The 113,447-nt window shown below is 41.3% G+C and carries 111 protein-coding genes, 1 tRNA gene and 7 pseudogenes (1 of these 119 running past the window's edge); 55 read left to right on the forward strand and 64 right to left on the reverse strand.

What is annotated here, in order from left to right; translation table 11 throughout:
• The 3 genes from ACQY1Y_RS19550 to ACQY1Y_RS19560 all read left to right on the forward strand — a co-directional run.
• Positions 1-4, forward strand: the end of a protein-coding gene (locus ACQY1Y_RS19550; RefSeq protein ID WP_002738222.1) for a DUF1825 family protein. It extends 311 nt beyond the left edge of the window; the window shows 4 of its 315 coding nt (coding positions 312-315); the start codon falls outside the window, past its left edge; the stop codon is at positions 2-4.
• A 352-nt stretch (positions 5-356) separates the two neighbouring features.
• Positions 357-1,454, forward strand: a complete 1,098-nt coding sequence (locus tag ACQY1Y_RS19555; protein ID WP_430013391.1) for an RRXRR domain-containing protein — start codon at positions 357-359, stop codon at positions 1,452-1,454.
• 59 nt (positions 1,455-1,513) lie between these two features.
• Positions 1,514-2,626: a hypothetical protein gene (locus ACQY1Y_RS19560; RefSeq protein ID WP_002776369.1), complete on the forward strand. Its 1,113-nt coding sequence runs from the start codon at positions 1,514-1,516 to the stop codon at positions 2,624-2,626.
• Between the two features lie 121 nt (positions 2,627-2,747).
• On the opposite strand, the gene ACQY1Y_RS19565 is transcribed toward ACQY1Y_RS19560, so the two are convergent.
• From ACQY1Y_RS19565 to speB, 6 genes are all read right to left on the reverse strand, one after another.
• A complete protein-coding gene (locus ACQY1Y_RS19565) occupies positions 2,748-3,797 on the reverse strand; it encodes a Rieske 2Fe-2S domain-containing protein (protein WP_002735996.1) in 1,050 nt (349 codons plus the stop codon).
• A gap of 600 nt (positions 3,798-4,397) precedes the next feature.
• Positions 4,398-5,468 (reverse strand): Druantia anti-phage system protein DruA, encoded by a 1,071-nt coding sequence (locus ACQY1Y_RS19570; RefSeq protein WP_002736881.1) that lies wholly within the window; start codon positions 5,466-5,468, stop codon positions 4,398-4,400.
• 2 nt (positions 5,469-5,470) lie between these two features.
• Positions 5,471-7,306, reverse strand: coding sequence for a helicase HerA domain-containing protein (locus tag ACQY1Y_RS19575; protein WP_002735930.1), 1,836 nt, complete (start codon positions 7,304-7,306; stop codon positions 5,471-5,473).
• 31 nt (positions 7,307-7,337) lie between these two features.
• Positions 7,338-8,492 carry a DNA double-strand break repair nuclease NurA gene (locus ACQY1Y_RS19580; protein ID WP_002735857.1) on the reverse strand — a complete coding sequence of 385 codons (1,155 nt, stop codon included), beginning with the start codon at positions 8,490-8,492 and terminating at the stop codon, positions 7,338-7,340.
• A gap of 166 nt (positions 8,493-8,658) precedes the next feature.
• A tRNA-Val gene (locus ACQY1Y_RS19585) sits at positions 8,659-8,732 on the reverse strand.
• A gap of 46 nt (positions 8,733-8,778) precedes the next feature.
• Complete coding sequence (speB, locus tag ACQY1Y_RS19590) at positions 8,779-9,678, reverse strand: agmatinase (protein WP_430013392.1); 900 nt, start codon at positions 9,676-9,678, stop codon at positions 8,779-8,781.
• A gap of 397 nt (positions 9,679-10,075) precedes the next feature.
• On the opposite strand from speB, the gene ACQY1Y_RS19595 reads away from it, so the two are divergent.
• The 3 genes from ACQY1Y_RS19595 (at position 10,076) to ACQY1Y_RS19605 (ending at position 14,157) form a co-directional block, all read left to right on the forward strand.
• The gene (locus tag ACQY1Y_RS19595; RefSeq protein WP_288125519.1) at positions 10,076-11,848 is read left to right on the forward strand and encodes a lipoxygenase family protein; all 1,773 of its coding nucleotides are present in this window, start codon (positions 10,076-10,078) and stop codon (positions 11,846-11,848) included.
• A 505-nt stretch (positions 11,849-12,353) separates the two neighbouring features.
• Entirely contained in the window at positions 12,354-12,947 is a 594-nt protein-coding gene (locus ACQY1Y_RS19600) for an IS607 family transposase (RefSeq protein ID WP_430013393.1), read from the forward strand.
• Entirely contained in the window at positions 12,919-14,157 is a 1,239-nt protein-coding gene (locus tag ACQY1Y_RS19605; RefSeq protein WP_430013394.1) for an RNA-guided endonuclease InsQ/TnpB family protein, read from the forward strand. The genes ACQY1Y_RS19600 and ACQY1Y_RS19605 overlap by 29 nt, the downstream gene beginning before the upstream one ends.
• 86 nt (positions 14,158-14,243) lie before the next feature.
• Here the strand turns inward: ACQY1Y_RS19605 and ACQY1Y_RS19610 are convergent.
• Positions 14,244-14,529 (reverse strand): annotated as a pseudogene (locus ACQY1Y_RS19610) (arginase family protein); the annotation flags it as partial.
• Between the two features lie 399 nt (positions 14,530-14,928).
• Between ACQY1Y_RS19610 and ACQY1Y_RS19615 the strand changes: the two are divergent.
• The 6 genes from ACQY1Y_RS19615 to ACQY1Y_RS19640 all read left to right on the forward strand — a co-directional run bounded on the left by ACQY1Y_RS19615 (position 14,929) and on the right by ACQY1Y_RS19640 (position 18,247).
• A complete protein-coding gene (locus ACQY1Y_RS19615; protein WP_123230578.1) occupies positions 14,929-15,261 on the forward strand; it encodes a hypothetical protein in 333 nt (110 codons plus the stop codon).
• A gap of 71 nt (positions 15,262-15,332) precedes the next feature.
• Complete coding sequence (locus ACQY1Y_RS19620) at positions 15,333-15,773, forward strand: PIN domain-containing protein (protein ID WP_259679044.1); 441 nt, start codon at positions 15,333-15,335, stop codon at positions 15,771-15,773.
• Positions 15,770-15,967 (forward strand): hypothetical protein, encoded by a 198-nt coding sequence (locus tag ACQY1Y_RS19625; RefSeq protein WP_002750230.1) that lies wholly within the window; start codon positions 15,770-15,772, stop codon positions 15,965-15,967. Before ACQY1Y_RS19620 ends, ACQY1Y_RS19625 begins: the two co-directional genes overlap by 4 nt.
• A 442-nt stretch (positions 15,968-16,409) precedes the next feature.
• Positions 16,410-16,637 (forward strand): hypothetical protein, encoded by a 228-nt coding sequence (locus ACQY1Y_RS19630; RefSeq protein ID WP_002735396.1) that lies wholly within the window; start codon positions 16,410-16,412, stop codon positions 16,635-16,637.
• Positions 16,634-16,840 carry a hypothetical protein gene (locus tag ACQY1Y_RS19635; RefSeq protein ID WP_002774168.1) on the forward strand — a complete coding sequence of 69 codons (207 nt, stop codon included), beginning with the start codon at positions 16,634-16,636 and terminating at the stop codon, positions 16,838-16,840. Before ACQY1Y_RS19630 ends, ACQY1Y_RS19635 begins: the two co-directional genes overlap by 4 nt.
• A 438-nt stretch (positions 16,841-17,278) precedes the next feature.
• A complete protein-coding gene (locus ACQY1Y_RS19640) occupies positions 17,279-18,247 on the forward strand; it encodes a hypothetical protein (RefSeq protein ID WP_002737733.1) in 969 nt (322 codons plus the stop codon).
• 62 nt (positions 18,248-18,309) lie between these two features.
• On the opposite strand, the gene ACQY1Y_RS19645 is transcribed toward ACQY1Y_RS19640, so the two are convergent.
• The 9 genes from ACQY1Y_RS19645 to ACQY1Y_RS19685 all read right to left on the reverse strand — a co-directional run bounded on the left by ACQY1Y_RS19645 (position 18,310) and on the right by ACQY1Y_RS19685 (position 27,427).
• Positions 18,310-18,483: a hypothetical protein gene (locus ACQY1Y_RS19645; protein WP_193745189.1), complete on the reverse strand. Its 174-nt coding sequence runs from the start codon at positions 18,481-18,483 to the stop codon at positions 18,310-18,312.
• Positions 18,484-18,722: 239 nt separating this feature from the next.
• Positions 18,723-19,145, reverse strand: a complete 423-nt coding sequence (locus tag ACQY1Y_RS19650; protein ID WP_194015362.1) for a hypothetical protein — start codon at positions 19,143-19,145, stop codon at positions 18,723-18,725.
• Between the two features lie 392 nt (positions 19,146-19,537).
• Positions 19,538-20,047, reverse strand: a complete 510-nt coding sequence (locus ACQY1Y_RS19655; RefSeq protein ID WP_052275314.1) for a HEAT repeat domain-containing protein — start codon at positions 20,045-20,047, stop codon at positions 19,538-19,540.
• Between the two features lie 259 nt (positions 20,048-20,306).
• Positions 20,307-20,615, reverse strand: coding sequence for a type II toxin-antitoxin system RelE family toxin (locus tag ACQY1Y_RS19660; protein ID WP_002750216.1), 309 nt, complete (start codon positions 20,613-20,615; stop codon positions 20,307-20,309).
• Positions 20,615-20,878 carry a type II toxin-antitoxin system Phd/YefM family antitoxin gene (locus tag ACQY1Y_RS19665; RefSeq protein ID WP_002750215.1) on the reverse strand — a complete coding sequence of 88 codons (264 nt, stop codon included), beginning with the start codon at positions 20,876-20,878 and terminating at the stop codon, positions 20,615-20,617. Before ACQY1Y_RS19665 ends, ACQY1Y_RS19660 begins: the two co-directional genes overlap by 1 nt.
• A 132-nt stretch (positions 20,879-21,010) precedes the next feature.
• On the reverse strand, positions 21,011-24,391 hold the full coding sequence (locus tag ACQY1Y_RS19670) for a HEAT repeat domain-containing protein (RefSeq protein ID WP_430013395.1): 3,381 nt from the start codon (positions 24,389-24,391) through the stop codon (positions 21,011-21,013).
• A 307-nt stretch (positions 24,392-24,698) separates the two neighbouring features.
• Complete coding sequence (locus ACQY1Y_RS19675; protein ID WP_002754005.1) at positions 24,699-25,043, reverse strand: hypothetical protein; 345 nt, start codon at positions 25,041-25,043, stop codon at positions 24,699-24,701.
• A gap of 226 nt (positions 25,044-25,269) precedes the next feature.
• Positions 25,270-26,004 (reverse strand): M15 family metallopeptidase, encoded by a 735-nt coding sequence (locus ACQY1Y_RS19680; protein ID WP_430013396.1) that lies wholly within the window; start codon positions 26,002-26,004, stop codon positions 25,270-25,272.
• Between the two features lie 31 nt (positions 26,005-26,035).
• Positions 26,036-27,427: an NAD-dependent malic enzyme gene (locus ACQY1Y_RS19685; RefSeq protein WP_002735988.1), complete on the reverse strand. Its 1,392-nt coding sequence runs from the start codon at positions 27,425-27,427 to the stop codon at positions 26,036-26,038.
• 184 nt (positions 27,428-27,611) lie between these two features.
• Here ACQY1Y_RS19685 and pip point away from each other — a divergent pair, with 184 nt between their 5' ends.
• Positions 27,612-28,562 carry a prolyl aminopeptidase gene (pip, locus tag ACQY1Y_RS19690; protein ID WP_430013397.1) on the forward strand — a complete coding sequence of 317 codons (951 nt, stop codon included), beginning with the start codon at positions 27,612-27,614 and terminating at the stop codon, positions 28,560-28,562.
• Between the two features lie 5 nt (positions 28,563-28,567).
• Here pip and ACQY1Y_RS19695 read toward each other — a convergent pair.
• From ACQY1Y_RS19695 to ACQY1Y_RS19710, 4 genes and pseudogenes are all read right to left on the reverse strand, one after another.
• Positions 28,568-30,733: pseudogene (locus ACQY1Y_RS19695) on the reverse strand (O-linked N-acetylglucosamine transferase, SPINDLY family protein).
• 12 nt (positions 30,734-30,745) lie between these two features.
• On the reverse strand, positions 30,746-32,905 hold the full coding sequence (locus tag ACQY1Y_RS19700; RefSeq protein ID WP_430013398.1) for an O-linked N-acetylglucosamine transferase, SPINDLY family protein: 2,160 nt from the start codon (positions 32,903-32,905) through the stop codon (positions 30,746-30,748).
• A 17-nt stretch (positions 32,906-32,922) separates the two neighbouring features.
• Positions 32,923-35,073: an O-linked N-acetylglucosamine transferase, SPINDLY family protein gene (locus ACQY1Y_RS19705; protein WP_430013399.1), complete on the reverse strand. Its 2,151-nt coding sequence runs from the start codon at positions 35,071-35,073 to the stop codon at positions 32,923-32,925.
• Positions 35,074-35,386: 313 nt separating this feature from the next.
• Entirely contained in the window at positions 35,387-35,878 is a 492-nt protein-coding gene (locus ACQY1Y_RS19710; RefSeq protein ID WP_002754012.1) for a c-type cytochrome, read from the reverse strand.
• Positions 35,879-35,906: 28 nt separating this feature from the next.
• On the opposite strand from ACQY1Y_RS19710, the gene ACQY1Y_RS19715 reads away from it, so the two are divergent.
• On the forward strand, positions 35,907-36,968 hold the full coding sequence (locus ACQY1Y_RS19715) for a mechanosensitive ion channel family protein (protein WP_002735319.1): 1,062 nt from the start codon (positions 35,907-35,909) through the stop codon (positions 36,966-36,968).
• A gap of 43 nt (positions 36,969-37,011) precedes the next feature.
• Here the strand turns inward: ACQY1Y_RS19715 and ACQY1Y_RS19720 are convergent, their stop codons facing one another.
• The 3 genes from ACQY1Y_RS19720 to ACQY1Y_RS19730 form a co-directional block, all read right to left on the reverse strand.
• The gene (locus tag ACQY1Y_RS19720; RefSeq protein WP_002774190.1) at positions 37,012-37,692 is read right to left on the reverse strand and encodes a GerMN domain-containing protein; all 681 of its coding nucleotides are present in this window, start codon (positions 37,690-37,692) and stop codon (positions 37,012-37,014) included.
• A gap of 95 nt (positions 37,693-37,787) precedes the next feature.
• Positions 37,788-38,603 carry an LmeA family phospholipid-binding protein gene (locus ACQY1Y_RS19725; RefSeq protein ID WP_002744047.1) on the reverse strand — a complete coding sequence of 272 codons (816 nt, stop codon included), beginning with the start codon at positions 38,601-38,603 and terminating at the stop codon, positions 37,788-37,790.
• A gap of 7 nt (positions 38,604-38,610) precedes the next feature.
• The gene (locus ACQY1Y_RS19730) at positions 38,611-38,853 is read right to left on the reverse strand and encodes a hypothetical protein (protein WP_002737489.1); all 243 of its coding nucleotides are present in this window, start codon (positions 38,851-38,853) and stop codon (positions 38,611-38,613) included.
• 121 nt (positions 38,854-38,974) lie between these two features.
• Here ACQY1Y_RS19730 and ACQY1Y_RS19735 point away from each other — a divergent pair, with 121 nt between their 5' ends.
• From ACQY1Y_RS19735 to ACQY1Y_RS19750, 4 genes and pseudogenes are all read left to right on the forward strand, one after another.
• A complete protein-coding gene (locus ACQY1Y_RS19735; RefSeq protein WP_430013400.1) occupies positions 38,975-40,939 on the forward strand; it encodes a flavin-dependent dehydrogenase in 1,965 nt (654 codons plus the stop codon).
• A gap of 260 nt (positions 40,940-41,199) precedes the next feature.
• Positions 41,200-41,388, forward strand: coding sequence for a sulfate transporter (locus tag ACQY1Y_RS19740; protein WP_228051307.1), 189 nt, complete (start codon positions 41,200-41,202; stop codon positions 41,386-41,388).
• Positions 41,389-41,931: 543 nt separating this feature from the next.
• Entirely contained in the window at positions 41,932-43,326 is a 1,395-nt protein-coding gene (locus ACQY1Y_RS19745) for a DUF2252 domain-containing protein (RefSeq protein ID WP_430013401.1), read from the forward strand.
• A gap of 438 nt (positions 43,327-43,764) precedes the next feature.
• Positions 43,765-44,986, forward strand: a pseudogene (locus tag ACQY1Y_RS19750) (ISL3 family transposase).
• A 287-nt stretch (positions 44,987-45,273) separates the two neighbouring features.
• On the opposite strand, the gene ACQY1Y_RS19755 reads toward ACQY1Y_RS19750, so the two are convergent.
• The 9 genes from ACQY1Y_RS19755 to gpmI all read right to left on the reverse strand — a co-directional run bounded on the left by ACQY1Y_RS19755 (position 45,274) and on the right by gpmI (position 54,661).
• Positions 45,274-47,325: an NAD(P)H-quinone oxidoreductase subunit 5 gene (locus tag ACQY1Y_RS19755; protein ID WP_016514691.1), complete on the reverse strand. Its 2,052-nt coding sequence runs from the start codon at positions 47,323-47,325 to the stop codon at positions 45,274-45,276.
• A gap of 164 nt (positions 47,326-47,489) precedes the next feature.
• Complete coding sequence (locus tag ACQY1Y_RS19760) at positions 47,490-48,629, reverse strand: hypothetical protein (RefSeq protein WP_430013402.1); 1,140 nt, start codon at positions 48,627-48,629, stop codon at positions 47,490-47,492.
• Positions 48,626-49,363, reverse strand: a complete 738-nt coding sequence (locus tag ACQY1Y_RS19765) for a FlgD immunoglobulin-like domain containing protein (RefSeq protein WP_430013403.1) — start codon at positions 49,361-49,363, stop codon at positions 48,626-48,628. The genes ACQY1Y_RS19760 and ACQY1Y_RS19765 overlap by 4 nt, the downstream gene beginning before the upstream one ends.
• A complete protein-coding gene (locus tag ACQY1Y_RS19770; RefSeq protein WP_430013404.1) occupies positions 49,360-50,925 on the reverse strand; it encodes a tetratricopeptide repeat protein in 1,566 nt (521 codons plus the stop codon). Before ACQY1Y_RS19770 ends, ACQY1Y_RS19765 begins: the two co-directional genes overlap by 4 nt.
• Positions 50,926-51,281: 356 nt before the next feature.
• Positions 51,282-51,998, reverse strand: coding sequence for a peptidase (locus ACQY1Y_RS19775; protein ID WP_130756886.1), 717 nt, complete (start codon positions 51,996-51,998; stop codon positions 51,282-51,284).
• Positions 51,999-52,232: a preprotein translocase subunit SecG gene (gene secG, locus ACQY1Y_RS19780; protein WP_002736485.1), complete on the reverse strand. Its 234-nt coding sequence runs from the start codon at positions 52,230-52,232 to the stop codon at positions 51,999-52,001.
• Positions 52,233-52,504: 272 nt separating this feature from the next.
• The gene (locus ACQY1Y_RS19785) at positions 52,505-52,792 is read right to left on the reverse strand and encodes a type II toxin-antitoxin system RelE/ParE family toxin (protein WP_002737927.1); all 288 of its coding nucleotides are present in this window, start codon (positions 52,790-52,792) and stop codon (positions 52,505-52,507) included.
• Entirely contained in the window at positions 52,776-53,033 is a 258-nt protein-coding gene (locus ACQY1Y_RS19790; RefSeq protein WP_002736285.1) for a hypothetical protein, read from the reverse strand. The genes ACQY1Y_RS19785 and ACQY1Y_RS19790 overlap by 17 nt, the downstream gene beginning before the upstream one ends.
• Before the next feature lie 29 nt (positions 53,034-53,062).
• On the reverse strand, positions 53,063-54,661 hold the full coding sequence (gene gpmI / locus ACQY1Y_RS19795; RefSeq protein WP_430013405.1) for a 2,3-bisphosphoglycerate-independent phosphoglycerate mutase: 1,599 nt from the start codon (positions 54,659-54,661) through the stop codon (positions 53,063-53,065).
• 106 nt (positions 54,662-54,767) lie between these two features.
• Between gpmI and ACQY1Y_RS19800 the strand changes: the two genes are divergently transcribed.
• Positions 54,768-55,745, forward strand: coding sequence for a phosphate ABC transporter substrate-binding protein (locus ACQY1Y_RS19800; RefSeq protein ID WP_430013406.1), 978 nt, complete (start codon positions 54,768-54,770; stop codon positions 55,743-55,745).
• A gap of 67 nt (positions 55,746-55,812) precedes the next feature.
• On the opposite strand, the gene ACQY1Y_RS19805 is transcribed toward ACQY1Y_RS19800, so the two are convergent.
• Positions 55,813-55,959 carry a hypothetical protein gene (locus ACQY1Y_RS19805; RefSeq protein WP_155119083.1) on the reverse strand — a complete coding sequence of 49 codons (147 nt, stop codon included), beginning with the start codon at positions 55,957-55,959 and terminating at the stop codon, positions 55,813-55,815.
• 73 nt (positions 55,960-56,032) lie between these two features.
• On the opposite strand from ACQY1Y_RS19805, the gene ACQY1Y_RS19810 reads away from it, so the two are divergent.
• Both ACQY1Y_RS19810 and ACQY1Y_RS19815 read left to right on the forward strand, forming a co-directional pair.
• On the forward strand, positions 56,033-56,509 hold the full coding sequence (locus ACQY1Y_RS19810; protein ID WP_061432093.1) for a hypothetical protein: 477 nt from the start codon (positions 56,033-56,035) through the stop codon (positions 56,507-56,509).
• Between the two features lie 18 nt (positions 56,510-56,527).
• Entirely contained in the window at positions 56,528-58,006 is a 1,479-nt protein-coding gene (locus ACQY1Y_RS19815; protein ID WP_430013407.1) for a GUN4 domain-containing protein, read from the forward strand.
• 34 nt (positions 58,007-58,040) lie between these two features.
• Here the strand turns inward: ACQY1Y_RS19815 and ACQY1Y_RS19820 are convergent, their stop codons facing one another.
• Positions 58,041-58,544 (reverse strand): pentapeptide repeat-containing protein, encoded by a 504-nt coding sequence (locus tag ACQY1Y_RS19820; protein WP_430014699.1) that lies wholly within the window; start codon positions 58,542-58,544, stop codon positions 58,041-58,043.
• A 344-nt stretch (positions 58,545-58,888) separates the two neighbouring features.
• Between ACQY1Y_RS19820 and ACQY1Y_RS19825 the strand changes: the two genes are divergently transcribed.
• The 3 genes from ACQY1Y_RS19825 to ACQY1Y_RS19835 all read left to right on the forward strand — a co-directional run bounded on the left by ACQY1Y_RS19825 (position 58,889) and on the right by ACQY1Y_RS19835 (position 59,717).
• The gene (locus ACQY1Y_RS19825) at positions 58,889-59,011 is read left to right on the forward strand and encodes a hypothetical protein (RefSeq protein ID WP_002753062.1); all 123 of its coding nucleotides are present in this window, start codon (positions 58,889-58,891) and stop codon (positions 59,009-59,011) included.
• A 72-nt stretch (positions 59,012-59,083) separates the two neighbouring features.
• Positions 59,084-59,332 (forward strand): hypothetical protein, encoded by a 249-nt coding sequence (locus tag ACQY1Y_RS19830; RefSeq protein WP_002745417.1) that lies wholly within the window; start codon positions 59,084-59,086, stop codon positions 59,330-59,332.
• 172 nt (positions 59,333-59,504) lie between these two features.
• Positions 59,505-59,717, forward strand: a complete 213-nt coding sequence (locus tag ACQY1Y_RS19835) for a type II toxin-antitoxin system HicB family antitoxin (RefSeq protein ID WP_002765615.1) — start codon at positions 59,505-59,507, stop codon at positions 59,715-59,717.
• Between the two features lie 19 nt (positions 59,718-59,736).
• Here the strand turns inward: ACQY1Y_RS19835 and ACQY1Y_RS19840 are convergent.
• The 4 genes and pseudogenes from ACQY1Y_RS19840 to ACQY1Y_RS19855 all read right to left on the reverse strand — a co-directional run.
• Positions 59,737-60,132 (reverse strand): annotated as a pseudogene (locus tag ACQY1Y_RS19840) (PP2C family serine/threonine-protein phosphatase); the annotation flags it as partial.
• A gap of 2 nt (positions 60,133-60,134) precedes the next feature.
• A pseudogene (locus ACQY1Y_RS19845) lies at positions 60,135-60,260 on the reverse strand (vWA domain-containing protein); the annotation flags it as partial.
• Positions 60,261-60,382: 122 nt separating this feature from the next.
• A complete protein-coding gene (locus ACQY1Y_RS19850; protein WP_016514592.1) occupies positions 60,383-60,724 on the reverse strand; it encodes a thioredoxin family protein in 342 nt (113 codons plus the stop codon).
• 88 nt (positions 60,725-60,812) lie between these two features.
• Positions 60,813-61,514 (reverse strand): NnrU family protein, encoded by a 702-nt coding sequence (locus tag ACQY1Y_RS19855; protein ID WP_430013408.1) that lies wholly within the window; start codon positions 61,512-61,514, stop codon positions 60,813-60,815.
• Between the two features lie 187 nt (positions 61,515-61,701).
• Here ACQY1Y_RS19855 and ACQY1Y_RS19860 point away from each other — a divergent pair, with 187 nt between their 5' ends.
• Entirely contained in the window at positions 61,702-62,001 is a 300-nt protein-coding gene (locus ACQY1Y_RS19860) for a (2Fe-2S) ferredoxin domain-containing protein (RefSeq protein WP_002786792.1), read from the forward strand.
• Between the two features lie 190 nt (positions 62,002-62,191).
• Here the strand turns inward: ACQY1Y_RS19860 and infC are convergent, their stop codons facing one another.
• Positions 62,192-62,722, reverse strand: a complete 531-nt coding sequence (infC, locus tag ACQY1Y_RS19865; RefSeq protein WP_002736104.1) for a translation initiation factor IF-3 — start codon at positions 62,720-62,722, stop codon at positions 62,192-62,194.
• A gap of 402 nt (positions 62,723-63,124) precedes the next feature.
• On the opposite strand from infC, the gene ACQY1Y_RS19870 reads away from it, so the two are divergent.
• A complete protein-coding gene (locus ACQY1Y_RS19870) occupies positions 63,125-64,549 on the forward strand; it encodes an AAA family ATPase (RefSeq protein ID WP_430013409.1) in 1,425 nt (474 codons plus the stop codon).
• A gap of 10 nt (positions 64,550-64,559) precedes the next feature.
• Positions 64,560-65,261 carry a DUF4276 family protein gene (locus ACQY1Y_RS19875; RefSeq protein ID WP_430013410.1) on the forward strand — a complete coding sequence of 234 codons (702 nt, stop codon included), beginning with the start codon at positions 64,560-64,562 and terminating at the stop codon, positions 65,259-65,261.
• A gap of 197 nt (positions 65,262-65,458) precedes the next feature.
• On the opposite strand, the gene ACQY1Y_RS19880 is transcribed toward ACQY1Y_RS19875, so the two are convergent.
• From ACQY1Y_RS19880 to ACQY1Y_RS19910, 7 genes are all read right to left on the reverse strand, one after another.
• Positions 65,459-66,370 (reverse strand): hypothetical protein, encoded by a 912-nt coding sequence (locus ACQY1Y_RS19880; protein WP_430013411.1) that lies wholly within the window; start codon positions 66,368-66,370, stop codon positions 65,459-65,461.
• Positions 66,312-67,772 carry an AAA family ATPase gene (locus ACQY1Y_RS19885; protein WP_008206637.1) on the reverse strand — a complete coding sequence of 487 codons (1,461 nt, stop codon included), beginning with the start codon at positions 67,770-67,772 and terminating at the stop codon, positions 66,312-66,314. Before ACQY1Y_RS19885 ends, ACQY1Y_RS19880 begins: the two co-directional genes overlap by 59 nt.
• Before the next feature lie 27 nt (positions 67,773-67,799).
• Entirely contained in the window at positions 67,800-67,934 is a 135-nt protein-coding gene (locus tag ACQY1Y_RS19890; RefSeq protein ID WP_002747389.1) for a hypothetical protein, read from the reverse strand.
• A 49-nt stretch (positions 67,935-67,983) separates the two neighbouring features.
• Positions 67,984-69,279: an adenylosuccinate lyase gene (purB, locus tag ACQY1Y_RS19895; RefSeq protein ID WP_430014700.1), complete on the reverse strand. Its 1,296-nt coding sequence runs from the start codon at positions 69,277-69,279 to the stop codon at positions 67,984-67,986.
• Positions 69,280-69,494: 215 nt separating this feature from the next.
• Entirely contained in the window at positions 69,495-70,829 is a 1,335-nt protein-coding gene (locus ACQY1Y_RS19900; protein WP_430013412.1) for an FAD-binding oxidoreductase, read from the reverse strand.
• A 258-nt stretch (positions 70,830-71,087) separates the two neighbouring features.
• The gene (locus ACQY1Y_RS19905; protein WP_002737284.1) at positions 71,088-71,207 is read right to left on the reverse strand and encodes a photosystem II protein Y; all 120 of its coding nucleotides are present in this window, start codon (positions 71,205-71,207) and stop codon (positions 71,088-71,090) included.
• Between the two features lie 65 nt (positions 71,208-71,272).
• Positions 71,273-71,824: a gamma carbonic anhydrase family protein gene (locus ACQY1Y_RS19910; protein WP_002753087.1), complete on the reverse strand. Its 552-nt coding sequence runs from the start codon at positions 71,822-71,824 to the stop codon at positions 71,273-71,275.
• Positions 71,825-71,932: 108 nt separating this feature from the next.
• Between ACQY1Y_RS19910 and ACQY1Y_RS19915 the strand changes: the two genes are divergently transcribed.
• Together ACQY1Y_RS19915 and ACQY1Y_RS19920 are read left to right on the forward strand one after the other, a co-directional pair.
• Positions 71,933-72,448 carry a TIGR02652 family protein gene (locus ACQY1Y_RS19915; RefSeq protein WP_046661831.1) on the forward strand — a complete coding sequence of 172 codons (516 nt, stop codon included), beginning with the start codon at positions 71,933-71,935 and terminating at the stop codon, positions 72,446-72,448.
• 16 nt (positions 72,449-72,464) lie between these two features.
• Complete coding sequence (locus tag ACQY1Y_RS19920; protein ID WP_002736212.1) at positions 72,465-72,899, forward strand: VOC family protein; 435 nt, start codon at positions 72,465-72,467, stop codon at positions 72,897-72,899.
• Here the strand turns inward: ACQY1Y_RS19920 and ACQY1Y_RS19925 are convergent.
• Positions 72,896-73,564, reverse strand: coding sequence for a hypothetical protein (locus ACQY1Y_RS19925; RefSeq protein WP_430014701.1), 669 nt, complete (start codon positions 73,562-73,564; stop codon positions 72,896-72,898). The genes ACQY1Y_RS19920 and ACQY1Y_RS19925 overlap by 4 nt on opposite strands.
• A gap of 611 nt (positions 73,565-74,175) precedes the next feature.
• Between ACQY1Y_RS19925 and ACQY1Y_RS19930 the strand changes: the two genes are divergently transcribed.
• Positions 74,176-76,029, forward strand: coding sequence for a DCC1-like thiol-disulfide oxidoreductase family protein (locus ACQY1Y_RS19930; protein ID WP_430013413.1), 1,854 nt, complete (start codon positions 74,176-74,178; stop codon positions 76,027-76,029).
• Positions 76,030-76,120: 91 nt separating this feature from the next.
• On the opposite strand, the gene ACQY1Y_RS19935 is transcribed toward ACQY1Y_RS19930, so the two are convergent.
• From ACQY1Y_RS19935 to ACQY1Y_RS19950, 4 genes are all read right to left on the reverse strand, one after another.
• Positions 76,121-76,462 (reverse strand): DUF760 domain-containing protein, encoded by a 342-nt coding sequence (locus tag ACQY1Y_RS19935; RefSeq protein ID WP_002792971.1) that lies wholly within the window; start codon positions 76,460-76,462, stop codon positions 76,121-76,123.
• A gap of 190 nt (positions 76,463-76,652) precedes the next feature.
• Complete coding sequence (locus tag ACQY1Y_RS19940) at positions 76,653-77,816, reverse strand: GuaB3 family IMP dehydrogenase-related protein (RefSeq protein ID WP_002747415.1); 1,164 nt, start codon at positions 77,814-77,816, stop codon at positions 76,653-76,655.
• A gap of 82 nt (positions 77,817-77,898) precedes the next feature.
• Positions 77,899-78,135 carry a hypothetical protein gene (locus ACQY1Y_RS19945; RefSeq protein WP_016514875.1) on the reverse strand — a complete coding sequence of 79 codons (237 nt, stop codon included), beginning with the start codon at positions 78,133-78,135 and terminating at the stop codon, positions 77,899-77,901.
• A 90-nt stretch (positions 78,136-78,225) separates the two neighbouring features.
• On the reverse strand, positions 78,226-78,915 hold the full coding sequence (locus ACQY1Y_RS19950; protein WP_002736879.1) for a lecithin retinol acyltransferase family protein: 690 nt from the start codon (positions 78,913-78,915) through the stop codon (positions 78,226-78,228).
• A gap of 80 nt (positions 78,916-78,995) precedes the next feature.
• Between ACQY1Y_RS19950 and ACQY1Y_RS19955 the strand changes: the two genes are divergently transcribed.
• The 4 genes and pseudogenes from ACQY1Y_RS19955 to ACQY1Y_RS19970 all read left to right on the forward strand — a co-directional run.
• Positions 78,996-79,229 carry a hypothetical protein gene (locus ACQY1Y_RS19955; protein WP_002735880.1) on the forward strand — a complete coding sequence of 78 codons (234 nt, stop codon included), beginning with the start codon at positions 78,996-78,998 and terminating at the stop codon, positions 79,227-79,229.
• Between the two features lie 22 nt (positions 79,230-79,251).
• On the forward strand, positions 79,252-79,746 hold the full coding sequence (locus ACQY1Y_RS19960) for a phosphoribosyltransferase (RefSeq protein WP_123230611.1): 495 nt from the start codon (positions 79,252-79,254) through the stop codon (positions 79,744-79,746).
• Between the two features lie 190 nt (positions 79,747-79,936).
• Positions 79,937-81,844 carry a tRNA uridine-5-carboxymethylaminomethyl(34) synthesis enzyme MnmG gene (gene mnmG, locus ACQY1Y_RS19965; RefSeq protein ID WP_430013414.1) on the forward strand — a complete coding sequence of 636 codons (1,908 nt, stop codon included), beginning with the start codon at positions 79,937-79,939 and terminating at the stop codon, positions 81,842-81,844.
• A 77-nt stretch (positions 81,845-81,921) separates the two neighbouring features.
• Positions 81,922-82,038: pseudogene (locus tag ACQY1Y_RS19970) on the forward strand (IS30 family transposase); the annotation flags it as partial.
• Between the two features lie 482 nt (positions 82,039-82,520).
• On the opposite strand, the gene ACQY1Y_RS19975 reads toward ACQY1Y_RS19970, so the two are convergent.
• A complete protein-coding gene (locus tag ACQY1Y_RS19975; RefSeq protein ID WP_287637600.1) occupies positions 82,521-82,916 on the reverse strand; it encodes a hypothetical protein in 396 nt (131 codons plus the stop codon).
• A 282-nt stretch (positions 82,917-83,198) separates the two neighbouring features.
• On the reverse strand, positions 83,199-83,513 hold the full coding sequence (locus ACQY1Y_RS19980) for a hypothetical protein (protein ID WP_002735918.1): 315 nt from the start codon (positions 83,511-83,513) through the stop codon (positions 83,199-83,201).
• 279 nt (positions 83,514-83,792) lie between these two features.
• Here ACQY1Y_RS19980 and ACQY1Y_RS19985 point away from each other — a divergent pair, with 279 nt between their 5' ends.
• The 3 genes from ACQY1Y_RS19985 to ACQY1Y_RS19995 all read left to right on the forward strand — a co-directional run bounded on the left by ACQY1Y_RS19985 (position 83,793) and on the right by ACQY1Y_RS19995 (position 86,725).
• A complete protein-coding gene (locus ACQY1Y_RS19985; protein WP_002735260.1) occupies positions 83,793-84,296 on the forward strand; it encodes a hypothetical protein in 504 nt (167 codons plus the stop codon).
• Between the two features lie 567 nt (positions 84,297-84,863).
• On the forward strand, positions 84,864-86,078 hold the full coding sequence (locus tag ACQY1Y_RS19990) for a hypothetical protein (protein ID WP_430013415.1): 1,215 nt from the start codon (positions 84,864-84,866) through the stop codon (positions 86,076-86,078).
• 47 nt (positions 86,079-86,125) lie between these two features.
• On the forward strand, positions 86,126-86,725 hold the full coding sequence (locus ACQY1Y_RS19995; RefSeq protein ID WP_430013416.1) for a hypothetical protein: 600 nt from the start codon (positions 86,126-86,128) through the stop codon (positions 86,723-86,725).
• 20 nt (positions 86,726-86,745) lie between these two features.
• On the opposite strand, the gene ACQY1Y_RS20000 is transcribed toward ACQY1Y_RS19995, so the two are convergent.
• The 6 genes from ACQY1Y_RS20000 to ACQY1Y_RS20025 form a co-directional block, all read right to left on the reverse strand.
• Positions 86,746-87,951 carry a tetratricopeptide repeat-containing S1 family peptidase gene (locus ACQY1Y_RS20000; RefSeq protein ID WP_193979858.1) on the reverse strand — a complete coding sequence of 402 codons (1,206 nt, stop codon included), beginning with the start codon at positions 87,949-87,951 and terminating at the stop codon, positions 86,746-86,748.
• Between the two features lie 28 nt (positions 87,952-87,979).
• Positions 87,980-88,909, reverse strand: coding sequence for a S1 family peptidase (locus tag ACQY1Y_RS20005; RefSeq protein WP_430013417.1), 930 nt, complete (start codon positions 88,907-88,909; stop codon positions 87,980-87,982).
• A 37-nt stretch (positions 88,910-88,946) separates the two neighbouring features.
• Positions 88,947-89,570, reverse strand: a complete 624-nt coding sequence (locus tag ACQY1Y_RS20010) for a COP23 domain-containing protein (protein ID WP_430013418.1) — start codon at positions 89,568-89,570, stop codon at positions 88,947-88,949.
• Positions 89,571-89,730: 160 nt separating this feature from the next.
• Positions 89,731-90,819 carry an isocitrate/isopropylmalate family dehydrogenase gene (locus ACQY1Y_RS20015; RefSeq protein ID WP_430013419.1) on the reverse strand — a complete coding sequence of 363 codons (1,089 nt, stop codon included), beginning with the start codon at positions 90,817-90,819 and terminating at the stop codon, positions 89,731-89,733.
• A gap of 472 nt (positions 90,820-91,291) precedes the next feature.
• A complete protein-coding gene (locus tag ACQY1Y_RS20020) occupies positions 91,292-91,528 on the reverse strand; it encodes a NifU family protein (RefSeq protein WP_430013420.1) in 237 nt (78 codons plus the stop codon).
• Between the two features lie 308 nt (positions 91,529-91,836).
• Positions 91,837-92,484 carry a DUF3386 domain-containing protein gene (locus tag ACQY1Y_RS20025; protein ID WP_287234367.1) on the reverse strand — a complete coding sequence of 216 codons (648 nt, stop codon included), beginning with the start codon at positions 92,482-92,484 and terminating at the stop codon, positions 91,837-91,839.
• A 187-nt stretch (positions 92,485-92,671) separates the two neighbouring features.
• Between ACQY1Y_RS20025 and ACQY1Y_RS20030 the strand changes: the two genes are divergently transcribed.
• The 8 genes and pseudogenes from ACQY1Y_RS20030 (at position 92,672) to ACQY1Y_RS20065 (ending at position 98,286) form a co-directional block, all read left to right on the forward strand.
• Positions 92,672-92,908 carry a type II toxin-antitoxin system HicB family antitoxin gene (locus ACQY1Y_RS20030; protein ID WP_430013421.1) on the forward strand — a complete coding sequence of 79 codons (237 nt, stop codon included), beginning with the start codon at positions 92,672-92,674 and terminating at the stop codon, positions 92,906-92,908.
• A complete protein-coding gene (locus ACQY1Y_RS20035; protein ID WP_430013422.1) occupies positions 92,901-93,143 on the forward strand; it encodes a type II toxin-antitoxin system HicA family toxin in 243 nt (80 codons plus the stop codon). Before ACQY1Y_RS20030 ends, ACQY1Y_RS20035 begins: the two co-directional genes overlap by 8 nt.
• A 97-nt stretch (positions 93,144-93,240) precedes the next feature.
• Positions 93,241-95,001: an SUMF1/EgtB/PvdO family nonheme iron enzyme gene (locus ACQY1Y_RS20040; protein WP_430013423.1), complete on the forward strand. Its 1,761-nt coding sequence runs from the start codon at positions 93,241-93,243 to the stop codon at positions 94,999-95,001.
• A gap of 197 nt (positions 95,002-95,198) precedes the next feature.
• Positions 95,199-95,450: a GUN4 domain-containing protein gene (locus tag ACQY1Y_RS20045; RefSeq protein ID WP_430013424.1), complete on the forward strand. Its 252-nt coding sequence runs from the start codon at positions 95,199-95,201 to the stop codon at positions 95,448-95,450.
• Positions 95,444-95,797 carry a type II toxin-antitoxin system RelE/ParE family toxin gene (locus tag ACQY1Y_RS20050; protein WP_002783506.1) on the forward strand — a complete coding sequence of 118 codons (354 nt, stop codon included), beginning with the start codon at positions 95,444-95,446 and terminating at the stop codon, positions 95,795-95,797. Before ACQY1Y_RS20045 ends, ACQY1Y_RS20050 begins: the two co-directional genes overlap by 7 nt.
• Before the next feature lie 27 nt (positions 95,798-95,824).
• Positions 95,825-96,154, forward strand: a complete 330-nt coding sequence (locus ACQY1Y_RS20055) for a helix-turn-helix domain-containing protein (protein ID WP_002737427.1) — start codon at positions 95,825-95,827, stop codon at positions 96,152-96,154.
• A gap of 134 nt (positions 96,155-96,288) precedes the next feature.
• A complete protein-coding gene (locus ACQY1Y_RS20060; protein WP_430013425.1) occupies positions 96,289-96,654 on the forward strand; it encodes a clan AA aspartic protease in 366 nt (121 codons plus the stop codon).
• 540 nt (positions 96,655-97,194) lie between these two features.
• A pseudogene (locus ACQY1Y_RS20065) lies at positions 97,195-98,286 on the forward strand (ISAs1 family transposase).
• A 320-nt stretch (positions 98,287-98,606) separates the two neighbouring features.
• On the opposite strand, the gene pheT reads toward ACQY1Y_RS20065, so the two are convergent.
• Positions 98,607-101,042 carry a phenylalanine--tRNA ligase subunit beta gene (gene pheT, locus ACQY1Y_RS20070; protein WP_430013426.1) on the reverse strand — a complete coding sequence of 812 codons (2,436 nt, stop codon included), beginning with the start codon at positions 101,040-101,042 and terminating at the stop codon, positions 98,607-98,609.
• Positions 101,043-101,267: 225 nt separating this feature from the next.
• Here pheT and ACQY1Y_RS20075 point away from each other — a divergent pair, with 225 nt between their 5' ends.
• The gene (locus ACQY1Y_RS20075; RefSeq protein WP_430013427.1) at positions 101,268-101,834 is read left to right on the forward strand and encodes a restriction endonuclease; all 567 of its coding nucleotides are present in this window, start codon (positions 101,268-101,270) and stop codon (positions 101,832-101,834) included.
• Positions 101,831-102,769, forward strand: a complete 939-nt coding sequence (locus tag ACQY1Y_RS20080; protein WP_430013428.1) for a DNA-methyltransferase — start codon at positions 101,831-101,833, stop codon at positions 102,767-102,769. The genes ACQY1Y_RS20075 and ACQY1Y_RS20080 overlap by 4 nt, the downstream gene beginning before the upstream one ends.
• Before the next feature lie 69 nt (positions 102,770-102,838).
• Here ACQY1Y_RS20080 and ytpR read toward each other — a convergent pair whose 3' ends face one another.
• The gene (gene ytpR, locus ACQY1Y_RS20085) at positions 102,839-103,633 is read right to left on the reverse strand and encodes a YtpR family tRNA-binding protein (RefSeq protein ID WP_430013429.1); all 795 of its coding nucleotides are present in this window, start codon (positions 103,631-103,633) and stop codon (positions 102,839-102,841) included.
• Positions 103,634-103,837: 204 nt separating this feature from the next.
• Here ytpR and ACQY1Y_RS20090 point away from each other — a divergent pair, with 204 nt between their 5' ends.
• The 5 genes from ACQY1Y_RS20090 (at position 103,838) to ACQY1Y_RS20110 (ending at position 108,484) form a co-directional block, all read left to right on the forward strand.
• Positions 103,838-104,956, forward strand: a complete 1,119-nt coding sequence (locus tag ACQY1Y_RS20090) for an AAA family ATPase (RefSeq protein WP_016514931.1) — start codon at positions 103,838-103,840, stop codon at positions 104,954-104,956.
• A gap of 2 nt (positions 104,957-104,958) precedes the next feature.
• Positions 104,959-105,735, forward strand: coding sequence for a DUF3226 domain-containing protein (locus tag ACQY1Y_RS20095; protein WP_288138595.1), 777 nt, complete (start codon positions 104,959-104,961; stop codon positions 105,733-105,735).
• A 97-nt stretch (positions 105,736-105,832) separates the two neighbouring features.
• Positions 105,833-106,465, forward strand: coding sequence for a 2OG-Fe(II) oxygenase (locus ACQY1Y_RS20100; RefSeq protein WP_430013430.1), 633 nt, complete (start codon positions 105,833-105,835; stop codon positions 106,463-106,465).
• Positions 106,466-106,492: 27 nt separating this feature from the next.
• Positions 106,493-107,272: an ABC transporter ATP-binding protein gene (locus tag ACQY1Y_RS20105; RefSeq protein WP_185238015.1), complete on the forward strand. Its 780-nt coding sequence runs from the start codon at positions 106,493-106,495 to the stop codon at positions 107,270-107,272.
• 120 nt (positions 107,273-107,392) lie between these two features.
• Positions 107,393-108,484 carry an ISAs1-like element ISMae8 family transposase gene (locus ACQY1Y_RS20110; RefSeq protein WP_430013431.1) on the forward strand — a complete coding sequence of 364 codons (1,092 nt, stop codon included), beginning with the start codon at positions 107,393-107,395 and terminating at the stop codon, positions 108,482-108,484.
• A gap of 419 nt (positions 108,485-108,903) precedes the next feature.
• On the opposite strand, the gene ACQY1Y_RS20115 is transcribed toward ACQY1Y_RS20110, so the two are convergent.
• Positions 108,904-110,253: an NB-ARC domain-containing protein gene (locus tag ACQY1Y_RS20115; RefSeq protein ID WP_430013432.1), complete on the reverse strand. Its 1,350-nt coding sequence runs from the start codon at positions 110,251-110,253 to the stop codon at positions 108,904-108,906.
• Between the two features lie 246 nt (positions 110,254-110,499).
• On the opposite strand from ACQY1Y_RS20115, the gene ACQY1Y_RS20120 reads away from it, so the two are divergent.
• The 3 genes from ACQY1Y_RS20120 to ACQY1Y_RS20130 all read left to right on the forward strand — a co-directional run bounded on the left by ACQY1Y_RS20120 (position 110,500) and on the right by ACQY1Y_RS20130 (position 111,915).
• The gene (locus ACQY1Y_RS20120) at positions 110,500-110,685 is read left to right on the forward strand and encodes a hypothetical protein (RefSeq protein WP_002754073.1); all 186 of its coding nucleotides are present in this window, start codon (positions 110,500-110,502) and stop codon (positions 110,683-110,685) included.
• Positions 110,686-110,763: 78 nt separating this feature from the next.
• Positions 110,764-111,363: a hypothetical protein gene (locus ACQY1Y_RS20125; protein WP_430013433.1), complete on the forward strand. Its 600-nt coding sequence runs from the start codon at positions 110,764-110,766 to the stop codon at positions 111,361-111,363.
• A gap of 81 nt (positions 111,364-111,444) precedes the next feature.
• Complete coding sequence (locus ACQY1Y_RS20130) at positions 111,445-111,915, forward strand: hypothetical protein (protein ID WP_430013434.1); 471 nt, start codon at positions 111,445-111,447, stop codon at positions 111,913-111,915.
• A gap of 705 nt (positions 111,916-112,620) precedes the next feature.
• Here the strand turns inward: ACQY1Y_RS20130 and ACQY1Y_RS20135 are convergent.
• Positions 112,621-112,956 (reverse strand): DUF5615 family PIN-like protein, encoded by a 336-nt coding sequence (locus ACQY1Y_RS20135; RefSeq protein ID WP_110544309.1) that lies wholly within the window; start codon positions 112,954-112,956, stop codon positions 112,621-112,623.
• Positions 112,940-113,263 carry a DUF433 domain-containing protein gene (locus ACQY1Y_RS20140; RefSeq protein ID WP_002802877.1) on the reverse strand — a complete coding sequence of 108 codons (324 nt, stop codon included), beginning with the start codon at positions 113,261-113,263 and terminating at the stop codon, positions 112,940-112,942. Before ACQY1Y_RS20140 ends, ACQY1Y_RS20135 begins: the two co-directional genes overlap by 17 nt.
• Positions 113,264-113,447 lie beyond the last annotated feature (184 nt).

The raw sequence follows: 113,447 nt of genomic DNA on the forward strand, positions 1-113,447 counted from the left end.
CTGAAATTGCCGATATTTATCGGGTATTGGCTGTCTTTTGCCCGATAATGGCCTCTACAGGTTACTGCTGAGAAATTTGGGGTTTCTGCGGTTTGCGGTTTTTTGAGAACGATGATCTAATAATTTTAAGTAGGTTAGCTGGTCACTAACCCCGCACTAAAAGCGACGGGGCTTGCCTAGACCAATTTAGGCGACGCAAGTAGAGACTACCGCATCGAGACACAATCTGGCCCAGACCTCCGAATACTTCCCTAGTTCGGATTCTCTTTAAGCTTTATTGGTAAAGCGTTGTTAGACAAGACATCTTGATTGTGTTGCGGGAAGGGACTTTAACTTTACTCTTAAGGATTATCTCCATGGCAAGAGTTCCTGTTATCTCAAAAGACGGAAAGCCGTTAATGCCCACCAAACCCAGTCGGGACAGACGGTGGATTAAGGAAGGAAAAGCTATCGGCAAATTCAACGACTTAGATATTTTCTATGTCCAGCTAACCACTGAATCCTCTAACAATAAAACCCAACCGATTGCTATTGGTATTGACCCGGGTAAATTATTTTCGGGAATTGGTGTTCAATCCTCTCTTTTTACTCTTTGGAAGGCTCACTTAGAACTTCCTTTTAAACGAGTCAAAGAGCGCATAGACAATAGACGGTTAATGCGAAGAGGACGTAGAGTAAGACGGATTAACCGCCAACTTTCTTTTAATCTAAGAGCGCATCGACAAAAACGATTCTCAAATAGAAAACAAGGAAAATTAGCTCCCTCAATCAGAGCTAATCGTCAACTTGAACTTCGAGTCGTTTCTGAACTAACCAAAATCTATCCAATTACTGACATTTACTTTGAGTACATCAAAGCCTATATTGATCTAACTTCTGGTAGAAAAGGAGCTAAGTCTGGAAAAGGTTTCTCGTCGGTTATGGTCGGACAGAAATGGGCTATTGAGCAACTGTCTCGATTGGCAACAGTCCATACTCGCTTTGGTTGGCAAACCTCTAATCTTAGAAAATATTTGCGACTAGAAAAGTCTAAAAATAAAGCAGAACAATCACCCGAAAGTCATGCTAACGATGGCATTGCTCTTGCCTGTTTTCAATTTTTAGATTATTTGCCATTTCACAATTCTAATGGACATGGATATGATTGGAAGGGTTATGTTAAAGTAACAAACGCTCCCTTTGCTGTCATCAAACGTCCTCCTGTTAGTCGTCGTCAACTTCACCTGATGGTTTTTTCTAAGGGTGGTAAACGACGTAAATATGGTGGCTCTACCACAAGACATGGGTTCCGTAAAGGAGATTTAGTTTCTTCTCCCAAAGGAATTGGTTATGTTAGTGGAGATACCGAAAAACAGTTATCTGTAAGCGATGCCAATGGTCAACGATTGGGACAGATGGCTGTTAGCAAGATTCAGTTAATTAGTCGTTCTAACGGTTTAATTGTTTCTCACTAACTTGTATAAAGCCGCCCTCCGTTATCGCTAAAGGGCGGGGTTTCAGACCCAATTTTTCGATGAACTCCAGGCCAGATTCACAGGAAAATATTGAGCCACCTCAGTATAGTGAAAAAACTAACCGTATTCAGGCAATCAGTCAACTGATTAAGGCGATCACCCCGTTAATTTGGGCTATAGTTGTTCTAGTGGTTATCGTGCCTCTTTTAGGGAAAATTTGGCTAGGAACTGCCAGCAATGAACCGTTAAAAACTAAGGTTGCTACCGAAACTAACCTAGAGATTCCCATCACTATACCCCAAAAATCTAACAGTAAAATCGATCGAGAAATTAGCCAAGCTTTACAGACAGCGAGAGCCAATTCTCAAAACTTCGCCCTAGGAGAAATTGAGGGATGGGTGGAGGAGTTGATGACACGAGTAGATCAGGGTTTTTTGCCTTGGTATTTTAACTATTTCAATCAAAAACAATTTGAGGGTAAGGCCTTTTTAAGCGGATTATACTCCTCGATCGCTCACTGGGTCAATACAGATAATCCACCCTCGGAACAGGTGGTGGCAGAAAATTTGACCAAAACTATTCAAACCGAGTTTACTAAACGGGTAATTCGTCCCCAAGAAGCACAATTACGTCTAGAGAGAATTACTAGGGATGCTGTTAATTTATATGTCAATAATTTAAGCAATGAATTAGAGAATATTCAGGCCAGTTATCAAATTCCCCAAGGTAAATGGGATCGTTATCTTAGCGATATAGCCATAACAATTCAAGATACCGAGGGCAATATTTCTAACACATCAATTAAACTTTTAGTCGGTGGTGCCACTGCTTTGGGAGTTAAATCTCTCATCCCAGTGGTGAAAGTGGGCAGCACAGTTTATTTGTCCCTAGCGGGAAAAACCGGGGCGAAAATTGCCACTAAAACGGGTGGAGCAGTAGCGAGTAGTTTTGGCGCAGAATTAATCGATCCAATCGTGGGAATTGGTTTGATAGTTTGGGATTTATGGGACTATCAGCACACGGTAAACATTGAAAAACCGATTCTGCGGGATGCCATTTTTAATTATTTACAAGAAGTCAAATATGATCTAGTCAATAATCATCAAGGTAGCGTCCTTTCATCCATTTATCAAATTGAAACCAGTGTCAATAAATCCCTAGGCAGAACCTAAATAAAATCATCTAAGTAGGTAGGCGTTAAAAATTATCATATATCCCCCTTATCAAGGGGGGATTAAGGGGGGATCGAACCTAAAATCCATTTTTAATTTAATTATAACCAGCTACTTAATTCTAACTGCGCCACCGTAAAATTTGTGCTTTAATGGGGTTGACAAAATCCCGTTTTTCTGCTTGAGATTTTTCGTATTCCTGCTTGAGGCGATAATACCATTTGGCCTGGGTATCGGCATCATCAATTAACATCAAAGCTGGATGATAACTAAGTCCTTCCTGTTGTTTAATCACCACATCGCGATCCTGTTTGAGGAATTGTAGAGTTAAATAACGCAAAAGAGGGGTTAAAAATGCCAACCAAGGAATCGTATAGTATAAACTTTGATGGACTTCGCAGTGATTTTCATCGATGGGAGTAATTGCCGTAAAAGCACAGGCCAAATAGCGATCGCCTCGTAGTATTTCTGTACGCACCGAGGGCAATTCAAAAACGATTTCAATCGATACCTTATTACCCAAAATTTTATAGGGTTTCGCACTTACAGGCATATCATAGGGAGCAAGACGAAAACCGAGGGGAACAGGTTCGTATTGTTTTTCCTTGACCCGAAATTTGCGCGGACCGCTGCGCCACCACCAAGAAGTATGAACGTAGGGACCGTGGGCCGGATCCATCAATCCCACCACTGCATGGTCAATATTGCAGTCAAAAGTGATAGTTTCGGCTATTTTGGGGGTAAGTTTGCCAAAATCGGCAATAGTCGGCACAGGAGGCAGATTTTCTCGATTAATTTCTCTTTTTGAGTCTGCCGGAATAAACACCCAGATATGACCTTGTATTTCACGACAGGGATAACTGGTGACACAAATTCTGCTAATATCAAGGCGATCGTGTTCCGTTAATGAGGGGATCTCAGAACAAACGCCATCGCTAGTGTTAAATTTCCAGCCATGATAGCAACAGTACACCCCATCCCCTTCAATCCAGCCATGGTGCAGCGGAATGCCACGATGGGGGCAAATATCCCGCAATGCGAACACTTCTCCATCCTCTCTCCTACCGACAACAATCGGTTCACCTAGCATTTTTTTGGCCATTAGCTGACCGGGTTTAAGTTTATTTGCCGGTGTGGCCACATACCAAAAGTCGCGCAGTAAGCTAGTCATAGGGTTTCTCTGGAGAGCTTCGATCGTTCATCCTATCATTAGAAATGAAGATTATGAGACTGGAAGCATAACTTTGCAGTAATTAGGAGGATGAGATTGCAGTAGGCAAGGCTGAAACCTGACAGGGGGACAAGAAAGCTGAAATCCATATATCGTAAACTTTTCATGATTTTAGCTCGAAAAAGTTCGCCGCACCATCTCTCACTTATTAATAATGATTCCTAGTAAGCTCGCTCCTATCCCTAATTCTTTCGTTAGCTTTTTGCCTAGAATCGCTCGATCTATTTCTAGCGAGAGAAGCCAGAAGCCTTTGTTGGCAAATTTTCTAGCTCGCTTGTCCCCCTGTCAGGGCTGAAACCCCTATTCTCTCGTTGACGAAACTCTACTCCTCATCAATGGAAACATAACGCTTCAGTGAGTCCAGAAAATTTGATGACCTTTCCTGCTGGAATTTTACAAAAGTTTACTTAAAATGATTCAGTTCTGTCTAATTATAGCGTTGCCTGTTCGCAAGAGGTACATTATCGATATTGAAAAGCTTAATCAGCAAAGGTTTAACTGTGCCACACAGGTATGATAAACGCTATATAATCTGTTTGATTAATCTAAACTTTTCGTTTTCCTTAGATTTTCCTCTAATTTATCTAAACGTGGGATAATCCATTGATTTTTCCAGTATTTAATCAGTTGATTACGATCTAAAATCTTCCATTGTAGTTGATTGGATTCTCCTAATAAATACTCTTGCCAATTCTCAGCTAGTGGACAACTATAATATCCTCTTTGCCAACCAATACTTAGCATATCTTCTGAAAATCCTAGTTCTCTTAGTCCTTTCTTTAAAACTCTTAGTTTCCAATTGGGACCTTGACCAAATTTATAAGTATCAAAAATGGTTTCTGGAACGACTTGTTTAATTAATTCCCAACTTCCGTTAGCCGTTATATGTAAATGGCTTTGACCTTTTGTATAACCTATAAATTTCCAGTTCATTAAACGGTTATATATTGCTGATTTTCCAAATGCTCCTAAAGTATCTATATAAACTAAATCAGCTTGTTTATTTTGTCCAGAAATAATGGATACTCTATTGTTATACTTTTCATAGAAGTGCTTTCTAACTTCAGGGAACATCAAACATAAAGCAATTAATTTACTGCTGAGAACTAGATTATAAGGAGGTACAGCACCTAAAATATAAGCAGTCATACAATTATATAATCTCTCTAGCTTTTGATCTTTTGTCCAAGTGATATACTGATCTCTAACTCCTAAACCAATAATTGGATCACTGAGGCCAAAAATACCAATTAATTTATTATTTTGTTCATCAAAAACTAAAAAACGTATTCTTCTACCATAACCAGTTGTAACAGGGATTGACCAAAAAGAAGTAGCATAAGTCCAAAGTTCTCTTTGTTTCTGGGTGTTCACAACTTCTAAGTAAGGATTGATTTTAAGAATATTTATTTCTTCAGGTTTAGCTAAACAATTTTTAAATTCCTCCTCATATTTTAAACCTTTTGAGTTCGTATGTTGAGCTAATCGATTTTGCATAAATCGTAAATCATCAACTATTAACTTTTGAGAGTCAAAATCCCATTCAACTCCATATTCAGATAACTTTGATAACAATTGATCTCGAACGTGATCTTTTTGGTGTTTTTTCATGTTTAAAAATGGAACTCATCCGAGGATTGAAGATTATTAGCATTTTGAAATTGACTGAATTCTGTAAACATCTGAACAAATAAAGGAGAACCCGTAAAAGACAAAGGGGAAACCGGACCGAGAAACATAAACGGATATTGTTTATTACTTTGAGGGTCAACAAATGATTTGTATAAGCTTAAAGCCTGTTTATCACTTACTAATTCTTCAATTTGTCTGTATTCACTACCAGAAGTTAAACCATATCCAAAAGCGTAAAGTCTTAATTGACCGACAATTTCTTTATGTAAAGATGCAATTGTTTGAGTAATAAACATATAACCCAAGCCGTATTTTCTTGTGGTTCTTACACCATCTACAAATGTTCTTGTTAGGTTGGACATTTCACTATTATCATCATTACCAAAAGAGGATTTAACAAAGCGATGAGCTTCATCAAGACAAATTAAACAGTTTAATTTTTTATCCTCTTTAAAGGCATTTTCTCCCGCTACTTTTAAAATTGTGCTAATCTCTTTAAGAATCAGTGCTTTGATTTCCTCATTATCTGCGAAAGTTGTACCCTCACCCTTAATATCTAAAAATACAATAGGCTTTTGCTCATCAGTAGCAGATTTTTGAACAATATGCCACAATGAGCTTCTATGATTACCTTGACTATCATTTTTAAGAAATAAATCTAATACAGGTTGCCAAATATCGTCTTTGATTCTTTGAAATTCTAGAGACTTCTGTGATTTTTGATAATCTGTATCATTCTCTTTTTCAAGAAAGCTATCAAGAGTTTGTTCTAATCTTTCCTTTGTTTGTTTGGTAGCATATATTCTTTGTAGAGCATTATTATCATCTCTAAGACAAGTTAATACATTAAGTAACAAATTGTCAGGAGAGTTATTCAATTCAAATTCTATGTTTTTTCCTTGCTGTTTTGACAATTGAGATAAAATAATTCTGATGATTCGAGCGATTTCTTCCGAAGCATAGTCTTGATTTTCTTTACTTCTAACTCCAATATTTCTATAAAACTCTGTTTTTAATAAAAGAGAGCAAAATAAATTTACAGCATTATTTTTAGTTCCTAATCTAATTTGATTAGTTAAACGATAAACTTCAACTTTTCTACCTAACTTTCGGAGCGAGTCATGCAGTTTAAAGGGCAAATCTGTCTGACTTGCAAATTGATTTTGAGGATCTATGAAAATGATGCCCATATTTTTATGTTGAGCATAACCTAGAAGCATATAAGCGGCTAAACCAGACTTACCAGAGCCACTTTTTCCAAAAACTCCGATATGATAAGCTTCTCCCGCACCCCCTTCTCCTCTATCAAAATGTTTTAACCAAAGAGGCATTTTAACATCAGTAGCATAAGCATTACCTAAGTAAATAATTTGATTTTTGTATTGCTCTAAAAGCTTATCTAAAATTTCATCTCGAACTGAAATAATAGGCGTACCCGTTGCCGGGGAAGTTCCTAACGTTCCTGCGGTGATTTTTCCATCTGGCGCAATACTAAAACAAGCCTGAACGTTTAATTTAGCTGTTCTCACATCTGCTTTTTCACTAAGATGAGGAAGTGAACCTCTACGCTTAATAATACCTCTAAAGGTTAAATCTTCATGCCAGCGATTTTGAGTTTCTATCTCACTAATTTGTCCGATAACCACTAAATTTTCTTGATCTTGCGGTTGAACCAGACAGACTAACTGCCCTAAATTTCTCTTTTTCTCACTTTTTTGATTAATATCTATAATAATTTCTGTCGTGTTACTCGGTGAACCAACGCTACCGATGTTAAATTGATCTGAGTGATTGTTGAGTTTGTCAAGTAAATCCATTGTCTTTTTCCTGTAATTTGATGAAGATTGATTAAGTTCTGTAAGATTGGGTTAACAATTGGAGAAAGTCAGGGTTATCACTAAATTGATATTGTACCACGGCTCTTAACGCTTCTAAACCATCACTAATACTTTTAGCCATCAGATCCGCTAAATATTGAGGATAAGGTTCTTTGATCTCTGTTGAAACAACTTGTTCTTTGATAGCTTTTAATACTTTGGCTAATTCAATTTCTGTATTAGCACAGCTTTCTTTCATTTCTATCCTATAAGCTGGCGACCATTGATAAGGTTTATAATAAGTAAAATATACTTTTCGGCTTTTAGGCAAAATAATAGCTTGGTTTAAGTCCTCTTTTATCTTGTCTCGCTTACCTGGAACATCAAATTTATCTGAAACTGAAATATATAAATCGTTCCAAACTTGCTTTGTTTTTGTGGTTTGACCCACAGGTAACGGTTTAGTAAATTCACCGGCATTTAAAATTAATGTCATGCTGGTTTTATCGTCAAGCTTGAGGTCAAAGTTTTTTAAAACACTTAAGCCAATTTCTTGAGAAGAATCATATTTAACCATATATACTATATTGGGATTGGTCATCGCTTTTTTAAGAGAATCTATCAAGCTAAACCTATTAATGATATCCCATGTAGCTTGTTGAAAATGCGGTTCATCCAACGTTGACATACTGGTTAAGCTGTTAATTCCGATAACTGGTGTTTGATGAGAACCATCGGCAATAATCACATCATGTGGTGTTTGACTAATAACTAATAATTCTAAAGCTGTCATCGCTCCTCTAGTCACTTTAGGATTACTCTCAGAACTGTGCGGGAGAACATCTTGCCAATTTTTGTATTGAACTGAACCCCATTTTCGCTGATCTTCTCTAACTAATCCTTCAACACCAACACCAACTGCAATTAAAGTATCAGCACCAATAGATTTTTCAATAGCTTGTCCACCGTCAACCGCTGCAACAGAAGGAATAGGTGGGTTTTCTAAATCGTCAACTCTACAAATTAAATCATTATCATCCAAGATTTGATGCAGGGTTTTTCTTTGTTGTTGTAATTCATTGAAAAGTGGCTTGATTTTTTCTGCTATTTTAGGAGCATCTTCCAGAATGTCTTCTAGTAATTCATCTGGCAAGTTAGCATAGTTATCATTTTTATTGTTAGTCATGTTTAGAAAATCATAAAAAAACAATCTAAAGGCCAGAAAATCACGGGCTTGATATTTTTAGCTCACGACAGAGCGTTTTGTCTGACATACCGTAAATTTACCGAACATCAAGCCAGCTTGTCAGGTTTAGCTTTTGCCCGTTGCTGAAAGCTATCAAAATTAACTATGGACGTAACTGGATTCGAACCAGTGACCCCATCGATGTCAACGATGTACTCTAACCAACTGAGCTATACGTCCGTACGAATTGTTATTATAACACGATTGCTCCTAATTAGGCAAGCCCCTAGGCAGTAAATTGATAGCCAATTAACTTATAAATTAACTTGGCAGTGGTAAATTCCGAAACCACCGAATCACTAATCGGGGCCAATTCCATCACATCGCAGCCAATCACCTGATGAGTTTGGAAAAGACGACGGAGAAAGCCTAGGGTTTGATGCCAACTTAACCCCCCCGGTTCAGGTGTTCCCACCCCCGGAATTAAAGCCGGATCTATGCCATCCACGTCTATGGTTAAAAATACCTTCTCGGTGGTGATTTTGGCGATCGCTTTTTCGATCCAATTCGGATCACCGGCGATATCTCGATCCCAAACCACGGGAATCTGTTGTTTAGCAATTAATTCGGCTTCTTCCCGACAAATAGCCCGAATTCCCACGGGTAAGGTGGGTAAACCCATTTCTAACACCCGACGCATCACACAGGCGTGGTTATGGTGCGATCCTTCGTACTCAAAACGCATATCGCCATGGGCATCAATTTGAACCACCGTAAAAGGGTCCGATAAAGCCTGTCGGTAAGCTTGTACTACTCCCGTAGTGATAGCGTGTTCACCCCCGACGGCGACGACAAATTTATCATCGGCAATTAAACGAGAAACTGTAGCTGTGGTGACGGCTAACATCTCCTCGACGGACAATTGCGGTTGTTGACGGGTATCTGCGATCGCATCATGGGTATAGATGCCCACTTCTAAACAGGTTTCCCTCTTAAGTTCCTCGTCATAAGCTTCCAATTGTTGGGAAGCAGTAATCACCGCCGCCGGCCCGGTTTCACAACCCTTGCGATAGGTGGTGGTGGCCTCGTAGGGAATCGGCAGGATTACGGCCTTAGCTTTGGCGTAAGTGGCGATCGCTTCACTCCCTAAAAATTGTTCGCTACCGGTGGCGCAAGACAATAACATGGGCAAGTCACAGAAAATTTTAGTCCAATCTTCTATTATAAATATTTTGACTATTTTTGTCTATCTCAACTGACTCCAAACGTATCTACTACAATAGCCACAACCCCTTATCTATCAATAGATACATCCCTTAACTTTTTTTGCTGTACCCATGTTTATTCAAGAATGTTTGTCAGAGTATCCTAATTGTGAACAATTTGTCTGGGATTTGGAAACCCGAGGAGTTTCTGATATTGATATTCCCGTTCTGATATTTGTTGCCAGATGAAAAAGAAAGCCAGATGTTGAGAATCAAAATGGGTGATAGCGAGAATCAATTATTAAAAAATGTTCAGAAATCAATGTAAGGAAGAAAAAACAAGGTACAATTACTTAAATTTTTTCAAACTTGATCAGAATGGTTAATACCCCTCCTCCCACTCCTTGTCTGCCCCAAAATGAACCAGATGCGAATCGGCGGGCTGATTCCCTCAATCTTCAACGCCAAGCCTATAGATACGACTATCAGTATCTCCCACCCTTAGTCCTCATGGAATCCGTGCCTGCAGCGGAAAACTTTTCCCTTCAGTACATTACTGAACGGTTGGCGGCAACTGCGGAACTACCGGCCAATATGCTGGCTGTCAAAGTCAAATCTTTTTTAGATCCCCTCGATGAGCTACAAGATTATGAGGACTTCTTTGCCATTATCCCCTTACCCAAAATCGCCAAAGTCTATCAAACCAATGATGCCTTTGCCGAACAACGTCTATCGGGAGCTAATCCCCTAGTATTACGTTTACTGAAGCCGGGGGATGCTCGCGCCCAAGTTCTCAATCAAATCCCTAGTTCTAAGACAGATTTCGAGCCATTGTTTCAGGTCAATCAAGAATTAGCAGCGGGAAACATTTATATTGCCGATTATACGGGTACGGACATTAATTATCTCGGTCCCTCTTTGATTCAAGGGGGAACCCATGCCAAAGGGCGAAAATATTTACCGAAACCCAGGGCCTTCTTTTGGTGGCGGAAAAGTGGCATCAGAGATCGGGGCAAATTAGTTCCGATCGCTATCCAATTTGGGGAAAATGCGGAAAAGCTTTATACTCCTTTTGAGAAAAACCCCCTTGCTTGGCTATTTGCTAAAATTTGTGTTCAGGTGGCCGATAGCAATCACCACGAGATGAATTCCCATCTCTGTCGAACTCATTTTGTCATGGAACCGATCGCGATCGGCACGGCCCGGCAACTGGCAGAAAATCATCCCCTCAGTCTTCTGCTTAAGCCACACCTAAGATTTATGTTAACGAACAACCATCTGGGACAAGAGAGACTGATCAACCCTGGTGGACCGGTGGATGAATTATTGGCCGGCACCTTGGGCGAGTCGATGGCACTGGTTAAGGATGCCTACGCAAACTGGAATCTTCGAGACTTTGCCTTTCCTAAAGAAATAAGTAACCGGGGTATGGACGATACGGAACGACTACCCCACTACCCTTACCGGGATGATGGGATGCTGGTTTGGCAGTCTATTAATCAGTTTGTTTCTGATTATCTCCATTATTTTTACCCAAACCCCCAAGACATCACTAACGATCAAGAATTGCAAGCATGGGCCGGGGAATTATCTAATTCTGCGGCAGATCAAGGGGGCAATGTGAAGGGAATGCCGGCCAATTTTACGGATGTAGAGGACTTAATTGAAGTCGTTACCACAATTATTTTTATCTGCGGGCCACTGCATTCAGCTGTTAACTATGGTCAGTATGATTACATGACTTTTGCCGCTAATATGCCCTTGGCCGCTTACTGTGATCTTCCAGAAGCGATTAAGGATACTACAGGATCAATAATTGGAGATGCCAGAGGATCAATTACCGAAAAAGACATTCTTCAGCTATTGCCTCCTTATAAAAAGGCTGCCGATCAGTTACAAAGTCTGTTCACTTTATCCGACTATCGATACGATCAATTGGGCTATTACGATAAAGCTTTTCGAGAACTCTATGGCCGGAAGTTTGAGGAGGTTTTTGCCGAGGGTGATCAGGCAACAATTACGGGCTTCCTTCGACAATTTCAGCAAAATCTCAATATGAACGAACAAGAGATTGATGCCAATAATCAAAAACGGATCGTACCCTATACCTATCTAAAACCTTCTCTAATACTCAATAGCATCAGCATTTAAGTCTAAGATAATATCTCTAAGCTTGGCTTTCAACTTTTGCTATTTTACCCTGAAAAAAATCCCCCGGTCTTAGGGGGGATTTTTATTAGCGATCGCCGATCTTGTAGGGTGCGTTCCCTAATGCAACTTCTACCGCTCCACAGATCGATTTTTGGGGAACGCACCATGCACATTGATTGAAGTTGTAAGTCTAGGCGTTGCAGAATCAAGGTATGATACTAAATCCGTTGAGTACAGGCTAGTTATGAGGAGAGGCAAAAGGCAAGAGGTAAAAGGCAAAGGGGAATAAATAATCAGTTTTTAATAACCAGATTTAGTATGAATGCCAACTGTGCATCGTATCCAAAAGTTAGTTTGGGTCTAGCGGCAAGATGTAGGCAGAGTAGTCAAGTGAAGTGTCCCATGCCTGAGCCTCACCTTGTATTGTAAAGTTTTGTAAAAAATATATGCAAATGACTGCAAACAACTGCTAATATGGTTAGTACAAGTTTACGTTGCAGTTCACATGAAACTATCAGATTATGCTAAGAAAAAAGGGATCAGTTATGACACTGCTTGGAGAATGTGGAATCGAGGGCAGTTACAAGGAGAACGTCTTCCTACAGGAACAATTATTATTTTTGAAGATGACCGTTCTTGCGGTGAAAATAAAGTAGCTATTTATGGGCGAGTTTCTAGTTCAGAAAATCAATCTGACTTAGAGACTCAGGCAAAAAGATTGGAAGCTTATTGTATTGCGAAAGGCTATCAAATTGTTCGAGTAGTTAAAGAAGTAGGAAGTGGAGTCAATGATCATCGAAAGCTATTATTAAAACTTCTAGAACAAACTGATTATAATTTGATTGTCGTAGAACATAAAGATCGTTTAAGCAGAGTAGGGTTTAATTATCTGAAAGTTCTTTTAACTCAAACAAATAGAGATCTAGAGGTCGTTAATCTAGCAGAAGAAAGAAAAGACGATTTAAGGCAAGACTTCCTGAGCATAATTACCTCATTTTCCGCTCGATTATACTCATTAAGACGACGAAATAGAAAGACAGAATGTTTAATTAAATGCCTTGAGGAGAATGATGAAATTAGTTCAAAAACATCTAATTAAATTTAATCACAAAAATTATTCAGTAATTGATAAATTAGGATTTTTATCGAAGAATCTGTATAATTGTGCTGTTTATTTAAACCGTCAAGTTTTCTTTTCACATCAACCATTTTTAACAATGACTGAGTTACATCATGCCTTAAAAATGAGTCCAGATTATCAAGCCTTACCCGCCAAAGTAAGTCAGTTAGTATTAAAGCAAGTAGAAAAAACCTTTAAATCCTACCAAAAAGCGAAAGAACAATACAAAAAATCGCCAGATAAATTTACAGGAGAGCCTAAGTTGCCAAGATACAAAGACAAGGAAAAAGGTAGAAACGTTTTAACTTATAACTATCAAGCCATTTCTAAAAAAGCGTTGAAGCAAGGTTTAATCAAGCTATCAGGGACTAATTTAGAATTTAAAACTAATTTAAAGAAAGTCTTAGAGGTCAGGATTATTCCTAAATTGGGTGCTTATTGTTTAGAGATTGTCTATGAACAACCATCCTCATCAAGTCAAGAGGGAGAAAGATATGCTTTTATCGATTTAGGCTTAAATAACCTAGCTGCTGTTACCTCTAATATTCCCGAATTTCAGCCAACTTTAGTATGTGGAAAAGCCTTAAAATCCTGCAATCAAAAGTACAACAAGACACTAGCTAAACTCAAATCGGAATTACCCAGTCTCCAGAAGACCAGTAAAAGAATACAAGGTTTAACTTTAAAGCGTAATTGCCAGGTGGATTATTACCTCCACACCGCTAGTAAATATATTATTGATAAATTACTAGCTCATCAAATTAACCTTTTAGTTATTGGTCATAATCAAGGCTGGAAACAAAACATTAATATTGAAGATAGAAATAACCAGTCATTCGTAAATATTCCTCATTCAAGGTTTATCGAACAACTTACCTATAAAGCAAATTTAGTAGGAATAGAGGTCAAAACAACTAATGAAAGCTATACCTCTAAATGTAGTTTCTTGGACTTAGAGTCTATTCAAAAGCAAAAAAGCTATTTAGGCAAGAGAATTAAAAGAGGACTATTCAGAAGCTCGTCGGGTTATTTCTATGGAGCAGATATTAATGGTTCCTTAAATATTGGAAGAAAGGTAGTCGGAGAGGCCGCCTTTAGCGGGAATCCGATAGAGAGGTTCGTAGTTAACCCAGTACGGGTCAAAGCGTACAAAGCTAATTCTAGATGCAATATTTGCCTACAGAATTAGTAACTATTAGATAAAGTCTCTCCAGGAGAAGTGATTGAAGTTGCAGGCTCCTGAAAGTTGTGTTGGCGAAAGCAGCATAACTCCGCATCCCTGAGGATATCTCGATCCCAAATCACGGGAATCTGCTGTTTCTTCTCGACAAATAGCCCGAATTCCCACGGGTAAAGTCGGTAAACCCATTTCTAACACCCGACGCATCACACAGGCGTGGTTATGGTGGGAGCCTTCGTACTCAAAACGCATATCGCCATGGGCATCAATTTGAACCACGGTAAAAGGTTCCGATTAAGCTTGCTGGTAATCTTGTACTACTCTCGTGGTGATAGCCTGTTCACCCCCGACGGCGACGACAAATTTATCATCGGCAATTATTGGTTTCCTGCGGGCGATAATCTGGAAATATAGCCATCAGTTGGGCTGCTTCATATTGCTGTAACAAAAAACAATTATCCCCCGATAGCGATCGCTAAAGGTCGAATAATTATCAATTTTTGTCAAGAGGTGCGGTCAGATCTAAGAATCATCGCTAGAAAGAATGAGCCTAATTGTCAGGAATTTAGTTAAACAAGGTTTTTGGCAATATACTAATCTGGCTAACAAGCTTTTGGGCGTGATATAGGGAAAAGTTCTGGCGATAGTTGACCCATATCGTTACTCTGGAGATTGTTATACAGAAAGTTGACCTATAATATGTGGTTAGGCGTTTGAACACCCTCCACTCTCTCTTTGGTCCGAAATCATGAATTGAACAAATTTACTGGGGACTTAAGCATGACTACATCTGAAAGCGCCCGCTATCTTATGGCAAGAACGAACTTAGCATTTGAGCATCCTGAACTTGCAGTCTCTCTAGGGGATGCTGCCAAATGTTGGTCTTGTAAAATTGGGCTAAACGTAGGCTTGGGCGCAGTCATTGCTGCTGCAATTGCGGCGGCAGTTGCTACTGGCGGACTTGCCCTTATTCCAGAAGTTGCTGTGATTGCTGCGGCTACTGGTCTTTCAGAGGCAGTAGTGGTGGAAATTTTATCAAGTGTTGTTGGTGGAACAGCAGCTGTAGAGCTTATGATTGAAGAACTCTGTAAAGCTATGGGGGCATATAATTAGAGAGATCCCCTATATAATGGTAATTCTATGGGGTAAAACTTTTGGCTTGAGGGGTGTGGCAATTTTGTATTATGAGGATTTATTTTGATATGTGCAGCTTGCAACGCCCACTTGATACCAAGACGCAAATTCGAGTTGCTGTTGAAGCTGAGGCTATTCTCAATGTCATCTCATTGTGGGAAGCTGGGCAATTTGAGTTAGTTTCTTCACAAGCCTTAATGTTTGAAGCTGAACAAATTACGCCTTCTCCAAGAAAAGCATATATTTTAGAAGCGTTATCGAAGGCAGACTTATTTCTCCAACCAAATAAGCAAATCGAAGAACAAGCGCAAGTGTTTGTCAACTCAGGTATCAAACCACTTGATGCATTGCATTTAGCTTTTTCGGTTGAGGCAGAAGCAAATTATTTCTGTACATGCGACGATAGATTTTTGAGACGGGCTAAAGAAGTTGATACTTTGCAGACCAAAGTTGTTTCTCCTCTTGAACTGATTACGGAGCTATCGCAATGAGCAGTCAAACAAAATCCCTGAGCGAAATTACGCAGCAAGCAATTCAAGTCCTATCTAAAGAAATTGGCATTGCCAGTACAGTACGTTTTCTAAATCAGTTTTCAACTGGGTATGGCAACTATACAGAAGAACGCGAAAGTCTATTCAAAGACTTAACACTAGATGAGATTTTGAAGCGTATGCAAGACACCTAACAATTCAAATTCAGCGGAAGGTCAGGAGATATTGGTGCTGAGTTAGACGTCCTCTGCCGCCGCTTATCTTAGCCGTTATACTGAATCGGTTTTTAATAGCATGATTAACTCCCAATCCCACTTGAAAAACCCGCTCCCTTCTCCACACTGCTGTAACAAAAAACAACTATCCCCCGATAGCGATCGCTAAAGGTCGAATAATTATCAATTTTTGTCAAGGGGTGCGGTCAGATATAGGAATCATCGCTAGAATAAGCCTAATTGTCAGGAATTTAGTTAAACAGGGTTTTTGGCAAGATGCTAATCTGGCTAACAAGCTTTTGGGCTTGATATAGGGAAAAGTTCTGGCGATAGTTGACCCATATCGTTACTCTGGAGATTGTTATGCAGAAAGTTGACCTATAATATCTAGTTATATTTTCAAGAGAAGAGAAGAGAAAAAATGTTATCAACACTTCTAAGTAAAGCCGTACAAAAAGCTCAAGAACTGCCAGAAGCAATTCAAGACGAACTGGCAGAGCAGTTTATTGAAGACATCGAAAATGAAATCCAATGGCAAGAAACATTATCTAAACCCCAAGACAGCTTAATTCTCAAAGAACTTGCTCAGAAAGCTATTGCGGATTCAGAAAACGGACAGACTGAAGAAATGGGATTTGATCAGCTATGAAGTCGGAACTAAATCCAGATTTCGTCGGCTTATTTCAACAGCTACCAGAAAGAGTGAAAAGAACAGCCAGAAAAAATTACAAGTTATGGAAAGATAACCCAAGTCATCCAAGCTTAGAATTTAAGGAGGTCAATCAAGAAGACCAGATCTGGTCAATCAGAGTCGGTATAGGTTGGAGAGCGCAAGGGAAGAATCAAGAGTAAGAATGTAATTGTTTGGTTTTGGATAGGCTCTCACCCAGAGTATGACCAATTGTTAAAGAAGTTGTGAACCAAGAAACCTAACAAATCACCGCACCCGAAATAATAGTGAAATTTTGTGACAAAGTGCAGTCATATCTAAGAATCTTTGCTATGGTTATGGAAAGCTTCTGTGATAAGTTTCCTTAAAGGAGATTGTTTGCAGTAAGCTAATCTGGCTAACACGCTCTTGGGGGTGATATAGGGAAAGTTGACCCATATCGTTACTCTGGGGAGTTTTGTGCAGAAAGTTGACCTATATATAATATTTATGCCGACGATCATATGCTAGAGATGCCTCAAGGTGTGACAGCAGCTATAATTAAGAGCAGTTTTTCTCCAAGCAGAAAACTTGCATCCTGTAAAATTTAATACAATAATTATACAGAATACACTTACAGCATGACTTCATCTTCATCTTCGAGTATTGGCAGAACTCTTACTCTTGTTATCCCTGCCCTTTTAAGTTTAGTGGTCAGTATAGTTGGTGGTGTTACAGTTTTTCGTATTAATGATAAAAAGACTGATTTAAACTACAGTGTGGTCACATCAGCAGTATTTTCCGGGCAAACACAAAATACAGCCATTGTTGGTGTAGTTATCAATAACCCAGCCCAAAAAGAATTAGAGAACGTTCGTGTAATTGTTCCTTTGGGAAATGCAAAATTGACCGAACCTAAAGTCATAGGCTTGCAACCAGGCTCATACACGCAAGTTGTTGATGCCAAACAAATTGAAATTCAAGTTCCTTATCTAAATCCGCAAGAATCTTTCTCACTTCAGCTTTTGTTAGCATTATCTTCTAATAGGTGGAATATTAACAATTCTTCGGTATCAGTTCGAGCAAAAGGAATTACAGCAATTCCTACATCTTCGACAGCTCGGAATGATGGAGTTCTGGAATTTCTAGTTCCAGCAGTTACCTCTGTATTAGCGCTACTCGTTTTAGCCTTTAGCCGTTCATCGATCTTTTCACCGCTCTTTTACACCAGAAAACATGATTCAGATCAAAGGGATGTAGTTGCCTATATTCTCGGAGTTTATGAGTTTTATCAGGAAGCTGCTCAAATACGAACTTTAGAGAGGAAGACCCCTTACTGGGCACTTACTGATTCTCTTGCAGAAAAATGCTTATCATCCGGCGATCACACCAGGATTCAACAAGGTATTCAATGCCTTACAAGCTTATTATCATATGCTGATATACCAGACACTTCACAATTGCTTATTCACTATAATCTAGCTCGACTAGCTGCTGCTGTTGGTGATTTAAAGCTTGCAAGAAATCATCTTGAGTTAGCACGTAAGGGGAATCACTCTGTTATTAATATGCGTATCAGTTTTGATAAAAATTTATCACAAATTGTTTGAAGCCAGAAACGTTTAATCCTGTAATAAAACTTTACATTGACAAGCATAATACCCCTATAACATCAAATTTTAAGTTGAATAGACAATTCTCTGGAACCAGTGCGATCGCCGATCTTGTAGGGTGCGTTCCCTAATGTAACTTCTACCACTCCAGCGATCGATTTTTGGGGAACACACCATGCACATTGATTGAAACTGGGCGTTGCAGAATCAAGGTATGAATGCCAACTGTGCATCGTATCCAAAAGTTAGTTTGGATCTAGGTTTTAAAAATCCCACAAGAGAAGATTCATATCTCAAATCAGCAACGCCATGCAACGCCTTTAACCTTCGATTCTAATTTTTTCTTTTATCGAATTAACGATTCCCAAGCATTTGAGGTGATCGATCTATACAATTGATAGATTTAAATCATGTTGATAATGGAATAATTCCGATTTAATCGTTTCTAACTAATAAGATTGAGATGCTTTGTTTAATCACTTAAATTAGCAGTTTCTAGCCATTTTTTACCCATTTCAATCGGAATACCGAGGGGAGGACAGAGAATTTTAATTAATTCAATTCCTCCCGGGATTAAAATGCTTCTTAGGTGAGAATTTTTCTTGATTTCTGCGTCAACTTGTGCGACAAAAGTTTGTTTTTCAATTTCGGTATTAGTGGGATAAGTTTGGGTGATTTGGCTGATAAGTTGTTGGATTTCTTGGGCGGCTTCGGCTAAATTTTGGGGTGTGGCGTAATTATGTTGAACGGCTTTTTGATCTCCTTGCACCGTATCGGCAAAGTTAGCAATATTTGCTCCACGAAGGTCATATTTAGGAGTTTCTGACATAGGATTAAAAGATTGAAGATTACTGATGAGAATTAGGGTTTGCGGCAAAAAGTACGGGCGAAGCATTCGGATAGAAAATCTCCGGTTTCACCGATAGGTTATTGCCCGAATGCTTCGCCCCTACAGGACGCGGGCCGATGAAGACGCAAGGTTTTGAAGCACGATTCTCTCAAAATCTTGCACCTGTTTCGCAAGAAAAGCCACAAAACCCCTATCTTGCCTACATTTCACATTTATTCAGCAAGCCCTAATTATAGCATCCATAATGGCAAAACTGACACCATTTCTCTGAATGAAAGCGATACGTCGAATTCAAGTCCCCCTTTTCAAGGGGGATTTAGGGGGATCAAAATAAGGATTGAGCGGCTTTAATCCGAATACTTGGATTCTTGTCTGTGAATAGTCTTTTGGCAAGAGTTCTGATAATTAAATCGAGGGATTCTGTACTCAATTTCATATCAGTTTACTGCATAACGAGAGCCAATTTTACCGAGGGCATCAACAGCACTGAAACGAACGCTATCATCTTCATCGTAACAAACATTTACTAGATCAGGAATAACATCTTCTAGTCCAATTTCACCTAAAGCAATTGTGGCTGTGACACGAACTTTTACTTCCGTATCTTGTAGGGATTGAATGAGATAGGATATTGCTTTTTCACCACCAATTTTTCCGAGAGATTCCGCCGTGATTATCCGAATATCGGGATTAGTATCAGATAAGTAGGAAGCTAGATAAGGAATTGCGGATTCATTGCCAATTTCTCCTAAAGCTCGAATCAGATTTAGGCGAACATTAAGATCATTTTCTCCTATTAAATGGGATACTAAGGTGTCGGCAAGGCTGCTATTGCCAATTTTGCCCAAGGCTTCGGCAGCTTTAGCGCGGATCTGGGGGAGAGAATCGTTGAGTTTATTCAATAAAGTATTGATGGCGATTTGGGTGTTATTAAGTTGCTGAACCATGTTATTTTTCCTCTGGGTTATTGTTATTAGGTTGCTGGGGATAATTCTGTTGGCTTCCTTGCACATTATGAGCTAAATTGCCAATGGTAGCTCCTCTGAAATCATAGGTAATAGATGATAGGGATGCGTTTTTTTCAGAAGAAGCAGGAATATTTTGACTATCCTCTCCAAAACTGGCTATCTCTGAAAAAGTAATAGGTGTATATCTGACGATTCAGCAAGAACCTATTGGTTTAGCAGTTCTGTCATAACCCATATTTTATTCATTATTAATTAATTTTTCAAGAAGGGCATAAATATCTTTCTTATCACCTTGTTTACGAATTCCAACTCCAATAACAATAACAATAATTTGAGCTTCTTCAACACGATAGACAATCCGATATCTTTGACCAACTGCCCTAACGCTACGATATCCTTTAAGTTTACCTGAAAGGGCTTTACCTTGTTTATCTGGTTCAATTTTTAGCTTTTCAATCCGTTTGCGAATTTCTTGCTGAATGCGTTTATCGGTAATTTTAGATAAAAAGCTTAAAGCAAGAGGAATTAATTGTATTTGATATTCCATTACCAACCCAGTTGTTTTTTAGCATCTTCCCAAGTAATTCTTTGTCCTGATTGATCCTGTTGAATTGCTTCAGATAGGATTTCGGCAAACTCTTTGTCTTGTAAAATATCAAGAGTTTCTAACCAAGATTCAATTTGAGCGTAATTCAGGGCAACCATAATGGGTTGACCTTCTTTGGTAATAATAATAGGTTCGTCAGTCATTTGCTCAGACCATTCAACCAGCTTTTGTCCTGTTTCAGTAATGTTTAGATATTTAGTCATGTCAGCAATTAACAGTTATCAACTAATGATTATAGCAGTTATCGGTCAAATGAGTTACAGGGAACAAATTGGGTATAGTCAGCAATAGCACCTTTAGGCTTTATCTTTTAAAACAATCATTCTGGGATTTAGTTAAATATTTTGACTATCCTCTGCAAGTTTAGTTTCTACTTTTTGAATCATAGCTGCAAATTCCGATTGGCGGTGTAAGTCGATATTGAGAGTATTCATATCTTTAAGAATGTTGGTTAGATTATCAATATTGCCCCTGATTTCATCATATAAGTTTACTGTCTCTAGGATACTATTAGTTTTAGCTAAATCAATTTGTTTGTATTTTGCTTGTAGTTGTGATTTTTCGTCTTCCCAATATTTCAGGTAGTCTATGCGCTCGAAGTCTTTATGAATTCTGGCATCTGGTAAAATAATCGGGAATATTCTTTGATAAAAGTCACCATTTCTGGCAATTTCTACTAATTCAAACATACAGTTTTCTGATTTTAAGTATCTATCGCTGATGACGGCGACGACACATTTACCCTGTCCAATTTGCCGCATAAAGTTTTTGATGGAGTCTTTATAGCTGGTGTGGGTTTTATCCCGAATAATCTCAATTCCTTTTGCTTCAAATGCTTGGACGAGTTGATTAGCCATTTCGTTGCTGTCTTCCTGCCAGTTGTAGGAGATGTAAACTTGTTGATTCATGGGTTGGGAGAGGGGGTGATAGTATTTAAGTTTGTTTTGAATTGTGTCTAGTGCTTCTCTAGCTTGAGAGAGAGTATCGCCATTATTTAATGTGACAAAATCAGGATTTTTCAGGCATTTGATAAGTTCAGTCATCGCTGTTTCTGAGCTAATTTTACCCAAAGCCTCGGCTGCCTGCGAACGAACATACTTATTAGAGTCTTTTAAAGCCTTGAGTAACCCCGGAATGGCTGTTTCTGAACCAATCTTACCCAAAGCCGCGGCTGCCTCCCTACGAACAAACCAATCAAAGTGTTCTAAAGCCTTGAGTAACCCCGGAATCGCTGTTTCTGAGCCAATATTACCCAAAGCCTCGGCTGCCTTCCAACGAACATACACATCAGAGTGTTCTAAAGCCTTGAGTAATCCCGGAATCGCTGTTTCTGAGCTAATTTTACCTAAAGCCTCGGCTGCGTACATACGAACATCTTTATTAGAGTCTTCCAAAGCCTTGAGTAACCCCGGAATCGCTGTTTCTGAGCCAATATTACCCAAAGCCTCGGCTGCGTACATACGAACATCCTCATCAGAGTCTTCCAAAGCCTTGAGTAACCCTGGAATCGCTGTTTCTGAGCCAATATTACCCAAAGCCTCGGCTGCCTTCCCACGAACAAACCTATCAGAGTCTTCTAAAGCCTTGAGTAATCCCGGAATCGCTGTTTCTGAGCCAATATTACCCAAAGCCTCGGCTGCGTTCCAACGAACAAACCTATCAGAGTCTTTTAAAGCCTTGAGTAATCCCGGAATAGCTGTTTCTGAGCCAATATTACCCAAAGCGAAGGCTGCGTTCCAACGAACATTCCAATCAGAGTCTTTTAAAGCCTTGAGTAATCCCGGAATGGCTGTTTCTGAGCCAATCTTACCCAAAGCGAAGGCTGCGTTCCTACGAACATCGCTATTAGAGTCTTCTAAAGCCTTGAGTAACCCCGGAATCGCTGTTTCTGTGCCAATCTTACCCAAAGCCTTGACTGCGTTGCTACGAACATCATCATCAGAGTGTTCTAAAGCCTTGAGTAACTCTGGAATGGTTGTTTCTGTGCCAATCTTACCCAAAGCCTCGGCTGCGCTACCACTAACATCATAATCAGAGTCTTCTAAAGCCTTGACTAACCCCGCAATGGATGTTTCTGTGCCAATATTAGCCAAAGCCTCGGCTGCCTTCCAACGAACATACCAATCAGAGTCTTCTAAAGCCTTGAGTAACCCCGCAGTGGCTGTTTCTGTGCCAATCTCAGCCAAAGCCTCGGCTGCACTCCTACGAACACCCCAATCAGAGTCTTTTAAAGCTTGACTTAACTCATTAACAACTTGATTAGACTTTGTTAATCCCAATAACTCCACCTTAAACCGTTTCGGCACATCCAACCCAAGCACTAACCCCACTGTCTGCTTTTGAAACTCAAAGTTGACTTCTCCTGCTAACCTCGCTCCTAATTTTAAATCAATCTCTAACCCTAACTTAACCACCCGTTTTGCTTGGGTTTCATTATCCAATAACCCCAACAGCAACGCCATAGGTTCTGTCCATTTGAGATAATTCAAATAGTCCCACTGTAACTGCTCATCCCTGAGATGGGGTAACTTTTTCTTTAATTCCTCAGCCGTGTAATATTCTTGAATCAGTTGGTGGCGAAAAGCGATTTTATCATTACCTTCTAGGTGAATTAGATGATATTTCAGTAAATCCTTTAACCACTGCTTACTGTAATATTCTGGGAATCCTTTATTTTTGATAAATTTGCTTAATTCTTCCTCTGCTTCTGTTCGGGAAATAGCCACCTGAATCTCAGTTTTTGACTCCCCTTGGGTCATTTTCCAAGCTAACACTTGCAGCAATTCTCGCCACCAATCCCGGGATTCTTGGTAAGTAGAAACATCTGCTTTTAATTTGTGGTGATAAACTTTTTCAGTAAAATGTCGAAAAACTAAGCCTAAATTAGCAGGAATTTGGCTTTTCTCATTAAAAACTTCACATAACATCCACAAAAGCAGGGGGGTTTCTCCCAATTCCTTGAGACGATTTCCCAACTGTTTAAGCATTTCTTCGCCTTTTTCAGGCAAATAGGCCTTGACAAAATCCCGCATCTGTGGTTCAGTCAGGGGGAGCATTTCCAGCTTTTTTTCAATGTTTAAGTCGTCGCTGCCTAAATCCCTTGTGGTGAAAATCATCGGAATTTCTGCATACTGCTGGCGAAAGTTTTTTAAATTCTGTCGTGCAGTATCTGAGGGCAACTCATTGATACCATCAAATAATAATAATGGGCTAAAATTCTGATTTTCTAACAGCCAACTTTCTAGGGTATTACTATCAATAATTAATTTATGGCGTTTCAGGAATTGTAAAATTAAATCAAGAATTGAGGTTTCATACAAGCGTAATTCGATGAGAATGGGAATTTGAATGATTTTAGCTTGATTTTGTTGATTTAGGCGCAAGCTTTGCGCTCCTACGGATTCTTCTAATAATAATCTGGCTAAAGCGGTCGATTTTCCTGAACCGGGACGACCTTTTAAAAGAACGTGATTAGCCGCATATTCGCGTAAACCATCTAAAACCGTGAATCTTTCGTTTTTTTCTGGTCTTTCTGGTCTTTCTTGTCGGTTTTGTGGTTCTTTTTCAATCGTCTGCACCCACAAATCCCTTAGCAAAGGTGCAGTTTTCGGCGGGCGTGTTTTTCCCTCTACGTCCGTGAGGGTGTAAAATGTCTCCCACTGGGCGTACTGTTCCGAGTCCGAGATTGATTTGAGATAGGGAGTCCAGTCAATCATTGATGCTGTCTGTTAGTTCGAGAAGGAACCCGGATTAAACTTTCTAATATTTTAATCGTAGGCTAAGAAGATTTGGTCATGACTTAAGTAGCTGGTTATAATTAAATTAAAAATGGATTTTAGGTTCGATCCCCCCTGCCCCCCTTGATAAGGGGGGTGCCGATAGGCGGGGGGATCCCCCCTTTAATCCCCCCTTGATAAGGGGGGCATCTGATAACTTTTAACGCCTACCTACTTACAAGATAGAATCGGAGTTTCTGCATCCCTCTCCTGTCAGACAGGGAAAACCCCATCCGAATATAAACACTCACGCTGCTGTCGTACCTTGTTCCAAGCACTTTAGCGTATATCTGGCACGAGTTTTAAGAATTGTTAATTGATCTGTTTTTGCCAACAACTCATCTAACTCAGCTACTTCATCAGCGCAGAGTAAAGATTCTGCATTTCTCGTCACTAAATCATCTAAACGGGTTTGCTCTACGAGGGACAATTGACAACTTGCCAGCGCTTTTAATTCATCCACACTCAAACCAATCAAACAATCTTCATCGAGTCCTAATGAATTGGCAAATCGAGAATAGGTGTTCCAGTCTAATAAAACCCCAACTCGTTCCCCTTGCTCATTTGTTAAGTATTCTACTGGCTTGGACATATTAGAAACACTCACAATACAATATAATCCTATTTTAGTAATTAATTCCAGAAAATGCCATCGATCGCCGATAAGGTTATCTTATTTTTGTTTTCCTAATTGTTAGATTTTCTAAAAAGTTGAAAAAGTACGGGCGAAGCATTCGGATAGAAAATCTCTGGTTTCAGCGATAGGTTATTGTCCGAATGCTTCGCCCCTACAGGACGCAATTGCCGATAAGGTTATCTTATTTTTGTTTTCCTAATTGTTGGGCCTTATAAAAAGTTTCTAAACTGTGACTATCCCCGACAAAACGCCAGTGCCAGGGTTCATAATTAATACCCTGGGGATTATTTTCAGGGAAAGATAACTCGAAACTGTACTGGGCAGCGTTATTTTGCAACCAACGAAAAGCGGCAGTATTAGCAAAACTGCTAATTAAATTCGTTGCGGGAGCGTGACCATCGCCAATATCGATCGCATAACCGGTATGATGTTCGCTGTAACCCGGAGGTGCGCTCACTTCTGCTCGTTTGCGGGTTTGCTGATTGCGTTGTTTTTTAACTTCAAAAAAGAGCTTTTCTTGGGTTGCTTTCGATCGAAATGCAGAAATCGGCATTAAAATCACCCCCGACCTTCTCGCGTCACTCTGCATCTGGATAAAAGCTTTGGCTGCTGCCTTCCTTAAACGCATACCACCATCCCCAGTAATAGGGGCTAATTCCGTCTCCGGAGCCTCTTGATAGGGTAAATGACCTAGAATGTTCTCAATGGGGCTAGGAGTGGCTTTAATGGGGGGGGAGGGGTTAATAACCGGTTTTTTTACGGTAGCAGGGGGACGATTCAAGACTGCTATGGCAATTAGGCCGGTTCCCACCAGAGCAAGTAAACCGCTTGCGATCGCTATTAGACCATTAGGATTAGTAGTTTTTCTGTACTGGCTGTCCCGCAAAGCTTCGGGAATATCATCGATCGGTTTCACGGTTTACTTACCCTCCTGCACCATAATTACATTATTCCCCGGCCACTCCATCTTGACGAGCAGCGTGTTGAACGGCGGCGGCCACAGCCGTAACTACACGACCATCAAAAACCGAGGGAATAATATTCTCTCGATTGAGATTAGCAGGAGTGATCAGAGAAGCGATCGCTTTGGCCGCTTCCAGATACATATTATCGGTGATTGCCCTAGCGCGACAGTCCAGGGCCCCGCGAAATAATCCGGGGAAAGCGAGAACGTTGTTAATCTGATTGGGATAATCGCTGCGTCCGGTAGCCACCACGGCCACCAAATCATTGATTAATTCCGGTTGAATTTCGGGAATCGGATTAGCCATGGCAAAGACGATCGCATTTTTAGCCATTCCCTTGACCATTTCGGGAGTCAACACCCCCGGTACGCTCACCCCCAGGAAGACATCAGCGCCTTTGAGAGCATCCCCTAGCTTACCACTGGCAGCCACGGCCCAAGCTTGTTTTTCTGGGGTTAAATCGTCCCGGTTTTGGGAGAGGATACCAAGGGAATCACAGAGGATTATATCTGTGGCTCCTGCGGTTTTAAAGAGAGTAGCGATGGCGATTCCGGCCGCACCTGCACCATTAATGACGATTTTGACTGTATCAAGCGATTTTTTGACAAATTTGAGGGCATTAATCAGGGCAGCCAGGGAAACGATCGCTGTACCGTGTTGATCATCGTGGAAAACGGGAATATTTAATTCCGCTCGCAGACGTTTCTCGATTTCAAAACAGCGGGGAGCGCCGATATCCTCTAGGTTAATACCCCCAAAAACCGGAGCGATTCTTTTGACGGTTGCGATGATTTCTTCGGGATCCTGGGTGGCTAAACAGATGGGAAAAGCATCAATTCCGGCGAATTCCTTGAATAACATCGCTTTCCCTTCCATGACTGGCAAGGCAGCCTCTGGCCCGAGATTTCCTAATCCTAATACCGCGCTACCATCGGTCACTACAGCGACGGTGTTGCCCTTGATGGTCAATGAGTACACCAGTTCGGGTTGGTGAGCGATAGCGGTGCAGATGCGACCAACTCCGGGGGTGTAGGCCATGGCCAGGTCATCTTGGGAGGTGAGGGGAATACGACTCTCAATGGAGATTTTACCCCGACGATGGAGATCGAAGGTGCGATCGGAAACTTTGAGCAGTTTAACATCCGGTAGAGCTTTAACCGCGGCGATAATCTGTTCCGCTTGGTCGGTACTAGCGGCATCAACCATAATCTCGCGGGTGCTAATCTTTAAATTGCGTTCGATTAGAGAAATTTGCCCTAAATTCCCCCCCACATCGGCGATCGCATTGAGGACAGAAGCGAAGGTTCCCGCTTGATTGGGGATTTCTATCTTGAGACTTAAACTATAGCTAGGATTGGGCGTTAAATGAACCATGCTGAAGGCTTCCAATACTGATAAATATTGATTATCTTCTATCTGTGAGAGACTTTGGTATCTAATCGTGCAGTTTCTTTAGCTATTATGATATCTGTGGTCATAATACCAGTGGAGCGGGGTGTGGGGTGTGGGGAGATGGCAAATTAGGTTAGACTTCATCTTAATGAGAAAGACTGTAAATATGACTAGAGAATTATATCCAGCGATCGATCCCTATTGTACTGGTTACTTAAAAGTATCGGCTCTCCACACAATTTATTATGAAGAAGTGGGCAATCCCCAGGGTAAACCGGTAGTATTTCTCCATGGCGGGCCCGGAGGTGGTATTGAAGGGATTTATCGTCAGTATTTCGATCCGCAGAAATGGAGAATTGTCCTTTTTGATCAACGGGGTTGCGGTAAAAGTACCCCTCACGCTGAGTTAAAAGAAAATAACACTTGGCTGTTAGTGGCAGATATCGAAAAACTACGAGAATTATTAAAAATCGAGCGCTGGGTAGTTTTTGGCGGTAGTTGGGGAAGTACCCTATCTTTAGCCTACAGTCAAACCCATCCCGAACGCTGTTTAGGCTTAATTTTGCGCGGAATTTTTCTACTGCGAGAAAAAGAATTAAAATGGTTTTATCAAGAGGGAACCAGTTATATTTTTCCCGATATTTGGCAGAATTATTTAGCACCTATTCCCCCAGAAGAAAGGGGTGATTTGCTCGCCGCTTATTATCGGCGCCTGACTAGCGATAACCCCCAAATCCGTCTAGAAGCTGCCAAAGCTTGGTCAATTTGGGAGGGAAGTACCAGCAAATTAATTCCTGCGGACAATTTAATCGAGAGATTCGGTCAGGATAATTTTGCCGAAGCTTTTGCACGCATTGAATGCCATTATTTTGTCAATAAGGGTTTTTTAGAAACGGATAACCAACTGATCGAAAATGTTGATAAAATTCGTCATATTCCTGCGGTTATCGTGCAAGGACGTTATGACATTGTTTGTCCGATGATTTCTGCTTGGGAATTACATCAAGCTTGGCCGGAAGCGGAATTGATCATTGTTCCCGATGCGGGACATTCGATGACAGAAGTGGGAATTCGTAGTGCTTTAATTGAGGCTACCAATAAATTTGTTAACTTATAAATCACCTAATCATCGTGATGATTTTGCCAAATTTGTTCATAGGCTTTTTCCATATCTATCGTAAATTTTTTTCCATTCCAGAGGGGAGATGTATGACGAGATTGACGTAATTGATAACGGACTTCTTCCCTTAAATTTTGATCTAATCCTAGCTTAATTCCCCACTGCACATATTCCTCCTCACTCCAAGCTATACCCTGACTAATGCCGGCATTTTTCATAAAAGTATAGCTATTGCGGGCTGCGAATTGTTCACCAACCCTAGTGACTAAAGGAATCCCCATCCAGAGGGTTTCTAGGGTTGTGGTAGCACCACTATAGGGATAGGTATCGAGAATTATATCAGCAATTCCTAGATTAGCGCGATGGGTTTCCTCATGCAAATCATTGGGCAAAAATCTTAATCTATCTTGACTAATTCCCAATTCGTCAGCACTTTTGAGAAATAATTATCGAATGGTTTCTTTGTCGGCAAAACCTTTGATTAAAAGATAGCTATTAGGAACCTGTTGAAGAATCTGCAATTGCAGATAAATCATGTTTAAGGTGCGTTTTAATCCCGATTGCACGGTCAGATAAATAATAGCGTCATCGGGAATATTTAAATCAGTTCTTCTCCTAGTGGGAACACCCACTTCAAAACCATCTACAGATAAATAAGAGTTGGGAAGTCGGATGATTTTTTCTGAATAAATTTCTTCAGCATTTTCGGGTAAAACGTAGTTATCGGCAATAAAATAATCAATCGCAGGGATTCCCGACGCATCTAATCCTAACCAAGTTACCTGTATCGGTGCGGGTTTTAAGGCCATTACTAGATAAGTTGTATTATTGGTTAAGCTATCAAGATCCACTAAAATATCTAAGTTATCTTGACGAATTCGGGCAGTTATCTGTTCAATTTTTGCGGGCAAATTATAGCTATAATCTGAGTTATTTATAAACCATTTTTCAGTAATTTCGTCCGCTGCTTGGTTGACAAAATAGGTGTAAATTTCAAATTTATCTCGATTATGATAGTGAAATAACCAGCGACTTAACCAACCCACAGAATGACGACGGAGAGTATGGGCAATATAACCAATTTTTATTTTTCTTGCTGGAGATTTTGGAGAAGAAACAGGAGCAATATAGTTATAGCGGGTTCTTACATCTGCTTGAAAAATTTCTGCTAGTTTACTTTGTAAATAGCGATTGATTTTCGGATTATCTTGATAGTAGGGAAGACAGATAGTAACTCCTAAAATAGAGTCAATAATAAAAGGACGTGCATTAAATTGTTTAGCATTAATTTGTCCCTCGATTAGTTGTATTAATTCATCAATAAATTTAGGTAAATTTCCCCAGTCTCCTTTAGCTTGTGAAATAGCAATCACTAGAGAAATTCCCAAGAGCTTTTCAGTGGTTGTCTGGCAACTTTTATAAAAATTATCAGCAATTTCTAGAGATTTTTTATAGTCAACAGTGGTGGTTTTATAAAGATTAAACAAACTATTTTGTAGGTATAAATCCTCTGGGAGAAAGCGCAAACAAAGCTCTACCAAATTAATAGCAAATACACTTTGCTTTTGTTGATAAGCATAATTGACAATTGCTGATATAACTTTGGTTGCAATTATTTCTGGATTATTGATATGTAAGGCTGCTAATTCTAAAAAGTGGATGGTATCAGTACAGGGGTAGATTAAAACTTTTTCCGTCACTCGCAGCAGTAAATCAAGATTAATTGCTGCTGTAGCTGTATTCTCTAACAGTTCAAATACACACCAATCATGGCACTTTTCCATCGCAAAAATTTGGAATTGTATTTCTAATTTCATCAGATGCAGGAGATTGTTTAAAAAACTAGGATTAAGGTTTTGTAGATGCAATCGAATTAGATAACTTGTCTCTAGTCTTTGGGAATTTTCTTGTCTGGTTGCCTCTGCATCTAAGATTTGAGTTAAAGTTTCTATCCACCCCGATAATTCTGATTCGGCTGCTTGACTCAACACCAGTAACCAAGTAGCTTGTGCGTCTTCTTCTCTATCTTGTAAAAGATAGGCTAATCCTAGATAAAAATAATCCTCAATCACCAGAGAATTGGTTTCAATTAATTGTTCATAAAACTGCACTACTCTTTGATAATTCTTGTCATTTAAATGGGTTTGTATGTCTTGATGCCATTGCATAGTTTTTATCCGCTAAGATTGACAATAAATATTCCACATTTGTTGATAAGCAGTTTCTAAATCTCTGGTAAATTGTCTGGCATTCCAGAGGGGAGATGTATGACGAGACTTTCGGAGTTTCCACCGGACTTCTTCCCTTAAATTTTTATCCAACCCTAACTTAATTCCCCACTGCACATATTCCTCATCACTCCAAGATATACCCTCAGTTATTCCCGCATTCATCATTAAAGTATAACCGTTGCGCGATGACCATTGTTGCCCCACTTTAACCACGAGAGGAATTCCCATCCAGAGGGTTTCTAAGGTGGTTGTACCACCATTAAAGGGATAGGTGTCCAAAACCACATCAGCGATGGCTAAATTTGCCCTGTAGGTTTCCGTCTGATAGAGAGGAAGCATCTTAATTCGATTAGTTTCTACCCCAACTTCTGCGGCAATTTGACAGAATAAATCCCAGAGGGAATTATCATCAGCAACTCCTTGAATCAGGAAATAACTATTAGGTACAGATTTAATGATTTGCATTTGTAAGCGAATCATCGCAGGATTACGCTTAATTGCAGTTTGAGAACTTAGGTAAATAACCGCATCGTTATTAATACCTAAATCTTCTCTTCGCAGGGTAGGAACGGCTATTTCAAAACCATCCACAGCGACAAAAGCATTAGGTAAACGCCAGATTTTTTCTTGATAATATTCTTGGGCATTTTCTGGCAATACATAAGGATCCGCTAAAAGATAATCTACTGCTGGTAAACCGGAACCATCAAAACCTAACCAGTTAACTTGAATAGGAGCAGGTTTTAAGGCAATAACTTGGACAACGATTGCCCCAGTACCACTATCCAAGTCCACAAGAATATCGATTTTATCTTCTTTAATTTTGCGATAGGTTGCTAGGGAATCAGCAGTAGCATGATAGATTTTATCTGCGGGATTAGAAAACCATTGTTGAGTTATTTCATCCACAGGTTGATTCACCATATAAAGGTGAATATCAAACTGTTCACGATTGTGATAATTAATAGTCCAACGACTCAATAAACCCACGGGATGACGTTTTAAGGTTTGGGCAATGTAACCAATTTTAAGTTTTTTATCAGGATTATATTCTCTAGGTTTGTCAAAACTTTCCTCCTGAAAACCCAGCATTTCTTTGTAAGTTTCTTGAAAAAAACTGCCAATCTGACTTAAAAGCGGTCGATTCTCTTTCGGGTTATCTTCATAGTAAGAAATAGGGTTCATAACTGTTAGCAAAGCTTCTCTGACTAAGGGATGTATATCTTGAGGCTTTTCTTTTAGAAATTTTTTAATTAAGTGTTTATACTCTTGACAAATACTAGGAATGTCATTCCATTTTGAGGCTAGTAAAGAACCACTAAAGAGGAGAGATTGACTAAACATTTTTAAATCAATTGTTTGGCTTTTGTATTTGAATTCTTTGATAAAGTTTATCGCTTTTTGGTAGTTAGGGACAAAGACATAAAACCAAAATAAATTAGCTACTAAGTACAAATTTTCTGAATAAAGGGGAAGAAAAGCTTCCGCTAAGTCAACGGAATAAATAGGTTGATATTTCTCAAAAGCAAAGTGTCGGGTGACAGTGATGACGTGATTAAGTAATTCTGGAGAATTGTCAAGATAGGGTAAACTTAACCGAACTAATTCTATGGTATATTTATGAGCGTAAGGTATGACGGCAATTACTACCCGTTCCAATAATTGAGAGTTAACTGAACCCTGAGTAATTAATTCTAGTATTTGCCATTCTTGCAGTTGTTGAGGATGAAATCTATTTAATTTAATTTCAATGAGGGTTAAATGCAGTAAATTATTGAGATAACTGGGATTAATTTCCTGTAGATGTTTACGAATTAACCAACTGATTTCTAGATTTTCTAACTCTAATTGTCGGTTAGCTTCGGCTGCTAAAATATTGCTTAATTCTAGCAGCCATGACTCGGTTTCCTGTTCATCTCCTTGAGTGAAAACAAATAACCAAGTAGCTTGTGCTTCTTCTTCTTTTGCTTGCAAAAGATAGGATAATCCTAAATACCAATAATAACTAATTTCTGTGGTTTCTCTTTCTATCAGTTCTTCGTAAAACTGACTAACAATATCGTATTGATTGTTTTCTAAAGCGGTTTTAACTTCATTTTGCCAAGACATGATTTAATTCTCCCTGATTAACTTTCACAATAGATTTGCCACATTTGACGATAGGCATTTTCCACATTTTTAGTAAACTGACGTGCATTCCAAATCGGTGAAGTTTTTCTAGATTCATCTAATTTAGCGATAACTTTGCGTCTCAGGTTTTCATCCTTACCTAACTTAATTCCCCAATCGATATACTCCTCATCACTCCAAGCAATACCTTCACTAATTCCCGCATTAACCATTAAAGTATAACTATTTCTCGATGACCATTGTTGACCAACTTTTGTAACTAAAGGAATCCCCATCCACAGCACATCTAAAGTCGTCATTCCTCCCGTAAAGGGATAGGTATCTAAAACCACATCAGCTATCCTTAAATTTGCTCGATAAATTCCTGTGGGATAGAGGGGTAAGATTTTTAATCTCTCATAATTAATTCCTTCTTCCTCGGCAATTTTGAAAAATAATTTTTCCACTGATTTAGCATCACTTAACCCTTGAATACTCAAATAACTATTAGGAACTGCCTTTAAAACTTGTAGCTGAAGTCGAATAATTTCAGGGTTACGTTTAACCCCCGTTTGTACGGTTAAGTAATTAATTGCATCCTCTGGAATCCCTAAATCATCCCTTCGGAGAGAAGGGGAAGCAACCTCGACACCATCCACACAAATATAGGAATTAGGTAAGCGCCAAATTTTTTCTCGGTAATATTCCTGTGCATCTGCTGGTAAAACGTAATTATCAGCAAGATAGTAATCAATTGCAGGAATTCCTGACGCATCAAAACCTAACCAAGTCACTTGTATTGGTGCGGGTTTTAGTGCCATGACTTGACAAGTTGCTTCATTAGTGATGCTGTCTAAATCTACCAAAATATCAATATTATCATGACTAATTTTTTCAGCAATCAGTAGAGGCTTAATCGGTAAATTATAGCAAGCATTTACCCGATTTTTAAAATCATTTTCAGTAATAAAATCTTCTTTTTGAGATACTAGGTATAAAGAGACATGAAACTGGTTATAGTCATGATACTTCATTAACCATCTAGAGATTAATCCGATAGAATGATTACCTAAAGTATTGGCAATATAGCCAATTTTAAGAACTTTATTGGCATCTTTAATAGTCGATTTTTGCAGAGAATGACGGTTATAATTATTGCGGACATATTCCTGAAAAAGTTGACCAACACAATTATTAATGTAACGGTTTTTTCTTGGGTTATCTTCTAGGTAAACTAGAGGGGATACAATTGATAGGCATGGTCCATCCAATAATCTTGGACATTCTCGATTAGTGATACTTTTTTGCAAGGATTCTGTATATTCTTCAATATCTGCCTTAATATCGACCCAATTACCACTAAATAATTTTACATAAAGAGCCATAAAATCAGCGACAGCTTGAGAAGGCAAACCTTGACAACTTGTTTTTAATTGACTAGCTACTTGCATAGCAGCGGCAAAATCTCGATTATCAAAATAACATTGATAAAGTTCAGCTAACAGATAAATTTGCTCCGGTTCCACTGCTAAACAAGTATTAATAATATCAATAGCCAATGGTTTATTATTCATGGCTAGAGAAGTTACTTTAGCTTCTACTACTTTGATGAAAGTTTGTCGCTGACAGTTAGATTGAAATATTGCCTCTAGGTAAGGGACAGTTTCTGGTATCTGATAATCGAGAAATTTTTCTAAAACTTCTTCCAATAAACTTAACTCTAGAGTCTGGAAATTATTTGTTTTTAACACATCAACAAATAACCAAGCTTTTAACTGCTCTTTCTCGAAATAATTCAAATTAATTGCCAATAAAATAAACCGCAGCAAATTATCAATATTATCGTGAATAATCTCGCGAATATGTCCTCGAATTAACCAACTGGTTTCTAAATTGCCTAACTCTAATTGTCTGCGTGCTTCCCCATCCAAAATATTGACTAAATCTACTGTCCACAGCATCACCTCCTGTTCATCTCCTTGAGTGAAGACAAATAACCAAGTAGCTTGTGCTTCTTCTTCCCGAGCTTCCAAAAGATAGGCTAATCCTAAATACCAATAATGACTAATTTCTAAGGGTTCTCTTTCTATCAGTTCTTCGTAAAACTGACTAACTTGCCAGAAATCCCCTTGCATAATTGCAGGTTCAACTTGGAAATGCCAAGACATAAGTATTTATCGTTAAGTGTCTCTACTAGCGTACCCAAATAGAAGCAAAATTTTTCTATATAAGTAAAATTTATCAGTTTCTCAGGGGTTGGGTTTTGGGGTGGTCACTGCGTGTGCGTTGCGGGGGGTGTTGGGGTTTTAGTTGAAATTCCCCATTCCCTCACCTCTCCATTCCCCACCTGCCACTCTCCACCCAGTTTCAACGAGTCCTAGCTTACCATCAACGTCAGCCAAGAGTAAATCCCGATGAAAAAGTTTTCACCCCCACAGATGAAAGAGGTTTCCTTCCCTACACCCCACACCCTCTTTCAAGTCAGTTTTTTGAAAGCTTTTCTAAATAAACCAATAAATCGGCCATAGCTTGAGGATCGGGCTGAAATTTGGGCATTGGCGGGGTTTTACCACTAATTACCTGTTCAATCAGACTAATTCTCGATTTGCGATGGGAAACCTCCTCTAAACTTGGTCCGACGATGCCATCAGCAAACTGACCGTGACAAGCAGCACAGTTAATTTGAAAGATTTCGTAACCGCGACTCACATTACCTTGTCGGGATAACACCTCCTTAATGTAGGGATCCGACATCTTAGCCAGATGAAAAGCGATTAAAAAGGTGCTAATCAGCAACAAACCCACGATTATAACCATTAAGAATCGATAAAGCCCGAATTTTGGTTTAACTAACTGACTATTCACGAAGGCCGCCAAAGGAAAGATGAGTTTCTCTTTACATTTTGCAACTTTTTGCCCGAAAATTCCACCGCCGCTGCTAGAGATAGGCAAATGGAGAATAATATAAGACAAAACTGCATCTTTTTCTAACCCTCTAGCAATGAACCTATTAACCAGACTGGAAGATTGGCCCTATATTATCCTACCTATCACCATCGTCCTCAGTTTCCTGCTGTTGGGATGGCTCGTAGAAAAGCGCGTTGTCAGTCAACTTTTATCGATTGCCAGAGAAAAAAACCTGCGTTTCTCGGAAGGGGTTTTACGTTCCCTTCGTGGATTAAGCATACTTTGGTTCGGACTTTTGGGTTTAAATATTGCCCTCTCCCTTCCCAATCTTCCCCTCTTTCCCTACCTGATTCTCCTGAGCCAAAAATTGCTGCTAGTGGCTTTTTTAGCTTCGGCTACTTGGGCTATTGCTCAATTATCCGTGGAAATATTACGATTTTATACCACGGGAGATGATGGCATTTCTTCCCTAACTTCCCTATTTGAATTTCTCGCCAAAGTTCTGATTTTTAGCTGCGGTTTTTTGCTGATTTTAAGCTCGATTGGCATTTCGATAACTCCGATGCTTACTGCCTTTGGTATTGGGGGTGTTTCCCTCGGTTTAGCTCTCCAAAATACCCTAGCTAATTTAATGTCAGGGATTAATATTATCACTTCTAAAAAAGTTAGACCGGGAGATTATATTGAACTGAAAACGGGAGAAGCTGGTTATGTGCGAGATGTGGATTTAAGATGCACAGTCATCGAAGAAATTACCAATAATATTTTGGTCATTCCCAATGCTCAGATCATTTCTTCTAGTTTCCGTAACTATAGTTTACCAGATCACTCCCTACTGATTCCCGTGGAAGTGGGCATTAGTTACGATAGTGACTTAGAAAAAGTCGAAAAAGTTACCCTAGAAGTCATGCAAGAAATCGCTCAGTTATTGCAACCTCACCTCGGTAACTATCAACCCTTGATCCTTTATGGTAAACTCGATTACTATAGCATTGTGCTAACAGTTTATCTCAAGGTGGTAGAAGAAGAATTTTTTCAACATCTCACCATTAAACACGAATTTATTAAACTCCTACACCGACGCTATCAGCAAGAAGGAATTAAAATTCCCTATCCAATTCTTTTTCCCTATCCCCCCAGTAATCCCCCTAGTTAAACTCAATTCGCTATCGCAACAACAATTTAAATGCGCGGACAACTTACAACTGGTAATTCTCCTCAAAAAACTTACGAGTCATCGGTTGGGCAACTTCAATACCGTGGCCTTCTCCTAATAATTCTAGGGGTTTTCCTTCCACTTGAATCCAGACTTTGGCATTGGGATCCTCGGTAGTAGTAGTATAGATGATTTGTGCCAAACGACCGATTAACATATCAGGGCCATCATCATTGCCAAACTCGCGCGAGAGATTAATCTTAATTCCCGTTTTATCTACTTTTAAATCAAGTAATTTAGTCCCAGAAGGAATAGTAGTCATATCCTGAGGATTACTTGGACCAGCTAATAGAATCTTCAATACTGCTATTAACTCTCGGTCGTCGCTATCTGCTTTTTGAACGGTAATTTCTTGGCTGACTAATTGATTACCCGTATCGGTCACTTTTAACCAATAAACCTGTCGAGTTTCCCTAACAGGAATAGCTGCAGGAGTTGCTGTCGGACTTGTCTTCACCGGACCCGGAGAAACCGGTTCAAAAATTGGTGATTGACTTATCGGCACCGGACTGGGAGATTCAATCGGGTTTTCGCTGGTTTTCTGGGGGGAAGATAGGTGATGGACGGCAAACCAAGCAGTGGCCCCACCAGCAGTAAATAAAGCGAGGCCGATACCAATTATCCAAGGTAAAGAGATTTTATCACTAGAGCGAGAACTAGGCATAATTCAGTTATCAGTTATCAGTTATCAGTTATCAGTCGAACGCTTTTATTCTCCCCACTTCCCACTTCCCATCTCATCTTTTCCGACCGTTAAATTTAATTGGGGTTCCCCGATCGAGGTTCAATTCTGCCAAAAGCCGCTATACTTAGCTTATCATCGTCAATCTGTAATTGGAGAAGGCGGGCGATAATTCCTTGTTTCTCGAAGTTTTTTAAATCTAACTGGGTGGATATACCCTCGGCAAACCCCTTGAGAAGGCGCGAGGAGATGCGACGACCATTAAGAGTGGCTGTGGGGTCAATAAGCTCGATTTTTCGCCCCTGCACTAGCTTAAATCCCACTTCTAAGCTCAGATTGAGGGTGGCTGCTGGTTCGTCCGGCCTTTGGGTCTCTAGCTGCAGGCTGAGAGCGACTCGATTATTATTAAGAAAGTTAAAATTTGCTTGACTAAGTTGATATTTTGTGCTACCAAATTCTTCCCTAGAGGGAATCAGATTATTAATCAGGGTCTGAATTTGTTCTTTGACCGCTGCCGATTGTAAAGCTTGATTAAGATTAGTTTCCGTGAGGACAAGATGCAATGCTCCCGCAGCCGGTCGGCGCAGTGCGGCGGCTAAACTGCTGTTTTTTTGCTGTAATCGCCGCAAATCGAGGCTAATTGGCTCAGTTTCTAGCTCGATCTTCTCAATGCGAACACCAGCAAGGGGATAAATTCCCCGTGCAGAAATGCGAACTCGATCGATTTTGCCTTGCAGAACCTGATAATTGGGAGTATTATCGACTCTCACGGCCAATTGTTCCACTTTTTGGACTTGGGAGCGAAGGGTATGGGCTAAAACCGTATCAATAATTGCCCCTGCGGGAGTTAACAGGGTCAAAACACTAGCGAGAGTGATTGTTAGCCATTCCATCGCTCAATTACACCCATCCAGCTAAATTTTGCCAAGCATTAGTGAAAAGCTGACTTAACCAACGTCGTTGCACTTGATCTAAAATCGGGTCTTCTGCGAGAATTTCTTCAGTCAGATCATCGAGGGATTGACCCTGAGCGTGGGCCATTCTAATAATTCCCGCAATCACGGCAGCGATCATCTCCTCATCGACGGGACGCTGTCGGAGGGCGGCAATTTCTTCGGGGGTAGTCGGGATGGGATAATTCATAATCAGATGGGTTAGGCTGTGTATTAATCTGGGTATGTAAAGTTTTTTAAACTTTTTTCAGAAAACTTTTTGTGTAGTCTAGCGTAATCAGACGATTTTTGGGTTTAACAGCTAAATCAAGATGAGAGAAATACTTTACAGAGAAATTCCGACTCCTGACTCGATCGCCGTTTGTCACTGGTTACAATCCGATTGGCAACCCAGAAGCGGTGTCAAGACAAATACACCTAACGGGGTGAGATTGCGCTTATCGGAGGCGATCGAATTGTCGATTTTTGTCTGGACGCTGCAACGGACTACTTATTTAAAAGTTTTCCGCTGGGGTGAGCGATCGCATGATCAAGAAACATCCCTGACTCGGCAGCTCGATCGAGCTTTACAAAAGCGTTTTCCGCCGCAGTATAACACGATACCAAATATCGATCAAAAAAATCACTCAATTTTTACAGCTTTAGAAGCGGACTATCCCCTAACGGTTCACTACTTCCGCAAAATGCCCCAAGGAGAGGCGGATTTAGAACGTTTGTATTGGTGGGAAAAACGTTGGCGCGACAGTGCCAAAAATCCCCAACAACCGCAGCCGGTAATTTTCTCTAGCAGTGAGGAAAATGATCATCCCATCACCTACGACTTAATTTATATTGGTGGTGCCTTGGGGGCAATTCATGCGGCACAGATGGCCAAATTAGGTTATCGAGTCCTCCTAGTAGAAAGACTGCCTTTCGGACGGATGAATCGGGAATGGAATATCTCTCGATCGGAGTTTCAAAGTTTAATTAATTTAGGTCTATTTACGGCCGAAGAATTCGAGAAATTAATCTTCCAAGAATACATCGATGGCTTTAATAAGTTTTTTGATGGCAATAATCCCCCCCATCTGAAGGCGGAGATTCTCCATACTCCCACGGTTTTAAATATTGCCATTAATTCCGATCAATTGCTGCAATCCTGCGGTAAAAAATTACAGGATCATGGCGGTAAAATTCTCGATCAAACCGAATTTATCAAGGCTGATATTACCGCTAATAGTGTTACTGTCACCCTTAATCATGGTGGGGAAATTCAACAGATAAAAGGTCGTTTATTGATTGATGCTATGGGTTCCGCCTCTCCCATCGCTTGGCAATTAAACGGAGTGCGTGCCTTTGATAGTGTCTGTCCGACGGTGGGGGCAGTAGTAGAAGGATTCGATCCGGTGGTGTGGGATTCTCACTATGGCGATGTCTTAAATTCCCATGGCGATATTTCTAAAGGCAGACAACTAATTTGGGAATTATTTCCGGGGGAAGGAAAAGAATTAACCTTTTATCTATTTCACTATCATCAAGTCCATCCCGATAACCCCGGTTCTCTGTTAGAAATGTACGAAGATTTCTTTACTATTCTGCCCGAATATCGACAGTGTGATCCAGAAAAATTAACCTGGAAAAAACCCACCTTTGGTTATATACCGGGGCATTTTAGCACAGGGAAAAAAGATCGAATTGTCTCCTTTAATCGCATTTTAGCCATCGGTGATGCCGCCTCTCTGCAATCACCGTTAATCTTTACTGGATTCGGTTCTTTGGTGCGTAATTTAGAGCGCTTAACCCATCTTTTGGATATGGCCTTGAAACACGATTTACTAACAGCTAAAGACCTAGAAAATGTGCGAGCTTATCAAAGTAATGTGGCGATAACTTGGTTATTTTCTAAAGGAATGATGGTTCCCACGGGAAAAACTTTACCACCCCAAAGAATTAACGCCATGTTAAACACATTTTTCGGTTTATTGGCTGACGAACCGCCGGAGGTTTCTGAAACCTTTATTAAGGATAAAACCGATTGGTTAACCTTTAGCCGTTTAGCAATTAAAGCGGCCAGAAAAAACCCAGCTTTACTGTTATGGATAGCAGAAATGGCCGGCAGTCAGGATTTAATACGTTGGTTGGGTTCCTATCTCGATTTTAGCCTTGATGGAGTCAAAAATCTGTTTTTTGGTTCCTGGTTTCCCCAATGGTTAAAAAACTCCCAAAGCTGGCTAGAAAAAGACAATCCTCGCCTCTGGTTAAAGTTATTGAGTTTTAATTATGGCTTAAGAAATTAGAGAATATTTATCAATTGACGCTCCCATCACCCTAGGCGCGTTAGAAGTCAAGGTAGATGAATTGTTTAAGAAGTTAACCCCCCCCAGAGGGTTGCTTCTCTAACAGGATTTCCCCTAATCCTTACTGAATACAATTTAATTTGGTTTCATTAATATCTTGGCGAATAAATTTCTCAGTTCTAGAAAAAACCGGGTTAAACCAGCGAAAAATTATTCCTACCGGCAGTTGATCCGGTGGCGAGATTTTCGAGACATTTTCGATGACAGGAGAAGATATGACGATGGTTACTTTCGCCATGGCACGGGTGAAGCAAGATTTAGATCAGCAATTAAAAAAAGGAGACCTATCCGAGAATATCTCGACCGAACGTATTTATGCAACCCTAGAGAAAGCGATCGAGGCGTTTCATCATCGTAACTCACCCCCATCATCCGAGCCTCAATATTGACACTTTCACCGTTCATTCCTAGACAATCTAGGGGTAAATTCTCGGTTGACAGACTTAAACTAACACTACCAAATCATTACCCAAAAAAATAAACAGAAAACTTCCTACAGAACTGGGGCAAGGGGAAAATTTTCACCTTTAACCCGGAATAGTTCCCCCTTTTCCCGACAAAAGAGTGAGATTTTAGCCCCTAGCCGAAGGCTGAACATTAGATAAAATTTTGTTAAGATTATCCCGCCAGCAATTTTTGAGTAAGATATAATCGGAACAGTAGAGCTGCCATTGGGCTAAAAGTTAAGCAAATTTAAGAGATAGCCATTTCAGAAAAAATCTATCATCGATGAGATTGATCTTCCCTAGATAAGAAACGAGTGAAGATTAATTGTTGAACCGAGCATCAGAAGCTATCTCTAAAGGGGGAAATGTTAGAAAGTTATCCCAGAAGGGGAACCATCACTATTGACTTATCTATTTCCTATTGCTTGTATTCATTTAGTCATCTAACAGCAAGGGATGTAATCTCATTCAGGGGAAAAAGTCGCTATGAACCACCAAATAGAAACCCCGATCCGCTCACCTTCTCAAGCTCGATTCCGTTCACGGGAAGAACGCATCCAGATCGGTAAATCCCTGCGGGAGCGATTGCCGCGTTCTAGCCACGCTATCTGGCAACCCCCCGCAGCTGGTCGAGAGCCGATCGAAATCATCGAAGCATCAAATCGGGGGCGATTACAGGAATTGATTCCCATCCGCTACGGACGAATGTTGCGGAGTCCCTTTACCTTCCTGCGCGGTTCCGCTGCCTTGATGGCCTACGATCTGGCCACCACTCCCAAAACCGACATTATCGTGCAGGCCTGCGGGGATTGCCACCTGTTGAACTTCGGATTTTTTGGCACCCCCGAACGCAATTTAGTCTTCGATATTAACGATTTCGACGAAACCCTGCCCGCACCTTGGGAATGGGATCTCAAGCGTCTCGTGGTCAGTTTTGTCATCGCCGGCAGGGATAGCGATCTATCTGATCGAGAATCGAAGGCAGCGGCGATCGATTGCGCTCGTTCCTATCGAGAACACCTGCGGGAATATTCTCGCCTCAGTCCCTTAGAGGTATGGTACACGCGCATAGGAGCAGAACAGGCGATCGAGATGGCTCCCGACGAAAAGACGCGGAAGTTGCGGGAACAGATGATGACAAAGGCCCGCGAGCGCATCATCGAACATCTCTACCCCAAGATCGTCACCCAAAGCGGGGGGCGCAATCGCTTTGTCGATCAGCCGCCTATTCTCTACCATGTCAACGAACCGGATTGGGAGACTCTCGTGCGCGAGGGTCTGGAAGATTATCGCCAATCCCTGCCGGAGGAACGCCGGTTCCTCTTTGATCGCTACCAGTTAGAGGACTTTGCCCTGAAAGTGGTGGGCATTGGCAGTGTCGGCACCAGATGTTATATCGCCCTATTGTTCTCGGAAGATAACCATCCCCTCATCCTACAAGTTAAGGAAGCCCGCCCTTCGGTTCTGGAACCCTATACCGCCAAGAGCCAGTACGAAAATCAGGGACAACGGGTAGTTACAGGCCAGAGATTGATGCAATCCTCTAGCGACATATTTTTGGGCTGGACCCGGGGAAGAGGGGGCAACGACTTCTATTTACGGCAACTGCGGGATATGAAGTTTTCCCTACCCATTGAAGGAGTATCGGCCGTCCAACTGCAACGCTACGCCGAGTTCTGTGGCTGGACTTTGGCCCGCGCCCACGCTAAATCTGGAGATGCGGCCACTATTAGTGGTTATTTGGGGAAAGGAGATCAGTTCGATCTAGCCATGGGCGAATTTGCGATCGCTTATGCCGATCAGACAGAACGAGATCACGCCGCTTTGGTGGATGCGGTGAAAACAGGACGGGTGGAGGCTTTGGTAGAAGAAAATTTATAGCATTAAGCTATCAGCCTGTTATTTCTCCTCCTATCGGAGGGCGCAGGTTCCTTGCGCCCCTACAGTAACGGATTTTGTCCACAATGTAGGGGCGAACTGCGTTCGCCCAAAAGGTACATTATCAAACCCACATTCCGCACCCTCAACTGTCACATAAGCTATCCCCCTCCAGAGACTTGAGTAAAAATACTTAGCTGGTGAAGGTTTTCTCGGCACCAGCTAGGGGGGTCTTGAAACCCCTAATTATGAAAAAATAGGGCTCTTCGGGAATTGTTATGCAAATAATTAACTTAAAATAAAATTCGATGAGAGTAACTAAGCTCAAAAGTAGCTGAAATCCATACAGGGAAAGACTTAAGGCACAAACAGGTTAATGCCAAAAGATAGACAATTGAGTTAAGATTTGATATAATTGCCAAAAACGAGATTATTTTACTTATGATACTTGACAAATTTTTGAACCTACAAGGAACCTGTATTCAAGGCTATCGACACCTAGAAAATATCGGTATAGTTTGCCGAATCGAATCGAAAAATAAAAAAGTAGCCTGTCCTCGTTGTGGGTTAGAGAGCGATAAACTACACCAAAATCATCGACATTTAGTCAAAGATTTACCAATCTCAGGTCAACCAGTGTACCTACAAGTTAATCGTCGTCAATTTAAGTGCGGTAATTGTCAGAAACCCTTTAGCGAAGAGTTAGATTTTGTCGCCAAGAAACGAACCTATACGAAAAGACTAGCCGAGAATATACTCGAACAATTAAAAGAAGGAGATATTTTAGATGTTAGCCGAAGAAATGACGTAACGGAAGAAGAGATTCAAAGAATGATAGAGGACATAGGACATCGCCGAAGAAATTACAGAGCCAGACCTATCGGAATTAAAAAGACTAGGAATTGACGAAATCGCTCTAGTCAAGGGGCAAAAAAATTACTGTGCAGTTTTAGTAAATTTAGATACGGGAAAACTAATAGCTATTCTAGAGAAGCGAACACAAGAAGAATTGAGGAAAACGCTTACAGGCTGGGAAAAAGAGGTGTTAGAGTAAATTGAAGAAGTCAGCATATATCTTTGGTTGCCCTATAAAAATTTGGTGAAAGAATTAATGCCATCGGCCGAGGTAGTCGCCGATAGATTCCATGTAATGAAACAAATTAATCAAGAGTTAGACGAACAAAGAAAAGCAGAAAAAAGAGCCGTAGAAGCGCAGAAAAATAAAAAACAGAAAACAGAAAAATAAGCAAAGCTAGAAGTTTTAAAGCGAAGTAAATATAGTCTGTTAAAAAATGAAGAAGATTTAACGGAAACCCAAAAAATCAAACTAGAAGCTATCAAAGAAAATTTCCCAAATTTGCAAAAGATGCAGGAATTAAAGGAAGAATTCAGAAAGATTTATGAAACCTCAGAGAATCCGACAGAGGGAATGCTATCCATCTCGGAATGGTTGGCAAAATCCTCCAGTGTTTTTACTAAGAGTTGTCAAACAATCCGAAACTGGTTTGGAGAAATAATTAGTTATTTCGAGCGAAGGACAACGAATGGGATGGTCGAGGGAATCAACAATAAACTTAAACTAATAAAACGGAGAGCCTATGGCTTTAGAAACTTTCGGAATTTTTGGGTTAGAAGTATGTTGTCTTGGCATCTTGTATGTTGATTTAGCATAAAGAGTAACGAAGAGCCATATTTTGTCTGCGACTCAAGAGTTTTTATCAGAGTTTAAATCTATCTTTGTTATAGTTTCATATCTATACTTTTTCTTCCCCAAAAAATGTAATATTATCTTACAATAAATCCAGTTATTAAAGACTGATTATTTATTCTCCCTGTTCCCTTTTGCCTGTCCTGATATGTAGCCTATACTCAACAGATTAACAAGGGAGACTTAAAGCTGAAAAAAGGGGCTTCGCGCCCCCAAAAATCTTTAGTCAACCGATTAAAAATCTACACCAGACTATAGACAATTACTAAGCCCAAAACTGCGGCAAAGACAATTAAAGCGTAGAATTGGGCGCGACCATTTTCAAGGTATTTAAGACCTTCACCACTGACAAGAGTAGCTAAACCAGTTAAATTCACAGCCCCATCGATAACGCGATAATCCACTTCCATAATTTGCCGTGCGAGACGACGACAACCCTGTACAAAAACTCGATCATAGAGATTATCAATGTACCATTTGTTCAGGGAAAAACGATACAAAGCGGGGAATTTTTCCGCAATAGTTGCGGGGTCAATTTTCTTCTGGAGATACATCAAAGAAGCGACAGTAATCCCGATTAAAGCAATCCCCACCGAATTACCCGCCATAATCAGAAACTCTGTCCAATCAAAAGCATGAACTTCTTCCACCACTTCGTTAGGAACATGAATAAAACCCTCGAAGAAATTCTGCCAAGGTTTACCCACCAAACCAATTAACAAAGAGGGAACCGCCAAAATCATGAGAGGTAAAGTCATAGTAATTGGCGATTCGTGGGGTTCATGGGCATGATGGCCGTGGTTGTCTTCTTCCTGTGCTTCCGAGTCTAATTGCTTAACATTCATTGCCCCCGGTCCAAAAGCCGGAATCGCGCCCGCATTGGCTAACAGTCGGCGTTTAATCTCCTTATTAGTGCCTCTAAACTCCCCTTCAAAAGTGTTAAAGTACATCCGGAACATATAAAAAGCCGTTAAACCCGCAGTAGCCCAACCGATTAACCATAAGGACGGGTTCGCCTCAAAAGCTAAACCGAGAATTTCATCCTTCGACCAGAAACCAGCGAAGGGAGGAATCCCACAGATGGCCAGAGTTCCCACCAGGAAAGTTAGGGCGGTAATGGGCATATACTTGCGTAAACCGCCCATCATCCGCATATCTTGCGCTAAAACCGGCTCATGACCGACCACATCCTCCATACCGTGGATGACCGAACCAGAACCGAGGAACAACATCGCTTTAAAATAAGCGTGGGTCATCAGGTGGAATAATCCAGCACTATAAGCGCCGATACCCATAGCCATAACCATATAACCCAATTGGGAGATGGTGGAATAGGCTAAACCCTTTTTGATATCATTCTGGGTAAGGGCGATACTTGCCCCTAGAAAGGCAGTAAAGGCCCCCGTCCAAGCAATTACCGTCATCGCCGTGGGAATTGGCTCAAAAACGGGATACATCCGGGCAATCAGGAAAACTCCGGCGGCCACCATCGTGGCGGCGTGAATCAGGGCCGAAATCGGGGTCGGACCTTCCATGGCATCCGGTAGCCAGACATGAAGGGGAAATTGGGCTGATTTGGCCACGGGTCCAAGGAAGACTAAAACGGCGAATAATGCCGCTAAACTGCCGGCAATGGCTCCAGAAGAGACTAATTCCTCTAGACGTTCACCCATGATATCAAACTCGAAGCTGCCGGTAGCCCAGAAAAGCCCCAGCATTCCCAGTAATAAGCCAAAATCGCCGACGCGGTTGGTAACGAAGGCTTTTTGACAGGCCTCGGCAGCCGCCGGACGAGTGAACCAGAAACCTACTAGCAGATAGGAACACATCCCCACCAATTCCCAGAAAACGTAGATCTGGACGAGGTTGGGACTGATGACCAAACCGAGCATAGAACTGCTAAAAATGCTCAGATAGGCGTAAAAACGCACATAACCGGGGTCGTGGGCCATGTAACCATCGGTATAAATCATCACCAAAAAAGCCACGGTGGTGACGATAACCGACATTAAAGCACTGAGGTGATCGATCGTATAACCCATTTTCAGGTGAAAGTTACCCGCCGATGCCCAATCGATCATTTGGTTGTAGGGAGCGTGTCCATTGATTTGACTCCACAGCAGCGCAAAAGAAAGCACCATCGACGCGCCGAGGGTAGAAATGATTAATACAGCATTCACCTGTCGCAGACGATTGGTGACTTCATTAAAGGAAATTAAGCCCGCGCCCACTAGGGTAGCGCCTACCAAAGGCAGGACGGGAACTAGCCACGCGTACTGATAAAGCGGTTCCATTCAGTAATACCTAGTTTACAATTTCACACTATTTGGTTTATCCTCATCTATTGTGACATAGGTTAATTCTTAAGAAAGTGTTTATACCTAGTTTTGCTCAATAGGGCGGCGAAAGGTCAAAGGATCTTATCAATTTGGCAGTTTAGCGAGCGGGACGGTAATTTTTAGGGAGAAGCAGGAAAATTATCGAATAACCACGAAAGCAAGGAAACGATTAAACCAGCAGAAAAGGAAATTATCGCCACGATCGCCTCGCTGCCAAGATAACGGGATAAAAAACTGCCTTGAATCTGGGCGATCGGTAGTCGCGGATTTAACCCCACTTGGATGCTGTTGGTATTGCCGGAAACGCTCACTTCTAAACCTTGTGATGCTTCGCTAATCTGCAAGTTTTCCCCCGTGGTTTTTAGTTTGAGGTTTTGGTTACTATCCTCTCGGATAATTTTTATCTGATTTAATATCTCTACCCCCGGTTTCTCGACGATCAGGAATTGATTTTCTTCTAGCTTAAGATCCTGTTGAGCCATCCGGATATTACCAGAAATAATTGTTGATTCCACTAAGTCATCTCTCACATTATTACCGGTGATAATCGGTCGCTCAAATCTAACATTATTAACTTTAATATTGCGCCAAAAAATAGGCTGTTCTTGATCTTGAGAAAGTTGTAAATTAACATCGATCGCTTGTTGTATTTCTAATTTAAATTCGGTGGTGCTGAGATTAAATTCGAGGGGAATATCCTCTTTTTTTTGGGGTAAATTAGCAATTTTATAACCAGAAAGAGTTATTTTAATCGGGTTGCCGCTAGGGTTAAATGATAAATTTACTGGTTGAGAATTTGGCTGCAAACTAAAAGCCAAAAGATTATTAAAAGGCGCGTATTTGAGATTTTTAACTCTAGTTTCCTTTTGTAAACGGAGTTCTTGCAGGATAAAATCCGCCGTCGGGGTAATTGTTAAAGTGCTATTTTCCCGGATTGATTCAATTTCTAGTCGCTCTCGTTTATTGAGTTCGGGATCTGCAAGACTGCTAAAAATGCCAGCGAGGGTAAATTTTTTCAGTCCCGATAGATCTATTTGGGAAAGATTATAGACATCTTTGAGCAATAAACTTTCGTTTTCTTGACAGGTAAAACTAAAGCTTTTTACCAATAAATTGCCTTCAAAGTTTTGTTTAACTGGGATAATTCCCCAAAAAATCGACAGGAAAACCAGTGCTAGAGTAACTATAAAAACTGTGCAAAACTTGAGATTTTTCCTGATAAATCGCCAGAAACTTTTAAAATTATGCTTGGACTTCATTTTAGCCACTGGGGATTATGTTCAAAAGTTATATTAATCGGGGCATTTCTGGGAGGAGCATCATCTTGTTCTAATAAAGCTTTGACTCGCAATTCGTACAATCCCGCCTTAGCCAGTTTACCATCAGAAGTACGACCATCCCAACTAAAGAAAATTTCTCCTTTTGGTTGCCAGTTAGGGCGAGAAGTCTCATAGATAACCTCGTTGTTCTGGAGGATTTGTAATTCTTTGATCTGGCTACGCACATTAGCAAAAAGGACGATATCATAGGTTTTTGCCTGATTAAAAATAACTGGCAAATAGATCAATTTACCGTCACTGATAGAGGCCGTGGCCCGCAGACTTTCAAGGGCGATATCTTCGCGATCAATAACATAGTTAGACCATTTAAATTGATAGCGAGAACCTTGGGGACGCAAGGTGAAGGGAGCGAGTTGATAATTTTTTGGCACAGAACGCACTATCACTTTTGGCGCTCGGTTATTACGACTAGGTACTTCCAACTTTAGGGGGTCAGTCATCTCCCGAATCCGGCCGATAGAAAGGGAAATAAGACTAAAACTGCCCGCAATATCGATCGGAGCTATTCCCTCACAGCGCTTGTCATTATCTCTCTGGATATAGTTGCTAGATCTAGTATTTCCCGTCCCACAGTTTTGAGCTTGAATAGGGAAGAACGAGACCAAAATAAGACTAAGAATTGTTAAGTTGAGGGCAATAAATGATTTTTTCATGGTACAACCACCTGCCATTGAGCTAATTTTTGGAGAACTCGATCGATTGGGTAAGCGAAACCGATACCGGAAGAATCGATTTGGGACTCGTTAATCGTTTTAAACATCAATCCGATCACCCGCATTTCCTGATCGAATACTGGACTACCAGACCCCCCCACGGCCAGACTCACATCGATTAATAAATTGCCGCTACTAGACTGAATGCCGATGGTAATCGCCTCGTACTTCGACCAATCTTTTGATTCAGGATGTCCGATGATAGAAATCGGTGTTTGTGGGTTAATTTCGCCTTGATGAAAGGTTAAAGGACTGATATCGTCTGGTAAACCCGTGACTTCCAGCAAAGCTAAATCCAAGTTTTCTTGGGGTTGGGTGATGTGAATTATTTTAGCCACTACACGATCGCGCGGGAGGTTGGGTAGATTTTCGCCGTAATAGGGTTCCACTTCCAGATTATTTTCCAGATTATCGGCCCTCTGTTCCGTGTCGCGATCGACCACCACATGACGATTAGTGATAATCCACACCGTTGTTCCCCGGCGTTTGACCACATAACCCGTACCGTAGGCAGTCCCCTTGGCGTTACCGGTAAAGACAACACTGATTTTAACGATCGATCGCTTGATCCGGGTGAGGGGATCCTCTTGGGGTAGATATTTGGTGGTATTCAAAGCGATGATCTGCTCCGGTTGTTGCTGCAACGATAACAAGCGCCGGGCCTCTTGCAGGTTATTGCTGGCAAATTCAAACTTCGGATCGATTTTTGTCGCCTTCTCGAACTCAGCGATCGCTGCCTCTAGCTTGCCCTGTTCCTGTAGGAGCCGACCCAAATTATTATGGGCAAGGGTGTGAGCGGTAGTGGGAGTCCCAGTAGTATCATCTGGTAAATCTAAAGCCCTACGGTACATTTCCTCGGCTTCCGTCAGTTTTTTCTGGTCCCACAGCACGTTACCGAGACCGTTGTAGGCATCGACAAACTTATCATCAAGAGCGATCGCCCTACGGTACATTTCCTCGGCTTCCGTCAGTTTTTTCTGGTCATACAGCACGTTACCGAGATTGTAGTAGGCAGGGACAAACTTATCATCAAGAGCGAGCGCCCTACGGTACATTTCCTCCGCTTCCTTCAGTTTTTTCTGGGCCCTCAGCACGTTACCGAGATTGTTGTAGGCACGGACATACTTATCATCAAGAGCGAGCGCCCTACGGAACATCTCCTCGGCTTCTGTCAGTTTTTTCTGGTTTGCCAGCACGATACCGAGACCGTTGTAGGTTTCTGGAAGTTTTGGATCGAGAGCGAGCGACTTTTGACAGAAAATCAGTGCTTCGTCTAACTTATTTTGACGGAATAGCGCAGCGCAGAGATTGCTAAAAGCCACAGCACTGTTAGGATCAAGCTGAATAATTTGTCGCCAGATTCTTTCGGCTTCCGGGTATTTTTTTTGCGCTTGAGCGGTTTCACCCTGTTGCCATAACTGCTCTAGTGTTTGTGCCACTGTTGTCGGCGGCATGATCACCAATGCCAAAGTTAACACCCAAGCCAGCCGCACCACTTTCATAAGCTGATTGAAAATATTCCATCTATAGGTTAACAGATAGCAATGGAGTCAGGAACATTGCTGCATCTTAGTCGGTTAAGTAGGGGTTTGCGGCAAAAAGTACGGGCGAAGCATTCGGATAGAAAATCTCCGGTTTTACCGATAGGTTATTGCCCGAATGCTTCGCCCCTACAGGACGCGGAACCATGAAGACGCAAGGTTTTGAACCACGATTCTCTCAAAATCTTGCACCTGTTTCGCGAAACAAGACCCTAAAACCCTTACTTCGTCTATATTTCACCATTATTCAGCAAGCCCTAAGTATATCCATAACTTATACTTTTTAATAGCAGAACCGACTGAAGAGCAATATTTACCTATTCAGGTATTAGATACCCTAGCTGATTCATCTCCCAACCTAACTGAGTTGGCTGCTGATAAACCTTTTTTAAAGTGTTAATATCCCGGCTAGAAATCGGGGCAATATCTCTAGTTTGAGCGAAATACATCACATCCGTCTCCAGGGGACTATGACCCCAAATTCCCAAAGCGTGACCTAATTCGTGCCGCGCTGCGGCTAAGGCCGACCGATCGGCTAAATTAGGACTAATCTGGATACTCATCCGATGAGTTAGGCGATTTTCCTTGACAAAAATCTCGTATTGTGTTATGGCAGAACGCACCCGGGGCAGTTCTAACTTACCCGTTTCGGCATTAAAACGGACTCCCGACGGCGGTAACTCCCGTTTAATGAGGATATCGGCCAATTCTGCCCGATTTACCAACTCCATCGGCAAATACTGCCCCCATTCAGCGATCGCCTGTTGTACTAAACTCAGCCAAGAACTGCGATCGCTGTGAACATAAATCTTCACGGGAAATTGCGACCAAATCAACGCCCCCACGGGACTGATTTCCACAGCATCAAAATAATCCCCGGACTGGTTTTGCTCTTGCCATTGGGCTAAATTAGCGGGTAAAGGATGGGTTTTTAACTCTGGTAGCGATCGACTGTCGGCGATCAAAGAATAGGAAAACAGCAAAAGACTCGCCAAGGCTGCGAGTCCTAGAAAAGAGAACCGACCTCTTAGCATTTAGCGATTTAACCAGCCGGCGCTCAGTACAATAGTTAGGGTGATAAATACAGTCCCCAACGCCCAAGTCACCTGATTTAAGGTTTTTTCCGCCGTTTTTGCGCTGGTAAAAATCTGTGATTGGCCGCCAATACCGCCAATACCATCCCCTTTGGGACTGTGTAATAACACCAAAATCGCCAGAAAGGCCGCCGCCAGCGCCCAAATAATCTGTACTACCAGCACCACTGTCATGATTATTACTCTCTATTTTCCATTACAAAGTATAGCAGTTATCAAGCCGTCAGCTTTGAATTAGTTATCAACTAGGGTCCTCTTCATCCTCTATATCCTCAAGTGTTAGTGGTGCTTGGGCGCTATGGCGAACATATAAGTAGGTAGGCGTTAAAAGTTGTCAGACACCCCCCTTATCAAGGGGGGATTAAAGGGGGGACTAAGGGGGGATCGGCACCCCCCTTATCAAGGGGGGCAGGGGGGATCGAACCTAAAATCCATTTTTAATTTAATTATAACCAGCTACTTAACACATAAACCGTACTATCTCTAATTGTAAAAAGCACTCGATAGACATTTTTACCTTTCCCATAAAAAAGTTGTCGGACTTCTTTGGGTAGAAAAATCGTCTGTTCGAGCGCTAAAGCACAACGAGTTGGTTTCTCTTGCAGAGTCGCAATAGCATTCATTAATCCTCGAAACCAACGGTCAGCAAACTCAGCATTATAACCTCGATACCAGCGATAGGCTTTTTCGATCTGTGCCGTGGCAGTTGGGGTAATTTCAACCTGAAATACCATATTTTTCGGCCATTTCTTGGGCAAAATCGGCAAGAGGACGGGTTTTACCGGAGTTTATCTCCTCGAAACCTTGCTGAATCCCCTCAATGCTCTCTAAATACTCCATCAGTTGTCTGAGCTTACTAGGATCGATTTGATCGAGAAAAGTCACCAGCACTTGTGAGCGATCGCTAATATCATTGGGTAACTCGGTTAGGTGTATTTGTCCATCTCGATAAACACCTTCGATGGTTTTCAGCATAAAATTCCCCTTTCTTGACTTTTTACTCGTTAAAGCGAGATGCGGACGGGAGTGCGACTGGCTTTAATTTCCACTTCGGCTGGTTTAATCAGCGATCGCCCGGTCATTTCTACTGGGACGGGAATAGAGAGAATTTCCAGGATAGTGGGGGCAATATCGGCTAAACGACCATCATCCCGCAACTGCACATCGCCACCGTGGCCGGGTATTTTTCTTCCTTCCCCTTCAATTAAAATTAAAGGAACGGGATTAGTCGTGTGGGCGGTCCAAGGATTACCCGACTCATCCACCATCGTTTCCGCGTTACCGTGGTCGGCAGTGATTAACACTGTTCCCCCCAATTTATTGATGCTACTTAACAACTTAGCCAAGCATAGATCCACCGTTTCCACTGCTTTCATGGCCGCGTCTAAAATGCCCGTATGACCCACCATATCGGGGTTAGCGTAATTGACTACCACCAGACTATAGATCCCCTGTTCGATCGCCGCAGAGACCGCTGCTGTCACCGCGGCTGCCGACATGGCCGGAGCTTGGTCATAGGTGGCAACTTTTGGACTAGGAATTAATTCGCGTACTTCTCCCTCAAAGGGTTTTTCTAACCCCCCATTAAAAAAGTAGGTGACGTGGGGATATTTTTCGGTTTCCGCACAACGAAACTGTTTTAATCCCTGTTGAGCGATCACCTGTCCTAAAATATTATTTAAATTCTGGGGAGCAAAGGCCACATCTACCGGTAATTTCGGATCGTATTGGGTGAAAGTGACAAAACTAAGCGGAGAAATTAAATCTCGATCGAAATCTTCAAAATCGGGCATAGTCAGGGCATAACATAACTGTCTAGCTCGATCGGGACGGAAATTATAGAATATCACCCCATCGCCCGCTTCGATCGCCCCCGGGGCAATTCTGGTGGGGGGAATAAATTCATCGGTAATATTTTGATCATAAAATGCCTGTAATACTTCTGTGATCGATCGCCCGTCGATACCTTGATCACTGGTCATCACGTTATAGGCTTTTTCCACCCGATCCCAACGGCGATCCCGATCCATGGCATAATAACGGCCACTGAGAGTCACCATGCGACCGAGTTTGATTTTATTAGTATGTTCTTGAATTCTTTTAATAGCGAGCATCCCGTCGGTGACATTGGTATCGCGACCATCGGTGATGACATGAATGCAGACATCGCTAATCCCTTGCACTTTCGCTAGGTCTAATAATCCCAGTAAGTGATCGAGATGGGAATGAACTCCCCCCTCGGAACACAAACCAATTAGGTGTAATTTGCTTTTTTTAGGGCGAATCTCGTCGCAGAGTTTTAATAAAGCCTGATTTTGTTGAATCGAACCATCTTCGATCGCATCGGAAATCCGTACTAACTCCTGTGGTACAACCCGCCCCGCTCCGATATTCAGGTGGCCAACTTCCGAGTTACCCATCTGTCCTTCCGGTAGTCCCACATCCTTAGCGGAGGTGCGGATTAAGGTGTGGGGATAAACTTCCCAGAGACTATCCATAATCGGGGTTTTCGCCATTGCGATCGCATTATCCGACCTTTGCGGGCGATAACCCCAACCATCAAGGATAACCAGTACGACTGGGGATATAGGTGCGTGGGTCATGATATACAGTCCTAAATTAAGAGTGGATTTCCATGCACTAAGATAATATCATCGAAACTTCAATTGATCACCGGTGTCGGGGCGATCGACCCCCTAATGTCAGCAAATGATGGGTATGTCTCAAAAAAACGAAACAACTGCTTTAATAATCGCTCTTTTAGCCACTGCGGGCATTTTAGGTGGGGGTTACTTCTGGCTACAAAGTCAATGTGCCGCAGGTCAAGAATTTTTTCTCTGTGGCAGCAGTAAAAGTCCGCAAAAATCCCCAACATCGGGAAGTGCCTCCTCTCCCCTACCCCCTCCCCCTTCCCCCCAGGAAGTGGTTAGTTTTTCCCCACGGACTTCTATCCCCAGTGGCACGACAATTCGCATTAACGGCTCCACCAGTATGGTACAGATTAATCAAGCCTTAAAAGCCGCTTTAACGGCCAAATTTCAGGGGGTAGAGGTATTGACAAATGCTCAAGGATCTGATGTGGGATTAGAGGAAGTAGCCCGGGGGGCGATCGATATTGCGGCGGTGTCACGACCTTTAACCGAGTCAGAACGCTCTCAGGGATTGGCTTCTAGTCCGATCGTTCGAGATGCGATCGCTGTTGTAGTGGGAGTAAAAAATCCCTTTGCGGGGGGGTTAACCACTGCCCAAGTTAAAGATATTTTTACCGGAAAAATCACCTCTTGGTCCGAGGTGGGAGGTTCTGCAGCTACTATTCAAGTGATTAATCGTCCTCCGATTAGTGGCACTTATCAAAGTTTTCGTCAGGAAGTGCTGCAAGGGGGAGAATTTGGTAGGGGAACTAATTTTAAAATGATGGATAGGGATGCCACCACCCCAATTTTGCGAGTTTTAGGACTGAATGGCATTAGTTACGCAACCTATAGCCAAATTGCCGACCAAAAAACCGTCAGAGCGCTCGCTATTGAGGGAATTTCAGCCAGTGAACCTAATTATCCCTGGCAGCGTACCCTTTACTACGTTTACAAAGAACCTGCTAGTGAAGCAGTCAAAGCTTTTATGGGTTTTGTGGCCTCTAGTGATGGTCAAGAAGCGATTTTTCGGGCCAATGAAGATCTACAAAAGTAGTCAGCGAGAATATCTGAAAATCTGGGAAATTTTACGCCTTGCATGACTAGGGTGAGCATTGCCTATTTTACCGTGGAGACGGGGAAGCATTGAGAATGGTTAGCTGAACACCATTATCTTTTTCATAAACGATCGCCACGGGAATGGTCAACCTGGAATCTTTTTTCGGTAGATATGAAATTAGAAATTTCTCAGGTGAGACGAATGGAGTCATAAATTAAGTTATTCATTCCCATCGGCGATTCTACTGTTAAAATCAGAAAAAAGACGAGCTTAAGGTGGCATTGATGTCTATCATTAAACGGCGCAAATTTTTGGTTGGCTTGGTTTTGAGCCTTTTTTTCCATCGATTCTCAAACCAAAGCGTTTCAGCGCAGGAAAGTCAATCAGTCAACATTCAGTGGCGCGTTCCCGCAGAACAGGTGAACACTGTTCGGGAAGAATTGAACTTTGAAGGGCAAGTCATTCCAGACAAGTCAACGATAACGGATGATCGGGGATTACCCCTTATTTATATTTTAATTGGGGCAGTTGCTTTGGGGCAGATTGCCACAACTTTATTAGAAATTTATAAAGATACTAAATATGGAGGAGTTATTGTCCGTAAAAACAAAAAAGGAGAATTGTTAATCGAAAACAATGCAAATTTAGAACGAGGGACAATTATTATCGATCAAGGTAATGAAGTCAAGATAATTTTTAGAGAAAAAAACGATCCAAAGGCAACCGAACTCATCCAAGCACTAACCCCATTAATAAAATGATGTGGAAGGAGTAAGGTAATGAAAAAGGCTTTTTGGGGATGTTTGGCATTAACGGGAATAACAGCTAGTCTTGTTGGTATAAAAATAGCACAAGCTCAGCGTAATTCCTTGATCGTAAAAGATGCTAATGGGAAAGAAGTTATTGTTTATCAAGAAAGCCATGCTTTAGTTATTTGGGCTGGAGATTATAAAAATTGGGGAAAATTAAATAACCTTCAATATGAAGCGAAAGAGGTCGTAACGGCACTACAAAAACAAGGATTTCAGGTTAGAGAAATTCCCAATCCCAATCGAACTAAATTGAGTAATGGGATCAAGGATTTTATCGATGATTATGGTTATCGACAGAATAATCGTCTAGTGATTTTTTTTGCAGGGCATGGTTACACTCGTCAGCAGACCAAAGGATATTTAGTTCCCGTTGATGCACCCGATCCGATTGTTGATGAACAGGGCTTTCTGAAAGCGGCATTGTCAATGGAACAGATTAATTCTTGGGCAACTCAAATGGAGGCAAAGCACGTTTTATTTGTGTTTGATAGTTGTTTCTCGGGAACGATTTTTAAACAAAGATCTAATGGAGAGGATGCGGGAAATGCTTATATCCGAGATGTGATGAATAAACCCGTGAGGCAATTTTTAACGGCTGGTGATGCGAATGAAAAAGTTCCTGCAAAAAGTGTATTTACGCCGCTATTTTTGAGAGCATTAGAAGGGGAGGCTGATTATACAAAAGATGGGTATGTAACGGGAAGTGAATTAGGTCTTTATTTGACGCAACATATTCCCAATTTAACAAGGGGAAATCAACATCCTCAATTTGGGACGATTCTAGATGTTAACTTAAATCGGGGAGATATTGTTTTTCGCTCATCTATAGCCGTAGTATCCCCCCAACCCAGTCCATCACCTCCCGTGCTTACGCCACCGAAACCTACACCATCAAATCCGCCAATCCAACCACGATCGACCCTTATCTCCTCAACCACTGGCGTGGACTATACAACGCTACGAGAACTCCTGCAACAAAAGAAATGGAAAGAAGCAGACGACATAACTTTTAAGTTAATGTTAGCGTCAGCCAAGTATCAAAATCCAGATTGGAAAAATAGGGACTGGTTGGATGAAAAGGATATTAATAGTTTTGCTTGTGAGGACTTAAAATTTATTGATCGGCTTTGGTCTGAGTACAGTAATAATCAATTAGGACTGTCGGCACAATTAAAGTTTTGGAATGATGCTAAAAATAATTCAACAACTATCATTGAAGCTTATCGTCAATTTGCTCAATGGGTTCAATGGATACTACCATCTAGTACCAGTTCTGGTAGTAGCTATATATCGAGTGATGATATTAAATATGCCAATCCACCTCAAGGACATCTTCCGGTACAAATAACTTATCCTTTAGGAGAGGGTTGGTCAGATGGAGGAAGCAATACGAATCGGCACTTGCTATATTCACGCTTTGCAGATTGTCGAAAGAAAGGTAATTAATATCAAGAATTGCTTAGATGTTTTTAGATGTTGTTTAACATCTTATTCCTGTACTTCCATCGGGTGCAATGGCATCGCCGCAACCTCGAGTACCATTCAAAATTACACCACTCATATCAGCCCCAGTAAAGTTGGCTCCATATATAGAGGCATTAGCTAAACTCGCTCCCGTCAAATTAGCATCCATAAATTTTACACGACCCAAATCAGCACTATTTAGCTTGGCATTCTTGAGGTTAGCCCCAATGAGGTTAGCATAACCTAGGTTAGCACCTGTTAAAATTGCCCCTTCCAAATCAGCTTGTAGTAAATTACTTTCGCTTAAATTGGCACTTCTTAAATTAGCACCTTTCAAGTTGGCATTCTTTAAGTTCAACTTGCTTAAATCTGCCCCACTGAGATCGCAACCCGGACATTGTTTTGTCTTTTTTAGTTTTGCTACATGATCGGGGTTTTCTGCATAAATAGGGGTGGTTAACCCAATAAAGCTAAAGATAATGGCAACAGTTAAGGTTTTGAGCCTGATTTCCGCTAACATTTTGTCCACGATTGAAGATGAATAGTCCTTATCTTAGCTTTATCCTGTAAAAATGTCAAAACATTAAAGGGTATTCCACTGGGGGCATCCCACTATCACACTTTTTTAGTGCGTGTTTATATTCAAGAGTTTGGACAGTCCTGTGTCAGTGAATTGTAGCGTATAAGGCGTGTCGCAGTTTTTTCAAACTCCGATCCTACATCGTTTCCACACGAGGTTATCAGGGGTTCCGCGATTCGATACCTGTCACCGTCACCCCAGGAGGGTAAATGCCATTTTCCCCTACATAATCTATGGTTTATAATTACGATAGATATTAACCAGCGCAAGTTAGGAGTAAATACTTGTCAAAAAAGAAATTTCGTAAATCTGTTGAAAGCATTCGTTATCAAATTCTGAATCATCATCAAAAAATTGCCAATGAGGAACAAAAAGAATCCCCCGATGAAAACTTAATTAATTACTGAGAAAGAGAAATTAAAGGTTTAGAAAAAAGTTTATCTAGAGCAGAAAAGCGATTAAACAGAGGAAAATAAGCAATGATTTCAAACACTGAAAAACCCTTGAAAGTCAACTCTACCTTGGCCACTCTATTATCTGAATTAGGTGAAGAATGCGAGGCGGTTTTATTCTTACTAAGTCAGCTTAAATTACCAAGCCTAACTGATGACCAAAAAGGGGATATTTTGGCAGAATTAATAGGCTCAATTACTCACTTGCACGTTCATACCGAAAATTTACCTGATTTAATTGGGGATGAAATTTTAGCTTTGCCAGATGATCAATAATGTTATGATGATTCTTTGTTCTCTGGTTCAGTAGTAGTAGGTTGGGTTGAGGCACGAAACCCAACACAAAGCCTATAATTGTTGGGTTTCACTCTGTTCAACCCAACCTACATAACTTATCAAATCAAACAAATTCGTAATCTAATTTTAAAATATAAATTAGGAGGGAAAGATGAAAATTCGCTATGAATTAATTATTTATTGGAGTGAGGAAGATCAAGCTTTTATTGTTGAAGTTCCAGAATTAGCAGGATGTATGGCAGATGGAGAAACCTATCAAGAAGCTGTACAAAATGCTGAACTTGTTATTCAAGAATGGATTGAAACTGCCAAACAACTAGAACGAATCATTCCTGAACCAAAAGGACGACTATTATTTACCTAATGATGAAGTTTCTCTGATTGTTTCCCCATTCCCCCTTGTCAGGCTGCAACAATAACTGATAATTTCCTCCCAGAGGTTTGAACACAATAAAAACGTCTCCTATCTGCATCGCCGCTAATCGTTTTGAAGTAACCAAAACAACCAGTAAAGTTGTCGCCAGATCATTAATGTCTAACTGTTCTTTTTCGGCTTCTTCTTGGAGAGTTTGCTGAACATAAGCCAACATTTGCCAGAATATTTCCTTTAATTCGGCTTCAGTTTCAGTTGCCGCAAATGCTGTTTTTTAGAGATTTTCCTCTAAAAAATGCAGCGCTGCTTCAACTGTTATTTTCGCACCCAAATCCGAATGTTTGGCACTACCGGCCCCATCAGCCACGGCTCCAATCAAAACATCCTGACCCAATAATTTATAATCAAGGTTTTGATCCCATCATTGAGAGCCTTAATCGGTTCCCCTTGCATTGAACCAGAGGTATCTAGTAGTAGTACCACAGGACAGCGATTTTCCTGATTTTCGACAAATTCAGCCACACCAATCGGCATTTTTTTCAAGCCTCCTAATTTTTTGAACTGGGGGAACTATGGGAGTTGTAGCAATTGGGATTATCTACTTTTTGTCCCATTATATTATCTCTGCCAGTCCCATCAGAAAAGATATCTTTCCCTTAAGCTGAACGCGGGATTTGATTTTTGACTATTAGTCGCAGGGTTTGTTGCAATTCCTCGCGACTGTGAATTTCCTCCAGACGGTGAACCGGAACACCTCGATCGAAGAGAATTAAAGTAGGCAGACTACGCAGACGAAAACTATTAGCTAATTTAAAATTATTATCGGCATTGACACCGACTAATTGAATCGCATCTTGACACTCATTTTGCCAAGAAAAGAGGGTGGGTTGGATTAAACGACATAAACCACACCAAGGCGCCCAAAAATACACGAGAACCGGACGAGAAGACTCTAAAACTAGCTTAGGGAAGCTCTTTTCGTTGACAGATAGTATCATGTCTAAACGTATTTTATGAAAACTTTATTTTGATATAGAAGCCATTCTACACCAATCGGGATCAACAGGAAAGGAGTTGGGAGCAAAATCACCAATAAATTTTACTTGTTGCTTGCATTAGCCAAGGATGCGCCCACCAGAGGAGTAAAATAAACCCTGTTACTCCTAGATAGGCAGGACGAAGGAATTCTTGCCATTTTAGACTTTGCCGACCATCGATAATTGCTAAAAAGGGAACCACTGAGGTGCGTTCTTTGATCTTTAAAAATGCCTCTCCGTAACGGTCTTCTAAACGGCGATCGCCATGCCAGACAGCAAAAAGATGATGAGCAATTAAACCTAGGGAAGTTAATAGGGTAAAGCTTGTCCCTAACCAGAGGGTGTGACCAATACACCAGATCACCTGTCCTACCATCTGGGGATGACGGGTAACGCGCAGGATGCCGGTTTCATAGAGATGAACCTGGGGTTTTTGGATAGCGGCGATCTCCAGCAGGTTAAAGGTGGCAGGATAGAGAAAGAAAAAAGAAATGGCCGAAAGTATCCAAACTAGGGTTTTTACTCCGGTTACTCCCTGTACTTGCCAGAGAAGCAAACCATCATAACGATGATTGAAGAAATAAACTACTAAAATTACTGCTAGAGGAATACTCACAAGGGCAAATAATACCCGATACAGTCGCGCACCGATGATGGCTTCTCCCCGCATTCGTAAACTGGCTAATCCGCTATGGGCAACAGCAAAACCCAATAATAAACCTAACATGATCCAATGACTAGCGAATGCCACTTTTACCCTCTTGATTGACTAAATTTTTCTCCCAATTCTATTTTAAAGATTGATGGTTAATTTTTCAGCCCCCTTTTTTTGTGTTGCCAGTATCGGGGATTCGGGGCAAAATAAAACTATGCTTCCCCAAAGCGACTCCCAAGAATATAACCGGGGAACTATCCAATTTTGCAACTTTTTAGGTAATATGTCTTATCCCCAAAAGCGATTTGTGATGGTCTGTCAGCATTCTTCCTGTTTGGTGCAGGGTGCGTCCGAGCTTCTTTTAGCATGGCAAACGGCAGCTCTCCCAGAAGATGTCATCGTTATGACCAGTGGTTGTCAAGGACAGTGTAGCACTAGCCCCACGGTGAGGATTATTCCCGAAGAAACTTGGTACTGTCGTGTTAAACCAGAGGATGTCAATCAGATTGTCGAGGAACATTTAAAAAACGGTCAACCGGTCGAGCGTTTACTCCATCCACGCATTCACGCTCAATGGCAGTAAACTCGGTAATCAATTTTTAGGTTATGCTTCGCAATAGTCTTTTGCTACTAGGTTAACCCCTGTGAGTGCCTGTGATTGCAATCCAGAGACTTAATTCTCGGATAATACATTTGTTTTAGATTATTGGTTTCCTTTCGGGATTTCCGAAGAACAAAAAAGGGGACTTAGCCCCTTTTTCTGGATTAGTTAGTTATTTTTTCGGCGATAACATCATCATCATGTTACGACCTTCTTTTTTTGGTGCTTGCTGTACCTCAGCTACATCCTCTAAATCCTTGGCCATGCGAGCCAGTAATTCTTCCGCTAGGTTAGAGTGTTGAATTTCCCGACCTCGGAAGGTAATCGTCGCTTTTACCTTATCTCCCGCTTTTAAAAAACGTTGCGCTTGGTTGACTCGCACGTTGTAGTCATGCTCATCGATTTTATAGCGCATTTTAACTTCTTTTATATCGGCTGTATGCTGTTTTTTCTTGGCTTCGCGGGCTTTTTTCTCCTGTTCAAACTTGTACTTACCATAGTCCATAATCCGGCAAACGGGAGGACTTGCCGTTTCACTGACGAGGACGAGATCAAGTTCCTTTTCTTCGGCCACGCGCAAAGCTTCGGCAGGAGTAATAATTCCCAGTTGAGAGCCGTCGCTATCGATAACGCGGATTTCGGGAAAGCGGATTCTTTCGTTAATTTGGGGGAGATCGCGAGTAGTGCGTCTTTTATCTATCACAGGCGTTCTGGGTTATCTCTATTCTAGTTAGTTAATCGGTTGGAGTTTACAAAATGGTTTACTTGCTATTCTACCTACTCGATCGAGTTTCTTGGCCAATTGTTAAGTTTTCTTGCAATGTTAATTTTTAGCCGCCGGTCGTCAGCCGTCGGCCGTCAGCCAGATAAGCTGTTGTCTATGGGTTTTGTTAGACTAAGACCCTATACTCTCAGGAATCGATCGGTAAGGTGCGTTCTCCCTCGTTGCAGCAGGTAACGCACCCGACAAAATCGGCGGCATCGCACTACCCCTGTAAGCCAATGTCTAGATTATAGTAGGACGGTATCAGGCGAAAGTTGATAAGATTTTCCAGTATGGTTAAATATTGCGCTGATGTTTTAATATTACCTATCGCCTAAAACTATGATTACTTATATTAAAATTCATGGCTTTAAATCCTTTCATAATTTTGAAATGGAATTTACGCCGCTTACTGTAGTTGCTGGGGTTAATGCTTCTGGTAAGAGTAATTTATTTGATGCTTTGCAATTGTTGGCGCGGTTGGCAGAAGTGGATCTGAAGACGGCTTTTAGCGAGCAGCGAGGACATCCTAGCGAACTTTTTACCCAGTATGATGAGGACGACTACGCCACGGAAATGGAATTTATAGTTGAAATGTTAGTCAATCGCAAGGTAAAAGATAATTGGGGTGGGGAAGTCGATCTTAAATATACAAGGTTGCGCTATCAATTAAAAATTAAACGAGAGTCTAATATAAGTGGATTTGAAAACTTGTATATTGTTGATGAATGTTTAGAAAATTTAAAGCACAATGAAGATAATTGGGTAAAAAATTATATTCCTAAGACAGTATTGGAAACTTGGCGACCAAAAGTAACGGGGAGGAGAGCCATTCCTTATATTAATACTGAAGATAAGAGTGGTATTGCTACCATTGTTGTACCTCAAGACGGTCAACAAGGAAATAAAAAAGTATTTCCCGCAAAAAACGCATCACAAACTGTTTTAAGCAGCATTAATACCATAGATTTTAAACATATATTAGCCGCCAAACAAGAAATGCTGAGTTGGAAGTTTATGCAGCTTAATCCCGAAGATCTGCGAGAACCTACTCGTCAAGATATGGGCATCAGAGATACAATAACAGCAAGCGGAAAGAATTTAGCCGCTGCTTTATTTCGCATCAAACAAGATGATGAATATACCCTCACAGCAATTTCCCGTGATCTCAATAATCTGCTACCGAATCTTACAGAAGTTAATGTTTATGACGACAAAGCAAATCGACAATTTATTATCAAGGTAAAAGGTGATGATGGTCGGGAGTTTTCTTCGAGAGTGCTTTCCGAAGGAACCCTACGTTTATTAACATTATGTGTCCTGCAATACGACCGACAACACACAGGATTACTGTGTTTTGAAGAGCCAGAAAATGGCATTCATCCTTTTCGTATTGAAGCAATGGCAAGATTATTAAAAGAGCTAACTGTCGATTTTAAAGATACTGAAATGCCTTTACGCCAAGTAATAGTGAACACTCATTCTCCAGTTCTGGTGAGTCAATTAATTAATTGGCAAGATGATAAAAATGTCAGCATTTGGCTTTCTCAACTTACCAATCGAATATCCACTATTGAAGGGAAGCGAATTAAGATGAAAAGCAGTAATTTTCACCCTGTTATCAAAGATAATAAAAAGCAATTAACCTTATTTTTCTCCGAAAATGAGGCCAAGCTAACTCTCTCGGAAGTTGTCGAATATCTAAAAACTGCTGATGCTGAAAGTGCGATTAAAAATATTAAAAATCAACAAAACCAATTAATGTAAATCAATTAAGATGGCAAAAAAAATCAAACAAATAATTATTGCCTTAGCTACAGAAGGCAGTTCCGATCATAGATTTTTAACGAATATTATTCAGCGCACTTTCGAGAGAGTTGCTCTTGACGATGAACAAGAAATAGAAATTTTTGACCCAATTTGTCTTCCACAAATCTCTGGCGAAAATATCCGAGAAAAAGCTAAAAAATATGCAATTCAAGCGGTGGAGAAGGGAGCAATGGTTTTGTGCTTCCATGCAGACGCAGATGATAAAACAGATGAAAACGCATTTAAGGAAAGAATTGATCCGGCTTTTAATGCTATTAAATCAGACGAGCGAGACTTATGCAAAAATTTAGTTGCTATCGTTCCAATACAAATGACTGAAGCCTGGATATTAGCAGACAAAGAATTACTAAAAAAAGAATTGTGTACAAATAAAAGTGATAGTGAGTTAGCAATCGATAAAGATCCCGAATCTTTTAGCAATCCGAAAGAAACGATTAAAAATGCCATCAATAAAGCCAGAGAAGGTATAACTAAACGGTATCGAAATAAACTAAAAATTGACGATTTATATTCACCGATTGGTACAAACATCCCATTGTCGAAATTAGAATCCTTGTCTTCCTACAAAAAATTTGAAAAGGCAGTACGAGATATTTTTCCACAATTAACGAAAGTCAACAATATAGAAGATAATCCTGATCAAACGTGAATAGGACCTTGCTAATACCATTTTTCTAAAGTAATGGCAGAGATGGTTAATTTTCGGCATTGCTGAATCAAGGCATGAATGGCAACTGTGCAGGTTCCCGTGCAAAAGTTAGTTTGGCTCTAGGTTTTAAAAATACCAGAAAAGAAGATTCATATCTCAAATCAGCAACGCCGATTTCTCTACACCTATTTTTTATACTAACTATTGATTAGGCGACTTACCATCTCTACCATTCCATATATGTTTAAATTTTTAATCTCTTCCTGAATTTGATCGATTGAACTTTGAGAATCATCACTACAGTAAGCCAATTGAACTTTCTTTCCCTGCGGATCGGTTAATAGGGTGATCAAGTCTCGATCGCTCGACACCTGATAATCTATATAGATGCCTTGTCTATCTTTGGTGGGAGTGAATTTACATAAATAATAGTTATCCTGTTCACGTTTGTCCGATGCTTGTCTAGCCAACAAGTTTTCGATTAACAAACAATCGGATTCTTTATGTTGCTCGTCGTGAATATAATTTATTTTGCTTAAATCCGCTTTCCTGTAAGTCTTGGAAACATAAGGATAAAGCTCCGCTTTCAAATTATACTGGATAGGTAAAATAATAAATCCTTTCTCCGCTTCCTCTTTGATCGCCTTTCGAGGAATATCGGCATTATAGGGAGTTAATAGGATAGCTTGTAATTTATATTTAAGTTTACTGGTGACATGATCGGCAATTTCTTGTTTTAAAATATCTCTAAAAGTTGTAATTTGTTCGATACCTGTACTCGTGGAATTTTTATTAGTTCCCTTCATCTCGATAATTGTCAGCAGAAGTAAGTCATTCTGAATAAAAAGAGATAAATAATCAGGTCTTTTCTGCTTTTGATTTCTAACGAGAGGATCCTTCTGACGATCAGTTTTAAATAAAATACAAACGGAATCTTTTTCTGGCTTGGTAATCCGAAAGCTGACACCGCTTTCGGGTGGAGCGATCCGATTGGGTACGGTACAGAAAATAAGCAAATTTTCTAAAAAGTTAAATTTCTGCCAATCGAGTTTATTCTTCTTCTGAGGAACATTCTTCTTCGGTTTCTTGGTTTTGTTGTCCTGCTTCATAAATTGCAAAAAACTTTTGTTGAATATCAACTGATACATCGCTGAGAGTATCCCAACGAATACCGTATTCAGGGTCGTGTAAAGAAAGTAATTGATTATTTTTCATTTCATAGGCGCTAACCTGTTCCATTTTAAGAAAAGCTCGGCTATCTTGCAGATAAAGCAATTTAGCTTGTTCGGCTAAAAGTTCTGGATTTTGGTGATTACCATTAACGATATTGTTAAGATGAGCCATCAAATAGGGGCTATGAGTCGTCAATAAAATTCTAACTCCTAAATTTACTAAAATCGCTAAAGATTCTAACAATTTTACCTGAGATTCTGGATGTAAGTTCATTTCAGGCTCATCGATCACCAGAAAATCCCCGGATTTTGCTCGATAGCGTAAATAGAGTAAAAGCGGGGCTAATTGTTTAATAGACGAGGAAGCATTATAAAGATCGATTTCTAAACTTCTTTTTACCGAAACTTTAATTTCTCTGCCTCCAATTTTAGTCTTTTTAAAGATTGTTTTATTGTTATTTTGAATATACTTTTCAATTTGATCAGCTAATTTTTGAAAATCATTTTTGTTTTTGGCAATGGGATCGGGCTTATTTTCTAGTTCTATGTCAGTTAAAAAATCTAAAAAATCCTCTACTGGTTGAGGATAGCGAATATCTCCCTGTTCTTTCAGTAACTCTAACTGTCTATCTCGATTAATACGTCTATTAATACGTCCTTGTGTCAATAGCTCTCTCTGATTCCCTTTAAGTAGCTTATATCTTCTATTGCCCAGCATTTTATAGGTATTTATAAAAGCGTTTCTTTCGGCGGGTAAAGGAAGTGCGTCGGAAAATGAAAATTTTACAACAGCAGCAACAAAATTAAGAAAAACTATGTCTTTATAATTATTAATTTTATCTTCCTTTTCTTGATAAAATAAAATCTCATTATTGTTCTCGCTTCGCTCGATTTTCTTGATTCCAAGTGAAGCTAATGACCCGCGATATTCAATTGTATCCGCTAAAACTTTTTCTATAGCTGTTTTAATATCATCTTCGGAAATTTCGATACTGAATTTCGTTTTTTCAAAAATCTTGCCGCTAGAATCTTGGAAAAAAGATTGTAGTTTTATCCCGCTAAATTCAGATGCGGACTTTTGAACAATTTCGGATATAACATCATAAAAATGTCGGTCTATTTTTAAAGACCAATGATCGGCTTGATTTGTAAATTCTATTTTTTCTAAAATTTCACTAGAAAAATAAAAGCCGTCAAGCTGATTAATCCATAACCCATAAATCGAGTAGGCGATATAAGTTTTATTAGAATTATTCGGGCCAATAATAACGGTTAGAGGCCGAAGATCCACTTCTGCCTCTTTAATACTACCTAAATTCAAGAGTTTGATTTTCATCATAAAAACGAACACTCCGAATACAGACCCTTATTTTACCCGATTCGTACTCGCCTGCGCCGATTCTTTAGTTTTATCTTCAAACGCGACCTTGATCGAGAAACGAACAGCGATCGCTTTCTGAGAAAAGATCGATCGCCAACCGACAATCCAAAACGCTGTCATTACCTTTCTAAAGCAACAAGCTAGTGGTTAGCTGATCACTGAAAGCTCCCTAAATATCTAACCTTTGGTAGATGCTATTAAGATGATTTAGGTGCTGCTGGGGATCAAAGCAACTTTCGATCTCGTCGGGGGATAAAATAGTGGTAACTCGCTCATCTTGGCTGATAAAAGCTTTAAAATTGCCCTTATCGGTGTTCCAAGCGCGATGGGCGTTTTCTTGGACGATTTTATAGGCAGATTCCCGGCTAATTCCCTTACTCACTAAAGTTAAAAGAACTCTTTGACTGAAAATCACGCCACCGTAAACATTCATATTTCGCTTCATGTTTTCGGGATACACCAGCAGATTTTTGACTAAATCGGTGATTTCCTTAAGCATAAAGTGGGTCAAAATGCAAACATCCGGCAGCATCACCCGTTCTACGGAACTATGGGAAATATCTCTTTCGTGCCAGAGGGCGATATTTTCTAAAGCGGAAACGCTATGACTACGGATAATTCTCGCCATTCCCGTTAAGCGTTCTGAACGGATGGGATTACGTTTATGGGGCATAGCGGAGGAGCCTTTTTGTCCTTTGGAAAAGTATTCTTCCACTTCTAGGACATCGGTTCTTTGCAGGTTGCGAATCTCCACGGCAAAACGTTCGATCGAAGCCGCTAATAAGGCTAATTGTTGCACATAATCGGCGTGTCGATCGCGGGAGATCACTTGAGTGGAAGCGGTATCCGGTTCTAATCCTAGCTTCTGACAGGTTAACGCCTCAATTTTCGGGTCAATATTGGCATAGGTTCCCACTGCACCAGATATTTTACCGATGGCGATGTCTTGGCGCAAGCGAATTAAACGATCGCGTCCTCGCAGCACTTCCGCTAACCATCCCGCTAGTTTAAAGCCAAAGGTGATCGGTTCGGCGTGAATGCCGTGGGAACGTCCTACCATGACTGTATAACGGTGTTCTTGGGCGCGATAACGCAGGGCTTGGATAAAATCTTCTAATTGTTCTAAAATCAGGTTTAAACTGGCGACTAATTGTAAAGACAGGGCGGTATCTAATACATCAGAACTGGTTAAACCCAAATGAATATAACGTCCCGGCTCGCCCACATATTCGTTAACATTTGTTAAAAAGGCGATGACATCGTGGCGCACTTCTGCTTCTATTTCTAAAATGCGATCGGGATCAAAATTAGCTTTTGCCTTAATTTCTTCTACTGCATCCCCTGGAATATAGCCTAATTCTGCCTGCGCTTCACAGACGGCTATCTCTACCTCTAGCCATGTTTGATATTTATATCTATCCGTCCACAAGTTCCCCATTGCGGGGAGAGTATAACGCTCGATCACTATTAATTCTTCCAAGACAACCGTTTAATTGTATCGGATCGGGGTAAGTCCGGGAATAGGCAAGGGGCAGCGGAGAGTTTTGTTTTCCCCACTCCCTTTTTAGCGGTTAGTGTTTTAGGTTCGATCCCCCCTTAATCCCCCCTTGATAAGGGGGGCATCTAATAGTTTTTAACGCCTACCTACTTATCTTGTTTAATTTAGCTTGAATCGAATCCCTACCCCCTTGCTTCAACCCATGCTCGCATTTTACCCGGATTGTTTAATCCGTAGGGATCGACGAGTTGTTTAAATTCTAGTTGTAGCGGATTAATCTGTCGGCTGCCACCATCTTCCATGATATAAGTGTGAGGATTGGCAATAGCTGCCCCCTGTTGTTCATAGATAGCAATAATCTCATTTAATCGAGTTTCTGTGGTAAATTCTAGCAAGGGAAGACCGGCGGGAATAACTTTACCTTGAAATCTCAAAAATTCTAGGTGCATCATTATTTCCTCCCCAAAATAATTATAGAGTTTCTCTACCGTGGCTAGATTAAAATAAAAAGCCTGTAGATAAGTTATTTTGGGGTTACAACTACGCGCATGGAGAGTGGTATGATTCCAAGTAAATTCTAAGATACTGTTGCCTTTTTGGGTTTCTTCTGGCGTTTTATAGTAGGTAAGTTCACCATTATATTCTTGAATTAAAGACTCTAGGGCAACTCGATCGCTGTCCGATACTATTAACAAAACTGCCGCTTTTCCCGTGGGTAAATAATCCTTAAGAGCAGTAAAATAAGCGGGAATTGGCCAGGAGTGAACACTAACCATTTTCTTGACAATGCCATCACTATCACTAAGAGCTTGACCGAATTTAGCGGCGGTGAGAAAATCGGCAAAAGTAACGATAAATTCTGCCCAAGGATAACAGGGAGCGAGGGCTATTTCTAACTCGGTAATAATGCCATTTGTTCCGTAGGCATGATTGACTTTTTCTACTTCATCCCCCCGTAATTCGATAATTTTTGGTTCTGTTTCTAGGGTGACTAACTGCACTGCTTGCAGATTGCCTCTATCCTTCAATTGTCCATAATTAATCGAACCCATGCCCACACTGCCACCCCCGATAAAACCGCCAATTGTCGCCGTCCGATAGGTAGAGGGAGCCATTCTTAATTCCCAACCGATTGCGCGAGCTTGTTTATCAAAAAAGGCCATTTTTACCCCCGCTTCTACCCGTGCTGTACCCGGTTCGATCGAGATAATTTTTGTTAGTTTGGTTGTGTCTAAAATTACTCCTCCCTGCAAGGGAACACATTGACCATAATTACCTGTACCCGCACCTCTAACTGTTAAAGGAATTTGGTATTTAACGCAGGTTTTAGCGATGTCAATAACTTCTTGGCTATTGTGGGGACGAATGACTAAATCAGCCCGTTTATCTTGCAGTTGTGCCTCTAAAATGGGACTAAAATGATAATAATCTAAGGAAAGTTTCGCCACTTGCCCCGGATCGGTGATAATTTCCAGATGGGCAAGTTCTTCAATGAGATTTTGATAGTTAGATTTCATGGTTAGGTAGAGATTGCTGAAAAGGTATATTGGTGGGGTTAGGATTCAGGAGCCAGGATTCAGGAGACAGGATTCAGGAGTCAGGATTCAGGATTCAGGAGATTATTTTTATTTATTCCCCCCACACCCTACACCCCACACCCTACACCCTACACCCTACACCCTACACCCTACACCCCAATCAGCGATCGCTGGATAAGAAAAAATTAAAAACCGATCGCCTAGGGGATCGGTTTTACTAAGAAGTATAAACTTTTATTAACTTTGTTTGCTGAGAAACTGTTGAGCTTGTCTAATAGCGGCAGCGCCGATATTGAAGAAAGCCCAGCCACCAGCAATAAGCAAAGGGGTTAAAACGATTAACACTCTCCAGTCCATAGATTTCCTTCTCCTCGGTCAGTGCTTAAAAGATTGTTACTTGATTCTCATTTTATATTTATACCCTAAACCGCCCCTTTTGGGAATCCGGTATCAGTACCTTTTCCCCCATGAACGAGGGCAAGTTTAGCATAACGCTCGGCGTGTTCAATCAACTCTTGAGCCTCCTGTGACGACACTTCCCGGACGCGTTTAGCGGGAATACCCACCACTAAAGATCGCGGTGGTATATCTTTTGTCACAATACTACCCGCCCCGACAATACTACCCGCCCCGACGCGCACACCATCGAGAATCACTGCCCCAATGCCGATTAAACAACCGCGTTCAATATGGGCTGCGTGAATTACCGCCCGATGCCCGATGGTAACGTAATCTTCAAGGATAGTAATTTTGCCTGGATCTCCGTGTAGGATCGCCCCATCTTGGATATTAGTATAGGACCCAATTTCGATGCGTTCCACGTCGGCACGCAATACCGCCCCATACCAAACACTCACCCCCACAGCTAGGGAAATATCGCCTATTACCGTGGCATTAGGGGCGATAAAAGCCGCTTGACTGACATCGACAATCGGCCAGAAATTAGAAGTTGATCTTAAGTTATCTAAAGACATGGGAGGATCTGCACTAAAGTCGAAAGAGAATACCCGTCCAATTTGGTTGGGTATAATATATATAGGATTATTGGTACAAAGATAACAATTTTTAGTTTAGGTTCTTCCATGATCAATGCAAGTTTACAATACCCTGTTTTTGGCCCCGATATCCATTGTCCTCACTGTCGGCAGCTAATCCCCGCCCTCACTTTGACGGATACCTATTTGTGTCCGCGCCATGGGGCTTTTGAAGCCGATCCCAAAACGGGTGAGTTGGTTCACTTGCAGTCAGGACGGCATTGGCGACTCTGGAATGGTGAGTGGTATCGTCAACACACTCACCCGGATGGTATTCGTTTTGAGATTCACGAAGCACTCGATCGCCTCTATACCCAAGGATTTAAAGCGACTAAAGTGATTATTGCCAACCGTTATCGCGATCTAGTTAGTTCCTACCTAGAACGTAACACTACTTGGCGCGGTAATGAACCGGGGGAAGCTACTATTCCCCGTCTCTACGGTTTACCAGTAGAATTTAGTCCCGATGCCCCCGATGAACCCTGTTGGGATGTAATTAACTTTGATCTGGAAAAAGAACCGGGGGTTCCCAAACGTTATCCCTATTTTCGTCTTTTTGACTGATTACTGATCACTGAAAATGCACCATGCTTCTATTCGGACGGCTAATATCCATCGGGCGATCGCTTTTTATCAACTTCTCGGTTTTACCCTAGAGGAAAGATTCACCACGGGTTATACTTTGGCCTGTTGGCTCATCGGGTTAAACGGACGCATCGAATTAATCCAAATTCCCCAACCGAAACCCGCACCCGATGCCTTTGGTGATCAGCATTATGTCGGTTATTATCACTTGTCTTTTGACCTAACAGAAAATGTCAGCAATTTACCAGAATGGTTAGAAAAATTAACAAATAACTTTCAGCAAGCCCATCAAGAGGATGCCAATTTATATCAACCTTTAAATATTCTTTTGCCCCCCCAACAACAGATGATCGGCGATCATGTCTATGAAGTCACCTTTATTGCCGATACAGACGGTTTACCCTTGGAATTTATCCGTCGTTTAACCTAAAAAGATTGTCCCACTTCTAGGACTTTTGTTTGGCCATTGCGAGACAAAATAACCTGTTGATTGCCAACTTCCACTAAAGTCCAACCGTTGACAAATTCCCCCGGAGAAATACGGGTAGTTATGCCCTTATTATCAAATAAAGCTGTAGATTGATCGCCTAAATCCATCACCCCCACCAGGGTATTTTTCACCTGATTATTGGTAGGAATAACCGCTGCCACCGGTCGATTTACCTGGGGAGCAGCCGGTAATGGTGGTGCAGCAATGTCGGGACTTGAGGGTGTAACTGGGACAAGTTTGGCAGTAGTTTCAGGGGTTTGGGGATAAACAGGAACGTAAATTCTTTCTATGATCTGGGGAGTATTATTAACCGGTAAATTAGCGGGTGGTGCTGGTAGAACTGGCACTACTGGAGAAGGGTTATTTTTGGCAGCAGGATTGGGATCGGGGGATGAAGTTTGACTTTGGCGATCAATAATAGCAAGGGATGATTGCAGATAGGCAATAAATTTTTTATCTTCCTGGGAAATCGTGCCATTTTGAGAGATAGGGGCATTTTTTTGACTGATTAGCCATGCCACCACCCAACCTAGATAGATGCAAGCAATAACAAAAATAACTTTATCTAGGGGCATTCTGGGATTTTCTTCATAGCCCGCCGGCATATTTGTTTCACTCCTTGATCGATGCTGTAGTTTCGATTCTAACAGGATAACACTCATTTATTCTACCTCAATTTTCCTTTTTAACTCAGTGACGGATTTTGTTCACAATGTAGGGGCGAACTGCGTTCGCCCAAAAGGTACATTATCAAAGCGCAAGTCCCTAACCTGTTGGCGGCTGTTTGTAAGTGTGAGTTAGGTGTAGCAGCTTCTTAAAAGTTGCCAAACATTAATCAAGTCAAGGAGAATTTATTCTCAATTTTTATAATTGATAAAGTTTGTGATGCTTAAATAAAGAGGTTTTGACAACCAAATTAAAGCATATCTAAAGAGTTTTGAGTTAAAAGCAAAACTTCAGGTTTTCATTCAGAAGAAATGTACTAACTAATTTTCCAAAAAAAAATTAGTTAACCTATAATTATGACATATAATTAATTCGCAAGAGTTCTAATGTAAAAAACCTATACCTATGAGGGAGATGGGAGATGGGAGAGAAGAATAAATAAAAATAATCTCCTGAATACTGACTCGGAGAATACAGCTTTCTTTTGCCTTTGGCCTTTTTACTTGCTATAAAGTAGGTTTATTGAAAAAGTGGAGGGAATCATCATCCTATGGCGATAATGGCAAAATCATTTAGACAAAGACTGGCAGAGATTTTCGGGTTTGACCTGCGATCGCTGGCTTTATTTCGCATTGCCTTGGCGTTAGTGGTTTTAGTCGATTTATCAGTTCGTTTTAGCCAAGTAACTGCCCATTACAGTGAATTAGGGGTTTTACCTCTAGGAAGCTTATCAAAAGTCTCTGCTAGTCCTTTTTACTGGTCTATTTTTGCTCTCAGTGACTCGGTGCTGGTGCAGAGTATCCTGTTTATTGTCGCTATAGCGATCGCATTATTGCTCTTAATTGGCTATCATACCCGTTTAGCCACGATCGCCACTTGGGCGCTAATCGTCTCTTTGCATCATCGCAACCCCCTGTTACTATTTGCCGCCGATGACGTAATCCGGGCAGTATTATTCTGGGCGATGTTTTTACCCCTCGGTGCCTGTTATTCCGTGGAAAGTGCCTTAAACACCAATCCCAACCCCTTACCCAAGCGCGTAGTTTCGGCTGCCACGGTGGCTTTTATGATACAGGTGTGTTACATCTATATGTGGTCAGCGGCCTTTAAAACCAAAAGTGAGACTTGGTGGCCCGATGGTACGGCCGTTTATTACTCTCTCAGTTACGATCAATACGGTACTGCTTTTGCTGGTTTCTTACTATCTTTACCGCAACAATTACTAAAAATCCTGACCTTTTCAGCGTTAATCTTTGAATGGGTGGGTCCACTGCTAATTTTTATTCCCTTTCGCAATAGTTTCTTTAAAATAGTCGCTATTCTCTCGTTTATTCTTTTACATATCGGTTTTGCTCTCAGTTTTCATCTGGGAATTTTCCCGTTTTTGAGTGTCACCCATTGGTTGCCGATCATACCTAGTCTTGTCTGGGATTGGGGACAAAAACGGATGATAACCCCAGAAAGAGAAGGTTTAAGGATTAATTACGATCGAGATTGTGGATTTTGCAAAAAAGTTGTTCATCTTCTCCGCACTTTTCTCATTTTACCTGGCACTCCCCTGTTAGTCGCGCAAGATAACCCCTCAATATACGAGGATATGGTAGCCCAAAATTCTTGGGTAGTGGAAGATTGGCAGGGAAAACGCTGGTTTAAATGGTCAGCATTGGTTTATATTGTCAGTCTTTCGCCGATTTTCTGGTTTTTAGCCCCAATTTTGCGTTTACCGCCCCTCATGACCCTAGGAACGAGAATTTATGAGTGGATTGCCTCCCATCGTCGTTTTATGGGCAATTTCACTAAACCTCTCAAGTTTCGTCCCCTGACGATTAAATCCTCTTTACCCTTAAATATTTTGGTAATTTTCTTCTTATTGTTGACCAGTATCTGGAATTTACGCAGTTTTGTCCGGCAATCGGTCGATAGGGGTGATTTAAATACACCTTTAGTTCAATCCCTCGATCGCTTGCTCACCCGTCGTACTTTTAATACAATTGATATTCTCGCAAGAGTTACCCGTTTAGACCAATATTGGAGTATTTTTGCCCCTGGTCCGCCCCGGGATGATGCTTGGTTTCTGGCAGTCAGTCAATTAGTCGATGGTTCCACGGTAGATATATTTAGAGAAGGACAGCCGGTAATTTGGGATAAACCCACGGATAGCGATCGCAATCGTTTGTATAAAACCATGCAGTGGCGACAATATTTTATTAATCTTAATCGAGCTATCGGTCGGTCAGTTTATGGAGAGTTTGGTCATTATCTCTGTCAAAACTGGAATCAGCAGCACGGTAGTGATCAACAGATTAAATCCCTGCAACTTTATATTATGCGGGAAAGGACTGTACCCCCCGGAGAAAAACAAGGAATCGAAAAAGAGCTACTCTGGCAGCAAAACTGTCTTTAATCAGTTATCAGTTATTAGTCAGATCTAAAGTTATCTTGTAACTAAAATCTGATTGCTTCTTTTTCCCTTTCAAACTAACTACCGCTCAACTTTAAAAATCGCTGGAACCGCTCTGGAGAGTAGCGAGGGATTTTTCAAAATTCATTCTCTGTTCAGCATTGCGGAGAAAGTAACCACTCATCATTGCCGAGGCCAATAACCGGCCCAGATGTTCGCGACTGGTACTGATAGTGACACCGAAATGTTCGGAGGGAAGGTTGCCCAAAAGTCCGATAATGTTGCGTTCCATCACTTGGAAAACCTCTTGGGATTCTGGTTTCGAGAGTTGGGCGATTGTTTCGGGACTTAAGGTCTGGACATATTGCCACAAACTCTCGGAAAATTCACTATCGGTACCGAATAAATTGTGAGGGCGATCGTTTTCTCTATACACCTTTGATCTCCTTAACTCAATTTTTTTATAAACTATCCTTTTGGTTCTTCCAATTTAACAGTTTTTTGAGATAGTGGCAGTCGGTAGAACCGAACCTGAAGGGGATGGTCATACCAAGCAAAAAACCCATCTCCAGCACAAATCAAAAACTTAACACTGATGATAACCGATCACTGTTCACTGATAACTTTTATTTACCCATACCTAAATGCTGGGCCTTTTGATAGACTTTACCCTCCGTCAGCAGCGAGGGGGCAATCACCACTTCCACCTGTTGCATTTCCTTTAAGTTCTTAGCACCTAAAGTCCCCATACTGGTTTTCAGCGCCCCTAGGAGGTTATGAGTACCATCATCTAATTTTGCTGGTCCTACGAGGATTTCGGCAATAGTTCCCGTACTGCCCACACTAATCCTGGTTCCCCGGGGTAGAACTGGACTAGGTGTGGCCATACCCCAGTGAAAACCGCGGCCGGGGGCCTCCACGGACCGGGCAATGGGAGAACCAATCATCACCGCATCGGCGCCACAGGCGATACATTTGCAGATATCACCGCCGGTAATAATGCCGCCATCGGCAATAACGGGGACGTATTTACCGGTTTCTCGGAAAAAATCGTCCCTAGCGGCGGCACAATCGGCCACAGCAGTGGCCTGGGGAACTCCCACCCCTAAAACGCCGCGAGAAGTACAGGCAGCCCCGGGACCGATACCGACTAAAACCCCGGCTGCCCCAGTTTTCATCAGGTTAAGGGCGACTTCGTAGGTGACGCAATTGCCCAAAACCACGGGAATGGGCATTTCTTGGCACAATTGCACTAAATCGAGGGGGGTGATAGCTTCCGGGGATAAATGGGCAGTGGAAACAACCGTTGCTTGGACAAAGAGAATATCGGCCGCTGCTTGGGCAACAATAGCACCGTATTTGACGGCACCGGCAGGGGTGAGGCTAACTGCCGCAATACCGCCTTTTTCTTGAATTTCTTGGATACGAAGCTCGATTAGTTGCGGTTTAATCGGTTCTGCGTAGAGTTCCTGCATTAAACCGACGAATTCTGCTTTGCCGACTGCGGTAATGCGATCAAGAATCGGGTTAGGATCCTCGTAACGGGTTTGAATACCTTCGAGGTTTAGTACCCCTAGCGCCCCCAACTCGGAGAGAAGGACGGCCATTTTAGTATCCACCACCCCATCCATAGCGCTGGCGATAATCGGGATTTCCCGCTCGATATTGCCGAGAGACCAACGGGTATCGGCTAAACTAGGATCGAGGGTTCGCACTCCGGGTACAAGTGCGATTTCATCGATACCGTAAGCTCTACGGGCTGTTTTGCCCCGACCAATAATTGTATCCACGTTTCTATACTATTTCAGACCTATTTAGCCTAGACTAGCAAATTTCGCACCATCTCGAAAAGCTTTTCGGTATTATGGCAAACTAGGCATCGGGAAAATAATCGCCACAGTCGATCGCTTGTTCGGTGTTGGCGCTCCTGGGTTGTACACTACATTTGAGGCGATAATCGTTGGTAAAGTAGCGGCAGTGGGAGCAAGGGATAGAGTGCATCCGTCGGGCAACTTGCCAACTATCGCGCACGGCACTGGTTAAAGACCAGCAAACTAAAGCGATAATGGCAGCGGCGATTGAAAAACGTAAAATAATCCAGATTTCCATGGCGAGCAACTAAAATTACCTGATTTGAATAGGAATCAACTGAGGCAATCGGCAGAGGGTTAGATACTGAACAGTTTACTGACATCCAGACTAACCGTTAGCAATCACCAGACTTTTAAGAACATTTTCGGTCATGGCCGCTATTTGATCCAATTGTTCCTGATGGCGTTTTGCCTGTTTTTTGGCTTCTACCTTGCGTTTCAGGGCTTCCCGGGCTAAATCATCGCGATTTCTGCTTAAAGCTTCGATCGCTACTCGATTCCATGTTTCTGCTTCTTGAATGGCTTTTTTGTACTGGGGTTGAATTTCATCCCAACTGACCTTAAGATTGCTTAAAGCCCCTTTTAACAGGGTTTGGGCATTGTTGGGGTCGGCTCCGATCAGGGATTTTTTCAGAGGTTCGTAGAGTCCCACCGCTTGTAAATGGGTAATAATCGGGATAAATTCTTCTATCTGTTGACTTTTGCTAATACCGGTCTTACACCAAGTGGCAAAATGTTCGCAGTTGTTAAAAAGAAGATTATATTTCTGCTCCCCCAGACGACTTAGCGCCCTTTCTACCACCACATCGGGGATAAAGGAAAATCCCACCTCTACATGGCGCACCACATAGATTTTACCGCCCCTAGCAAAGGTTTCTAGGGAAGTTCGTTCCACAATCTCGCTCGGTTTTCGGTAATGAATGACGCTACCATCACCGCAATCGATGCCATGATGAGCATAAACACCCTGAAGATTGAGCAATTCCCGATAGGCGTATATTTGATCCCCTTTAGCCATATTTTTTTAGTGATAAATTAAACAAGGAGATTATCTATTGACCCAGTTTTTCTGGTTATTACTCTTATATTTTAGAGATTATGGATGCTTTTAGTCCCTTTCCCCCTGACTGGACAGAGAATGCTGTTCACGCCTACAATTTTTGTTGTCCTTACTGTGGGGCAAAAGCTAAAGAAGCTCAGTCCGTTTGGATCAATCGCCGCGCTCCCGTTTTAGGAGAAGATTCCCGTCGTAAATGGCAGGAATTCTATCATTGTCAATGCGATCGAGTTTGGTGGGCCTGGAGTAGTGATCGACCTGCCGAAAATAAGTAATTCTGAATCGGGAATGGAAAATATGGCCGATGTCTATGTTTCTTGGGATGAATACCATCGTCTGATCGAAAAATTAGCAGTAAAAATCGATCATTCTGGTTGGCAATTTGCTCAGATTGTCTGTTTAGCTAAGGGAGGATTGCGCGTCGGTGACATTCTCTGTCGTCTTTTTCGTCAACCCCTAGCCATTCTCTACGCTGCTTCCTACGGGGGGCAAAATCATCAAATTCGGGGAGAATTAACTATTTCCTCAAATTTAGCCATGCTCGAGGCCCAATTAAAGAGTCCCCTGTTATTAGTGGATGATTTAGTCGATTCGGGAATCACCCTCCAAAAAACCTCGATTTTATTGCAGGAAAAATACGGGATTACCAATATCAAAACTGCGGTGATCTGGTACAAAGCGGCATCAAGAATCAAACCTGACTATTATGTGGAATATTACCCCGATAATCCTTGGATTCATCAACCCTTCGAGCGTTACGAGTTAATTACACCCAAAGACCTCCTAAGCTGAGACGTATTTTAACCGCTTATTCTTAGATTAGCCGAATCTCCCCCAATCCCTTTACTGTTGCCTCTTGCCTCTTAAATGCGCGGGCAGCTTAGTCAATGACTTAATTAGTATTCTTGTATTGTTTGGGGGGAAAACTCAGAAAAATTGCTAGAATATTAGCCTGATTAATTAATTTTCCCCTCGATCGAGTATGACTTTCTCCTCAGCCGCAGACTTTCAAGATGAATTTGATGTCATCGTCGTCGGGGCGGGCCATTCCGGCTGTGAAGCGGCCCTAGCTTGCGCCCGTCTCGGTTGTCGTACCCTTCTCCTCACCCTTAATCTCGATAAAATCGCTTGGCAACCCTGTAACCCCGCCGTCGGTGGTCCGGCTAAATCCCAATTAACCCACGAAGTGGACGCTTTAGGCGGCGAAATTGGCAAAATGGCCGACCGCACCTATCTGCAAAAACGGGTTCTTAATGCCTCTCGCGGACCGGCAGTCTGGGCCCTACGCGCCCAAACCGATAAACGGGAATACGCGGCGGTGATGAAAGGTATCGTCGAAACCCAAGCCAATCTGGTTATTCGGGAAGCCATGGCCACAGACCTGATTTTAGGGGCAAATGAGCAAGTTTTAGGGGTAGAAACCTATTTCGGCACTTGTTTCGCCGCTAAAGCCGTCATTTTAACCACTGGCACTTTTTTAGGCGGTAAAATCTGGATTGGCGGCAAGTCTATGGCCGCCGGACGGGCGGGCGAATTTGCGGCGGTGGGTTTAACAGAAACCCTAAATCGTCTCGGATTCGAGACCGGTCGCCTAAAAACTGGCACTCCTGCCCGTGTGGATAAGCGTTCGGTGGATTACTCCCGCATGGAACCGCAACCGCCCGATGACGAGGTACGTTGGTTTAGTTTTGATCCAGAGGTGTGGATCGAACGGGAACAAATGAACTGTCATCTCACCCGCACCACGGCGGCAACTCATCAATTAATCAGAGATAATTTACATTTATCCCCCATTTATGGCGGTTTTATTGACTCCAAAGGACCGCGTTATTGTCCTAGTATTGAGGATAAAATCGTCCGTTTTGCCGATAAAGAAAGTCATCAAATTTTTATTGAACCGGAAGGGCGCGATATTCCTGAACTTTATATCCAAGGCTTTTCAACCGGACTGCCGGAAAATGTTCAATTAGCAATGCTGCGGACTTTACCCGGTTTAGAAAACTGTGTAATGTTGCGGGCTGCCTATGCAGTGGAATACGATTATTTACCGGCAACTCAGTGTTATCCAACCCTGATGACGAAGAAGATTGAGGGGTTATTTTGTGCGGGACAAATTAACGGGACAACCGGTTATGAAGAAGCGGCAGCCCAGGGACTGGTGGCGGGGATTAATGCGGCCCGGTTTACTTTAGGAAAAGAGTTAATTGTTTTTCCCCGGGAGGAAAGTTATCTAGGAACTTTGGTCGATGATTTGTGTACTAAGGATCTGCGGGAACCCTATCGAATGTTAACCAGTCGTTCCGAATATCGCTTAGTATTGCGATCGGATAATGCCGATCAAAGATTAACACCTTTAGGGCGAGAAATTGGTTTAATTGATGACCGGCGTTGGCAATTATTCCAAACGAAACAGGCTAATATTATCGCTGAAAAAGAACGCCTACACGAAACGAGAATTAAAGAACGGGATCAGGTGGCAATCGCCATCGTTAAGGATACGGAACAAAAAATTAAAGGTTCTCTCTCTTTAGCGGATTTACTGCGTCGTCCTAGCTTCCATTATCCGGATCTTGATCGCTATGGTTTAGGTAATCCTGATATAAATTTAGCCGAAAGAGAAGGGGTAGAAATTGAGATTAAATATTCCGGTTATTTAAAGCGACAACAAAATCAAATTGACCAAATTAGTCGCCACAGTAACCGTCATTTATCCCCCGATATTGACTACATGAAAATCGAAACTTTGTCAATGGAATCCCGGGAAAAATTAACAAAAATTAAACCCGCCACCATCGGCCAAGCCTCGCGAATTGGCGGAGTCAATCCTGCTGATATTAACGCTTTATTAGTATATTTAGAAATGCGGCAGATGTCGGCAGTTAAAAGTTAGGAAATAATCCTGATTATCAGCGATCAAGAGTTCTTATCGGCTGCCTAATTAGCAGCCCCAATCAAAATAAATGACCGATTACTCCTGACAAAAGAAAAACCTTTACTTGTGACAAGGTCAAAGAATTTTGTGGACATCAAGAGTTGAGTCAGAAACTAGGAGCAGATTTTTATTTTGCCCCTCCTGATCATTCTTAGGAGAGGGGATTAAACGAGCATAATAATATTGCCAACGGACAGAAGGCGATCAAAAACCGACTAATTACCTTGGAAAACGGACAGAAGAATTTAGAGTTAGGGCAGTCGGAAATTAAAGGCGATATCTAAACCCTAGACGGAAAGATAGAGGGTTTAAGCTGCAAGCAGCTCGAGTTAAAGTATGGCGAACGCGGCGGGGAAAACCACCGATCTCGCCGAAAAAGTCGGAGAATTGAAAAACCGGAAACAGATCGGGATAGTGGTGATCACCGCTTTGATCAGTTCGGTCTAGCCCTAGGTTTTAAAAGTTACCCAAAAAGACAGGCAATAATTATCCCCAAAATACTCTGGGGAGTAACCTAAATAACCAACCTTAAAAAAACTCTCTGCTAAACTTGAGTCAGTAGATGCACCCTGATGAAAAAGGAGAGTCAAAGAAAGCTCTCCTTTTTTTTTGTTGAGAAAGCAATCTGGGGGATTTAGCCGCGGTTAGCAGGTAGTTTCGCCTTGCGTGCCATGTCTTTGAAACCATTCAAACTTGGACCGGGGCGACGGCGAGACAGACTAGGAGTAATCAAGTATTTTGTCGCAAATTCCACCTCTTGCGGCTCTACTTTACCGTTAGTAGCGGCTACGGGTGCCGGTGCGCTCACAGGAGCGGCGGGAGTTTCTTTTACTTGCTTTTCTTTCTTGATAGAAGTTTTTTGGGCTTTTTTCTCGGCTACAGGGGCAGGAGCAGACTCCACAGCAGCGGCGGGCGCTTCCACAACAGGGGCGGCTGCTGCCGTGGTTGCTGTCGCTTTTTGTTCACCATCAGTTTCTTTTAGTTCTAGGTAAAAGTCAGATTTTTTGCCACCAAAGAGATTTTTTAACATCGGGGATCACTCCGAGAGTTGGGAAAATGTAAAAGACTAGGTATTTAAAAATTTATCATTGACCGGGATCAGGCAGCAAACAAGATTATTCTCTTGACAATTTCTCTGCTTCATCTATTTTTCTTTGGATAATCCTTAACAGAAAAAGGTTTTAAAAACAAGTTAAATTTACAAAAATTTACAAAAATCTAGAACGAGAAACCCCGACGCAACCAATGACAAAAACTGCTAGAGACGTTGCTGATAACGTCTCTAGATTATTTATTGGGGATTTGGTCGGATTTAGCTGGCTGCAGGTACACGGCTGCCGCTAACTCCGGGGACAGGACCACGACGAATGTTGGTTTCCGCTTCGATGGGAACGAATTCAATATGATTAAGGAGGGTAGTAACGAAAGCAAAGAGTAAAAAAGGCAAAGAGAGGACGACGACTAACCCCACGGTAGCGAGGGCGAAAATTTGTCTAGTGCTACTCCAAAGAGCTAGAGTGGAAGCGAGAGTAAGAAAAATAACGATTAACCAAACGATTATTTGTCCGTAAATATCTCCAAAGGTGAGAGTGCAAACCATGCGATAGTTACGAAAATCCTTATCCATAACAGTAAACCCGTAGATAGTCAGTTATTATCTCAGGGTAAGTCTAGAATCCTCACCTTGGTCAATATTTAAAGGTTTTTATAAACACTTGTTGATAAATCTTTACAATTACGCCCCGAGCGGGTAGCCAAATCTAGAAGTAAGAGCGGTATTGTTTGGTTGCTCTCCTAAGAATTGATAAGAATTGATAAGAATTGCTAAGAATTAGCAAAAAACTTGCCAAAATTTTGGCGAACGCTCTTTACAATTAAGTTAGAAAGGCAAGGAGGAGCAAGCCTAATGAAAACTTTTGTTGAGCGTTATCGGTCTTGGTTTAATTGGACAACCCTAGCCATGGTTGTTCTTGGTTTCTGGTTAAGTGCCAGTTTCGTCATAGATTTAATCATTATCCCCAGCTTATCCGTAGCTGGCATGATGACACAAAATGGCTTTGCCAGTGCCGGTTACTTGCTATTTGGCATTTTTAACCATCTGGAATTAGTTTGTGCGGCGATTGTGCTGTGTAGCTTTGTTGTCTTCCACCGCTATCATACCTTAATCCATCTCCCCGAACATCGATCGCTTCTATTCGCCGGTGTTCTCTTAGTAATCACCCTAATTTACACCTATTTTCTCACTCCCAATCTGAGCGCTATGGGTTTACTGGCCCCCGTTACTGCGTCGGGAATGTCGGGAGAAATGATGTCTTTGCAGATTGGTTATTGGTTTCTAGAAGTGGTTAAAGGTTTGATAGCTTTTACCCTGTTGCGCTGGTGTTGGCGAGATGCCTTTAAGTTAGCTTAGTTGTTGATTAAAAGCGGGGTTCAACCCGCTTTTTTTAGTTCTAGCAATATAATCCGCCTATTGGATTCATGGACGGAGACCCAGCACAACCGGCGAAGCCAGAAATAGAGGTGGTAAGGGACTTGCGCTTTGATAATGTACCTTTTGGGCGAACGCAGTTCGCCCCTACATTGTGGAGAAAATCCGTTACTGTAGGGGCGCAAAGCTTGCGCCCTCCGCTCGATTGGGATATTATTCTCACGCAAGTCCCTAAATTTTTTACACTTCATTTAGGCAGACTGGGGCCAAAAAGAATCAAGGAAATTTTTCAACCATAGTTGCAGTAAGGACGATAGAAGGAGGTGAATTGACAATTGCAGACACCAGTAAAGGAAAGATGGTTCTTCTCGTTTCTGTAGGGAGAATTTTCTTTCCAGAAAGATAGTCTTCAAAGCCTTGCCTAGCAAGACTCACACCAATGATAAGCAATGATTATCATACAGAGACCGCAACTTTGATAATTTGCTATCTAAGAATAAATCAGTTACAATTCTTGCAAATTAATTTCGTCTGTGAGGAAAGCTGGAAGTGTTATTAAAAAAAGCCAAAAGAAACAGCCAGATGAGACAGATATTTTCTGGAGGAATTTTCATCACATCCTGTGTGGGGACAGCCATACTTTGTGATGGGGTGAAGGCCCTTCCTTCCCCCTTAGACATTGACGCTGCTTCTATTCGGGTATCCCAAGAAAAAATTAACATTAATTCCCCCGTGGAATTAGAGATTACAGAAAGAATTATTACAACCAATTCCTTCTCGACAACAGAGGGATTAGCCGATAGTAATCTGCCCTCATCCTTAGAAAATAAACTAGAGAAATCTTCCCTCGATACTCTAGCAACAGAAAAGACCGGGACAATTTCAACCCTAGAAGAATGGAAGGCGAATCTAGGGACAACGCAAGCGAGTCAGCTTTTACCAGCAGGGGGTAATAACTCGCCAGAAGTCGAAAAATGGCAAGCGCAAGCATCTACCCCCGTTGATACCAATGTTTCCCCCGAATTGCAGCGTTTACGTCAAGATTTTCTGATTGAGGAACCGCAAACCCTTTCTGCGAAACTGGCGGAATTTGTGGTTGCCCCTAGTGCCAGTATTTCTACTCCCATCGGTTTTGGAGCCAATTTTGGGCAGATTTTCGGTGGTTTCGGTTTCCAGTCGAGAACCCGTTTTACTAATGAAGCAGATGGTGGGTTAGCCCTAGGGGTCGGTTTAGGAGAACCCCAGAAAATTGTCGGTTTGGATGTAACTATGGCGATTTTGAGCCTTTTTGGTGATAACGCTGGACGGGGTAGTTTTAGCTTTAAAATTCACCGTTCTCTGCCAGAAGGTTTTGCTGTCGCCCTAGGATTTGAAAACGCCATTCGCTGGGGTGGGACAGATGCCGGTAGCAGTATCTACGGGGTGGTGAGCAAATTTTTTCAGTTCACAGAAACAACGAAAGAACCCTTTAGTCAATTGACGCTCTCTTTGGGTGTTGGTGGTGGTCGTTTTCGCTCGGAAGGAGCCATCGAAGATGGGGTAAATTCCCTGGGTGTCTTTGCTAGTGCGGGTTTACGAATTGTTGAACCGGTCTCGGCCATTGTCGAATGGTCGGGTCAAGATTTAAACGCAGGTATTTCCCTGATTCCTTTCCAGAACATCCCCTTGACGGTTAACCTTGCCGGTGCTGATTTAACGGGCAATGCCGGGGACGGCGCTCGCTTCGTCATGAGTATCGGCTACAATTACTTTTTCCCCCGTTAGTCGGTTTTTACACTATTAATTTAGCTTTTTGAATGAGGATAAAGACCATGTTGATGAAATGGTTGACTAATTGGCAAGTTTCCTTAGTGGCGGCGGTTTTGCTGACCAATTCCCTAGTCTCTCCCCTTATGGCGCAAACCGGCAACCAATCCGATGCCACTGGGCCAATTCTTTCCACCGGTGATTTTGCCGGTCAAACTTTCCCCAGCACCAGGACGGTAACGGGATTTCAGGGGGGAGAACCGGCTCAAATCGCTGTTAATCAGGCGGCTGCTTCTCTGAATACTCTGTTAGCTGATAATAATTTAACCTCCCCCACGGGTACCCCGATTCCCGCAGCCGTTCAGCAATCGCTACTGAGCATCTTAACAGGGGATGCACAGGCGGGTAATAATATCAATGCTGTCATTGCCGCTCTTTACTCAGCCCCCGGCACAGCGCCTTTAAATGTTATTGAAGACTTATTGGCCAGCTTAGAGAAACTGACCAAAGATAAGAAGGTAGTTCCAGCTAAATTGCTGGCGGCGGTGCGGGCCTATAATGCGATGATTTTAGCCAGTAACGAAGAGTTTCTCCGCAATCCTCCCGCAGAACTGCGAGCAATTCAAGCATTCTTAGCTAAATTGGTGCAACCCACTATTAGCTAACCGCATTTTCCCTACTCACTTCACCATAGTCTTCTCGGATTAGAGGGCTGTGGTGAAGGCTCCACGGTGGGCGCGGTGGTTGGCTGTGAGGGGGTTAGAGAAGGGGTATTTCCTCCCCCTAAAGATTCTTGGAGCTTGTCGCGCAGTTTTTTGGCGGTATCGGAGTCAGGATTAATTTTGAGAGCTTGTTCGTAGGCGGCCAGCGCCTCTTGGGAGCGTTTCCAGTAGGTCAAGACCAGACCTTTACCGTACCAAGCTTGATAGAGTTGAGCATCGAGTTGCAAGGCTTTTTCATAGGCGGCATAGGCGAGGGCTAATTGTCCTAACCGCCACATTTTATTGCCTTGATTAAGCCAGTTGAGGGGATTAGTATCGTTATTATTGGGAACTTCAAAAGCCTTGTATAATTCATCACCAATTTCTTGCAAAGATAAGGCATTGGGGGGCGAATTTTCGACATTTATCTGCCCTTGAATGCCAGACTGGGGTGCTAATTTCAAAAAAGTAGTGATGGGAATAGCGAGACTAAAGCCAATTGGCACGGGAACCTTTTCGATTTTTTCGGCTTCATTTTGTCCGTGAACCGCGATGACTCGTCCATTTATATCTAACACTGGACCGCCACTCATGCCCCCATAGGTGACACTGGTATAAACTATCTCATACCCCAACTCTGGGGGAAATATTTTCAGCAAGGGTGTAATGTATTTGGGCAGCACTTTCCCCACATTGAACAATCGTTTCCGCTTGCCGATAAATTTCGGGTCGGGCCATCCAGAAGCAAAAATAAATTGTTCGTCAGCTACTTGATAGTTAGCCAAGGTCGCTAACTGATAATTTTGGTCGCTCTGAAACTGCACGAGAGCTAGATCTACTCCGGGTAATTTTTTGATGCTATTGTAATCGAGCGGATATTGCTTGCCATCCCAGGTAATAATTTTAAGTTGATCGTAATAGAACTTGCAGGCATCTCTAGCATCTTTACAGATCACATGACTGGCAGTAAGAACAGTATAAACTTTTCCTTCTTTGGCAATAATTGATCCAGAGCCATTAGCAGTAATTTTCCCATTTGCCCCCTCTTCTTCTGAGGGGATTAAAACGGTAATCTTTTCAGCAATTTTTTCTATCTGCTCAGTTGTTGATGCCTTAGCAATCTGAGGAGAAACCACAAACACCGCTATACTAACTAGGGCGGCGGAAATTTTCAAGAAATTGTTGCTCATCTGGTTTAAAAATACAGTTGAGTGGAATTTACCAGAGGGGTGTGGGAGCGGGATTCTTTTCTCTTGGGGTTGACGAGGATGGAGAAGGGAAATCTTCCGAGAAAGTGGGTTCTCTATGGGTGGGAAGCGATGGGGGTGACACTGCGGGCCGTTGCCGACTGGAAGCAGATGGAGAAGATGACCCCGATTTTAAAAAAGTCCTGATAGGAATCGCCCAACTTAATCGACTCATTTGTTCCCACAGTGCTGGTGAAGTCACCGTTCCATCAGCAAAAACGTAGGATTTACCCCAGAGAGGATAAGCATGAATCCCGTTAATACCAATAACTTTACCTTGCCGATTCAGCAGCGGTCCGCCACTCATGCCATTTTTAATCTTATTGGTGTAGCCGATTTGGTAGCCTCCCGAAAAGGATTTATCACTCAAAAGCGACACTTTACCCAGGGTGAAGGTAAATCCTTGTTCTGTCGGGCGATCGCCATCGAAGGGAAAGCCAGCGGCGAAAACTTCATCTCCGATAGCGAGATCATCGACATTAGCCAAATCAGCAATAGAATAAACTTGGCTACTGCGAAAAGAAACTAAGCCTAAATCATAATCATTCAAGCGAACTGTTCTGACCAACTCCCCCCGATGTATCTTGCCGTCAGGGGTTTGTATTTGCCAAACCCGATAGCGATACCGCCCTAAAACATGGTCATTCGTGAGGACTTTGTAGGAAGAACCCTGCTTTTCAACTAAAATGCCCGAACCCCAGCCTTGCCCTGATAACACCTTAACGGTAATTGCTCTGGCTAACTGACGCAGCTGTTGTTCCGAAAGTTGCTGAGAGCTATAGGCATTGGCCTGGTTAGGTTCCAGAGCAGGAGCATAGCTTTGGACAGCAAGCAAAGGTGTGGACAGTCCCAATAATAAACTGCCCGCACCAGCCAAAATTCTTTTTATAGGCCGACTCACTTGATTGCTATGCTCCTATCTATAGAACTAGAAAAGTTTACCAAACAGAACCGCCTGATGGTTTTTGGGGGGGTTGTTCGGGAGAAGTCTCCGGCAGTGGAGAGGGGGACGAACCGGTGGCAGGATTTGTTTCCACGGGAGCATTTTCTAGGAATTTATTGAAATAGACAATGACAGAATCCGATGAGCTTTCAAACAAAGGATCGGTTCCGGAACCCTCCCGGAGGTCGAATAGCTGTTGGATTTTCTGGGTTGCGTTTTCCCCTCTCTTGAGGGTAAATAATAGGTTATCGCGATTTGCCCGTTCTCGTCCATGACTAGGAGAATAGATGACCGGTTCACCATTCAGATAGCCAGTGGTAATAATATCAATGTTGCCCCGTAGAGCGTAAAGGGTATTGAATCGTCTAGTTACGTCTTCACACCGTTTTATGGGAGTATAACCGGAACCACTAAAATAATTAGAAACCCAACGAATGACAGCCTTGTATTCATTAGGGCCGACTTTGGCATAGGTTGTGGGAACTCCTATATAGGGGCCCGTCATTGGTACAAGACACTCGAATATGGTTTGAGCTTGGCTCGGTGATTGTAAGGTCAAGGCAGCTCCTACACCAATCAGAGCAATAGTCAGAGTTTTTGTCAAAGTTTGTAGTTTCATTGTTCTTATCCTAATCCTGCAAAGGGACTCTGTTACACACTTCAAAGGTAGCTGTTATTTCTCCGTAAAACAAACAAAAGCAAGGCCTCTGCAACAATTCTTATTTTTTGGGATTACCCTTTCTTCAAACCACTTTAAGAGAGCAATCAGATGAGTTGGTTTACCCCAAGGCCGACCAAACTTCTAACTTACTGACCACGCGACGAATCACCTCATCGGTAAACTCACTCATGGTCATTTGTCCCCCTAAATCGGGGGTTTTTTTGCCCTCGTGAATAGTTTCAAAGACACTTTCATAAATTGCCCGAGAAGCTTTGCGCGCTTCGCTAGTTTCGATATAACCTAACAAAGCTGCCGAGGCTAAAATCATCGCCATGGGATTAGCGATATTTTTGCCCTCTAAAGCGGGGGCCGTGCCGTGGGGAGCTTCTGCCATAATAGTTTTAACTGCTAAGGTCTCCTCATCAAATCCCAAAACTAAACTTTCGGCCCCGGCAATACTGCCATAGAGTTGCAAGACAAAATCAGATAATAAATCGCCATCGCGATTAAGTGCTGGAATCACCAAAGCTTCGCCGTCGGTTTGTAAAAGTAGGGCAAAAGTTGCATCAATTAACAGGGGTTGATAACGCACTTCCGGATGTCTTCGGGCCGCCGCGTCTAATTCCTCTTTAAACATCCCTTCGTAGGTGGCACTAACGGTGAATTTTGGGCCGCCAAATACCCGCGCCCCGGTTTTTTTGGCCTGTTGAAAGGTAAACTCGGCCACAGCGCGACTGGTAGCCCTAGAAATGCGCGAGGTGCGATAGGCAATTTCATCGCCGGTGGCAGTGGTTTCTCGCCATTCTTTGGCCCCGTAGGCATCATCAACGGCCATGCGGACAATGGCAATGGGAGAATTAACGCCCCCAATCGGACGAATACCGGGGATACGGCGACCGATGCGGAGAATTACCTGAGAATTCATTGCTTCTCTTAAAATAGCGTTAGGACTGCCCACATCTCCTTTAATTTCTGGGGTAATAGTGGCAGCTTTGAGAGCTAATCCGGTTTTTAGAGTCGCTTCGGCGGCCTCATGAACCACTTGATTGTTACTCTGGCGACGCTGGGCTAAACTAAGATCAAAATCGGCAAAGTTAAGCGGTTGACGAATTATCGAAGGTTGTAATACTCTCAGGGCTTCTAGTAATAGTTCTTCTCCAGTTTGGTCGCCGTGCATGACCACAATAGTGGGTATATTTTCTGTCATAGTTTTTGAGTTTTAATAAAAATTTTCAAGTATATGTTAATGTTTAATTGGCTGGTTAATTGGCTAAAAAAGATACTTTTTACCTTAATTAATTCTGTAATTTTATCAATCTTGTAAGTAGCTGGTTATAATTAAATTGAAGATAGATTTTGGGTTTGATCCCCCCTGCCCCCCTTGATAAGGGGGGTTTGATCCCCCCTGCCCCCCCTTGATAAGGGGGGTTCGATCCCCCCTGTCCCCCTTGATAAGGGGGGTTCGATCCCCCCTGTCCCCCTTGATAAGGGGGTTTGATCCCCCCTGCCCCCCCTTGATAAGGGGGGTGCCGGTAGGCGGGGGGATCTACCCTTGATAAGGGGGGTTTCTGAAAGTTTTTAACACCTAGCCACTTAGAAGAAAATATATAATTAATATTATGCCCGATCGCTAATTAAATTAGCAATCGGGCGGTGGTGAGAATTAATTAACCCAAGATTTAGAAAGCTTGTTCAACTTCGGCAATTTCGGGAATCTCTTCCCGGAGACGACGTTCGATGCCCATTTTTAGGGTCATGGTGGAACTGGGACAGGAACCGCAAGCACCTTGAAGACGCAGTTTGACGACTGGCCCGTCGATTTCGACTAATTCCACGTTACCACCATCCGCCATCAGGTAGGGGCGCATTTCATCTAAAACTTGTTCGACGTTATTGGGAGTCAGTGTTAAAGACATAATCAGCTTCTGGTCAGAGATTTATTACAGTGTAAGTAAGTGGTTTCAATTAAATTGAAGATAGATTTTGTCTTTGATCCCCCCTGCCCCCCTGCCCCCCTTGATAAGGGGGGTGCCGATAGGCGGGGGGATCTACCCTTGATAAGGGGGGATCCCCCCTTAATCCCCCCTTTGATAAGGGGGGTGCCGATAGGCGGGGGGATCTACCCTTGATAAGGGGGGTGCCGATAGGCGGGGGGATCCGACAATTTTTAACACCCACCTACTTAGTTACTTCAATCCTAACGCTTTTTGGGCGGGAATAACCCTTAAGCTTCTAAAAGCTGTAGATTGATAAAAGTAAATTCTGTGGTGGATTTTTCGCCACCGACATCGATTGCGTTAATCACTTGACAGGAGGGTAAATAATAATTACCGATTTTTTCGTAGGTTTCCTTAAAGTCACGTTTTCCCTTTAATTCATCGGTTTTAGCATTGCGGAAAATGGCATTATAGCGAATAGAAATATAACCTTCTCCCGTATCGAGACTTTCCTCGGTATTAATAGTAAAAGCCATCGGTCCCATGACTCGACTGACTTGACAGATTTCCTGACCGCGGACCTTATAATTAGACCCCATCGCATCGCCAGTGACCAGAATTTCTACCGCACCGGTGGGATCATCTTGCCCGAAATTAAACTGGTTTTTGCCGTGGGAAGCCTCAAAATTGCCTCTTTTGCGGTGAGTAACGATGTCGCGCATTTGATTATAGATACTTTCTTGCACTTTCTCGTCATCAATGCCCGTTACTTCCACACTATAATCGGCATTAACTTGAATTTTGCCCGTATGGACTTCCTCTCCTTGGGTGAGGATAATATCAGCAGTGTAACCGGGGAATCCTTCATCCCAAGTGTAACGGTTTTCGTAGGCGGAGCGGAAAATATCTCGGGCGTTCGTCGTGGCTACAGTCATAATCGCTTTACTTGTGTTGATAACTCCATTTATATCATTGTCGCTGATTTTTTCGCCTCTGGCCGAGATTTCTAGAAAACTAGATGAATTCCACAGCTTAGGGAAAAGTCAGTTAGAATCGATCAATGACCCGTCCCTTGCTCGATTGCCATAAATCTAAATAAGCAAAAAATAAACATGAGCAATTATGACAAAATTAAGTCCAAAAGTTACCGCAATTATTCGTTCTGGTGAACAACAAGGATATGTAGGTGAATGCGTGGAACTTTCGATTGTCACCCAGGGAAATACCTTAGATGAGGTGGTTAATAATCTCCAAGAAGCCATTTTACTGCATTTAGAGGGAGAAGACCCTAGGGAGTTCGGTCTAGTTGCCAAACCTTCTCTACAGATTATATTTGAGTTACAGCCAGAATATGTCTAAGCTGAAACAACTATCCGGCAAAGACATTATCAAAATTCTTGATCGATTTGGTTTTACTATTCACAGTCAACGAGGAAGTCACATAAAATTGCGTCGTGTCATCTCGGAGAGAAAGGAGACTTTAACTATTCCCAATCATCGGCAACTTGATCCCGGAACCTGTTACGCTATTTTTAGGCAAGCAAGTCAATATATTCCAGAATCAGAGCTTTATCCTTACTTCTATGACTTATAGAAAAGGTTAGGTAGTTGCTCGGGGCGTATCCCGATAGTATTTGATGATCAAAAAATCGGGCTAAAATAGAAAAAACTCACCCTCAGCGACCACGGCGATGGCAGAAGAAACGGCGAAAATCAAGCTTTATCGGAAAACCTATCAACTTCCCCAACTAAATCGCCCCGATTTATTAATTTTGCAGGATCAGATTCAAGAAAGACAGCAACTGATTAAAACTGGAAAACGGGTCCGCAATACATGGCTAGGATTGAGGAAAAAAGAAGAACCCCTCAATTTCGAGGAAACTTTTCAAGAATTAGAAAGATTAGTCAAGGACTATAACCAGTTAATCGGATTTCTCACCGACCATAAGGATGAATACCGGCGGTTTTTCCAGTCACTGACCGAGGAAATCAAGGAGGCAGTGGCGGTTAAATGCCAGAAATTGACAGAAACAGAGCGAAAACGCCAATCTTTGGAGAATAGCATCGGCTCGGCCGACCTGCGAGATACTCTGAGACTACAGAAACAGCAGATTTTCCGCACTGTGATTCTTGTTGGTCGCGCCAGCTTGCTCATGCTCAAGAAAATCGACCTAATCAGCGAAAGTATCCAGAAATTAGCTGAAGATCAGGATACACAAAAACAGGTTTTCTCGAAAATGATCGGCGAGTTGAACGGGTACAAACAAGTGTATCAGTTGCAGCTGGAGTTAGATAGTCTGGAAAAAGAAGCGATCGAAATGGCCAAAGTAGCCATTAATCTAGAACAATACCTAAAACCAATTATCGGGCAGTTTCAAGGCTTAATCGATCGAGTAGCGACCATTGACAGCGAACTTTCCCGCAGTGTCAGCGAAGTGGAATCCCTCGTCCAGAACATTCTTAGTTCCGAATCGGCGGTATCTTTCCGCAAAAACGATAATCTATCGGCTAGTTTGCTCAATTTCCTCGTCACCAGCGAGGAAAAGCGCGACCGTTTAGCGATCGCATTAGAGCGAGCCGAGCAGGAAGGATGGCAATGGACAGACGTGGAAATCCCCGATGAGGAAATCGAACTGGAAACCGCCATTCAACGCATCAACAACCATGTAATCGAGAGAGTCGGGAATTTTACCACCTCCGTTGTCGGTGACTCTCCTATTCCTCAAACTTCATTTACCGAAAACCTACCCAATGGGATAACACTAGAGATGGTGAACTTACCAGCAGGTGAATTTCTCATGGGATCTCCTGACAGTGATCCCGATGCTCGAAGTTATGAAAAGCCTCCACACCAAGTTAACGTCAACAGTTTTGCGATTGGTAAATATCCAGTGACTCAGGCACAATATCAAGCGGTAATGGGAACCAATCCCTCTTATTTTCCAAACAATCCCCAAAATCCGGTAGAAAATGTTAGTTGGGACGACGCTCAAGCCTTTTGTAAGAAATTGAGTCAAATAACCGGGAAAACCTATCGCCTACCGACAGAAGCGGAATGGGAATATGCTTGTCGTGCGGGGACTACTACTCGCTTTTATTTCGGTGATGATGCTAATCAGTTAGGAGATTACGCTTGGTATGACGGAAATTCTCAGCAGACAATTCATCCTGTGGGTCAGAAAAAGCCCAATGCTTGGGGACTGTATGACATGAGTGGCAATGTTTGGGAGTGGTGCGAGGACAATTGGCACGATAACTATAAGAATGCGCCAAGGGATGGTAGTGCTTGGCTAATAAAGGATAATTATTCTCAAATACTGCGGGGCGGTTCTTGGTACAACTATCCGAATCTCTGCCGTTCCGCTTCCCGCAACGACAACTACCGCCGCGCCTACGTCAGCGGCGCTTACGGCGGTTTTCGGGTGGTGTGCGGTGCTGGGAGGACTCTGTAATCCTTTTCTCCTTTTTACCCTTTTTACCCTTTTTCTCTTTTTCTCTTTTTCTCTTTTTCCCGCCCTTAGGCGGGTCGATTTTTTTTTTGAGAAAATTGAGGTAGCATGAGTAGAAAACGGGTTTCTCCGAGAAACCGGTTTTCTGTGGGTTACTCAAGGGATTTAGGATAATTTGTAGGTTGAGTTAAGGTTCGTAGTTGCGCTTTAGCGCTTCATGTTGTCCGCACTACAGTAACGGCAAATTTGGCTTCAGCGTCCAGAAAGAAATCTATGAGAGTCTCCGTGACACGAGAGAATATAATAGTGAAGTGTGGAAAAAGTTCGGCGATCACATCGGCTGGAAAAAAGGAGAAAATTGCTTGTCTTACTCTGACCTAATCTTTAACACGAATGCTCCCAAAGCTCATTTCCTTATTTGTATTTTTCACATTTTTTCAAAAAAATGGTAGATAAACAACTGAAAACTGTTATCTGGATTGGAGCATCAAAAAAGGAGCTATTAGAATTTCCTGAAGAGGTTATTGATGAAGTTGGCTATATTCTTTATCGTGTTCAGAACAATCAGAATCATCCTAACATCAAAGCTTTAAAGGGCTTTAATGGTGTTTTTGAAATAGTCAGCGATTATCAAACCGATACCTATAGAACAGTTTATGCCATCAAACTAAGCAATGCTATTTTTATTCTCCATGCCTTTCAGAAAAAATCAAAATCGGGGATTAAAACACCAAAACAAAATGTTAATCTAATCAAAGAACGCCTAAAAAAAGCACAGGAGATCGCAAAAGAGCAATAATAAATAACAAAAAGGAGATAAATGATTATGACAGAATATACTATTAGTTCGGGAAACATTTTTGAAGACTTAGGCTTTGCTAATGCAGAAGAAAAACTCGCTAAAGTCAAGCTGGCTTCAGTGATTTACGATCTGATTACTGAACAAGAATTAAGCGAGCAGGAGGTCAGTCAAATTTTGGGGATTGACGAGGCTAAAATTTCTAACTTAAAAAATGGCAGATTGCAAAAATTTTCTCTTGAGCAGATGTTTGACTTTCTAGTAGCATTAGGTCAGAAGATAGAAATCTTAGTAACTCCCCAAGCCTTAGCAAACTCTAGTTTAAGTATCCAGGTCATGTATCGAAATCAATCCTAATCTAAGCGCAATCGCCGATCTCGTAAGATGCGTTAATGTTAATGTAACGCACCTCAACTAACCTATTTTAGCTAATCCTTGTAGTAAAAAGAAACAGGACACTGGACTTAACCCTTAACCTTACAAAAGTCATCATGAATATTCAACTTAGTAACCCCGTTGATCGTTCCCTATCGCCTCTAGAAACCGCAGCTTTGGCTGATACGGGAGCCTTGCATCTCTGCATTCCTGCACATATTCAAATTCAGTTAAAATTAACTGAAATCGATCGCAAAGAGGTAATTTTAGCTGATGGTTCCCGTCAACTGGTTCCCTACGTTGGGCCGATCGAAATTCGTTTCAAAAACCGCGTCGGTTTCGTCGGTGCTTTGGTGATGGGGGATCAAGTATTGCTTGGTGCTATCCCAATGGAAGATTTAGACTTAATCGTTATTCCCGCAACCCGGACTATTGATCTTAACCCCAATAGTCCTAATGTAGCCACCTCGATGGCTAAATAGATAGGCCCCAGAAATTATATTAATTTATCAAAGTTCCGAGAATAATTTACTGTTGATTGATAGCGATCGAGATTGGGAAACCATTATTAAAATGCGATCGCTTTGAACTTTTCCTATTCCCTTTGAGTTGCTTGTCTAACCTGTTCGATCTCTAATTCTAAAGCTTGCGCTAAGTAGGTAGGCGTTAAAAATTATCAGATGCCCCCCTTATCAAGCTGTCCTTTAGTCACATCTTTCTTAACATTTTAAACCTTTGTAGCACAAGGCTTTCAAGACTCGGTTAACAATTTGTAATATTCCTTGTTGACACCCTTACTGACAAAGAAAAAACTGAAATCAAGTCAGGACAAGAGTTGGAGTGCTTACTGAAAAAATTGTTAAGAAAGATCCCTATAAGGGATAGCTTATTAAGGGGGATCCCCCCGCCTATCGGCACCCCCCTTATCAAGGTAGGGCTGTTTCATTCTCCCATCAGAATATCAAAAGTAAAAGCGATCACAGTCAGGTAAAATGAGGAGTGACCGCCAACTTTTAAAACATATGTTGAGCTTAATAGGAAAACTAAAACAAGTCAAGGACTTTCGTAAAGATAAAGGAAAAAGACACCCTTTATGGATAGTATTAGTAGTAATAATACTGGGAACAATGCTAGGATATTCAGGTTATAGAGAGCTAGGAGAGTTTGCTAAAAATAATCGGCACAGGCTCAGTCAAGAATTTAACATAATTCCAGAAAGAGTCCCATCCTATTCAACAATTAGAAGGGTAATGATGGGAGTTAAATGGCAGATTTTGTTAAAAATGTTTAACGAATGGGCATTAGAAGAATATGGACAAAGAGATCATATAAATTGGCTAGATATAGATGGAAAAAGTCTCAAAAACACCCTAAAGAATCCTAACAATGAACAACAAAATTTTATTATGTTTGTCTCATTGTTTAGTCAAGAAAGTGGATTAGTATTACACTTAAAAAGAATTGAAAACAAAAAAGGGTCTGAAATCGACGAAGGGCAAGCTATAATTGAGGATTGCTCTCTCTAAAATAAAGTTTTTACTGGCGATGCTTTACACTGTCAGAAAAAAACAATCAGCTTAATAGCCAAGAGTAAAAATGATTATGTTATCACCGTTAAAGGAAATCAGAAAAATATTTATCAGCGAATACAAGACCTGAGTAATTCCTCAAAGCCAGAAAGTTGCTTTCTCAAACAAGATAATAGTCATGGACGAAAAATATCAAGAAAAATAGAAGTTTTTAAAGTGAGGAAAAATGAAAGACAAGGGTTTGAAAATCTGCGAAGAGTTATTAAAGTAGAAAGAAAGGGTAGTCGCGGGGATAAAACCTATGAAGAAACAGCTTACTATATCAGTAGCCTAACCGAATCCGCTCAAGTATTTGCTGAAATTATTCGAGGACACTGGAAAATAGAAAATCAGTTACATTGGGTAAAAGATGTAATTTTTGAGGAAGATAAAAGCCAGATCAGTGATTTTCAAGGGGCAAGCAATTGGTCAATTCTCACAACCATAGGATTGAATCTTTTCAGAAATTTAGGTTTTCTCTCAATAACAGAGGGACAGAGGTGGTTAGCTGAACGTTGGGAAAAACTGATAGTTTTATCGACGTAAGAAGCAGAAAAATTAGCTAAATTAACAGGATGTACTCTCAGACAATTTCAAGAGAGATAGGCTTTTAGTGGCTTGGGAACAGGCTTTATCAATCTATTCATAATAAATATTGGCAGGGTATTAAAGATTAATTATTGTGACTAACTCTTTTGGTTAGAGAAAGATAAACTTGAGAATTTTCAGTCAAATTTATTGACTCAAAATCAGCTGTACTTAATTTAAATGAAACAGCCCTACTTGATAAGGGGGGCATCTGATAATTTTTAACGCCTACCTACTTATAAAGTCGATGTCTGATAACTGATGATTGATCGCTGAATTTAACTTCTTAAAGAAACTTGGAACTGTTTAACTAAAGCTTCTCGCACTTTTGTCATTAAGGGTTCCACATCTTCATCGGTTAAAGTTCGATCGCTGGCACGATAGACTAAACTAAAGGCCAAACTACAATGATTTTCTGGCACATTCTGCCCCTGATAGCGATCGAATAATTCGACTTTTTCTAAAAGAGTTCCCCCAGCATTTTTGATAGTTTTTGTCAATCTATCTACGGGTATATCTGTAGAAACAAAAAAGGCGATATCTCGCGCTGCCCCCGGATAGGTAGAATAGACCTGTAAACGCGGGGTAATTTTGGCACTATCGCTAAGAGTTGCTAACAGGATCGGGAACTGGATTTCAAAGGCATAAACTGCCTCAATTAATCCCTTTTGCTGACGCAATTGCGGGTGTAGTTGACCGAATATACCTAGGCGTTGTTTACCAATCCATAAAGATGCTGTTCGTCCGGGATGAAAACGCGCATCTTCGGCATATTTTTCGTAGCTTACCGTCAGCGAAAGGCGATCGAATACTGCTTCTAAAATGCCTTTTGCTTCATACCAAGTCATGGCCACCTCTTTACCCGATCGCAGCCAACGTCCGGCCGGGAAGAAATCACCGCCAAAAATACCAGCAATTGCATCGTATTCGTTGATATTATCCGATTCTAAGCGGAAAACTCGCCCGATCTCGAAGCCATTTAAGGAACTGTTACCCTGAGACTGATTATACTCAAACGCTTCGATTAAACCGTCTAGGAGATTAGTCCGCAAAGCAGAATACTCGACAAAAAGGGGATTAGCGAGGACAACTTCCGCTAATTCCGGTTTAACTAGGGAATACTGGACTAATTCCGTCAAACCCACTGCTCGAAAAGCTTCCCGCACTCGACGCTGTATAGTTTCCTCAAAGGATAATCCTCCGGCTGCGGTTTTTGCCGGCAAAGTATCGACAAAGCGATCATATCCGTACAGTCGCGCCACTTCTTCAATTAAGTCAATTTCTCGTTCTAAATCCCGATAACGGTAGTCTGGCACTGTCACAGTCCACAGAACAGGGTTTTTTGAGGTTAACCGCAATTCACAGCCTAAATTGCCTAAAATCCGTTCCACATCTTCGGCGAGAATTTCACCGATCGCACCGTTATCTAGGGTAACTTGACCCAGTAGCTGCTGCAAACGTTCTAAACGCAATTCGATCGAACGACTGGACTGATCGGCACGATAATCAGCTTTAACCTGACTGCTGACAGTTCCCCCAGCTAACTCTAGAATCAAATCGATCGCCCTTTGACAAGCATATTCCAAAGCGGCGGGATTAACACCGCGTTCATAGCGTCCGGAAGATTCGCTGCGTAAACCCTGCGCTTTTGAGGAACGACGGATAGCGATCGGATCGAATAAAGCCGACTCTAGCACAAGATTAACGGTTTCCTCGTTAACTTCTGTATCTTGACCTCCCATCACTCCCGCTAAAGCTACCGGCTTATTATTGGCAGTAATTAATAAATTAAGCTCTTTTAAGCTTCTTTCCTGACCATCAAGGCTAATAATTTTTTCCCCTTCCTCGGCAAAACGGACCCCAATAGTAACGGATTTACCTCCGGCAAAACTTTGTAAACGATCGCGATCGAAAGCGTGTAAGGGTTGTCCCCACTCCAAGAGGACATAATTAGTAATATCGACCACATTATTGATCGATCGCAATCCGGCAGCCTGTAAACGCTGTTGCAACCATAGCGGAGATGGGCCAATTTTTACCCCCTCGATCACCGTACCAATATAAGCAGGACAGGCTTTATTTTCTGATATTTCCAGCGTTAAATCTTTTTTAGGGGAAAATTCTCCTAATTTGACTTTTGGTAGGCTTAATTCTCCTCCTGTCAAAGCCGCTACTTCTCGCGCAACTCCGATCATACTCAAAGCATCGGCACGGTTAGCGGTGGGAGAAATATCTAAAATCACCTCATCGAGTCCCAAAAGGGGACGAACATCTGTACCTAAAGGGAGATTTTCCTGGCTAAAAATGTGGATTCCTTCAGAATCTTTAGTTAATCCTAATTCTGCGAGGGAACAGATCATCCCTTCCGATTTTACCCCGCGCAATTTAGCCGGTTTAATCGTTAAATTGATTTTTGGTAAATGAGTTCCCAAAGTAGCCACGGGAACTAGAATATCAGCCCTAGCATTGGGCGCACCACAGACAATTGTACTAAGATTTTCCTGACCGATATCCACCTGACAGACACTTAGTTTATCTGCATTGGGATGGGGTTGGCGATCGATAATTTTACCAATAACCACACCCTTTGCCCATTCTCGGCGATCCTCGATCTCTTCCACTTCTATTCCCGCAATTGTCAATAATTCGGCTAATTCTTGGGAAGATTGGACAATTTTGACTAATTCTCGTAACCAGTTGATCGAAATCCGCATCGTTAATTCTTGCTTGCCGTTGGTTCTTAACTATTGTAAACCGTGGGTAGTCAATGATTTAGAGATTAGGGCCGATCGGCTGTTAAAATGTTAGGGGGAGGATGGAACGACTGTGTAAATAACCGCTCATTTTCCTTGGCCAGGGGTGATATTATCTTTGAACAGATTACCGATAATTTGGGGAGATAATCAGTAGTTAGCTATCTATATCAAAAAGGATTATTGATGCCACCCGATCAAATAGAAAACCTCCTCAAGGGAATTTTGAGACAATACCAAAGTTCTTTTAGTGACAAAATCTATGGAGAAGAAAATGATGATTATGATTCGCTTATGAGGGTATTTGGAATTACTCCTAGTTTAAAAAGGGAAAATCGCCAGTATTGGGGCAGGGAACTAGGAATGTGTTGGCAACGTCTGGTGACAGAAGTTTTTAAGGCTAATTGTTTAGATTATCAACCGGCTTTAAAGATTGCAGATGATCAACCTTGTGACTGCATTTTAGGTAGAGATGCCATTGATACTAAATATAGAATTGGTTCGGGAGATTCTGGCACACTTAAAAAGTTTAAACAGTATGGAAAAATATTACAGGAAAGAGGACTTAGACCTATTTTACTGATTGTGCGAGAGGATAACTTACCAGCAGCGATTAAAGCTTGTCATCTGGGTGGCTGGACTGTTTTGCAGAGCCAACAAAGTTTTGATTATATACTTGATCGCAGTGGGTTCGATTTGCTGAAAGCTTTTAATAAATTTTCTGAAACACAGGAGTTTTATATTGCCCGATGAATATCTCAAAAAGATGGCAACTTCTGCACGGTGATTGTAGAGAACTCCTCACTTTACTAGAAGAATCTAGTATATCTTGTGTGATCACAGATCCACCCTATAATTATGAGTTCATTGGCAGAAATTGGGATCATGATGAAATCCAAAGACGCAGAGAACGCATTCAAAACAGTTCCACACTGGTAAAAAATATTCCCTATGGAAGTGGGTTAGCTGGTGGGGTTCGTAATCAGCGTTGGTATCAACGCAATCGCGAAAATGTGGTCAATTATATTGAATGGGCAACAGATTGGTCAAAGGAACTAATGCGTGTTTGTAAAAGGGGGGCTGTTGTCGCTGTTTTTAGTAGCACAAGAACACTAGCTCATATTCAGATTGCTCTTGAAAATGCCGGTTTTTATGCTAGAGATGTGCTGGTTTATAGACGACATTCAGGCATTCCCAAAGGATTAAATATTGAGAAAAAACTTGACAAAATTGGTGATACTAATGCCAAACAATGGCAAGGTTGGCATACTTGCTTGAGAAATGAATGGGAAGCTATAGTTATTGTGCAGAAGCCTCTAAAAAACAATTATATTGAAACTATACAAATGACTGGATTAGGTCCCTTCAAAGCTATACTAAATGACGGCTCTTTTCAATCCAATATTTTAGAGGGCTTTTCTAAAGGACGGGATGAAAATTTTGATGAGCATTGTACGATTAAACCTTTATCATTGATTAGAAAACTGCTCGAGTTATTTCTACCACAGGATAACAGTCATATAGTTCTCGATCCTTTTGCTGGAACGGGTACAACTTTAATTGCCGCTCTAGAATTAGGTTATCAGACTATTGGTATTGAAATTGAAGATCAGTATATTGATATCATTCAACAACGTTTGGGGGAATATTTTGGCAAGATCGGACAAGAATTTGAGGTATTTGATTAGTCAATCAAAAAGTTAACAATAACAACCGCTAGGGTAGAAAATCGGCTCGACAATAAATCCCTCGGAGAATTAAGGAGAGTTAGTCAAGCTGAGGACATAATTAGTAATATCGACCAGATTATTGATCGATCGCAATCCGGCAGCCTGTAAACGCTGTTGCAACCATAGCGGAGATGGGCCAATTTTTACCCCCTCGATCACCGTACCAATATAAGCGGGACAGGCTTTATTTTCTGATATTTCCAGAGATAAATCTTTTTTAGGGGAAAATTCACCTAATTTCACTTTTGGTAGGCTTAATTCTCCTCCTGTCAAAGCCGCCACTTCTCGCGCGACTCCGATCATACTCAAAGCATCGGCACGGTTAGCGGTGGGAGAAATATCTAAAATCACCTCATCGAGTCCTAAAAGGGGACGAACATCTGTACCTAAAGGGAGATTTTCCTGGCTAAAAATGTGGATTCCTTCAGAATCCTTGGTTAATCCTAATTCTGCGAGGGAACAGATCATCCCTTCCGATTTTACCCCGCGCAATTTAGCCGGTTTAATCGTTAAATTGATTTTTGGTAAATGAGTTCCCAAAGTAGCCACAGGAACTAGAATATCAGCCCTAGCATTGGGCGCACCACAGACAATTGTACTAAGATTTTCCTGACCGATATCCACCTGACAGACACTTAGTTTATCTGCGTTGGGATGGGGTTGGCGATCGATAATTTTACCAATAACCACACCCTTTGCCCATTCTCGGCGATCCTCGATCTCTTCCACTTCTATTCCCGCAATTGTCAATAATTCGGCTAATTCTTGGGAAGATTGGACAATTTTGACTAATTCTCGTAACCAGTTGATCGAAATCCGCATCGTTAATTCTTGCTTGCCGTCGGTTCTTAACTATTGTAAACGGTGGGTTGTCACCGCGACCGGGTTGACAGGAAAATGATTGCTACTCAAAAAAAGAGCCACAAATGAGTTATGATACAAGGGTTTTATCGTAAAAATTGCAAATTTTATCTTTGATCCTAGCTATTTCAGTTATTATCGGCAATATTGTAGGAGCCAGTAAAAATGACTCGGCTTTTTGAAAGTTTACGAATCAGTGGTTATCGTGGTTTTGAACAAATAGAACTGTCTTCTCTAGGACAGGTGAACATTTTTGTCGGTAATAATAATTCTGGCAAAACTAGCATTCTCGAAGCTGTTTCAATTGTTTGTAATCCCCTCGATCCCTTTCAGTGGCTAGAAGTGGCCCAACGTCGATTATACTTAGGCAGAATATCTTTAATGCGACCGGATTTGGAAGCAATTAAATGGGTTTTCTTTCGTCAGAATAATCTTGCTAGTAACGCATCCTATCAAGGACAAATTTCGATCAAGTGTACTGGAAATTCACCGATTAAAAATCTAGCAGCTAATCTCACCGATATTTACGGCGCGAGCAACGAAAAAGACAACCCAGAAAAGTTCAATGATGATTCCACCAATTCGGAAACCGATCTGGTTATCAATGGGTTAGAATTAAGTGTTACCGCCCATATTTTAGAGCAAGGCAGTCTGTTTGGGACAGATAAGGAACAAGTATTTCAGTTTTGGGAAAAAGAGCGTTTTATTCAAAGGAAACGACAAAAAATACTGGTGGAAAATGCCACCATATTTCCTGCTTATTTGTCCTCGGAACCAATTCTAGATAGACTATCCAAAATCATCCTAAAGGAAGAAAATAACAAAGATGACATCCTAGATTTAATTCGGTTATTTGACGAGGAAATTACCGACATACAAATACTTTCACCCAACAATAAACCAACTCTTTATATAGAACATAAACAGCTTGGTTTTGCTCCTCTCTATGTGTTTGGTGACGGATTTAAAAGAACCTTAGTTATGGTGCTTAGTTTGTTGACAATTACCGATGGGGTACTTCTAATTGATGAAATCGAGACATCTATTCATATTTCTGCCTTAAGTCGTGTATTTTCTTGGTTAATTAATACCTGTAATCAAAGAAGAATTCAACTTTTTGTAACTACCCATAGTTTAGAAGCAGTTGATGCCATGCTACAGTCAGAAAAGTCCATAGAAAACGTGGTAGCTTTTCGGTTAAATTCTCCAAGGGAAAAACCTCAAAGATTTTCGGGCGATTTATTGCATAGATTGCGTTGGGAACGCGGGTTAGATGTGAGGTAAAGATGGTGAGATACTGCTATATTGTTGTCGAAGGTCCCCAGGATGTCGAATTCTTAATTGGTTTACTTAAATTTTATGGCTTAAAGCGAGTTATTCATTTATCTTCATTGGATAAATTTTGGGAAACACTTATCCCGAAAGCTTATCCACTAGACGATGATTTAACCAAACGAGTACCAGTACCATCTTTTGTTCAAAATGAGCAACTATCAATCGCTTTACATAGTTCTATCGGCATTACACGCATAGCGCAAACCATCGAAGAAAGTCTCAATTTTATTCAACCTTCACAGCTTTTTAGTGTGGGAATTTTTTTAGATGCTGATGATAATGAAACCCCCCAAGAAAGGTTCAATAAACTAATTGTTTGCTTATCATCTCTTGATTTGTCAAACTTACGAATGCCTGCCCTACTTGGCGAAGTTACCCATTATTATCCTCGCTGTGGTATTTTCATTGCTCCTAACAATCGTGAACAAGGAACTTTAGAAGATATTCTCCTCGAGTGTGCTAAGATAAATTATACTGATTTACTCAATCTTTCTCAAACCTATATAGAAAGTATTGACAGGAATCAGTTAACTAAAAAAGACCTCAAATATTTTAAAAAACCAGCAGGTAAAAAGAAAGCAATTATATCTAGTATTAGTAGTATATTAAGACCGGGTAAAGCCCTACAAGTTTCCCTACAAGATAATCGATGGCTAGATAAGCAAACCCTAGAATTAGAGAGCATCAAGCTTATTAAAAATTTCCTTGAGCAAATTATTGGACTTTGAGAAAAAAAAGCTAATTGAATAGCTGCTATCGAAATTATCCCCATCTCCCCTAAAAACAAGCTATCCTAAAGATTGCCATACCGTTGCGATTCTATCCGTGCCTTACTATTCCCAATATCCCGACGCTTTTACTCCCAGTTATCTGAGCGAACTACAAGGACAGATTCTCGCTTGTCCCCACTTCACAGTTAACAATTTAAATCGAGATTTCGTTAAAACCAAAGGCTTTTCTATCGCTTTTCGACGCACACAAATCAGCGAAGTTGAACGAATGTTTCCCTATTTTAAACCCTATCTTGATCGCAGTTTACAAGCTGACTGCAACGCTTTTTATCTTAATCCCTTACTCCTACAAACCGGTTCACGCGTCGATCCCCATATCGATCGCTCCCTGCGCTCCTATTGTAAAACGATCGATCCTCCGCTCCTAGTTAGCGTCCTTTATGTGCAGGTTCCTAGGGATATTCAAGGGGGGGAACTGGTACTAGCAACAGGCAATCGTTCCGTGGCCCAGATTCGTCCTTGTACTAACACCTTGATCCTCTTTCAAGGAGATCTCACCCATTCAGTTAATCCCGTTAGCTGTTCCGGTATTCGTCTGAGTCTTGTCTGCGAACAATATCGTTTAGATGCCGAAGAATTGCGAGAGATTCCCGAAATGCAGATAGAATCGCGAACCATAAAACCAGAAAAGAAAAAAAAGAAAGATCGGGTCGTTGCTCTACAATAAAAGGGGATTTTTGTAAAGATATTCTAGATGGTGATGCGCGAACCGATCGTCGAATTAAGGGGAGTAACCAAAGCTTTCGGCAAGAAAGTAATCTTAAATAACGTCGATCTGAAAGTGTACGAAGGGGAAGCGATCGGCGTGATCGGTCCGTCCGGGACGGGAAAATCGACGATTTTACGCTTAGTCGCCGGATTACTGGCCCCCGATCGAGGAGAAGTGTACATCTACGGCACAAAACGGCAGAGAACCGTAGAACAGGGGGAAGATCCCCTCGGTGTTGGTCTAGTTTTCCAACAATCGGCCCTTTTTGACTCCCTCACCGTCGGGGAAAATGTCGGTTTTGCTCTCTATCGCAACTCAAAGCTAAAACGAGCCGAAATCCGCGATTTAGTGGAAGAAAAACTGGATTTAGTGGGAATGTCCGGTTCCTACGACCTCTATCCCTCTGAAATATCCGGAGGGATGCGAAAACGCGTCAGTTTAGCCAGAGCAATTATCAGCGATCCCTCGATCGCCGCCGATCGAGCGAACATTCTCCTGTACGATGAACCCACTGCCGGACTCGATCCCGTCGCTTCTACCCGCATCCAGACGGTAATTATGGAACTTCTCAAGGTAAAAAAAGCCTGTGGGGCCCATCTCATTGTCACCCACGTCCACAGCACCATCGAAAATACCACCGATCGCATCGTTTTTCTCTATAAAGGTCAATTTCAATGGGTTGGACCGACTCAAGAGGCTTATCACTCCGAAATCCCCGTACTCAAGCAATTTTTTACCGGCAGTATCGATGGACCAATTCAGTAAACTGCCAATTGAGGGAAGTGGGGTTTGGGGTAGGGCTGTTTCATTCTCCCATCAGAATATCAAAAGTAAAAGCGATCACTATCAGGTAAAATGAGGAGTGACCGCCAACCTTTCAAATATATGTTGAGCTTAATAGAAAAACTAAAACAAGTCAAGGACTTTCGGAAAGATAAAGGAAAAAGACACCCTTTATGGATAGTATTAGTAGTAATAATACTGGGAACAATGCTAGGATACTCAGGTTATAGAGAGCTAGGAGAGTTTGCTAAAAATAATCGGCACAGGCTGAGTAAAGAATTTAACATAATTCCAGAAAGAGTCCCATCCTATTCAACAATTAGAAGGGTAATGATGGGAGTTGACTGGCAGAGTTTGTTAAAAATGTTTAACGAATGGGCATTAGAAGAATATGGACAAAGAGATGATATAAATTGGCTAGGGATGGATGGAAAAAGTCTCAAAAACACCCTAAAGAATCCTAACAATGAACAACAAAATTTTATTATGTTTGTCTCATTGTTTAGTCAAGAAAGTGGATTAGTATTACACTTAAAAAGAATTGAAAACAAAAAAGGGTCTGAAATCGACGAAGGGCAAGCTATAATTGAGAATTGCTCTCTCCAAAATAAAGTTTTTACTGGCGATGCTTTACACTGTCATAAAAAAACAATCAGCTTAATAGCCAAGAGTAAAAATGATTATGTTATCATCGTTAAAGGAAATCAGAAAAATCTTTATCAGCGAATACAAGACCTGAGTAATTCCTCAAAGCCAGAAAGTTGCTTTCTCAAACAAGATAATAGTCATGGACGAAAAATATCAAGAAAAATAGAAGTTTTTAAAGTGAGGAAAAATGAAAGACAAGGGTTTGAAAATCTGCGAAGAGTTATTAAAGTAGAAAGAAAGGGTAGTCGCGGGGATAAAACCTATGAAGAAACAGCTTACTATATCAGTAGCCTAACCGAATCCGCTCAAGTATTTGCTGAAATTATTCGAGGACACTGGAAAATAGAAAATCAGTTACATTGGGTAAAAGATGTAATTTTTGAGGAAGATAAAAGCGAGATAAGTGATTTTCAAGGGGCAAGCAATTGGTCAATTCTCACAACCATAGGATTGAATCTTTTCAGAGGTTTGGGTTTTCTCTCAATAACGGAGGGACAGAGGTGGTTAGCTGAACGTTGGGAAAAACTGATAGTTTTATCGACGTAAGAAGCAGAAAAATTAGCTAAATTAACAGGATGTACTCTCGACAATTTCAAGAGAGATAGGCTTTTAGTGGCTTGGGAACAGGCTTTATCAATCTATTCATAATAAATATTGGCAGAAGATTAAAGATTAGTTATTATGACTAACTCTTTTGATTAGAAAAAGATAAACTTGAGAATCCTCGATCAAATTTATTGACTCAAAATCAGCTATACTTAATTTAAATGAATCAACCCTAGGGACTAAGGGGGGATCGAACCTAAAATCCATTTTTAATTTAATTATAACCAGCCATTTATTATCTCAAGAATAATCTCACACATCGCTATCAATATCGCTGATTGCCTCTAATTGTTACCAATCAGTTTAAGAGGTTGGAAGGGTTCTTTTTTAGACTCGATCTCCTTTAAGAAATATTACAATCAATCGCTTTTGATATACGCTTTAAAAATAGATGATAATTGAAATCGGTTTTGCTCCCTTTGAATTAAATAACGTTGTTGCAAGGATTGTAAACCATTGATTAAATCACTAGCAGATAAATCTAGGTTATTTTTTAACTCCTCTCTAGATAAAGGTTGATCAACTTTACTTAATTCTAAGGCGATTTGTTGGGCAAGGGGAGAACAGCGACCAAAAATTTGTTTTAAATGAGACTGCATTTTTTTAGTAATAACTAAGCTATTTTCTGCCAAGAAATCGTTAACCTTGCCATCAAAAACATCTTTAATCAAAACGGCAATATCGATTAAATAAAAAGGATTACCTTCGTATAATTGAATTAATTCTAACCATCTTTCCCCATCTTGTAAACCTTTATTCTTAAGAAAATCAATGGCTTTAAATCCTGATAATTCTAAGCATTGAATGGGAGAATTTTCTTGATTAAGATAGTTCATTTCCGCCGATTTTTCTTGACTAATGAGAATAAAATGGCTCTGGTGTTGGATTTCTGCAATCAGTTTTAAAAAATGTTGATAACTACTATATTCAGGTTGATAATTACCCGCCATTTGACCAACAGCAAAAAGATTCTGAAAATCATCTAAGACGATTAAACATTTATGATTGCTTAGAACTTCTAACAATTGCTGGATTTTATTATCGGTGCTTTCTTTCGGTTCTTTTTGGCAAGTATTCAATAAATCATTTAGCCATAAATCTAAAGACTTAGGAAATTTTAAACTTTTCCAAATCACCACTTCAAATTGTTCTAAATTGAGATCAATAAATCGTTTAACTAGGGTGGTTTTTCCTATTCCCCCTAATCCCAAAACGGCAATTAAGCGAGTATTTTGCTTAAACACCCAGTTCGAGACTGTTGCCAGTTCGTTTTCTCGATCGTAAAAATCAATAATTTGAGGAGCAAGGGTTAGATCATGATATTTTGATTCAGATTGAGAGTTATTATTACTATTTAAGTCATTTTCGTTAGACAATCTTGTATTTTCTGTAGGACAAAGATTATTATTATTGCCATTAATACTATAAATATTAGAATTTTTTAATGATTTAATATACACTCTTTCTAAGACAGAACGGGAAGTAGATTTTTTTATATCTTTTTCTAAAACCTCTGATAAAAGCTTCCATAATTTAGCACCTTCCTCTCTAATATGAGTCTCACTGCGGTGATATTCGTTACCTATTTCTTGATAACTCTGTCCTTGCCAACTCCCTTCAAAAATAGCCTTCTGGATAGTATTTAGCGGCTTTTTATCTCGCTCAATAAGGCGTTCGTCAATCAGTTGTAAAACTTCTGTGATATTCATACAATCGACACAGCAAAAGACTTTTGGGTATTATAGCCCAACTAAATCCCACTTTTTCCAATTTTCATAAAAATTTACCCGACAAAACTCCCGATAAAATCCGATGTTTAGGGGTTGTCAGTTTTTGGAAGCGTTTGGCATGATGGAATGTAGTTAAGCAAAACAGACCTAAAACTAACCATATCTAACTCAGCGACGCTAGTTCTAAGTATTATTGCTTATGTCTCAGTTTAACGTAGGTATTTTATGACGAAGTTCGTTTTAGACAAATATGCGCTCGATTCTAAAAAATCAGAAGCTAAGGCAAAAATCGTCGGTTCATTGGGTTCAAATGCCTCAATTTCAGGGGATCAGATAGAAGTCCCCAGTTATGACGCGAGTAAAGTGGTTCAGATTTTAAGTCAAGTTGGTATCAAGTATTCGGGGGGTTAAACAAAAGCTGAAACTACTCTTCTCATCTGTTGTTTTTCTTTTCATTGTCCTATCAGCCAATTTCAGTAGATATATCCAATGTCATTAGAGTTTTTACCCATAGTAAAGAGTATTGAGTATGTTAGCTCAAAGCTTAAGAGTGCAGTTAACGATTACTTAAAACTTGCGAAATCTTTGGATGGGAAAGTAAATCAGTTAGCTGAGTCACAACTTAATGCTGCTCTCGATTTTCTAAGACAAGCTCGAGATTCTGATCTACCGAAGGTTCGCTATGACTGTCTGAATTCTGCAAGAGTTGCTTTTACCACTTCACTTCATTTGGAAGAAGGTGAGAGATTGGTTATTGCCTACATTGGATTAGCACTATGCTTTAACCAGCTTGGTGACTGGAATAACTTTTTGTCAACACTGAAGCAATTTTCAGAGAAGGAAATAAATATCAGGTCTTTTAGCGGGGCAATTAGCCAGAAAATGGGTCTCAATGAGACTGGTAAGCTAATTCGCACAATAGGATTAGATAAGGCATTTATAAACGGACTTGCTCCCGGATATTCTGATGATATACCTTCGAGAAAACTTCTGAGAGTAATGGGTAGCGTTAGTCAAAAACAAGATACCATTTGGGATTTGCAGGAAGAGGCTAAAAAACTAGCACTAGAATGCGGTTCAGAATTTTAAGTCAAGTTGGTATCAAGTATTTGGGGGGTAGGTAATACTTATACCTTATTGTCATCGTTCACATTTGGAGATTTGATTATGATGTCAGATAATGAGCCTAAATTGAAGAAAGAAGAGCGTACAGGACTGTTTGATCATTTGTCAGGACTGTTTGATCATTTGATTGGAAGTCAAGAGGTCGAGTGTGAATACGTCCCCAGTCAATACATCGGCACTGGAACCGAAGTAATAGTATGCAAGGATTCACAACTTAAAGCAGCCATAACAAGAGCAATCGCAGCAGCATCTGAAAAGTGGAAAAATAATTGCCCCATAAATATCATTACTAAAAAAGATACAATCATCAAAGGTGCCAAGAAGGTCGGAGAAGTTTTAGGTTTAGCGCTTGAGGATTCTCTTGCAAAACAAGGTATTCAAGTGTATGGAATTGCGAAACAATCCACATCGTGGATTGCTGAAGAAATCGCCAACTATGCTCTGGGAGAAGTTGAATCTATAACTATTACGATTGAATGTTCTGGTGATGTAAATTTGACTGTTCAGTGGTCTTAGAATTTCGTATGGCGGTTCGCAGTCTAGTATGATCGCCGCTCTTGTAGTTTGTAGGATGGGTTTGGCATGATGGAGTGTGATCAATTCAAACAATCATTCTTGACAGTATCTTACTCAATGATACTTGATTTTATAGATTGATAAATTTACCTTGTTTATATAACCTCTGAGGGTAAACTATGAAACTATTTATTATCTTTAATAAAGATTTAATGCCAAAAAATACTAGAGTGTATTCAAAGTCTATTAGTGTAGTTTTAGGGACTTTCTTGATACACTGTTTCACTCTGCAATTAATCTCTCCAGCAATAGCTCAGAGAGCTAACTCCTCAGTTATAGGATGTTGGACTACTTCATATACACACCGGTTGGGACCTACTACTCAAACACTAAGAATTAATGCAAATAATACATGGACTATCGAATCACGAACTCTACTTTCTCCTCCTGTAGGAGGATTGGAAGTCTTGAACTCCAAGTCATATGGTAACTGGTATTTTCAAGCAAGTCAGTTAGTAATTAGAGAGAATGCAGCACCTGGAACAGTAAAATTAGACAATGTATTTATACAAACTTCTCCCACAACATTGCAGTCAAGAGATGGTTTAGTACATAGGCGATGCTGAATCTATTTAGTGTGATCGCTTTTCTGATCGGGTGCATTAACAGAGTATAATGCGCCTTATTTATTATTGTGTCTAATCTTTACAAAAACTCAATCTTTTTATACATATATTGAGGTTCTAAACATTCCCAAATTAAGACTAAATCACTGATAATTTTTCCAATTGGCTGACGTTGTTGGCGAGTGTAAATAATGCCACAATGTTCAATACCTGTAGAGGCCAAACTAAGAAAATCATCATCAAAAGTAAAAATGACTCGTTGTTGGGACAAAGCATAAGCTAGTTGTCTTCCATCAGATGCACCAATTAGACCCTCTTCTGGGGATGTTGTGACATCAACTCCCCGCATTCTCAAGCCGTTTGCAATAGCATTACTAACACTTTCATCCAGATGAAATTTAATCTTGACTGGCATTTTCACCCTGTAATATTTTCTCAATTAAAGATGGTTTGTTTCCTTGTAGTTGTTTAGCAAAAGTTTCTCCTGCTTCAATTTGTCGTCTAATTTCTTCTCGATTGTCATGGTAATAGGTCAAGGCCGCATAAACATCTGCTAGGGTAATAGTAGGATGGTGATAAATAATTTCATCTGGTGACATTCCCATTCTTTCATGCCAAATTACAATATCTTGAACTTTAATTCGATGTCCAGCAATACGAGGTTTTCCACCACAGATACCAGGAGTGATTTCAATATGTTGTGAGATAACTAAAGATGACATAATTACTTGCCAATAAGATCAATCAATCCTTGTTATTATACCATTTTTTCCCAGTAAGGAAACATCAGTGCGATCTCGAAGATATTCGCAAAGCAGCACGCTGATTTTTTTAGGGTGCATTAACAAAGTATAATGCGCCTTATTTGTTGTCTATTGATGAAGTGATCCAAAGACATTAATTCGA

Source organism: Microcystis ichthyoblabe FBCC-A1114 (assembly GCF_050500245.1).
GTDB classification, from domain to species: domain Bacteria; phylum Cyanobacteriota; class Cyanobacteriia; order Cyanobacteriales; family Microcystaceae; genus Microcystis; species Microcystis ichthyoblabe_A.

Excerpts from the sequence above, each read along its gene's own strand:
- ACQY1Y_RS19665 (WP_002750215.1), bottom strand. The coding sequence starts at position 20,878 with ATGACTAAATATCTAAACATTACTGAAACAGGACAAAAGCTGGTTGAA.
- ACQY1Y_RS19605 (WP_430013394.1), top strand. The coding sequence starts at position 12,919 with ATGAAATTAGTTCAAAAACATCTAATTAAATTTAATCACAAAAATTAT.
- ACQY1Y_RS19745 (WP_430013401.1), top strand. The coding sequence starts at position 41,932 with ATGAACCACCAAATAGAAACCCCGATCCGCTCACCTTCTCAAGCTCGA.
- ACQY1Y_RS20140 (WP_002802877.1), bottom strand. The coding sequence starts at position 113,263 with ATGTCATCTTTAGTTATCTCACAACATATTGAAATCACTCCTGGTATC.
- speB (WP_430013392.1), bottom strand. The coding sequence starts at position 9,678 with ATGTTATTGTCTTGCGCCACCGGTAGCGAACAATTTTTAGGGAGTGAA.
- ACQY1Y_RS19960 (WP_123230611.1), top strand. The coding sequence starts at position 79,252 with ATGGCCGATGTCTATGTTTCTTGGGATGAATACCATCGTCTGATCGAA.
- ACQY1Y_RS19730 (WP_002737489.1), bottom strand. The coding sequence starts at position 38,853 with ATGAATTATCCCATCCCGACTACCCCCGAAGAAATTGCCGCCCTCCGA.
- ACQY1Y_RS19650 (WP_194015362.1), bottom strand. The coding sequence starts at position 19,145 with ATGCTTCGCCCGTACTTTTTGCCGCAAACCCTAATTCTCATCAGTAAT.
- gpmI (WP_430013405.1), bottom strand. The coding sequence starts at position 54,661 with ATGACCCACGCACCTATATCCCCAGTCGTACTGGTTATCCTTGATGGT.
- ACQY1Y_RS19775 (WP_130756886.1), bottom strand. The coding sequence starts at position 51,998 with ATGCTAAGAGGTCGGTTCTCTTTTCTAGGACTCGCAGCCTTGGCGAGT.
- ACQY1Y_RS19575 (WP_002735930.1), bottom strand. The coding sequence starts at position 7,306 with ATGGATTTACTTGACAAACTCAACAATCACTCAGATCAATTTAACATC.
- ACQY1Y_RS20025 (WP_287234367.1), bottom strand. The coding sequence starts at position 92,484 with ATGACTGTAGCCACGACGAACGCCCGAGATATTTTCCGCTCCGCCTAC.
- ACQY1Y_RS20000 (WP_193979858.1), bottom strand. The coding sequence starts at position 87,951 with ATGAGCAACAATTTCTTGAAAATTTCCGCCGCCCTAGTTAGTATAGCG.
- ACQY1Y_RS19765 (WP_430013403.1), bottom strand. The coding sequence starts at position 49,363 with ATGAAAAAATCATTTATTGCCCTCAACTTAACAATTCTTAGTCTTATT.
- ACQY1Y_RS19555 (WP_430013391.1), top strand. The coding sequence starts at position 357 with ATGGCAAGAGTTCCTGTTATCTCAAAAGACGGAAAGCCGTTAATGCCC.
- secG (WP_002736485.1), bottom strand. The coding sequence starts at position 52,232 with ATGACAGTGGTGCTGGTAGTACAGATTATTTGGGCGCTGGCGGCGGCC.
- ACQY1Y_RS19740 (WP_228051307.1), top strand. The coding sequence starts at position 41,200 with ATGACAGGAGAAGATATGACGATGGTTACTTTCGCCATGGCACGGGTG.
- ACQY1Y_RS19835 (WP_002765615.1), top strand. The coding sequence starts at position 59,505 with ATGAAAATTCGCTATGAATTAATTATTTATTGGAGTGAGGAAGATCAA.
- ACQY1Y_RS20050 (WP_002783506.1), top strand. The coding sequence starts at position 95,444 with ATGGTAGATAAACAACTGAAAACTGTTATCTGGATTGGAGCATCAAAA.
- ACQY1Y_RS19975 (WP_287637600.1), bottom strand. The coding sequence starts at position 82,916 with ATGTTAAAAAATCTCTTTGGTGGCAAAAAATCTGACTTTTACCTAGAA.
- ACQY1Y_RS20015 (WP_430013419.1), bottom strand. The coding sequence starts at position 90,819 with ATGACAGAAAATATACCCACTATTGTGGTCATGCACGGCGACCAAACT.
- ACQY1Y_RS19760 (WP_430013402.1), bottom strand. The coding sequence starts at position 48,629 with ATGAAGTCCAAGCATAATTTTAAAAGTTTCTGGCGATTTATCAGGAAA.
- ACQY1Y_RS19615 (WP_123230578.1), top strand. The coding sequence starts at position 14,929 with ATGACTACATCTGAAAGCGCCCGCTATCTTATGGCAAGAACGAACTTA.
- ACQY1Y_RS19630 (WP_002735396.1), top strand. The coding sequence starts at position 16,410 with ATGTTATCAACACTTCTAAGTAAAGCCGTACAAAAAGCTCAAGAACTG.
- ACQY1Y_RS20115 (WP_430013432.1), bottom strand. The coding sequence starts at position 110,253 with ATGAATATCACAGAAGTTTTACAACTGATTGACGAACGCCTTATTGAG.
- ACQY1Y_RS19880 (WP_430013411.1), bottom strand. The coding sequence starts at position 66,370 with ATGAAGCAGGACAACAAAACCAAGAAACCGAAGAAGAATGTTCCTCAG.
- ACQY1Y_RS19735 (WP_430013400.1), top strand. The coding sequence starts at position 38,975 with ATGAGAGAAATACTTTACAGAGAAATTCCGACTCCTGACTCGATCGCC.
- ACQY1Y_RS19645 (WP_193745189.1), bottom strand. The coding sequence starts at position 18,483 with ATGCACAGTTGGCATTCATACCTTGATTCTGCAACGCCCAGTTTCAAT.
- ACQY1Y_RS20105 (WP_185238015.1), top strand. The coding sequence starts at position 106,493 with ATGGTGATGCGCGAACCGATCGTCGAATTAAGGGGAGTAACCAAAGCT.
- ytpR (WP_430013429.1), bottom strand. The coding sequence starts at position 103,633 with ATGCGGATTTCGATCAACTGGTTACGAGAATTAGTCAAAATTGTCCAA.
- ACQY1Y_RS20110 (WP_430013431.1), top strand. The coding sequence starts at position 107,393 with ATGTTGAGCTTAATAGAAAAACTAAAACAAGTCAAGGACTTTCGGAAA.
- ACQY1Y_RS19725 (WP_002744047.1), bottom strand. The coding sequence starts at position 38,603 with ATGGAATGGCTAACAATCACTCTCGCTAGTGTTTTGACCCTGTTAACT.
- ACQY1Y_RS19920 (WP_002736212.1), top strand. The coding sequence starts at position 72,465 with ATGCACCATGCTTCTATTCGGACGGCTAATATCCATCGGGCGATCGCT.
- ACQY1Y_RS19985 (WP_002735260.1), top strand. The coding sequence starts at position 83,793 with ATGAAAACTTTTGTTGAGCGTTATCGGTCTTGGTTTAATTGGACAACC.
- ACQY1Y_RS20095 (WP_288138595.1), top strand. The coding sequence starts at position 104,959 with ATGGTGAGATACTGCTATATTGTTGTCGAAGGTCCCCAGGATGTCGAA.
- ACQY1Y_RS19885 (WP_008206637.1), bottom strand. The coding sequence starts at position 67,772 with ATGATGAAAATCAAACTCTTGAATTTAGGTAGTATTAAAGAGGCAGAA.
- ACQY1Y_RS19720 (WP_002774190.1), bottom strand. The coding sequence starts at position 37,692 with ATGCCTAGTTCTCGCTCTAGTGATAAAATCTCTTTACCTTGGATAATT.
- ACQY1Y_RS19660 (WP_002750216.1), bottom strand. The coding sequence starts at position 20,615 with ATGGAATATCAAATACAATTAATTCCTCTTGCTTTAAGCTTTTTATCT.
- ACQY1Y_RS20020 (WP_430013420.1), bottom strand. The coding sequence starts at position 91,528 with ATGTCTTTAACACTGACTCCCAATAACGTCGAACAAGTTTTAGATGAA.
- ACQY1Y_RS19790 (WP_002736285.1), bottom strand. The coding sequence starts at position 53,033 with ATGCTGAAAACCATCGAAGGTGTTTATCGAGATGGACAAATACACCTA.
- ACQY1Y_RS19870 (WP_430013409.1), top strand. The coding sequence starts at position 63,125 with ATGATTACTTATATTAAAATTCATGGCTTTAAATCCTTTCATAATTTT.
- ACQY1Y_RS20055 (WP_002737427.1), top strand. The coding sequence starts at position 95,825 with ATGACAGAATATACTATTAGTTCGGGAAACATTTTTGAAGACTTAGGC.
- ACQY1Y_RS19770 (WP_430013404.1), bottom strand. The coding sequence starts at position 50,925 with ATGAAAGTGGTGCGGCTGGCTTGGGTGTTAACTTTGGCATTGGTGATC.
- ACQY1Y_RS19655 (WP_052275314.1), bottom strand. The coding sequence starts at position 20,047 with ATGGTTCAGCAACTTAATAACACCCAAATCGCCATCAATACTTTATTG.
- ACQY1Y_RS19595 (WP_288125519.1), top strand. The coding sequence starts at position 10,076 with ATGGTTAATACCCCTCCTCCCACTCCTTGTCTGCCCCAAAATGAACCA.
- ACQY1Y_RS19600 (WP_430013393.1), top strand. The coding sequence starts at position 12,354 with ATGAAACTATCAGATTATGCTAAGAAAAAAGGGATCAGTTATGACACT.
- pheT (WP_430013426.1), bottom strand. The coding sequence starts at position 101,042 with ATGCGGATTTCGATCAACTGGTTACGAGAATTAGTCAAAATTGTCCAA.
- ACQY1Y_RS19925 (WP_430014701.1), bottom strand. The coding sequence starts at position 73,564 with ATGCCGGCGGGCTATGAAGAAAATCCCAGAATGCCCCTAGATAAAGTT.
- ACQY1Y_RS19785 (WP_002737927.1), bottom strand. The coding sequence starts at position 52,792 with ATGGTATTTCAGGTTGAAATTACCCCAACTGCCACGGCACAGATCGAA.
- ACQY1Y_RS20030 (WP_430013421.1), top strand. The coding sequence starts at position 92,672 with ATGACAAAATTAAGTCCAAAAGTTACCGCAATTATTCGTTCTGGTGAA.
- ACQY1Y_RS20120 (WP_002754073.1), top strand. The coding sequence starts at position 110,500 with ATGACGAAGTTCGTTTTAGACAAATATGCGCTCGATTCTAAAAAATCA.
- ACQY1Y_RS20040 (WP_430013423.1), top strand. The coding sequence starts at position 93,241 with ATGGCAGAAGAAACGGCGAAAATCAAGCTTTATCGGAAAACCTATCAA.
- ACQY1Y_RS19700 (WP_430013398.1), bottom strand. The coding sequence starts at position 32,905 with ATGTCTTGGCAAAATGAAGTTAAAACCGCTTTAGAAAACAATCAATAC.
- pip (WP_430013397.1), top strand. The coding sequence starts at position 27,612 with ATGACTAGAGAATTATATCCAGCGATCGATCCCTATTGTACTGGTTAC.
- ACQY1Y_RS20130 (WP_430013434.1), top strand. The coding sequence starts at position 111,445 with ATGTCAGATAATGAGCCTAAATTGAAGAAAGAAGAGCGTACAGGACTG.
- ACQY1Y_RS19635 (WP_002774168.1), top strand. The coding sequence starts at position 16,634 with ATGAAGTCGGAACTAAATCCAGATTTCGTCGGCTTATTTCAACAGCTA.
- ACQY1Y_RS19910 (WP_002753087.1), bottom strand. The coding sequence starts at position 71,824 with ATGTCTTTAGATAACTTAAGATCAACTTCTAATTTCTGGCCGATTGTC.
- ACQY1Y_RS19670 (WP_430013395.1), bottom strand. The coding sequence starts at position 24,391 with ATGATTGACTGGACTCCCTATCTCAAATCAATCTCGGACTCGGAACAG.
- ACQY1Y_RS20010 (WP_430013418.1), bottom strand. The coding sequence starts at position 89,570 with ATGAAACTACAAACTTTGACAAAAACTCTGACTATTGCTCTGATTGGT.
- ACQY1Y_RS20090 (WP_016514931.1), top strand. The coding sequence starts at position 103,838 with ATGACTCGGCTTTTTGAAAGTTTACGAATCAGTGGTTATCGTGGTTTT.
- ACQY1Y_RS19755 (WP_016514691.1), bottom strand. The coding sequence starts at position 47,325 with ATGGAACCGCTTTATCAGTACGCGTGGCTAGTTCCCGTCCTGCCTTTG.
- ACQY1Y_RS19805 (WP_155119083.1), bottom strand. The coding sequence starts at position 55,959 with ATGACTCCATTCGTCTCACCTGAGAAATTTCTAATTTCATATCTACCG.
- ACQY1Y_RS19625 (WP_002750230.1), top strand. The coding sequence starts at position 15,770 with ATGAGCAGTCAAACAAAATCCCTGAGCGAAATTACGCAGCAAGCAATT.
- ACQY1Y_RS19560 (WP_002776369.1), top strand. The coding sequence starts at position 1,514 with ATGAACTCCAGGCCAGATTCACAGGAAAATATTGAGCCACCTCAGTAT.
- ACQY1Y_RS19640 (WP_002737733.1), top strand. The coding sequence starts at position 17,279 with ATGACTTCATCTTCATCTTCGAGTATTGGCAGAACTCTTACTCTTGTT.
- ACQY1Y_RS19980 (WP_002735918.1), bottom strand. The coding sequence starts at position 83,513 with ATGGATAAGGATTTTCGTAACTATCGCATGGTTTGCACTCTCACCTTT.
- ACQY1Y_RS19995 (WP_430013416.1), top strand. The coding sequence starts at position 86,126 with ATGTTGATGAAATGGTTGACTAATTGGCAAGTTTCCTTAGTGGCGGCG.
- ACQY1Y_RS19875 (WP_430013410.1), top strand. The coding sequence starts at position 64,560 with ATGGCAAAAAAAATCAAACAAATAATTATTGCCTTAGCTACAGAAGGC.
- ACQY1Y_RS19890 (WP_002747389.1), bottom strand. The coding sequence starts at position 67,934 with ATGACAGCGTTTTGGATTGTCGGTTGGCGATCGATCTTTTCTCAGAAA.
- ACQY1Y_RS19620 (WP_259679044.1), top strand. The coding sequence starts at position 15,333 with ATGAGGATTTATTTTGATATGTGCAGCTTGCAACGCCCACTTGATACC.
- ACQY1Y_RS19715 (WP_002735319.1), top strand. The coding sequence starts at position 35,907 with ATGAACCTATTAACCAGACTGGAAGATTGGCCCTATATTATCCTACCT.
- ACQY1Y_RS20035 (WP_430013422.1), top strand. The coding sequence starts at position 92,901 with ATGTCTAAGCTGAAACAACTATCCGGCAAAGACATTATCAAAATTCTT.
- ACQY1Y_RS19800 (WP_430013406.1), top strand. The coding sequence starts at position 54,768 with ATGATGGGTATGTCTCAAAAAAACGAAACAACTGCTTTAATAATCGCT.
- ACQY1Y_RS19820 (WP_430014699.1), bottom strand. The coding sequence starts at position 58,544 with ATGTTAGCGGAAATCAGGCTCAAAACCTTAACTGTTGCCATTATCTTT.
- ACQY1Y_RS20075 (WP_430013427.1), top strand. The coding sequence starts at position 101,268 with ATGCCACCCGATCAAATAGAAAACCTCCTCAAGGGAATTTTGAGACAA.
- ACQY1Y_RS19565 (WP_002735996.1), bottom strand. The coding sequence starts at position 3,797 with ATGACTAGCTTACTGCGCGACTTTTGGTATGTGGCCACACCGGCAAAT.
- ACQY1Y_RS19685 (WP_002735988.1), bottom strand. The coding sequence starts at position 27,427 with ATGGTTCATTTAACGCCCAATCCTAGCTATAGTTTAAGTCTCAAGATA.
- ACQY1Y_RS19900 (WP_430013412.1), bottom strand. The coding sequence starts at position 70,829 with ATGAAATCTAACTATCAAAATCTCATTGAAGAACTTGCCCATCTGGAA.
- ACQY1Y_RS19850 (WP_016514592.1), bottom strand. The coding sequence starts at position 60,724 with ATGATACTATCTGTCAACGAAAAGAGCTTCCCTAAGCTAGTTTTAGAG.
- ACQY1Y_RS19955 (WP_002735880.1), top strand. The coding sequence starts at position 78,996 with ATGGATGCTTTTAGTCCCTTTCCCCCTGACTGGACAGAGAATGCTGTT.
- ACQY1Y_RS19915 (WP_046661831.1), top strand. The coding sequence starts at position 71,933 with ATGATCAATGCAAGTTTACAATACCCTGTTTTTGGCCCCGATATCCAT.
- ACQY1Y_RS20060 (WP_430013425.1), top strand. The coding sequence starts at position 96,289 with ATGAATATTCAACTTAGTAACCCCGTTGATCGTTCCCTATCGCCTCTA.
- ACQY1Y_RS19905 (WP_002737284.1), bottom strand. The coding sequence starts at position 71,207 with ATGGACTGGAGAGTGTTAATCGTTTTAACCCCTTTGCTTATTGCTGGT.
- ACQY1Y_RS19675 (WP_002754005.1), bottom strand. The coding sequence starts at position 25,043 with ATGTCCAAGCCAGTAGAATACTTAACAAATGAGCAAGGGGAACGAGTT.
- ACQY1Y_RS20080 (WP_430013428.1), top strand. The coding sequence starts at position 101,831 with ATGAATATCTCAAAAAGATGGCAACTTCTGCACGGTGATTGTAGAGAA.
- ACQY1Y_RS19950 (WP_002736879.1), bottom strand. The coding sequence starts at position 78,915 with ATGGCTAAAGGGGATCAAATATACGCCTATCGGGAATTGCTCAATCTT.
- ACQY1Y_RS20135 (WP_110544309.1), bottom strand. The coding sequence starts at position 112,956 with ATGCCAGTCAAGATTAAATTTCATCTGGATGAAAGTGTTAGTAATGCT.
- ACQY1Y_RS19580 (WP_002735857.1), bottom strand. The coding sequence starts at position 8,492 with ATGACTAACAATAAAAATGATAACTATGCTAACTTGCCAGATGAATTA.
- ACQY1Y_RS19815 (WP_430013407.1), top strand. The coding sequence starts at position 56,528 with ATGAAAAAGGCTTTTTGGGGATGTTTGGCATTAACGGGAATAACAGCT.
- ACQY1Y_RS19705 (WP_430013399.1), bottom strand. The coding sequence starts at position 35,073 with ATGTCTTGGCATTTCCAAGTTGAACCTGCAATTATGCAAGGGGATTTC.
- mnmG (WP_430013414.1), top strand. The coding sequence starts at position 79,937 with ATGACTTTCTCCTCAGCCGCAGACTTTCAAGATGAATTTGATGTCATC.
- ACQY1Y_RS19810 (WP_061432093.1), top strand. The coding sequence starts at position 56,033 with ATGTCTATCATTAAACGGCGCAAATTTTTGGTTGGCTTGGTTTTGAGC.
- ACQY1Y_RS19570 (WP_002736881.1), bottom strand. The coding sequence starts at position 5,468 with ATGAAAAAACACCAAAAAGATCACGTTCGAGATCAATTGTTATCAAAG.
- ACQY1Y_RS19830 (WP_002745417.1), top strand. The coding sequence starts at position 59,084 with ATGATTTCAAACACTGAAAAACCCTTGAAAGTCAACTCTACCTTGGCC.
- ACQY1Y_RS19945 (WP_016514875.1), bottom strand. The coding sequence starts at position 78,135 with ATGGAAATCTGGATTATTTTACGTTTTTCAATCGCCGCTGCCATTATC.
- ACQY1Y_RS20125 (WP_430013433.1), top strand. The coding sequence starts at position 110,764 with ATGTCATTAGAGTTTTTACCCATAGTAAAGAGTATTGAGTATGTTAGC.
- ACQY1Y_RS19860 (WP_002786792.1), top strand. The coding sequence starts at position 61,702 with ATGTCTTATCCCCAAAAGCGATTTGTGATGGTCTGTCAGCATTCTTCC.
- ACQY1Y_RS19930 (WP_430013413.1), top strand. The coding sequence starts at position 74,176 with ATGGCGATAATGGCAAAATCATTTAGACAAAGACTGGCAGAGATTTTC.